This is a genomic window from Aquitalea aquatica (genome assembly GCF_013911085.1).
Taxonomy (GTDB): domain Bacteria; phylum Pseudomonadota; class Gammaproteobacteria; order Burkholderiales; family Chromobacteriaceae; genus Aquitalea; species Aquitalea aquatica.
The window spans coordinates 57,098-171,149 of the sequence record NZ_JACERN010000001.1 but is presented as its reverse complement, the minus strand read 5'-3'; the positions used below and the strand labels follow the sequence as shown (position 1 = coordinate 171,149).

The 114,052-nt window shown below is 57.3% G+C and carries 108 protein-coding genes, 2 tRNA genes and 1 pseudogene (1 of these 111 only partly in view); 31 read left to right on the top strand and 80 right to left on the bottom strand.

Annotation, left to right across the window (positions count from 1 at the left end; translation table 11 throughout):
- Window position 1: 1 nt before the first annotated feature.
- The gene (locus tag H2Z84_RS00810) at window positions 2–697 is read right to left on the bottom strand and encodes a DUF2189 domain-containing protein (protein WP_258869245.1); all 696 of its coding nucleotides are present in this window, start codon (window positions 695–697) and stop codon (window positions 2–4) included.
- 249 nt (window positions 698–946) lie between these two features.
- Between H2Z84_RS00810 and H2Z84_RS00805 the strand changes: the two genes are divergently transcribed.
- Window positions 947–1,273: an FKBP-type peptidyl-prolyl cis-trans isomerase gene (locus tag H2Z84_RS00805; RefSeq protein ID WP_181834274.1), complete on the top strand. Its 327-nt coding sequence runs from the start codon at window positions 947–949 to the stop codon at window positions 1,271–1,273.
- Window positions 1,274–1,325: 52 nt separating this feature from the next.
- On the opposite strand, the gene H2Z84_RS00800 is transcribed toward H2Z84_RS00805, so the two are convergent.
- Window positions 1,326–1,955: a DedA family protein gene (locus tag H2Z84_RS00800; RefSeq protein ID WP_124645458.1), complete on the bottom strand. Its 630-nt coding sequence runs from the start codon at window positions 1,953–1,955 to the stop codon at window positions 1,326–1,328.
- A 116-nt stretch (window positions 1,956–2,071) separates the two neighbouring features.
- Here H2Z84_RS00800 and alr point away from each other — a divergent pair, with 116 nt between their 5' ends.
- A complete protein-coding gene (gene alr / locus H2Z84_RS00795; RefSeq protein WP_181834273.1) occupies window positions 2,072–3,142 on the top strand; it encodes an alanine racemase in 1,071 nt (356 codons plus the stop codon).
- A gap of 78 nt (window positions 3,143–3,220) precedes the next feature.
- Here the strand turns inward: alr and glmM are convergent, their stop codons facing one another.
- From glmM to rlmE, 4 genes are all read right to left on the bottom strand, one after another.
- Complete coding sequence (gene glmM, locus H2Z84_RS00790) at window positions 3,221–4,555, bottom strand: phosphoglucosamine mutase (RefSeq protein ID WP_181834272.1); 1,335 nt, start codon at window positions 4,553–4,555, stop codon at window positions 3,221–3,223.
- A gap of 144 nt (window positions 4,556–4,699) precedes the next feature.
- Complete coding sequence (folP, locus tag H2Z84_RS00785) at window positions 4,700–5,542, bottom strand: dihydropteroate synthase (protein ID WP_181834271.1); 843 nt, start codon at window positions 5,540–5,542, stop codon at window positions 4,700–4,702.
- Between the two features lie 69 nt (window positions 5,543–5,611).
- The gene (ftsH, locus tag H2Z84_RS00780; protein WP_103524369.1) at window positions 5,612–7,522 is read right to left on the bottom strand and encodes an ATP-dependent zinc metalloprotease FtsH; all 1,911 of its coding nucleotides are present in this window, start codon (window positions 7,520–7,522) and stop codon (window positions 5,612–5,614) included.
- Window positions 7,523–7,602: 80 nt separating this feature from the next.
- Window positions 7,603–8,220 carry a 23S rRNA (uridine(2552)-2'-O)-methyltransferase RlmE gene (rlmE, locus tag H2Z84_RS00775; RefSeq protein ID WP_103524383.1) on the bottom strand — a complete coding sequence of 206 codons (618 nt, stop codon included), beginning with the start codon at window positions 8,218–8,220 and terminating at the stop codon, window positions 7,603–7,605.
- Window positions 8,221–8,356: 136 nt separating this feature from the next.
- Between rlmE and H2Z84_RS00770 the strand changes: the two genes are divergently transcribed.
- Window positions 8,357–8,689 carry a YhbY family RNA-binding protein gene (locus tag H2Z84_RS00770; protein ID WP_181834270.1) on the top strand — a complete coding sequence of 111 codons (333 nt, stop codon included), beginning with the start codon at window positions 8,357–8,359 and terminating at the stop codon, window positions 8,687–8,689.
- A gap of 82 nt (window positions 8,690–8,771) precedes the next feature.
- Here H2Z84_RS00770 and H2Z84_RS00765 read toward each other — a convergent pair whose 3' ends face one another.
- The 8 genes from H2Z84_RS00765 to H2Z84_RS00730 form a co-directional block, all read right to left on the bottom strand.
- Window positions 8,772–9,200 (bottom strand): DUF4149 domain-containing protein, encoded by a 429-nt coding sequence (locus H2Z84_RS00765; protein WP_124645452.1) that lies wholly within the window; start codon window positions 9,198–9,200, stop codon window positions 8,772–8,774.
- A 60-nt stretch (window positions 9,201–9,260) separates the two neighbouring features.
- Entirely contained in the window at window positions 9,261–9,737 is a 477-nt protein-coding gene (greA, locus tag H2Z84_RS00760) for a transcription elongation factor GreA (RefSeq protein WP_124645451.1), read from the bottom strand.
- Between the two features lie 168 nt (window positions 9,738–9,905).
- Window positions 9,906–13,115 carry a carbamoyl-phosphate synthase large subunit gene (carB, locus tag H2Z84_RS00755; protein ID WP_181834269.1) on the bottom strand — a complete coding sequence of 1,070 codons (3,210 nt, stop codon included), beginning with the start codon at window positions 13,113–13,115 and terminating at the stop codon, window positions 9,906–9,908.
- A 26-nt stretch (window positions 13,116–13,141) separates the two neighbouring features.
- Window positions 13,142–13,798: a leucine efflux protein LeuE gene (leuE, locus tag H2Z84_RS00750; RefSeq protein ID WP_181834268.1), complete on the bottom strand. Its 657-nt coding sequence runs from the start codon at window positions 13,796–13,798 to the stop codon at window positions 13,142–13,144.
- 22 nt (window positions 13,799–13,820) lie between these two features.
- Window positions 13,821–14,951, bottom strand: coding sequence for a glutamine-hydrolyzing carbamoyl-phosphate synthase small subunit (gene carA / locus H2Z84_RS00745; RefSeq protein WP_181834267.1), 1,131 nt, complete (start codon window positions 14,949–14,951; stop codon window positions 13,821–13,823).
- A 244-nt stretch (window positions 14,952–15,195) separates the two neighbouring features.
- Window positions 15,196–16,977, bottom strand: a complete 1,782-nt coding sequence (locus tag H2Z84_RS00740; RefSeq protein WP_181834266.1) for an acyl-CoA dehydrogenase — start codon at window positions 16,975–16,977, stop codon at window positions 15,196–15,198.
- Window positions 16,978–17,193: 216 nt separating this feature from the next.
- Window positions 17,194–18,129 (bottom strand): electron transfer flavoprotein subunit alpha/FixB family protein, encoded by a 936-nt coding sequence (locus tag H2Z84_RS00735; protein WP_103524361.1) that lies wholly within the window; start codon window positions 18,127–18,129, stop codon window positions 17,194–17,196.
- A gap of 3 nt (window positions 18,130–18,132) precedes the next feature.
- A complete protein-coding gene (locus tag H2Z84_RS00730) occupies window positions 18,133–18,882 on the bottom strand; it encodes an electron transfer flavoprotein subunit beta/FixA family protein (RefSeq protein WP_181834265.1) in 750 nt (249 codons plus the stop codon).
- A gap of 241 nt (window positions 18,883–19,123) precedes the next feature.
- On the opposite strand from H2Z84_RS00730, the gene H2Z84_RS00725 reads away from it, so the two are divergent.
- A complete protein-coding gene (locus H2Z84_RS00725; RefSeq protein WP_181834264.1) occupies window positions 19,124–19,543 on the top strand; it encodes a MaoC family dehydratase in 420 nt (139 codons plus the stop codon).
- Between the two features lies 1 nt (window position 19,544).
- Complete coding sequence (locus H2Z84_RS00720) at window positions 19,545–20,009, top strand: GNAT family N-acetyltransferase (protein ID WP_181834263.1); 465 nt, start codon at window positions 19,545–19,547, stop codon at window positions 20,007–20,009.
- Window positions 20,010–20,075: 66 nt separating this feature from the next.
- Here H2Z84_RS00720 and queG read toward each other — a convergent pair whose 3' ends face one another.
- Entirely contained in the window at window positions 20,076–21,140 is a 1,065-nt protein-coding gene (gene queG / locus H2Z84_RS00715) for a tRNA epoxyqueuosine(34) reductase QueG (RefSeq protein ID WP_309545419.1), read from the bottom strand.
- A 30-nt stretch (window positions 21,141–21,170) separates the two neighbouring features.
- On the opposite strand from queG, the gene tsaE reads away from it, so the two are divergent.
- Window positions 21,171–21,656 carry a tRNA (adenosine(37)-N6)-threonylcarbamoyltransferase complex ATPase subunit type 1 TsaE gene (tsaE, locus tag H2Z84_RS00710; protein WP_258869244.1) on the top strand — a complete coding sequence of 162 codons (486 nt, stop codon included), beginning with the start codon at window positions 21,171–21,173 and terminating at the stop codon, window positions 21,654–21,656.
- On the top strand, window positions 21,617–22,858 hold the full coding sequence (locus H2Z84_RS00705; protein WP_181834260.1) for an N-acetylmuramoyl-L-alanine amidase: 1,242 nt from the start codon (window positions 21,617–21,619) through the stop codon (window positions 22,856–22,858). The genes tsaE and H2Z84_RS00705 overlap by 40 nt, the downstream gene beginning before the upstream one ends.
- A 65-nt stretch (window positions 22,859–22,923) precedes the next feature.
- Here the strand turns inward: H2Z84_RS00705 and yacG are convergent, their stop codons facing one another.
- The 8 genes from yacG to H2Z84_RS00665 all read right to left on the bottom strand — a co-directional run bounded on the left by yacG (window position 22,924) and on the right by H2Z84_RS00665 (window position 29,953).
- Entirely contained in the window at window positions 22,924–23,121 is a 198-nt protein-coding gene (gene yacG, locus H2Z84_RS00700) for a DNA gyrase inhibitor YacG (protein ID WP_181834259.1), read from the bottom strand.
- A gap of 3 nt (window positions 23,122–23,124) precedes the next feature.
- Complete coding sequence (gene zapD, locus H2Z84_RS00695; protein WP_181834258.1) at window positions 23,125–23,883, bottom strand: cell division protein ZapD; 759 nt, start codon at window positions 23,881–23,883, stop codon at window positions 23,125–23,127.
- A gap of 39 nt (window positions 23,884–23,922) precedes the next feature.
- Window positions 23,923–24,534 (bottom strand): dephospho-CoA kinase, encoded by a 612-nt coding sequence (coaE, locus tag H2Z84_RS00690; protein WP_181834257.1) that lies wholly within the window; start codon window positions 24,532–24,534, stop codon window positions 23,923–23,925.
- Complete coding sequence (locus H2Z84_RS00685; RefSeq protein ID WP_181834256.1) at window positions 24,524–25,393, bottom strand: prepilin peptidase; 870 nt, start codon at window positions 25,391–25,393, stop codon at window positions 24,524–24,526. Before H2Z84_RS00685 ends, coaE begins: the two co-directional genes overlap by 11 nt.
- A 2-nt stretch (window positions 25,394–25,395) precedes the next feature.
- Complete coding sequence (locus H2Z84_RS00680) at window positions 25,396–26,616, bottom strand: type II secretion system F family protein (protein ID WP_181834255.1); 1,221 nt, start codon at window positions 26,614–26,616, stop codon at window positions 25,396–25,398.
- Between the two features lie 17 nt (window positions 26,617–26,633).
- Window positions 26,634–28,346 (bottom strand): type IV-A pilus assembly ATPase PilB, encoded by a 1,713-nt coding sequence (gene pilB, locus H2Z84_RS00675; RefSeq protein ID WP_181834254.1) that lies wholly within the window; start codon window positions 28,344–28,346, stop codon window positions 26,634–26,636.
- 222 nt (window positions 28,347–28,568) lie between these two features.
- Window positions 28,569–29,651: a porin gene (locus H2Z84_RS00670; protein ID WP_181834253.1), complete on the bottom strand. Its 1,083-nt coding sequence runs from the start codon at window positions 29,649–29,651 to the stop codon at window positions 28,569–28,571.
- Window positions 29,652–29,674: 23 nt separating this feature from the next.
- Window positions 29,675–29,953: a hypothetical protein gene (locus H2Z84_RS00665; RefSeq protein WP_181834252.1), complete on the bottom strand. Its 279-nt coding sequence runs from the start codon at window positions 29,951–29,953 to the stop codon at window positions 29,675–29,677.
- Window positions 29,954–29,991: 38 nt separating this feature from the next.
- On the opposite strand from H2Z84_RS00665, the gene H2Z84_RS00660 reads away from it, so the two are divergent.
- Window positions 29,992–31,389 carry a cryptochrome/photolyase family protein gene (locus H2Z84_RS00660; RefSeq protein ID WP_181834251.1) on the top strand — a complete coding sequence of 466 codons (1,398 nt, stop codon included), beginning with the start codon at window positions 29,992–29,994 and terminating at the stop codon, window positions 31,387–31,389.
- Window positions 31,390–31,438: 49 nt separating this feature from the next.
- Here the strand turns inward: H2Z84_RS00660 and H2Z84_RS00655 are convergent, their stop codons facing one another.
- Together H2Z84_RS00655 and H2Z84_RS00650 are read right to left on the bottom strand one after the other, a co-directional pair.
- Window positions 31,439–31,792, bottom strand: coding sequence for a ComEA family DNA-binding protein (locus H2Z84_RS00655; RefSeq protein ID WP_181834250.1), 354 nt, complete (start codon window positions 31,790–31,792; stop codon window positions 31,439–31,441).
- Between the two features lie 64 nt (window positions 31,793–31,856).
- Entirely contained in the window at window positions 31,857–32,678 is an 822-nt protein-coding gene (locus tag H2Z84_RS00650; protein WP_181834249.1) for a cytochrome C assembly family protein, read from the bottom strand.
- A 108-nt stretch (window positions 32,679–32,786) separates the two neighbouring features.
- On the opposite strand from H2Z84_RS00650, the gene ffh reads away from it, so the two are divergent.
- From ffh to purB, 3 genes are read left to right on the top strand one after another with little or no spacing between them, the layout of a single operon-like run.
- Window positions 32,787–34,142, top strand: a complete 1,356-nt coding sequence (gene ffh, locus H2Z84_RS00645) for a signal recognition particle protein (protein ID WP_181834248.1) — start codon at window positions 32,787–32,789, stop codon at window positions 34,140–34,142.
- Window positions 34,143–34,189: 47 nt separating this feature from the next.
- A complete protein-coding gene (locus H2Z84_RS00640) occupies window positions 34,190–35,167 on the top strand; it encodes an ATP-grasp domain-containing protein (RefSeq protein WP_181834247.1) in 978 nt (325 codons plus the stop codon).
- Entirely contained in the window at window positions 35,164–36,534 is a 1,371-nt protein-coding gene (gene purB, locus H2Z84_RS00635; protein WP_181834246.1) for an adenylosuccinate lyase, read from the top strand. Before H2Z84_RS00640 ends, purB begins: the two co-directional genes overlap by 4 nt.
- A 212-nt stretch (window positions 36,535–36,746) precedes the next feature.
- Here the strand turns inward: purB and H2Z84_RS00630 are convergent.
- From H2Z84_RS00630 to H2Z84_RS00610, 5 genes are all read right to left on the bottom strand, one after another.
- Window positions 36,747–36,823 (bottom strand) — tRNA-Met (locus H2Z84_RS00630).
- Window positions 36,824–36,918: 95 nt separating this feature from the next.
- Complete coding sequence (locus H2Z84_RS00625) at window positions 36,919–37,536, bottom strand: thiol:disulfide interchange protein DsbA/DsbL (protein WP_103526140.1); 618 nt, start codon at window positions 37,534–37,536, stop codon at window positions 36,919–36,921.
- Window positions 37,537–37,562: 26 nt separating this feature from the next.
- Window positions 37,563–38,237, bottom strand: a complete 675-nt coding sequence (locus H2Z84_RS00620; protein ID WP_258869243.1) for an SPOR domain-containing protein — start codon at window positions 38,235–38,237, stop codon at window positions 37,563–37,565.
- A 157-nt stretch (window positions 38,238–38,394) separates the two neighbouring features.
- The gene (locus tag H2Z84_RS00615) at window positions 38,395–39,894 is read right to left on the bottom strand and encodes a YifB family Mg chelatase-like AAA ATPase (protein ID WP_181834244.1); all 1,500 of its coding nucleotides are present in this window, start codon (window positions 39,892–39,894) and stop codon (window positions 38,395–38,397) included.
- A gap of 6 nt (window positions 39,895–39,900) precedes the next feature.
- Window positions 39,901–40,188: an accessory factor UbiK family protein gene (locus tag H2Z84_RS00610; protein ID WP_059284834.1), complete on the bottom strand. Its 288-nt coding sequence runs from the start codon at window positions 40,186–40,188 to the stop codon at window positions 39,901–39,903.
- 271 nt (window positions 40,189–40,459) lie between these two features.
- Here H2Z84_RS00610 and glnK point away from each other — a divergent pair, with 271 nt between their 5' ends.
- Both glnK and H2Z84_RS00600 read left to right on the top strand, forming a co-directional pair.
- Window positions 40,460–40,798: a P-II family nitrogen regulator gene (glnK, locus tag H2Z84_RS00605; RefSeq protein WP_124645423.1), complete on the top strand. Its 339-nt coding sequence runs from the start codon at window positions 40,460–40,462 to the stop codon at window positions 40,796–40,798.
- 24 nt (window positions 40,799–40,822) lie between these two features.
- Complete coding sequence (locus H2Z84_RS00600) at window positions 40,823–42,133, top strand: ammonium transporter (RefSeq protein WP_181834243.1); 1,311 nt, start codon at window positions 40,823–40,825, stop codon at window positions 42,131–42,133.
- 159 nt (window positions 42,134–42,292) lie between these two features.
- Here the strand turns inward: H2Z84_RS00600 and metK are convergent, their stop codons facing one another.
- Complete coding sequence (metK, locus tag H2Z84_RS00595; RefSeq protein ID WP_181834242.1) at window positions 42,293–43,462, bottom strand: methionine adenosyltransferase; 1,170 nt, start codon at window positions 43,460–43,462, stop codon at window positions 42,293–42,295.
- 77 nt (window positions 43,463–43,539) lie between these two features.
- Between metK and H2Z84_RS00590 the strand changes: the two genes are divergently transcribed.
- Window positions 43,540–44,433 carry a lysophospholipid acyltransferase family protein gene (locus H2Z84_RS00590; RefSeq protein WP_103526136.1) on the top strand — a complete coding sequence of 298 codons (894 nt, stop codon included), beginning with the start codon at window positions 43,540–43,542 and terminating at the stop codon, window positions 44,431–44,433.
- Complete coding sequence (locus tag H2Z84_RS00585) at window positions 44,430–45,296, top strand: lipid A biosynthesis lauroyl acyltransferase (RefSeq protein ID WP_181834241.1); 867 nt, start codon at window positions 44,430–44,432, stop codon at window positions 45,294–45,296. The genes H2Z84_RS00590 and H2Z84_RS00585 overlap by 4 nt, the downstream gene beginning before the upstream one ends.
- Window positions 45,297–45,511: 215 nt before the next feature.
- On the opposite strand, the gene H2Z84_RS00580 is transcribed toward H2Z84_RS00585, so the two are convergent.
- From H2Z84_RS00580 to tpiA, 18 genes are all read right to left on the bottom strand, one after another.
- Window positions 45,512–45,808 (bottom strand): DUF2818 family protein, encoded by a 297-nt coding sequence (locus tag H2Z84_RS00580; protein ID WP_181834240.1) that lies wholly within the window; start codon window positions 45,806–45,808, stop codon window positions 45,512–45,514.
- A gap of 16 nt (window positions 45,809–45,824) precedes the next feature.
- Entirely contained in the window at window positions 45,825–47,279 is a 1,455-nt protein-coding gene (gene nuoN, locus H2Z84_RS00575; RefSeq protein WP_181834239.1) for an NADH-quinone oxidoreductase subunit NuoN, read from the bottom strand.
- Window positions 47,280–47,297: 18 nt separating this feature from the next.
- A complete protein-coding gene (locus H2Z84_RS00570; RefSeq protein WP_103526132.1) occupies window positions 47,298–48,794 on the bottom strand; it encodes an NADH-quinone oxidoreductase subunit M in 1,497 nt (498 codons plus the stop codon).
- Between the two features lie 43 nt (window positions 48,795–48,837).
- Window positions 48,838–50,868, bottom strand: a complete 2,031-nt coding sequence (gene nuoL / locus H2Z84_RS00565; protein ID WP_181834238.1) for an NADH-quinone oxidoreductase subunit L — start codon at window positions 50,866–50,868, stop codon at window positions 48,838–48,840.
- Window positions 50,869–50,903: 35 nt separating this feature from the next.
- On the bottom strand, window positions 50,904–51,209 hold the full coding sequence (gene nuoK / locus H2Z84_RS00560) for an NADH-quinone oxidoreductase subunit NuoK (protein ID WP_045847642.1): 306 nt from the start codon (window positions 51,207–51,209) through the stop codon (window positions 50,904–50,906).
- Window positions 51,210–51,235: 26 nt separating this feature from the next.
- Window positions 51,236–51,880 (bottom strand): NADH-quinone oxidoreductase subunit J, encoded by a 645-nt coding sequence (locus tag H2Z84_RS00555; protein WP_124645414.1) that lies wholly within the window; start codon window positions 51,878–51,880, stop codon window positions 51,236–51,238.
- A gap of 9 nt (window positions 51,881–51,889) precedes the next feature.
- Window positions 51,890–52,369: an NADH-quinone oxidoreductase subunit NuoI gene (gene nuoI / locus H2Z84_RS00550; RefSeq protein ID WP_197077215.1), complete on the bottom strand. Its 480-nt coding sequence runs from the start codon at window positions 52,367–52,369 to the stop codon at window positions 51,890–51,892.
- Between the two features lie 26 nt (window positions 52,370–52,395).
- A complete protein-coding gene (gene nuoH, locus H2Z84_RS00545) occupies window positions 52,396–53,442 on the bottom strand; it encodes an NADH-quinone oxidoreductase subunit NuoH (protein WP_181834236.1) in 1,047 nt (348 codons plus the stop codon).
- Window positions 53,443–53,445: 3 nt separating this feature from the next.
- A complete protein-coding gene (gene nuoG / locus H2Z84_RS00540) occupies window positions 53,446–55,800 on the bottom strand; it encodes an NADH-quinone oxidoreductase subunit NuoG (protein ID WP_181834235.1) in 2,355 nt (784 codons plus the stop codon).
- Between the two features lie 3 nt (window positions 55,801–55,803).
- Entirely contained in the window at window positions 55,804–57,099 is a 1,296-nt protein-coding gene (nuoF, locus tag H2Z84_RS00535; protein WP_181834234.1) for an NADH-quinone oxidoreductase subunit NuoF, read from the bottom strand.
- A complete protein-coding gene (nuoE, locus tag H2Z84_RS00530; RefSeq protein ID WP_181834233.1) occupies window positions 57,099–57,599 on the bottom strand; it encodes an NADH-quinone oxidoreductase subunit NuoE in 501 nt (166 codons plus the stop codon). The genes nuoF and nuoE overlap by 1 nt, the downstream gene beginning before the upstream one ends.
- Window positions 57,599–58,852, bottom strand: a complete 1,254-nt coding sequence (locus H2Z84_RS00525; protein ID WP_181834232.1) for an NADH-quinone oxidoreductase subunit D — start codon at window positions 58,850–58,852, stop codon at window positions 57,599–57,601. Before H2Z84_RS00525 ends, nuoE begins: the two co-directional genes overlap by 1 nt.
- Window positions 58,845–59,441 (bottom strand): NADH-quinone oxidoreductase subunit C, encoded by a 597-nt coding sequence (locus H2Z84_RS00520; protein ID WP_181834231.1) that lies wholly within the window; start codon window positions 59,439–59,441, stop codon window positions 58,845–58,847. Before H2Z84_RS00520 ends, H2Z84_RS00525 begins: the two co-directional genes overlap by 8 nt.
- An 11-nt stretch (window positions 59,442–59,452) precedes the next feature.
- A complete protein-coding gene (locus tag H2Z84_RS00515; protein ID WP_045847651.1) occupies window positions 59,453–59,929 on the bottom strand; it encodes a NuoB/complex I 20 kDa subunit family protein in 477 nt (158 codons plus the stop codon).
- Window positions 59,920–60,276, bottom strand: coding sequence for an NADH-quinone oxidoreductase subunit A (locus H2Z84_RS00510; protein ID WP_045847652.1), 357 nt, complete (start codon window positions 60,274–60,276; stop codon window positions 59,920–59,922). The genes H2Z84_RS00515 and H2Z84_RS00510 overlap by 10 nt, the downstream gene beginning before the upstream one ends.
- A 91-nt stretch (window positions 60,277–60,367) precedes the next feature.
- Window positions 60,368–60,453, bottom strand: a tRNA-Leu gene (locus tag H2Z84_RS00505).
- 17 nt (window positions 60,454–60,470) lie between these two features.
- Entirely contained in the window at window positions 60,471–60,821 is a 351-nt protein-coding gene (gene secG / locus H2Z84_RS00500; RefSeq protein WP_124645407.1) for a preprotein translocase subunit SecG, read from the bottom strand.
- Between the two features lies 1 nt (window position 60,822).
- Window positions 60,823–61,569: a triose-phosphate isomerase gene (gene tpiA, locus H2Z84_RS00495; protein ID WP_181834230.1), complete on the bottom strand. Its 747-nt coding sequence runs from the start codon at window positions 61,567–61,569 to the stop codon at window positions 60,823–60,825.
- A 165-nt stretch (window positions 61,570–61,734) separates the two neighbouring features.
- Here tpiA and pstS point away from each other — a divergent pair, with 165 nt between their 5' ends.
- The 5 genes from pstS to H2Z84_RS00470 all read left to right on the top strand — a co-directional run bounded on the left by pstS (window position 61,735) and on the right by H2Z84_RS00470 (window position 67,268).
- Entirely contained in the window at window positions 61,735–62,775 is a 1,041-nt protein-coding gene (gene pstS / locus H2Z84_RS00490) for a phosphate ABC transporter substrate-binding protein PstS (RefSeq protein ID WP_181834229.1), read from the top strand.
- A 115-nt stretch (window positions 62,776–62,890) separates the two neighbouring features.
- Window positions 62,891–63,853 carry a phosphate ABC transporter permease subunit PstC gene (gene pstC, locus H2Z84_RS00485; protein WP_181834228.1) on the top strand — a complete coding sequence of 321 codons (963 nt, stop codon included), beginning with the start codon at window positions 62,891–62,893 and terminating at the stop codon, window positions 63,851–63,853.
- A 78-nt stretch (window positions 63,854–63,931) separates the two neighbouring features.
- Window positions 63,932–64,780 carry a phosphate ABC transporter permease PstA gene (gene pstA / locus H2Z84_RS00480; protein ID WP_220272640.1) on the top strand — a complete coding sequence of 283 codons (849 nt, stop codon included), beginning with the start codon at window positions 63,932–63,934 and terminating at the stop codon, window positions 64,778–64,780.
- 12 nt (window positions 64,781–64,792) lie between these two features.
- Window positions 64,793–65,557, top strand: coding sequence for a phosphate ABC transporter ATP-binding protein PstB (pstB, locus tag H2Z84_RS00475; protein WP_059284814.1), 765 nt, complete (start codon window positions 64,793–64,795; stop codon window positions 65,555–65,557).
- Window positions 65,558–65,807: 250 nt separating this feature from the next.
- The gene (locus H2Z84_RS00470; RefSeq protein ID WP_181834226.1) at window positions 65,808–67,268 is read left to right on the top strand and encodes an inorganic phosphate transporter; all 1,461 of its coding nucleotides are present in this window, start codon (window positions 65,808–65,810) and stop codon (window positions 67,266–67,268) included.
- Between the two features lie 330 nt (window positions 67,269–67,598).
- On the opposite strand, the gene recG is transcribed toward H2Z84_RS00470, so the two are convergent.
- From recG to dusA, 8 genes are all read right to left on the bottom strand, one after another.
- The gene (recG, locus tag H2Z84_RS00465; RefSeq protein WP_181834225.1) at window positions 67,599–69,647 is read right to left on the bottom strand and encodes an ATP-dependent DNA helicase RecG; all 2,049 of its coding nucleotides are present in this window, start codon (window positions 69,645–69,647) and stop codon (window positions 67,599–67,601) included.
- A gap of 75 nt (window positions 69,648–69,722) precedes the next feature.
- Window positions 69,723–70,160: a DUF2147 domain-containing protein gene (locus H2Z84_RS00460; RefSeq protein ID WP_059284812.1), complete on the bottom strand. Its 438-nt coding sequence runs from the start codon at window positions 70,158–70,160 to the stop codon at window positions 69,723–69,725.
- Window positions 70,161–70,260: 100 nt separating this feature from the next.
- A complete protein-coding gene (locus tag H2Z84_RS00455; RefSeq protein ID WP_181834224.1) occupies window positions 70,261–71,097 on the bottom strand; it encodes a PhzF family phenazine biosynthesis protein in 837 nt (278 codons plus the stop codon).
- Window positions 71,098–71,109: 12 nt separating this feature from the next.
- Window positions 71,110–71,514, bottom strand: a complete 405-nt coding sequence (locus H2Z84_RS00450; protein WP_181834223.1) for a DUF4124 domain-containing protein — start codon at window positions 71,512–71,514, stop codon at window positions 71,110–71,112.
- A gap of 176 nt (window positions 71,515–71,690) precedes the next feature.
- Window positions 71,691–72,074, bottom strand: coding sequence for a RidA family protein (gene ridA / locus H2Z84_RS00445; protein ID WP_045847662.1), 384 nt, complete (start codon window positions 72,072–72,074; stop codon window positions 71,691–71,693).
- Window positions 72,075–73,316, bottom strand: coding sequence for a radical SAM family heme chaperone HemW (hemW, locus tag H2Z84_RS00440; RefSeq protein ID WP_181834222.1), 1,242 nt, complete (start codon window positions 73,314–73,316; stop codon window positions 72,075–72,077).
- Window positions 73,313–73,906 carry an RdgB/HAM1 family non-canonical purine NTP pyrophosphatase gene (rdgB, locus tag H2Z84_RS00435; protein WP_181834221.1) on the bottom strand — a complete coding sequence of 198 codons (594 nt, stop codon included), beginning with the start codon at window positions 73,904–73,906 and terminating at the stop codon, window positions 73,313–73,315. Before rdgB ends, hemW begins: the two co-directional genes overlap by 4 nt.
- A gap of 82 nt (window positions 73,907–73,988) precedes the next feature.
- Window positions 73,989–75,032 (bottom strand): tRNA dihydrouridine(20/20a) synthase DusA, encoded by a 1,044-nt coding sequence (gene dusA, locus H2Z84_RS00430; RefSeq protein WP_181834220.1) that lies wholly within the window; start codon window positions 75,030–75,032, stop codon window positions 73,989–73,991.
- 511 nt (window positions 75,033–75,543) lie between these two features.
- On the opposite strand from dusA, the gene H2Z84_RS00425 reads away from it, so the two are divergent.
- From H2Z84_RS00425 to H2Z84_RS00410, 4 genes are read left to right on the top strand one after another with little or no spacing between them, the layout of a single operon-like run.
- Window positions 75,544–78,195, top strand: coding sequence for a type VI secretion system Vgr family protein (locus H2Z84_RS00425; protein ID WP_181834219.1), 2,652 nt, complete (start codon window positions 75,544–75,546; stop codon window positions 78,193–78,195).
- Window positions 78,196–78,213: 18 nt separating this feature from the next.
- Entirely contained in the window at window positions 78,214–79,086 is an 873-nt protein-coding gene (locus tag H2Z84_RS00420) for a hypothetical protein (protein ID WP_181834218.1), read from the top strand.
- Between the two features lie 21 nt (window positions 79,087–79,107).
- Window positions 79,108–81,585 (top strand): T6SS effector BTH_I2691 family protein, encoded by a 2,478-nt coding sequence (locus H2Z84_RS00415; RefSeq protein ID WP_181834217.1) that lies wholly within the window; start codon window positions 79,108–79,110, stop codon window positions 81,583–81,585.
- Between the two features lies 1 nt (window position 81,586).
- Complete coding sequence (locus H2Z84_RS00410) at window positions 81,587–82,486, top strand: DUF6708 domain-containing protein (RefSeq protein WP_181834216.1); 900 nt, start codon at window positions 81,587–81,589, stop codon at window positions 82,484–82,486.
- A gap of 158 nt (window positions 82,487–82,644) precedes the next feature.
- Here H2Z84_RS00410 and cyoE read toward each other — a convergent pair whose 3' ends face one another.
- From cyoE to H2Z84_RS21560, 7 genes and pseudogenes are all read right to left on the bottom strand, one after another.
- Window positions 82,645–83,529, bottom strand: coding sequence for a heme o synthase (cyoE, locus tag H2Z84_RS00405; RefSeq protein ID WP_181834288.1), 885 nt, complete (start codon window positions 83,527–83,529; stop codon window positions 82,645–82,647).
- A gap of 11 nt (window positions 83,530–83,540) precedes the next feature.
- Entirely contained in the window at window positions 83,541–83,864 is a 324-nt protein-coding gene (gene cyoD / locus H2Z84_RS00400) for a cytochrome o ubiquinol oxidase subunit IV (protein WP_159879612.1), read from the bottom strand.
- A complete protein-coding gene (gene cyoC / locus H2Z84_RS00395; protein WP_103525800.1) occupies window positions 83,864–84,475 on the bottom strand; it encodes a cytochrome o ubiquinol oxidase subunit III in 612 nt (203 codons plus the stop codon). The genes cyoD and cyoC overlap by 1 nt, the downstream gene beginning before the upstream one ends.
- Window positions 84,476–84,489: 14 nt before the next feature.
- Window positions 84,490–86,532 (bottom strand): cytochrome o ubiquinol oxidase subunit I, encoded by a 2,043-nt coding sequence (gene cyoB / locus H2Z84_RS00390; RefSeq protein ID WP_181834215.1) that lies wholly within the window; start codon window positions 86,530–86,532, stop codon window positions 84,490–84,492.
- Between the two features lie 3 nt (window positions 86,533–86,535).
- Entirely contained in the window at window positions 86,536–87,426 is an 891-nt protein-coding gene (cyoA, locus tag H2Z84_RS00385) for a ubiquinol oxidase subunit II (protein WP_309545418.1), read from the bottom strand.
- A gap of 778 nt (window positions 87,427–88,204) precedes the next feature.
- Window positions 88,205–89,005 (bottom strand): methyl-accepting chemotaxis protein, encoded by an 801-nt coding sequence (locus H2Z84_RS21565; RefSeq protein WP_439823295.1) that lies wholly within the window; start codon window positions 89,003–89,005, stop codon window positions 88,205–88,207.
- A 12-nt stretch (window positions 89,006–89,017) separates the two neighbouring features.
- A pseudogene (locus H2Z84_RS21560) lies at window positions 89,018–90,097 on the bottom strand (FIST signal transduction protein); the annotation flags it as partial.
- Between the two features lie 308 nt (window positions 90,098–90,405).
- On the opposite strand from H2Z84_RS21560, the gene rstA reads away from it, so the two are divergent.
- From rstA to H2Z84_RS00360, 4 genes are all read left to right on the top strand, one after another.
- Window positions 90,406–91,122, top strand: a complete 717-nt coding sequence (gene rstA / locus H2Z84_RS00375; protein WP_181834212.1) for a two-component system response regulator RstA — start codon at window positions 90,406–90,408, stop codon at window positions 91,120–91,122.
- A 2-nt stretch (window positions 91,123–91,124) separates the two neighbouring features.
- A complete protein-coding gene (gene rstB, locus H2Z84_RS00370) occupies window positions 91,125–92,396 on the top strand; it encodes a two-component system sensor histidine kinase RstB (protein WP_181834211.1) in 1,272 nt (423 codons plus the stop codon).
- Window positions 92,397–92,534: 138 nt separating this feature from the next.
- Window positions 92,535–93,362, top strand: a complete 828-nt coding sequence (locus H2Z84_RS00365; RefSeq protein ID WP_220272639.1) for a hypothetical protein — start codon at window positions 92,535–92,537, stop codon at window positions 93,360–93,362.
- An 89-nt stretch (window positions 93,363–93,451) separates the two neighbouring features.
- Window positions 93,452–94,261 carry a trypsin-like serine peptidase gene (locus H2Z84_RS00360; RefSeq protein WP_181834210.1) on the top strand — a complete coding sequence of 270 codons (810 nt, stop codon included), beginning with the start codon at window positions 93,452–93,454 and terminating at the stop codon, window positions 94,259–94,261.
- A 54-nt stretch (window positions 94,262–94,315) separates the two neighbouring features.
- On the opposite strand, the gene rph is transcribed toward H2Z84_RS00360, so the two are convergent.
- The 3 genes from rph to H2Z84_RS00345 form a co-directional block, all read right to left on the bottom strand.
- A complete protein-coding gene (gene rph / locus H2Z84_RS00355) occupies window positions 94,316–95,032 on the bottom strand; it encodes a ribonuclease PH (RefSeq protein ID WP_124644376.1) in 717 nt (238 codons plus the stop codon).
- A 118-nt stretch (window positions 95,033–95,150) separates the two neighbouring features.
- Window positions 95,151–96,044, bottom strand: a complete 894-nt coding sequence (locus H2Z84_RS00350; RefSeq protein ID WP_181834209.1) for a PP2C family protein-serine/threonine phosphatase — start codon at window positions 96,042–96,044, stop codon at window positions 95,151–95,153.
- A 10-nt stretch (window positions 96,045–96,054) separates the two neighbouring features.
- A complete protein-coding gene (locus tag H2Z84_RS00345) occupies window positions 96,055–97,023 on the bottom strand; it encodes a serine/threonine-protein kinase (protein WP_181834208.1) in 969 nt (322 codons plus the stop codon).
- Window positions 97,024–97,123: 100 nt separating this feature from the next.
- Between H2Z84_RS00345 and H2Z84_RS00340 the strand changes: the two genes are divergently transcribed.
- On the top strand, window positions 97,124–97,990 hold the full coding sequence (locus H2Z84_RS00340; RefSeq protein ID WP_181834207.1) for a YicC/YloC family endoribonuclease: 867 nt from the start codon (window positions 97,124–97,126) through the stop codon (window positions 97,988–97,990).
- A 63-nt stretch (window positions 97,991–98,053) separates the two neighbouring features.
- On the opposite strand, the gene H2Z84_RS21170 is transcribed toward H2Z84_RS00340, so the two are convergent.
- Window positions 98,054–98,188: a hypothetical protein gene (locus tag H2Z84_RS21170; RefSeq protein ID WP_258869242.1), complete on the bottom strand. Its 135-nt coding sequence runs from the start codon at window positions 98,186–98,188 to the stop codon at window positions 98,054–98,056.
- Window positions 98,189–98,716: 528 nt separating this feature from the next.
- Between H2Z84_RS21170 and H2Z84_RS00335 the strand changes: the two genes are divergently transcribed.
- Window positions 98,717–99,226 (top strand): hypothetical protein, encoded by a 510-nt coding sequence (locus tag H2Z84_RS00335; protein WP_181834206.1) that lies wholly within the window; start codon window positions 98,717–98,719, stop codon window positions 99,224–99,226.
- Here H2Z84_RS00335 and H2Z84_RS00330 read toward each other — a convergent pair.
- Window positions 99,210–99,449, bottom strand: a complete 240-nt coding sequence (locus tag H2Z84_RS00330) for a hypothetical protein (protein ID WP_181834205.1) — start codon at window positions 99,447–99,449, stop codon at window positions 99,210–99,212. The genes H2Z84_RS00335 and H2Z84_RS00330 overlap by 17 nt on opposite strands.
- A 399-nt stretch (window positions 99,450–99,848) precedes the next feature.
- On the opposite strand from H2Z84_RS00330, the gene H2Z84_RS00325 reads away from it, so the two are divergent.
- A complete protein-coding gene (locus tag H2Z84_RS00325) occupies window positions 99,849–100,139 on the top strand; it encodes a DUF1272 domain-containing protein (protein ID WP_181834204.1) in 291 nt (96 codons plus the stop codon).
- Window positions 100,140–100,345: 206 nt separating this feature from the next.
- Here H2Z84_RS00325 and H2Z84_RS00320 read toward each other — a convergent pair whose 3' ends face one another.
- The 11 genes from H2Z84_RS00320 to H2Z84_RS00270 all read right to left on the bottom strand — a co-directional run.
- The gene (locus H2Z84_RS00320; protein WP_181834203.1) at window positions 100,346–101,212 is read right to left on the bottom strand and encodes an NAD(P)-dependent oxidoreductase; all 867 of its coding nucleotides are present in this window, start codon (window positions 101,210–101,212) and stop codon (window positions 100,346–100,348) included.
- A gap of 112 nt (window positions 101,213–101,324) precedes the next feature.
- Window positions 101,325–101,666: an EscU/YscU/HrcU family type III secretion system export apparatus switch protein gene (locus H2Z84_RS00315; protein ID WP_103522768.1), complete on the bottom strand. Its 342-nt coding sequence runs from the start codon at window positions 101,664–101,666 to the stop codon at window positions 101,325–101,327.
- Window positions 101,644–102,699 (bottom strand): flagellar hook-length control protein FliK, encoded by a 1,056-nt coding sequence (gene fliK / locus H2Z84_RS00310; RefSeq protein ID WP_181834202.1) that lies wholly within the window; start codon window positions 102,697–102,699, stop codon window positions 101,644–101,646. The genes H2Z84_RS00315 and fliK overlap by 23 nt, the downstream gene beginning before the upstream one ends.
- On the bottom strand, window positions 102,696–103,052 hold the full coding sequence (locus H2Z84_RS00305) for a DUF2802 domain-containing protein (RefSeq protein WP_181834201.1): 357 nt from the start codon (window positions 103,050–103,052) through the stop codon (window positions 102,696–102,698). The genes fliK and H2Z84_RS00305 overlap by 4 nt, the downstream gene beginning before the upstream one ends.
- A gap of 66 nt (window positions 103,053–103,118) precedes the next feature.
- A complete protein-coding gene (fliT, locus tag H2Z84_RS00300) occupies window positions 103,119–103,436 on the bottom strand; it encodes a flagellar protein FliT (protein ID WP_181834200.1) in 318 nt (105 codons plus the stop codon).
- A 23-nt stretch (window positions 103,437–103,459) separates the two neighbouring features.
- Window positions 103,460–103,888 (bottom strand): flagellar export chaperone FliS, encoded by a 429-nt coding sequence (fliS, locus tag H2Z84_RS00295; RefSeq protein WP_181834199.1) that lies wholly within the window; start codon window positions 103,886–103,888, stop codon window positions 103,460–103,462.
- A gap of 24 nt (window positions 103,889–103,912) precedes the next feature.
- Window positions 103,913–105,271: a flagellar filament capping protein FliD gene (gene fliD / locus H2Z84_RS00290; protein ID WP_181834198.1), complete on the bottom strand. Its 1,359-nt coding sequence runs from the start codon at window positions 105,269–105,271 to the stop codon at window positions 103,913–103,915.
- A 37-nt stretch (window positions 105,272–105,308) separates the two neighbouring features.
- Window positions 105,309–105,734, bottom strand: coding sequence for a flagellar protein FlaG (locus H2Z84_RS00285; RefSeq protein ID WP_181834197.1), 426 nt, complete (start codon window positions 105,732–105,734; stop codon window positions 105,309–105,311).
- Window positions 105,735–105,812: 78 nt separating this feature from the next.
- On the bottom strand, window positions 105,813–106,655 hold the full coding sequence (locus tag H2Z84_RS00280) for a flagellin N-terminal helical domain-containing protein (RefSeq protein ID WP_181834196.1): 843 nt from the start codon (window positions 106,653–106,655) through the stop codon (window positions 105,813–105,815).
- A gap of 90 nt (window positions 106,656–106,745) precedes the next feature.
- Window positions 106,746–113,450 (bottom strand): glycosyltransferase, encoded by a 6,705-nt coding sequence (locus H2Z84_RS00275; RefSeq protein ID WP_181834195.1) that lies wholly within the window; start codon window positions 113,448–113,450, stop codon window positions 106,746–106,748.
- A gap of 300 nt (window positions 113,451–113,750) precedes the next feature.
- Window positions 113,751–114,052, bottom strand: the final stretch of a protein-coding gene (locus tag H2Z84_RS00270; protein WP_181834194.1) for an FkbM family methyltransferase. Its footprint extends 406 nt past the window's final position; only the last 302 of its 708 coding nucleotides appear in the window; its start codon lies beyond the right edge, outside the window; the stop codon is at window positions 113,751–113,753.

Here is a 114,052-nt window from a genome sequence, read left to right as displayed (position 1 = left end):
GTCAGCTCTCGTAGGAAATCATGGCGCGGTAGGCATGCCAGCTGGCCAGCCCGAGTACGGGCATGATGACGATGAGGCCAATAAAGTAAGTGGCAAAACCCACGGCAGTAAGAGCCACAATCATAACGGCCCATACGGTCATCGTCAGCAGATTCTTGTACACCGCCTGCACGCTGTTGATCATGGCAGTGACTGTGTCCACATCCTTGTCCAGCATCATGGGAATGGCCACCACACTGAGAGAAAACACCGCCGCAGCAAACAGGAAACCGACACCAAAGTAAGCCAGCAGGAAGGTCATGTTTTCCGGAAGCAGTGCATTGACCAGCAAACTATCGAGCGACGGCAGGACTGCAGTGTCAAAGAACAGCGCAAACAACAGCAGGGACATACGGAACCAACCGAATACCAGCACAGCCAGCAGCGCGGCAAACAGGGTGAAACCCGGCAGATTAGCTTTCCAGGCTGTCATGCTATGCCACAGGCTAACGCGCTGCGGCGGGTGGACTCCCTCATGCTGGCGGGCCAGATCATACAAACCGATGGCGAGAAAAGGCCCTCCAAGCAAGAACAGGGTACTGAGTGTCAGCACAAACTGTGGCGCGCTGTCGAAATAGCTGATCAGCAGATAGCCCATCAGTACAAAAGCCGCGCCGTAAAACATGGCATCGGCCGGGGCTTTGCGCAGGTCTGTCAAGCCCTGCCTGAGCCAAAGCAGTGTTTGGGTAATGGATACATGGTGAACAACCGGGTGCTCCCGGGACGTGCCGTGGGTAATGTCCATGACGAATCCCCTTCTGGTGGTGGGTGGGTAAACCAGACAGTTAATTTCTTTATAAGCCATTGATTGTAAAATACAAATACATTATGACGATCCAGCAGCCATACAAGCAGGTGAATGGTACAATTTCGCCCTGCTTGAACCAGATACAAGGACTACGAGAAGATGAGCGCATTGATCATTGAAGATCTGACCGTCGGCGAAGGTGCCGAAGCCGTCGCCGGTGAAGAAGTCACCGTGCACTACACCGGCTGGCTGACCAATGGCAGCAAGTTCGACTCCAGCAAGGATCGTTTTCAGCCCTTCAGCTTTCCGCTGGGTGCCGGCCATGTCATCAAGGGTTGGGATCAGGGCGTTGTCGGCATGAAGGTAGGTGGCAAGCGCAAGCTGACCATTCCACCGGAACTGGGCTACGGTGCTCGCGGTGCTGGCGGGGTAATTCCGCCGAATGCCACCCTGGTATTCGAAGTGGAATTGCTGCAGGTGGGTTGATTCCGGCCCGAAAAAAAGCCACCGTCAGGTGGCTTTTTTCATGCTCGGCAAGCTATTTTTTCAGTTCGGAAGCAGCACAGCACTTTTTGCGGCGGCACAGATAAACAATGAGCAGCACCGTCAGCAGCACACCGACTGCCGAGAGGATGCCCACTTGGCCGCGATGCACCATGTGCATCAACCATTCGCGCTGGGTGGCACCGTAGTGGCCCAGATACACCCATACCGGCACCGAAATCAGTGCGGCAAAGCCATCCATCAGCAGAAAACGCCAATACGGCACACGCCGGGTCATGCCGGCCGTAATGAAAATGGGCGAACGCAGGCCGGGCAGAAAGCGGGCAACAAACAACACCCAGGTGCCGTACTTTTCAAACTTTTCCTGTACAGCCTCGAAACGCTCCTGCGTCAGGATGCGCGCAATCGGCCGGAAGCGCTGAACCTTGTGCCCATAAAAACGGCCGGCTGCAAACATGATGCCATCGCCCGCCAGCACACCGGCCATTCCGACCAGAAACATTACATCCACATCGGCATAACCCAGGCCGGAAATGATGCCACCGGCGACCAGAGTGATGTCCTCCGGAATCGGAATACCAAACCCACACACCAGCAATACGGTAAAGACAGCTACATAACCGTAACCGGTAAAGAAATCGAGAAGTATCTGCAGTATGTCCATAGTGCTCCGCCGACCGGCGCGGTCTTGTCCTGACACAAGATTTGGCCGCGGGCTGATTGTCCGAGTGCATGATCGGGCGCTTATAATAGCACACCTCGACCTTATCCTTTCTTGACATGACACGCCCTATACGGGTGGAAATCAATCATTCCGCCCTGCGCCATAATTATTTACAATCCCGCAAGCAAACCTCAGGCCGCCGTGCCCTGGCCGTGATCAAGGCTGATGCCTATGGCCATGGCAGCCTGGGCTGTGCACAGGCTCTGGCCGACATGGCCGATGGCTTTGCCTTGCTCAACATCGAAGATGCCATCGCTCTGCGCCAGGCGGGTATCCAACAAGACATCGTCCTGCTGGAAGGCCCTTTCGACCGTGCCGAAGTCGAAGCCATGGCCACATATCGCATTGGCGGCGCCATTCACTCCCCTCACCAGATTGCCTGGTTGCGCGAAGGTTCCCTGCCAGGGCCTGTTGAGGTCTGGCTCAAGGTAAACAGCGGCATGAACCGGCTAGGCTTTCGCCCGGAGCAAGTCGCCGCCACGCTGGCCAGTCTGCAGTCCCTGCCCCAGGTCCACACCAGCACCATCATGACCCACTTTGCCAGCGCAGATGATGCCCGTGGCGTAGCCGCGCAATGGCAGGCCTTTGCCCCAGTAGCAGCAGCCAGTGGCCTGGCGGTCAGCGCTGCCAATTCGGCAGCGGTATTCCGCCATCCGCAAACCCATGGCGATGTGGTACGGCCGGGCATCACGCTGTATGGCTGCTCGCCCTTTGCCGAATACCACGGTACCGCGCTGGGCCTGCAAACCACCATGACACTGAGTGCCGACATCATCACCATCCAGCAACTGCAAGCCGGCGATACCGTGGGCTACGGGCTGAACTTCCGCGCGGAGCACGCCATGCGCATCGGCATCGTCGCCTGTGGTTATGCGGACGGCTATCCGCGCATTGCCGCCAATGGCACACCGGTGATGGTGGCCGACCAGCGCAGCGCCACCGTGGGGCGAGTATCCATGGACATGCTGGCCATCGATCTCAGCCACCACCCCGCTGCCGATATCGGTAGCCGGGTGGAGCTGTGGGGGCCGAATGTGGCGATTGAAGAAGTGGCTGCCGCAGCCGGCACCATCGGCTATGAGTTGATGTGTGCCATTGCCCCTCGGGTGCCACGCCAGTTGATCTGAACTACCCGAACTGATCGCTTGTGCCAATAAAAAAAGCCGCTGCATCGGGCAGCGGCTTTTTCTTGCACTCGGACGGAATCAGGCCACGCGCTCGATGGTGGCGGCAATTTCTCTTGCCCACTTTTCCGACAAGCTACGGTCGCTGGCTTCCACCATGACCCGCACCACCGGCTCGGTGCCGGAGGGACGCAATACCACGCGCCCCACACCGACCAGCGCGGCTTCGGCAGCGGCCAGCGCTTCGGCAGAAGCGGCTTTCCAGTCGCAGCCATTGTGGCGGACATTGATCATGGTTTGCGGGAATGGCGTCCAGTCGTTACAGGCTTCTTCCATGCTGATGCCCAGTTCGGCCAGGCTGGCCAGCACCTGCAGGCTGGAGATGATGCCGTCGCCGGTAGTGTGCTTGTCCAGACACAGGATGTGGCCAGAGGCCTCGCCGCCCACCTGCCAGCCATTGGCATGCAGCATTTCCAGCACGTAGCGGTCACCCACCTTGGCACGGCCAAAAGCCACGCCCAGCTTGTTGAGCGCCAGTTCCATCGCCATATTGGTCATCACGGTGCCGACCACGCCACCCTTCAGCTCGCCGCGCGCGGCACGGGCCTTGGCGATGATGTAGATCAGCTGGTCACCGTCATACACCTTACCGTTGCGATCCACCATGATCAACCGGTCGCCGTCGCCATCCAGTGAAATGCCGAAATCGGCATGGTGTTCCAGTACGGCGACTTGCAGGGTCTTGGGATAGGTCGCGCCCACCTTGTCATTGATGTTGTAACCATCCGGCTCGCCGCCGATGACCACCACTTCAGCACCCAGTTCGTGAAACACCTTGGGCGCGATATGGTAGGTGGCGCCATTGGCACAATCCACCACCAGCTTGAGCTGCTTGAGGTCGCGCTCGCCGGGGAAAGTGCTCTTGCAGAATTCGATATAACGCTCGGCCGCTCCGGAAATGCGGCGGGCACGCCCCAGTTCCAGCGAGCTGTTGGTGGTCATCGGCTGTTCCAGCATGGCCTCGATTTCCAGCTCCAGCGTGTCGTCCAGCTTTTTGCCACCTTCGGCAAAGAATTTGATGCCGTTATCCTGATACGGGTTGTGCGAGGCCGAAATCACCACTCCGGCTTCCAGGCGCAGCGCACGCGTCAGATAGGCGATGCCGGGTGTCGGCAAAGGTCCGGTCAGCAGGACATTGACGCCTGCCGCGGTAAAGCCTGCCTGCAATGCGGCTTCCAGCATATAGCCGGAAATCCGGGTGTCCTTGCCGATCAACACCGTGGGGCGATGCGCCTTGTCATGGTCCACCAGCACCCGACCAGCAGCGTGGCCCAGCTTGAGAACAAAATCCGGCGTAATGGGGAACTGCCCTACTTCGCCACGCACACCATCCGTTCCAAAATATTTGCGACTCATCTCATCATCCTAATCACGTTGCCGCCGCCTGGCTGACAACGCATAACTGCAAAATGGCCCCTGCGGGAGTAATGCATTGTACCTGTCCGCCAAGCTAGTTGGCATCTGTCGCACGGCAGAACAGCGCCGGACGACTGGCAGGCATCAGTCGGCATAGGCCTGCATCGCACGCCAAACCTGCAAGGCCTGATGGCTGGCTTTGACATCATGTACCCGCACTATCCTGGCTCCCTGCTGCAAGGACAACAGCGCCACCGCCAGACTGGCTCCCAGCCGCTCGGCGGGAACGGCCTCGCCGGTAATGGCCCCCAGCATGGATTTGCGCGACAGGCCAACCAGTACCGGAAGACGGCTGATGGCTTCGATGCGACGCAGGCCCGCCAGCAGCTGCAAATTGTGCTCCAGCGTTTTGCCAAAGCCGAAGCCGGGATCGATCAGCAGGCGGGCATCGGCAATGCCGGCAGCGCGGCATAGCTCAACCCGGCGCAACAGGTAATGGCCCACTTCATCCACCACATCGCCGTAGTGTGGAGCCTGCTGCATGGTGTCGGGGTTGCCTTGTTTGTGCATCAGGCACAGCGCTACATTCGATGCAGTGACTGCCTCCACTGCGCCCTCATCTTCCAGCGCGGAAACATCATTGATCAGATCCACCGCCCCCAGTTGCAAGGCGGCGCGCATCACGGCGGTACGGCGGGTATCCAGCGACAGGGGAGCGCCTATCTCCTTGAGCTTCTCCAGTACCGGCATGACCCGGTCCAGCTCTTGCTGCACACTGACTTCCGGCGCACCGGGACGGGTGGATTCGCCACCGATGTCCAGAATGGCCGCACCGTCTGCCAGCATGCTTTCGGCACGTTGCAGCGCACTATCCAGGGTATTGAAGCGACCACCATCGGAAAACGAATCCGGCGTGACATTGAGGATGCCCATGATCATGGGCTGGGTCAGATCGAGCTGAAAACGCCCGCATTCAAGCAATTGCATGGAAAATATCTGCCTGATAAATGCAAAACAGGGCGACAGCCTAAGCTGCCGCCCTGCAAAAACCGGTGATCAGAGTTCCTGAGCCGGCGTCGATGTCGCTGCTGCCGGGCTGGCTTCAGCCGGCTTGTCTTCCGGCTTGGCCGGGAAACCGCTGCCCGGTTTGGGCGGACGCGGCGGCTTGCCATCCATGATGTCGTTGATCTGCTCGGCATCGATGGTTTCCCACTCCAGCAAGGCGGCGGTCATGGCTTCCACCTTGTCGCGATTGTCTTCCAGCAGACGGCGGGCCAGCCCGTACTGCTCGTCGATAATGCGGCGGATTTCCATATCCACTTGCTGCATGGTGGCTTCGGACAGGTTCTTGTGCGTGGTGATGGAACGACCAAGGAACACTTCTCCTTCGTTGTCGCCATACACCATCGGACCGAGCTTGTCGGACATGCCGTAGCGGGTCACCATGTCGCGCGCCATTTGCGTGGCACGTTCGAAGTCGTTGGAAGCACCGGTGGTCATCTGATTCATGAACAGCTCTTCGGCAATACGACCGCCGAACAGAATGGCCAATCGGTCCATCAGGTAGCCGCGATCATAGGCAAAGCGGTCCTGCTCCGGCAACTGCATGGTCACACCCAGCGCACGGCCGCGCGGAATGATGGTGACCTTGTGTACCGGATCAGACTTGGGCAACAGCTTGGCGACAACGGCATGACCGGATTCGTGATAAGCCGTATTGCGCTTTTCTTCCTCCGACATCACCATGCTGCGGCGCTCGGCACCCATCATGATCTTGTCCTTGGCCGACTCGAAATCCACCATGTCCACCAGGCGCTTGGCTCGACGGGCAGCAAACAGCGCAGCCTCGTTTACCAGGTTGGCCAGATCAGCACCGGAGAAACCCGGCGTGCCACGTGCGATGACTGAAGGTTCCACATCGGCAGCAATCGGCACCTTGCGCATGTGCACGGACAGGATCTGTTCGCGACCACGGATATCCGGCAGCGGCACCACCACCTGGCGGTCGAAACGGCCCGGACGCTGCAGGGCTGGGTCGAGTACGTCAGGACGGTTGGTCGCAGCGATCACGATGACGGTGGTGTTGGTTTCGAAACCATCCATCTCGACCAGCAGCTGGTTCAGCGTCTGTTCGCGTTCGTCATTGCCACCGCCCAGACCAGCACCACGCTGGCGGCCAACAGCATCGATTTCATCAATGAAGATGATGCACGGCGAGTTCTTTTTCGCCTGCTCGAACATGTCGCGGACACGGGCTGCACCCACGCCGACAAACATTTCCACAAAGTCCGAACCAGAGATGCTGAAGAACGGCACCTTGGCTTCGCCGGCAATCGCCTTGGCCAACAGCGTTTTACCGGTACCCGGCGAGCCACACAGCAGGATGCCGCGCGGAATGCGGCCACCCAGGCTCTGATAGCGGGACGGATCACGCAGGTAATCGACGATTTCCTTTACTTCTTCCTTGGCTTCATCGCAGCCAGCCACATCCGCAAAGGTCACGGTATTGGTGTCCTGATCCAGCATGCGCGCCTTGCTCTTGCCGAAGGAGAAAGCACCGCCCTTACCGCCGCCCTGCATCTGGCGCATGAAGAAAACCCACACGCCAATCAGCAACAGCATCGGGAACCAGCTGATGAAGATGCTCATCAGCATGGACGGTTCTTCTTCCGGCTTGGCGGAGAAGCGTACATTGTTCTTGATCAGGTCCTCGACCAGTTGCGGGTCGTACGGAGCGTAGGTGGCAAATGCCGAACCGTCAGTCCGCTTGCCCTTCAGCCACTGGCCACGCAGGGGATGGCCCTCAATGCTCAGGGATTGCACCTTGCCGGATTCGACATCGCTGATGAATTGCGAGTACTCGATCTGGTTCTGGGCGTCCTGGCGTTTGTTGAACTGATTGAATACTGTCATCAGTACCAAACCGATGATGACCCAGATGGCTATATTTTTGCCGATATTGTTCACGAGTAGCGGACTCCTCTGTGCCCTGACTTTGCGGTTGCGTATTTCATTGGTATGGATTGTAAACCCCGGGGGGTTGTATGTCAGCGTCGGCCCTTGCCCAGCAAGTAAATTTCGCTGGAACGATCGCGCGAGGCTTTGGGTTTGCGGGTGACCACCTCTTCGAACAGCTCGCGCATGGCCTGGAGGTAGGACTGGAAATCACTGCCCTGGAACACTTTGACGAGAAAACTGCCGCCGGGTTTCAGGTGATCGCGCGCAAATTCCAGTGCCAGCTCACACAGGAGAAAACTTCTGGCCTGATCCATCGCGCTCATTCCTGAGATATTGGGTGCCATATCGGAAATTACAAGGTCCAGCGCACGACCATCCAGCAGGTCGACAAACTGCTGCAGAATTTCTTCTTCACGAAAATCGCCCTGGATGAATTCCACATCGGCAATCGGATTCATCGGCAAGATATCCAATGCAAACACCTTGCCCTGCTCGCCGACGATACGGGCAGCCACTTGCGACCAGCTGCCTGGCGCGCTCCCCAGGTCGGCCAGCACGGTACCTGGGCGTATCAGTTTGTCTTTTTCGTTGATTTCCAGCAGCTTGTACGCTGCTCTTGCCCGGTAGCCGTCTTTCTTGGCCATCTGTACATACTGGTCGTTAACATGCTCACGCAGCCAGGTATTGCTGCTGGTACTTCTTGCCATGGGTAGCTTTCTGCCAATCTTGTCCAGCATAGCCGGTGGGCTATCCTGTTGTTTTTCAGTCTGTTTGTGGCCAGAGTTTGGGCAACGGGCCAAACTCTAGTAGAATCCGGTTTTGCTTTGAAACCAAGCCTGTCCAATGAAAATCGAACTGCAACCTTTCCAGCGCCAACACCTCAAGGGTCTGGCCCAGACACTCAACCCGGTCGTGATGATCGGCAATAATGGTCTGAGCGACTCCGTACTGCGCGAAATCGCCATCAGCCTGGATGCCCACGAGCTGATCAAGATCCGCGTTCAGGGTGATGACCGCGCTGCCCGCATCGCTCTGTACGAGCAGATTTGCGATGAACTCGGCGCTGCGCCGGTACAGCATATCGGCAAACTGCTGGTGCTGTGGCGTCCCAGCGACAAGCAGCGCATCGTGCTGCCGAAAAACAAAAAGGCACTGAAGCTGGCGTCGCAATCCTGAGTCAGCTCTTGGCCGGTATAGCAAAAGCGGTGGGACTCCACCGCTTTTATTTTGTCCCGGCCATGCTTGTGGTCAGATACGCTTAGTCACGACGCAGGATATAGGCTAGGCCCATCAGGCTTTGCACCAGATAGATCAGGCTGGAAATGGCGTGCCAGGTGGCAAAGCCACCGCCAAACAGCCCTTCCGCCGCATGGTTCATCTGCAACTTCAGCTCGGCGATGATGGGAGTGACGGCAAAGTGGTTGATGACAGTACACAGCAGCATGCCGACAATCAGCCAGAAGCTGCTTTCTTTCATGCCGCGCACGCCATTGCGCCAGACATTGTCCACCAGCAGAAATACTCCGCACACCAGACCAACCCAGGCAATACCGGCAAACAGCTTGCCAGCCACCATGCCTGCGGTCACCGTATCCAGCATCTTGAACAATACCGGCGTGACAATCAGGCCTATAACCCACAGCCCGCCTATCCAGAAGGTTCTGGTAATCGCTCGCAATCCATCCATGCGCGCTCTCCCTGAAACACAGCAAAAACGCGCGATAGCCGCGCGTTTGATCTGACAGTTTTAGATGTACTTGACGTCTAGCACTTCGTATTCGCGGATGCCACCCGGTGCCACCACTTCAGCAACATCGCCGGCTTCCTTGCCGATCAGCGCACGGGCAATCGGCGAATTGACCGATACCTTGCAGACCTTGATGTCGGCTTCATCGTCGCCCACGATCTGGTAAGTAACCTTGTCTTCGGTTTCCAGATCCATCAGTTCGACAGTGGCACCAAACACCACGCGACCATCCGCATCCAGCTCGGCCGGATTGATGATGATTGCATTGGAAATCTTGCCTTCGAGATCGGCAATACGGCCTTCGACGAAGCCTTGGCGTTCCTTGGCGGCGTCGTATTCGGCGTTTTCCGACAGGTCGCCATGCGAGCGCGCCTCGGCAATCGCTTCAATAACCGCCGGACGTTCCACGCTCTTCAGGCGTTGCAGTTCTTCCTTGAGAAGCTCGGCGCCACGCAGAGTCAACGGGACTTTGTTCATTCGGGTGTTCTCCTGAGGCGGTACCCCGCCGTCATCAAAAACACAAGCCGCCGTACGAGACGGCGGCTTGGGTGTTGCGGGTTCAATAGCTAGATTGTAACGGCAAATCGCTTGCGGTTCAAAGCTTCAACGCAGAACTTGTCCCTTAGCTTCCAGCTGGCAACAGGATTAGTGCTTGATGGAGGCGTGCAGTTCCTGAACGCTGTAAACATCAAACTCTTCCACATGCGCCATACCCACACACACGGCCTTGGCACCAGCCAGGGTAGTGTATTGCGGAATACGGGCCTGCAGCGCACTACGACGGATGGAGTGGCTGTCCTGAATGGCCTGGCGCTTTTCATCCACGGTATTGACCAGCACGTCGATTTCGCCGTTCTTGATCATGTCGACGATATGCGGACGGCCTTCGTTCACCTTGTTGACCACCTGCACCATGATGCCGGCTTCGGCCAGGGTCTTGGCCGTGCCACGGGTGGCACATACACCAAAGCCCAGACGTTGCAGTTCACGTGCTACATCAACCGCGCCATTCTTGTCGGACTGGCGTACCGACAGGAATACCTTGCCAGTGCGCGGCAGCTTGTCGCCGGCAGCCAGCTGGCTCTTGACGAAGGCTTCGGCAAAGCTCTTGCCTACGCCCATCACTTCGCCGGTGGACTTCATTTCCGGCCCCAGGATGGTGTCGACGCCAGGGAACTTGATGAAGGGGAATACCGCTTCCTTCACCGCGTAGTACGGCGGGATCACTTCTTTGGTGAAGCCTTGCTCGATCAGGCTGATGCCGGCCATGGCACGAGCGGCGATCTTGGCCAGCGATGCGCCGGTGACCTTGGAAACAAACGGCACGGTACGCGAGGCACGCGGGTTCACTTCCAGCACGTAGATGGTGTCACCCTGGATGGCGAACTGTACGTTCATCAGGCCGACCACATTCAGCGCGCGCGCCATGGCTTCGGTCTGGCGACGGATTTCGTCCTGCACGGCCGGGAACAGGCTGTACGGCGGCAGCGAGCAGGCGGAGTCACCAGAGTGCACACCAGCCTGTTCGATATGCTGCATGATGCCGCCGATGACGACATCCTTGCCGTCGGAGATGCAATCCACATCGACTTCGATGGCGTCGTTGAGGAAGTGATCCAGCAGTACTGGGCTGTCGTTGGACACCTTCACCGCTTCGCGCATGTAGCGCTCGAGGTCGGCCGGCTCGTGCACGATTTCCATCGCACGGCCGCCCAGTACGTAAGACGGGCGCACCACCAGCGGATAGCCGATTTCTTCAGCCAGCTTCATGGCATCGGCCGGGGTGCGGGCGGTGCGGTTCGGCGGCTGCTTCAGGCCCAGATCGTGCAGCAGCTTCTGGAAGCGCTCACGGTCTTCGGCAGCGTCGATCATGTCCGGGCTGGTGCCGATGATGGGCACACCATTGGCTTCTAGCGCACGCGCCAGCTTCAGCGGGGTCTGGCCGCCGTACTGTACGATCACGCCGAACGGTTTTTCGATGCGGCAGATTTCCAGCACGTCTTCCAGCGTCAGCGGCTCGAAGTACAGACGGTCGGAAGTGTCGTAGTCGGTGGATACGGTTTCCGGGTTGCAATTGACCATGATGGTCTCGAAACCGGATTCACGCAGCGCCAGTGCGGCATGCACGCAGCAGTAGTCGAATTCGATACCCTGACCGATACGGTTGGGGCCGCCACCCAGTACCATGACCTTCTTGCGGTCGGACGGGTTGGCTTCGCACTCTTCTTCGTAGCTGGAGTACATATAGGCGGTGGAGGTGGCAAACTCGGCCGCGCAGGTATCCACACGCTTGTAGACCGGATGCAGGCCCAGTGCCCAGCGCTTGGCGCGCACTGCAGCCTGGTCGGTATTCAGCAGCTCGCCCAGACGACGGTCGGAGAAGCCCTTGCGCTTCAGGCGACGCAGCTCGTCAAAGCCCAGCTCTTCCACCTTGCGGCCGGCCAGGGCTTTTTCTTCGCCCACGATGTCTTCGATCTGCGCCAGGAACCACGGGTCGATCTTGCTCAGGGCAAACACGTCGTCACGGCTCATGCCCACGCGGAAGGCATCGGCCACGTACAGGATGCGTTCCGGTCCCGGGGTGCTGACTTCGTGACGGATGGTTTCTTCGTTGCTGGTTACCGAGTTGAAGCCGGACAGGCCGGTTTCCAGGCCACGCAGCGCCTTGTGCATGGATTCCTGCAGGGTGCGGCCCATGGCCATCACTTCGCCCACCGATTTCATCTGGGTGGTCAGGCGGTTATCCGCCTGCGGGAATTTTTCGAAGGCGAAACGCGGAATCTTGGTGACCACGTAGTCGATGGACGGTTCGAACGAGGCCGGGGTCGCGCCGCCGGTAATGTCGTTCTTCAGTTCGTCCAGGGTGTAACCCACGGCCAGCTTGGCAGCGACCTTGGCAATCGGGAAACCGGTGGCCTTGGAAGCCAGTGCCGAGGAACGCGATACACGCGGGTTCATCTCGATCACGATCATTTCGCCGTTCACCGGGTTGGTGGCGAACTGCACGTTGGAGCCACCGGTATCCACGCCGATTTCACGGAGTACCGCAATCGATGCATTACGCATGATCTGGTATTCCTTGTCGGTGAGGGTTTGTGCCGGGGCCACGGTGATGGAGTCACCGGTGTGCACGCCCATCGGGTCGAAGTTCTCGATGGAGCAGATGATGATGCAGTTGTCTTTCTTGTCGCGCACCACTTCCATTTCGTACTCTTTCCAGCCGAGTACGGACTGCTCGATCAGCAGTTCATGGGTGGGAGACGCTTCAAAACCGCGCTCGCAGATCGCCAGGAATTCTTCCTTGTTGTAGGCGATACCACCACCGGAGCCGCCCATGGTGAAGGACGGACGGATCAGCGTGGGGTAACCCACCTTGGATTGCGCTTCCAGCGATTCTTCCATGCTGTGGCAGACAAAGGACAGCGGGCAGGACAGGCCGATCTTGGCCATGGCTTCCTTGAAGCGGCCACGGTCTTCTGCCTTGTCGATGGCGTCTTCGGTGGCACCGATCAGCTCGACATTGTACTTTTCCAGCACGCCGTGCTTGGCCAGGTCCAGCGCACAGTTCAGTGCGGTCTGACCGCCCATGGTCGGCAGGATGGCGTCCGGACGTTCCTTGGCAATGATTTTTTCCAGAACAGGCCAGGTAATGGGTTCGATGTAGGTGACATCGGCCATGTTCGGGTCGGTCATGATGGTGGCCGGATTGGAGTTCACCAGAATGACTTTGTAACCTTCTTCACGCAGGGCCTTGCAGGCCTGGGCGCCGGAGTAGTCAAACTCGCAGGCCTGGCCAATCACAATGGGGCCAGCGCCGATGATGAGAATACTCTTGAGGTCGGTACGTTTCGGCATGTTATCGCTCAGTCAATTTCAATTGTTCAGTTCAGGCTGGCTGCCGCCAGTTTGGCCCCGAAGCCCAGAAACAGCGCGCCCACTCCGCCAGACATGGCAGAGGACAGTTTGCGGCGGCGGCGGAAGGCTTCGGCCAGTCTTGCTCCGGACACGATGATGGTGGCCAGATACAGGGCGCTGCAGAACTGCAGCAGCATGCCCAGCGCAAGAAAGGTCAGCACCGGGTGCGGATAGGCCGGGTCGACGAATTGCACGAAGAAAGACACGAAGAACAAGATGGCCTTGGGGTTCATCAGGCTGATGACCAGCGCCTTGACGAAAGGACGGCTGGCGTCCACTTCGCGCTGTGCTTGCGGCGCAGCGTCTTCCGTACGGGAAGTGCTGCGCCAGGCACGCCAGGCGCCACGCAGCATCTGCAGGCCCAGCCAGGTCAGGTAAGCACCACCGGCATACTTGACCACGGCAAACAGGGCCGGATTGGCCTTGAGCACCCCTGCCGCCCCTGTGGCGGCCAGCGTCATCAAGATGGCATCACCGGTAAATACCCCGCAGGCACCCACGAAGCCGCGACGGATGCCGCGCTGTGCCGCCACCGACAGCACATACATGGAGTTGGGGCCTGGCAGCAGCACGATGATGATGGTGCCAATCAGGTAGGTGGTGATATCGGTAATGCCCAGCATGCTTGTTCTCCGTATGCTCCGTTTACTTCGCCTGGCTCATCGCCGTGATGAAGCGGTCAAACAGATAGGCCACATCTTCCGGACCCGGGCTTGCTTCCGGGTGACCCTGGAAGGAGAAGGCCGGACGATCGGTCAGCGCAATGCCCTGTACAGTCTGGTCGAACAGGCTGCGATGGGTCACGCGCACATTGGCCGGCAGGGTGGATTCATCCACCTGGAAGCCGTGGTTCTGGCTGGTGATCATCACGCGGCCGCTGTCCAGATCCTGCACCGGATGGTTGGCACCGTGGTGGCCGAACTTCATCTTGCTGGTCTTGGCACCGGTGGCCAGGCCCAGCAGCTGGTGACCCAGGCAGATGCCGAATACCGGCAGGCGGGTATCAAGGATTTCGCGGATAGCGGTGATGGCATAGTCACACGGCTCCGGATCGCCAGGGCCGTTGGACAGGAACACGCCATCCGGCTGCAGCGCCAGCACGTCCTTGGCCGGCGTTTGCGCCGGAACCACGGTCAGCTTGCAGCCACGCTCGGCCAGCATGCGCAGGATGTTGTGCTTCACACCGAAGTCGTAAGCCACCACGTGGAACGGGGTTTCGGCCTGTTCGCTGTAGCCGCTGCCCAGCTTCCATTCACCCAGCTTCCACTGGTAGGACTCGGTGCAGCTGACCACCTTGGCCAGATCCTGACCGGCCATGGAACCGAAACCGCGTGCCAGTTCCAGTGCGCGGGCTTCGTCCAGATCGGCACCGGCCATGATGCAGCCGGCCTGAGCGCCTTTTTCGCGCAGAATGCGGGTGAGACGACGGGTGTCGATATCGGCAATGGCCACGACATTGTTCTTGGCCAGGTAGTCGGACAGCGAATCTTCCGCACGGAAGTTGCTGTGCAACAACGGCAGATCGCGAATGATCAGACCTGATGCAAAAACGGCGCGTGATTCGGTATCTTCCGAATTCGCGCCGACATTACCGATATGGGGATAAGTCAGGGTGACGATTTGTTTGGTGTAGGAGGGATCGGTGAGGATTTCCTGATACCCGGTCATGGCGGTATTGAATACCACTTCGCCGACCGTATGGCCGGTGGCTCCGATGGCACTGCCCTTGAAGAGGGTACCGTCAGCCAAGACGAGGATCGCTGGTACGGTTGACACTGACTAGCTCCTGTTGCGTTTCGCTTGTATGTTTTTGCGGATTTTTATGTGAATAACGGGACACGACGTTTTGCGCCTGTCCCGTTTGGTTAAACCTTACCATCATACCGCTTTCGGCCAGTTGAAACAAGCCACAAGCACCTGTTTTTGCATCACTTCCTGCTTTACCCTGCCCTATTTCCAATACTTTTACATAAAGAAACAGCCACCCGCAGGTGACCGTTCAGCACAATAAAACGCCCGCTTAGAACAGGCTGTCGTCCAGTTCCAGCACGCTGTCAGCACCATCCACAATAGCCGCTGCCAAGCCGCCAACCTGCGGCAACATATGCTCGGCAAAGAAGCGGGCGGTGATGATTTTGGCCTTGAGGAAATCCTCGTCCACACCATCTTCACCCAGCTGTTCGCGTGCGATCAGCGCGGCGCGGCCCAGCTGCCAGCCACCCAGCACAATGCCCATCAGCTTGAGGAAAGGCACCGAACCGGCGGCCGCCAGCTGCGGCTGCGTGCCAAAGGTGCCCAGAATGAAGGCAACGCAGCGCTCAGCCTCGGCGGCAGCCTGCTGCAGATTGCTCGCCATGCTGGCGTAACCGGCAGCAGCCAATTTCTCAGCGGTGGCACGTGCCTCATCCAGCAGCGCACGGGCAGTAGCACCGCCTTCGCTAAAGGTTTTACGGCCGATGAGATCCAGCGCCTGAATGCCGGTGGTGCCTTCGTAAATGGCGGTGATACGAGCATCGCGGTAATACTGCGCCACGCCGGTTTCTTCGATAAAGCCCATACCGCCATGCACTTGCACGGCCAGGCTGGTCAGTTCGTTGGCCTGCTCGGTATTCCAGCCCTTGACGATGGGAATGAGGAAGTTTACCAGCGCCTGGTTGCGGGCGGCTTCGCTGGCCACCGGATGGCGCGAGGCGCGATCCAGTGCTGCGGCAGTATAGAAAGCCAGTGCGCGCTGGGCTTCGATCTGGCTACGCATGGTCATCAGCATGCGGCGGATGTCGGGGTGCTTGATGATGGCCACACCAGCCGGGTCCGGCGAGCCAACGGCACGGCTTTGCACGCGGTCGCGGGCATATTCCACCGCCTTCTGGTAGGCACGCTCGGATACCGACATGCCCTCCACGCCCACGCCCAGACGGGCGTGGTTCATCATGGTGAACATATAGCCCAGGCCCTTGTTGGCCTCGCCCACCAGATAACCAACCGCACCGCCATTGTCGCCAAAGCTCATCACCGCAGTCGGGCTGCCATGAATGCCCAGCTTGTGCTCCAGCGAGACGCAGCGCACGTCGTTACGCGCACCGAGGCTGCCATCGGCATTGACCAGGAACTTGGGTACGATAAACAGGGAAATGCCCTTCACCCCGGCCGGCGCATCCGGCAGACGGGCCAGCACCAAATGGACGATGTTATCGGCCATGTCGTGCTCACCCCAGGTGATGAAAATCTTCTGGCCGGTGACCAGATAGCTGCCATCGGCCTGCGGTACGGCACGCGAGCGCACCTGGGCCAGATCGGAACCGGCCTGCGGCTCGGTCAGATTCATGGTGCCGGTCCATTCGCCACTGGACATGCGCGGCAGATAGACTGCTTTCAGTTCTTCCGAGGCATGGTGGTGAATGGCCTCTACCGCACCCAGCGTCAGCAGTGGTGCCAGCGAAAAAGCCAGATTGGCAGAACACCACATTTCTTCGGCGGCAATCGCCACCAGGGCCGGCATGCCTTGCCCGCCAAAATCAGCCGGGGCACGCAGGCCCACCCAGCCGGATTCGACATATTGCTGCCAGGCATCCTTGAAGCCCGGCGCGGCGGTCACTTCGCCATCGTTCAGCGTGGCCCCTTTGTCGCCCTGCTTGTTGATGGGCGCCAACACGCCCTCGGCAAACTTGGCGGCTTCTTCCAGAATGGCATCCACCAATTCCACCGAGCAGTCTTCATAACCAGGCAGGCTGCACACCGAGGTCAACTCGGCCAATTCATTCAATACAAAACGGATTTCTTTGACTGGCGCGTTATAGATCATGAATCTCTCCTCATTCTTGCTGCACAACAATCGTCGTAGATATGAAAAAACCGGCTCGCCGTCCACCTGATGCATGAGCATGCCCACCCACCGCGTGCTGCGGCGGGAAAGCTTGCTCCTCCATGAAGCAGACCGGTCGTAGCCGGTTTTTATTTTTTAATTCCGGCGGCTATCTTGCCTGCTCGGATGGGGAGGATTTCCCCTCCCCGCACCACCTTACTTGGACAGCTCAGCCAGCAGTTCCGGCACCACGGTGAACAGGTCACCCACGATGCCGTAATCGGCTACCTGGAAGATCGGCGCTTCTTCGTCCTTGTTGATCGCCACGATCACCTTGGAGTCCTTCATGCCCGCCAGATGCTGGATGGCACCAGAAATACCCACGGCGAAGTACAGCTGCGGCGCAACAACCTTGCCGGTCTGGCCGACCTGGTAGTCGTTCGGCGCGTAGCCCGCGTCAACGGCAGCACGGGAAGCACCCACCGCAGCGCCCAGCTTGTCAGCCAGCGGCTCAATCACCGCCTTGAACTGTTCTTCCGAACCCAGCGCACGGCCACCGGAGACGATGATCTTGGCAGCGCCCAGTTCCGGACGGTCCGACTTGGTCAGCTCCTGGCCAATAAAGCTGGACAGCTGCGGATCAGCAGCTACTGCCACGCTTTCCACGGCAGCGGAGCCACCCTGAGCAGCAGCAGCATCGAAAGCGGTGGTACGCACGGTGATCACCTTGATGGCATCAGCCGATTGCACGGTAGCCAGTACGTTGCCGGCGTAGACCGGGCGCACGAAGGTGTCGGCCGATTCGATGGCGGTGATTTCGGAGATCTGCGCCACATCCAGCAAGGCAGCCACGCGCGGCAGCAGGTTCTTGCCAAAAGAGGTAGCCGGCGCCAGCACATGGCTGTAGCCCTTGGCAACTTCCACCACCAGGGCGGACAGGCTCTCAGCCAGACCGTGCGCGTATTGGGCGGCATCGGCCAGCAGCACCTTGCTCACACCAGCCACGCTCTTGGCGGCATCGGCAGCAGCAGCGGCATTGTGGCCAGCCACCAGTACGTGTACTTCGCCCAGCTTGGCAGCGGCGGTTACGGTATTCAGGGTGCCTGCTTTCAGGCCCTGGTTGTCGTGTTCAGCGATAACGAGAATGGCCATGGCTTACAGCACCTTTGCGTCGTTTTTCAGTTTGGCTACCAGCTCGGCAGCATTGGCTACCTTGATGCCGGCAGAGCGCTTGGCAGGCTCGGCCACTTTCAGCGTTTTCAGACGCGGCGTGACATCGACACCCAGATCGGCCGGGCTGGTCTTTTCCAGCGGCTTTTTCTTGGCGGCCATGATGTTGGGCAGCTTGATGAAGCGCGGTTCGTTCAGACGCAGGTCGGCGGTAACCACGGCTGGCAGACGCAGCTTCAGCGTTTCCAGGCCACCGTCGATTTCACGGATGACATCGACAGTTTCGGCAGCCACATCCACCTTGGAAGCAAACGCGCCCTGAGACCAGCCCAGCAAGGCAGCAGCCATCTGGCCGGTCTGGTTGGCATCATCATCAATGGCCTGTTTGCCGACGATCAGCAGTTGCGGCTGTTCCTTGTCCGCCACGGCCTTGAGCAGCTTGGCCACGGCCAGCGGCTGCAGTTCGGTATCGGTTTCCACCAGGATGGCACGGTCAGCGCCCATGGCCAGAGCGGTGCGCAGGGTTTCCTCGCACTGCTTCACACCCATGGAAACCACAACGATTTCGGTGGCCTTGCCGGCTTCCTTCAGACGTACGGCTTCTTCCACCGCAATTTCGTCAAAGGGGTTCATCGACATCTTGACGTTGGCGACATCGACATCAGACCCGTCAGCCTTCACCCGAACCTTCACGTTGTAATCGACAACGCGTTTAACAGCGACTAGAACTTTCATATTCCTCCAGCGAATAGCTCTCTGGGTTAATCGAACTCGGAAGGGACTTGCTACCGTGGTGTTTCCCGAATTATGCCCCAACGCCATTTCAAACGAGCGTTTGGTTGAATTTTAATGTGTGGCACGTAGCAAAAAAACAACTGATTGCAGATACTACGTCATTTCCGCTTAATTTGCATTTCGTCTGCTGCATGGCACAATGCAGTGCAGCAATTTCAACGTCATAGCTGGAGACACCTACATGACAGTCTACTTTGAAGATATCAAGGTCGGCGATTCTGCCGAATACGCCAAAACCATTACCGAAGCCGATATCCTGATGTTTGCAGCTGTTTCCGGTGATGACAATCCGGTGCACATCAATCAGGAATATGCTGAAACCACACCGTTTGAAACCCGTATTGCCCACGGCATGCTGACCGCCAGCCTGATCTCCACCGTAGTCGGCACCAAGCTGCCAGGCAACGGCACCATCTACCTGTCGCAATCCACCCGATTCAAGGCTCCGGTACGCATCGGCCAGACCGTGACCGCGCGCGCCACCGTGGTGGAAGTCTTCCCGGAAAAGAAACGCGTCAAGCTGGCCACCCAGTGCCTAGTACAAGGCAAGGTGATTCTGGATGGCGAATCACTGGTGATTGCACCGTCGCGTGGCGACTGAAATGGCCCTCTCTTTGCGCATCGTGCCGCTGACTGACGAAACCGGCAAGGTCACCGAGCCGGAATTGCTGGCACGGTGCAGCAGCCTGCATCGCCAGCTGCGCCCTACTCTGCCGGAACACGGCCACAGCTATGCGGCAAAAATGCAACGCGTCTGTTCGTTTGGCGCACGCATGGTGGCGGCACTGGATAGCGATGGCAAGCCGCTGGGCCTGGCTCTGTACCGCGTGTACGAAAACACCTATGAAGACCTGCGGCTGTATATCGATGACCTGGTCAGCGATGAAGCCCACCGCTCACAAGGTATAGGCAGCCAGTTGCTGGACTGGTGTGCCGACGAAGCACGGCGGCTGGGCTGCGGCTTTCAGGTACTGGATTCCGGTACCTGGCGTACCGAAGCACACCGCCTGTATTTCCGCAAAGGCTTCAGCATCACGTCCTTTCATTTCACCAAACCGCTGAACTGAAGGCTTTGCTCTGAGGCAAAAAAGACGGAAGTCACCACACGAAAGGGAGCCTGCGGCTCCCTTTTCCTATCCAGCCATCTGCCGCAGTCCTTGCTGCTGCAAAGCCCAGCGTACCGGCTCGGCCACCAGTTCGTCCTCGTCATCAGCACGTAAAACCAAGGCAGCCACGATAGCCGGATCGTATGGCGCATTGCCCAAGCCAATGGCCAAATTGGACAGCCACTTGGCGTAACCGATGCGGTAGATCGGACTCCCCGCCAGTTTTTCCTTGAACATGGCCTCACTCCAGCTAAACAGTTCCAGCAGGCTGACCTGGTCCAGTCCATGCCGTACGGCAAAATCGGCCTCGACGGTATTGACGGCAAAGCGATTCCACGGGCAAATCAGCTGGCAGTCATCGCAGCCATAGACCCGATTACCGATCAAGGGCCGCAACTCCAGCGGGATGGCTGACTTCAGCTCGATGGTCAGATAGGAAATACAGCGGCGAGCATCCACCTTGTAAGGTGCGGTGATGGCCTGCGTCGGGCAAACATCGATACAGCGAGTGCAGCGGCCGCAATGCCCCTGCTCTTCCTGATCCACCGGCAAGGGCAGATCGGTAAACACTTCGCCGAGGAAAAACAGCGAACCCTGCTGCCGATTCAGCAACAAAGTGTGCTTGCCGCGCCAGCCCAGACCGGACTGTGCGGCCAGCGCCACTTCGGCAACCGGCGCACTGTCAGTAAACACTCGATAACCGAAGTCTCCGGCAGCTTGCTTGATTTGATCCGCCAGCTTTTGCAAGCGGGCACGTATCACCTTGTGGTAATCACGCCCCAAAGCATAACGCGACAGATAGGCCAGACGGCCATCCTGCAGCACCGACTCGCTGGCCTGCGCCTCGGCCGGCCAGTACGGCATGCGCACGCTGATGATGGTCAGCGTGCCGGGCACCAGCTCGGCCGGCCTCACCCGCAGCGCACCATGCCGCGCCATATAGTCCATTTCGCCATGACAGCCCTCATCCAGCCAGGCTTGCAGCTTGCGCCCGGCCTCCTCGGGTAGCTCGGCTTTGCCGATTCTGGCATCGGCAAAGCCCAATTCTCGAGCCCAGGCTTTGATTTGACGCGCCAATTCGGGATAATCCATGTTTTGATAGGATTTCTCAGTCATATGGCCATGGATGATACCAGCGTTCACTGCGGCAGCCTGCCCGATGAAGCCGCCACCCTCGCATTGGGCGGCGCACTGGCGCGTGCCTTGCAAGCAGGCGTGGTGATTTTCCTGCAGGGTGATCTGGGTGCCGGCAAAACCACCTTCAGCCGTGGCCTGCTGGCCGGCCTGGGCCATCAAGGGCGAGTGAAAAGCCCGACCTATACTCTGGTTGAAAGTTACCCGCTGGCAGAGCTGACCGTGCACCATTTCGACCTCTACCGCTTTGCCGACCCCGAAGAGTGGGATGACGCTGGCTTTCGCGACTACTTCGGCCAGGACACTGTCTGCTTGGTGGAGTGGCCGGACAAGGCTGGGGACTTATTGCCCGTCGCCGACCTGACGCTGGAACTAGAAGTCAGCGGTCAGGGTCGCACGTATCGTTTAACCGCAAGCACAGAAACCGGACAGTCATGCCTGACTCGACTTTCGACCCCACCCGCCGCCGCTTGATTGGCGCGGCAGCCGCCACCTTCCTGCTCAGCGTCAGCAAGCTTGGTTTCGCTGGCAACAGCCAGGTGGTCGCCATTCGCATCTGGCCGGCCTCCAGCTATACCCGCATCACGCTGGAAGCCAGCGATGCCATCAAATTCAAGCAGTTCACCATCAGCAATCCCGACCGACTGGTGATCGACCTGGAAGGGGTGCAGCTCAACAGCGTGCTGAAAGACATCAGCAGCCAGATCGCCGACGCCGATCCCTACATCAAGACTGCGCGTGCTGGCCAGTTCAGCCCAGATACGGTAAGGCTGGTGCTGGAGCTCAAGACCGACGTCAAGCCACAGGCCTTCACCCTCAACCCGGTAGCCGAATACAAACACCGGCTGGTGGTCGACCTCTACCCAGCCAGCGGCACACAAGACGATCCGCTGATGGCACTGCTGGACGACTACAACAAGGGCAAGCTGACCGAACCGCCACCGCAGGTGAAACCAAAGAAAAATGATGCCAACCGTCCCATTGTGGTGATGCTGGACCCGGGACACGGTGGTGAAGACCCAGGTGCCATCGGCATGAACGGCACCCGCGAAAAGGATATCGTGTTGCGCATTGGCAAACAGCTCAAGCGCATGATTGATGCCGAGCGCAATATGAAGGCCTTCATGACCCGCGAGGAAGACATCTTCATTCCGCTGGGCGTGCGCGTGGCCAAGGCACGCAAACTGAATGCCGACCTGTTCATCTCCATCCATGCCGATGCCGCGCCCAACCGCACTGCCCGTGGCTCATCGGTATTTGCCTTGTCCGAGAAAGGTGCATCCAGCGCCTTTGCCAAGACCATGGCGCAATCGGAAAACAGCTCCGACCTGATCGGCGGGGTGAAAATTGCCAGCAAGGACAAGTTCCTGGCGCATACCCTGCTCGACCTCACCCAGACCGCTACCATCAATGACAGCCTGAAGCTGGGCAAGATCATGCTGGGCAAGGTGGGGGGCTTGAACAAATTGCACAGTTCCCAAGTGGAACAAGCCGGTTTTGCCGTGCTCAAGGCCCCGGACATTCCGTCCATCCTGGTCGAAACCGCCTTCATCAGTAATCCGGAAGAAGAGCAGCGCCTGCTGGATGGCGATTTCCAGCAGCAGATGGCGGGTTCCATCCTCAGCGGTGTCAAATCCTACTTCACTCAGGGAGCCGCACTGGCCGCCCGTGCCTGAGTGTCCCCCCGCAATGATCAAGGCCCGCAATTGCGGGCCTTGTTTTTTTATATCGCCGAAATGGCTCAGGAGTAGCGCGAAGGATCAATTTCGCTGTCCGGGCTTTCCTCCTGCGCCGGTACACGATAAGTTTCGCTGGCCCACTCACCCAGATCGATCATCTTGCAACGCTCGCTGCAGAACGGGCGAAACTGACTGGCAGGCTCCCAACGCACGGCAGCGCCGCAGGTGGGACAAGGTACGGTACGAACGACTTGGGACATGGCTCAGAACTTGCAGTTGGTCAGGGTGAATTCAACATCGCACTCGGCCTGGCGAGGTCGGCTTTCACCGGTCACCGCACTAACAAAGCGGACATTGATGGCATATTTATTAGCAGACAGTTCCGGCAACACATTCAGGCTGGGGTCATATGCGATGCGAATCATCTGCACTACCTTGCCACCGGACATCTGCTGGAAAGCACCATTGCGGGCAACATAATGATGCGTCTTGCCGCTGTCACGCAGCAGATGCAGCAGAATGCGCGCAGCCTCGGCAGTCGGCATCAGCGGTGCCGCCCAGCGCCGCATGTCACGGCGCCGCTCTTCAGCCGGTTTCTGCTGCCACAGGTGATATGACGGTAAATCAAACTGGCAGGTACCACCGGGAATGCCGGCACGCTGCTTGATGGCCATCAGCCACTCGTTTTCACGCAAGTGCTGGCCAAACTTGCCGGTGACTCCCAGCAACTGGCTGGAAGACAGCTCGATTTCGTCCAGAACCTTTTCCAGCGTTTCTTCCGCCACATTGGGATTTTCGCGCAGCGCTTCCAGCACCTGCTTCTGCCGCTCCAACTCCTGCAACAGATCGGCCTTCAAATCGGCACGAGACGCCGTTTCCAGCAATTCGAACAGCACCAGCAGGCCGGCATGATGATCCAGCGGATGATCCTTACCAAGAAAATAAGCCAGCCGGTCATACAGCTGCTCCAGTCGAAGCAGGGTACGGGTTCGCTCGGTGACAGGAAACTCAAAACTGATCACAAGACGTCTGCCCTTCTTGGTGGCTTGGAAAATGCCTTGTCACTGGCCGTGGGCAAGGTTTGCAAGATAATACTGGTGTTTGGCCTCGACTTGAAGCTGCAATGCCGCAAGCGAGCCATCATTATCAATGACATCGTCGGCCTGTGCCAATCTTTGCACACGCGGCATCTGCGCCGCCATGATGGCGCGTACCGCGTCTGCGGTCAAACCACTGCGGGCTTGCACCCGAGCCAGTTGCACTTCTTCCGCACAATCCACCAGCAGACTACGCCGTACCAGTGCCAGATAATCCGGATTTTCAAACAATAAGGGCACGACCAGCAGCGCATAGGGCCCACAAGCGGTATCAAGCTGACGTACGCATTCGGCACGGATCAGCGGATGCAGGATGGACTCCAGCCGACGACGGCTATCCGGATCGGCAAAGGCCAGCGCACGCATGGCAGCGCGGTTGAGCGCTCCATTCTCCGCGACCACCTGGCGACCGAACTCGGCAGTGAGCAACGGCATGGCTGCGCCATTAGGCCCAGTCAATGCATGTGCGATCACATCCGCATCCACCACTGGCACTCCTAGCGCGGCGAAGTGCGCAGCGGCAGCACTTTTTCCGGAACCGATGCCACCGGTCAGGCCGACAATATCAATGGGCATAGATGCCCAGATACCAACTGACAATATCCTGCCCCCACAGCAAGGCAATCCAACCGGCTGCAGCCAGATAAGGACCAAACGGTAAAGCCTGCCCACGCCCCATGCGCGCCAGCAAAATCAGTACAATCCCGACCACCGCCCCTACCAGTGAAGACAGCAGGATGATGAGCGGCAACATGCTCCAGCCCAGCCAGGCACCGAAGGCTGCCAGCAATTTGAAGTCGCCATAGCCCATCCCCTCCTTGCCGGTAGCCAGCTTGAACAACCAGTACACCAGCCACAGGCTCAGATAACCAGCCATTGCCCCCAGCACAGCATCGGACAGTGCTACCGTGCCGGTCAGCAGATTGAACAGCAAGCCGGCCCACAGCAAGGGTAGCGTCAAGCTATCCGGCAACAACTGGGTATCGGCATCAATAAAGGTGAGAGCGACCAGTACCGCCGTCAGCGCCAAGTAGGCAGGCAGTTGCACGCTCCAGCCATAATGCCAAGCGAGTAGTGCAAATAACACAGCAGTGAGCAACTCCACCGCAGGGTAACGCAAACTGATCGCCGTACTGCAGCCATGGCAGCGACCACGCAGCAAGGCATAACTCAGTAAGGGAATATTCTGCCAGGGGCGAACCTCTTGCCGGCACACCGGGCAATGCGATGCGGGCACCAGTAGATTGTACTTGGGCTGCGCCGTAGGCTCCCGCCCCAGATAGGCATCACACTCCTGCTGCCAGCCCAGCTCCATCATCTTGGGCAAACGGTGAATCACCACATTGAGAAAGCTGCCAACCAGCAAACCGAACAGCAATACCACCACGACCAGCAAGCCGGCATTGCCAGCAAATACACTTGCCATTTCAGTCATGCTTAACCTACCACCTGACCCATCTTGAAAATCGGCATGTACATGGCGATGACCAGACCGCCAATCAATACACCCAGAATCACCATGATGGCCGGCTCCAGCAGACTGGAAAGCGAGGCCACCGCATTGTCGACTTCCTCTTCATAAAAGTCGGCAATCTTGTCGAGCATCTGGTCAAGGGAGCCGGACTCCTCGCCGATCGACGTCATCTGCAACACCATATTGGGAAACAAGCCGGTACGCTGCATGGAATAACTCAGGCTGGAACCGGCGCTGACATCATTCTGAATCAGCTTGGTTGCTTCGCTATAGACCTGATTACCCGAGGCACCGCCCACCGAATCCAGCGCTTCGACCAAGGGCACTCCAGCCGCAAACAAGGTGGACAAGGTACGCGTCCAGCGGGCAATGGTGGCTTTGCGGATGATGTTTCCGATCACCGGCAGCTTCAGCAAGATGCGATCAAATTGCTCCTGCAGCTTGGGAGTGCGCTTGAAAGCATAAAAGAAAGAAAAAATGCCACCAAAGATGGAACCGAAAATCAGCCACCACCAATGAACGAAGAAATCCGACAACCAGATCACCACCAATGTCGGCGCAGGCAAGTCAGCACCAAAGCTGGAGAACAAGTCTTTGAACGCTGGAATTACGTAAATCATGATGACCGCAGTGATGATAAAGGCGGTAGCGATGATTGCAGTCGGGTAGATCATGGCAGATTTGATCTTGCCCTTGATCGCCATCACTTTTTCTTTATAGGTGGCCAGCTTGTCGAGCAAAGAATCCAGCACGCCACCGGTTTCACCTGCGGCAATCAGATTGCAGAACAACTTGTCGAAATACAGCGGCTTCTTGCGAAAGGCTTCAGCCAGTGACAGACCCGTCTCCACATCAGCACGGACTTCCAGCAGCATTTTGGTCACGGCCGGATTACCATGCCCCTTAGCTGTAATATCAAATGCCTGCAGCAAGGGCACACCAGCCCGCATCATGGTAGAGAGCTGGCGGGTAAACAGCGTGATGTCTTTTTCGGTAATCTTGCGACCAAAGCCGCTGCGCCGGCGCTTTACCTTGAGGACATTGATACCCTGCCGCCGTAATTGCGTCTTGGCAACCGCCTCGGTTTCCGCACGCAACTCGCCACGGATCACCTTGCCGGATCGGTCCTTGCCTTCCCACTCCCAGATAAACCCCGGATTTGTCTTTTTAGCCACGGTCGCCATGCTTGTCTTTCTTCTACCTAGTCGTTGGTCACTGCCTCAATTTCAGCCAGCGAGGTAAGCCCTCGCTTGACCTTTAGCAGCCCCGCATGCCGTAGATCGACCATGCCCTCTTTCAAGGCCAGATCGTTGATATCAATCGCCGTACCATTTTGCATGATCAGCCGAGTCATCGCATCGGTAATCGGCATCACCTCATAAATACCGGTCCGCCCCTTATAGCCAGAACCGCGGCATTCATCACAGCCTACCGGACCATAGGGCTTCCAGCGGCCATCCAGTTCTTCCTGTCGGAACCCCGCCCTCAGCAAAGCCGTATCAGGGATATCCACCGGGGCCTTGCAATGACTGCACAAACGACGTGCCAGACGCTGCGCCATGATGAGCAGTACCGAGCTGGCCACATTGAAAGGCGCCACCCCCATGTTCAGCAAGCGGGTCAGCGTGGCCGGGGCATTATTGGTATGCAGCGTGGAGAATACCATGTGACCGGTCTGCGCCGCTTTGATGGAAATATCGGCCGTCTCAAAGTCACGGATTTCACCAACCATGATCACATCAGGATCTTGCCGCAAGAAAGCTTTCAAGGCCGAAGAGAAAGTCAGACCGGCCTTTTCGTTGACGTTGACCTGATTGATGCCTGGCAAGTTAATTTCTACCGGGTCTTCAGCTGTGGAAATATTGATATCGGGTTTATTCAGGATATTCAGGCAGGTGTAAAGCGACACTGTTTTACCACTACCGGTTGGCCCAGTGACCAGCACCATGCCATACGGGCGGCCAATAGCCTCCAACAGCAATTTTTTCTGCTCCGGCTCGAATCCCAACTGTTCGATATCCAGCGATGCCGCAGAAGCATCAAGGATACGCATCACAATTTTCTCGCCATACAAGGTAGGCAAGGTACTAACGCGGAAGTCAATCGAGTGTGTCTTGGAAAGGACCAGCTTCAGTCGGCCATCCTGAGGAACCCGCTTTTCCGAAATATCCAACCGAGAAATCACCTTGATGCGAGAAGCGATTTTTTCTTTCAGCAGCAAGGGCGGCTGGGCAATTTCCTTGAGCTGACCATCCACCCGGTAACGGATACGATAAAATTTTTCATAGGGTTCGAAATGAACATCGGAGGCACCACCAGTAATCGCATCCAGCAAAACCTTATGGATAAACTTGACCACCGGCGCATCATCGACATCAGGCTGGTTGGTTTCGCTGTGCGCGGTTGGCGCATCCGGATCGACAAACTCCAGATCTCCAAAATCCTCATTCTCCAAAGCCTTGATGGCCGCCGTGGCATCCTCGGTATACTTGCCAATCACCTTGGACAGCTTGTCATCCTCGACCACCACCACCTCAACCGTCAGACCGGTCTTGAAGGTAATGGCATGAAAAGCCGAGGTCTGGGTAGGATCGGAAGTGCCGATATAAAGTTTATTGCCACGCTTGAACAAGGGAACCAGACGACGGCTGCCGATCAACTCTTCATCCACCATGCCCTTGGGTAGCTGAGCCGGATCAATCGCCCCCATATCCAGCAGCGGGTAGCCAAACACACCAGAGGCAAATGTCGCCACCTCCACAGCAGACATCTTCTTGCTGGCGATTAACTGCTCGACAAAGGTGATACCGGAAGCCTGTGCCAGACGCTGTATTGCCTCAGCATCCTGCAATAGCAAGGCATTATTCTGAACAAGAGCCCGCCCCAGGCCAGATATCCCCGCAGAAGCTTCCATAAAATCCCTTTGTCTATTCTCAGCACCGCTAGCTCAGAGCAGTGCACACGATCCTGCAGGCATTATATGCGCAGGTTGCACAAAGTGGCAGCACAGTCAGCGACCAACAGAAGCCGGCGAATTCGGCACAAATCAATACGCCTCCATTCCCCCGCAACTCAGCCATAAAAAAAGGACTGCCGAAGCAGTCCTTTTTCTTAAGCTTAACTCTCTAAGCGAGAATTAGAACTTGTGCTGAACGCCAACAGCAACAGTGTGCTCGTTGGAGTATTTGCTGTCAGTTGCATCACGATAGGTATTTTGAACATAGCCGTAAGAAGCGTAAGCAGTAGTACGCTTGCTCAGAGCATAGTCAGCACCCAGTACGTACTGATTCAAGTGACCCTTGATATCCGAACCACCTTCAACCGAAGCACCCCATACGCGGCCGTAGGAGAATTTCGGGGTGATAGCACCCATGGTATAACCCAGGGTCAGACCAGCTTCCTTGTGGGATACACCGGAAGTACCAACGGTAGTCGATCCAGCAAAGTTGTTAGAAATAACATCAGAACCCAGCTTGGAATGACCATAGTAAGCAGCAGCAAGGATGTTATTGGCGTTGTAGCCACCTTCAACACGCCAGTAGTTGGAAGCCTTGTCAGTACCAATGGCATTGGCAGTACGAACATAACCAAATGTGCCAAAGTAGCCGGAATTGGTGTAACTAGCACCAACACTCCACTGGTTTTGCTTGTTGTTTACGTTGGACTCATCTACGCCATAAACTACAGCACCGCTCAGACCAGCAACGAATTCGGGGATATCGTAGCGGATAGCGTTGTTTACACGTGTATCCAGCTGATTGATGGAGCTGTAAGACAGACCATTAACGCCTTGGTTGCCATAGATCCAAGCATCCGGTGCGCCGGCATCCGAATTCAGGAAGGTACTCAGTTTACCCAGACGTACCTTACCGAAAGCACCTTGCAGGCCAACGAAAGAATCACGGGTTGCGAAGGAATTGCTATAACCATTACCAGAATTATCACCGGTAGTACCGTCGATATTCAGGCCTTGCTCAACCTGCCAGATAGCCTTCAGACCGTTACCCAGATCTTCGTTACCCTTGAAACCGATCAGGGAGCCGGTATCGTCAATACGGGTAATGGACTTCAGGTTGCCACTGTTACCAGCTGCCTTGTTTGCAGCAAAAGTCTTGCTGCTTTCCATATCGGCTTCGATGGTGCCGTAAATGGTTACATCAGCCATTGCGTGGGCTACCGGCAGAGCGGCCAGAGCCAGGGCGATCAGCTTCTTGTTCATCGCTAATTCCTTTCGAAGTCAGTTTAATGTAGTCCTGTTAGATTGCCCCTTACTACTGAGGCTCCCGGACATTTTTTCACTGCCGATTGATCGGCTAGTTGCTGGCTGAAATATAAAGCGCTCGTTGCAAAAATACAAAACATCGCAGCAGGCCGTTCGGAGCGGCCCTCGTCACAGCAAACAAAAAAACACAACAAGACATTGATTTTTATAGATAAATAAAGAAAAAAACCAGCACAAACCATCAAACCAAAAATACAACACACATCAGAATGTGTTGCAAAAATGATGAAAAATTGCATGATCCCCCTTAAACATACCAACAAGACCGAGCATATCCATGCCTCAAACACATATTTTCTGGTTCCGCCGAGACTTGCGTATTGATGACAATGCCGGCCTCTTCCACGCATTAAAGTCCGGTGCTGCTGTACGCTGTGTTTTTGTGTTTGATACCGACATACTGGCTGCCCTGCCGGCAGCAGACCGACGCATCGCTTTCATCTGGGACTGCGTCGAGGCCCTGCGGCAAAGGCTTCAGGCTGCCGGTAGTGATTTGTATGTGGCTCATGGCAGAGCACAGGACATCATTCCGAATCTGGCGGAGCAATGGGGAGCACGCCGGGTTTTCGCCAACCGGGACTACGAGCCGGCGGCGATATCGCGTGACAAACAGGTGGCCGAACAGCTTGCACAACAGTCGGGACAGCTGGAACTATTCAAGGATCAGGTGATTTTTGAAACCGATGAGGTGTTAACTGCAGCTGGCCGTCCTTATACCGTGTTCACACCTTATAAGAATGCTTGGCTAAAACGGCTGGATCCATTCTTTGTTCAAGCCTACCCCAGTCAAAACCGGCTGAAACAGCTGGCGTGCTGGCAAGCTCCACCCTCACCATCGCTTGAAACCCTCGGTTTCAAGCGTACAAACTCCGCTTTGCAAGCCGGAGGTGAGGCTGCAGATCAACTGTTTGCCGACTTCATATTGCGTATCACTCATTACAAGAGCTGGCGTGACTTTCCTGCAACGAAGGGCGTCTCTTATCTGTCAACGCATTTACGCTTTGGCACTATTTCCATCCGTAAATTGGCACAGTTTGCCTGGCAACAGGGGGGAGAGGGAGCAGAATGCTGGCTGGGAGAGCTAATCTGGCGCGACTTCTACCAACAGCTGCTATGGCATTTTCCACACGTAGTGGGCAACAGCTTTAAGGAAGAATACCGCCAACTGCAATTTGAGAACTCGCAGGAGTGGTTTGCGGCTTGGCAAGAGGGGCAAACCGGCTATCCCATCGTGGATGCGGCCATGCGGCAATTGAAGCAAACCGGTTATATGCACAACCGCCTGCGTATGATCACTGCCAGCTTTCTGGTCAAAGACTTGCTGATTGACTGGCGCTGGGGTGAAGCCTACTTTGCCGAGACCTTGCTGGACTTTGACCAGGCAGCCAACAACGGCGGCTGGCAGTGGGCGGCATCTACCGGCTGCGACGCACAGCCTTACTTCCGTATTTTCAACCCGGTAACGCAATCGGAAAAATTCGACCCCGAAGGCAAGTTCATCCGGCGCTATGTGCCGGAACTGGGATCGTTTAACAACAAGGACATTCACGCCCCCTGGCTCGCTAAAAATCCACCCTTGGGCTTCAAGTTGCAACACGACTACCCAGCCCCGATCGTGGACCATGCAGTACAGCGCCAACGAGCCTTGCAACTATTTGACAAGAACAAGACCTAGATAAACAACAAAGCGCCCCACAGGGCGCTTTGTTGTTTGCTAGCAATGCTTATTTCTTTACCGCTGGTTTGGAGGCCTCTTTCTTGGCCGCTACCGGCTTGCCTGCCGGAGCAGCGGCCTTCGCTGGCACCGCAGCCGGCACAGTACTGGCCCCGCTAACAGCAATGTCCTTACGCAGCTTTTCCAACGTTTTGTCACCGATACCTGATACTTTCTTCAAGTCATCCACCGACTTGAAGGCACCATTCTTGGTTCGGTAATCGACGATCGCCTTAGCCTTGACTGGTCCGATACCATTGAGAGACTCCAGCTGCTGCTGAGTTGCCGTATTGATATTGACAGCAGCAAAGGCAGAAGCGCAGATAAACAACAGACCAACAATCATGGCAAACAGTTTTTTCATGAAGCTGCTCCTCATTACTAAGTAAAAGCGATGACAAAGAATAGAACTCGCGACAACGACTTGATCATGCACGATGCAACAACAACTCCAATACCATTTTGCTGCCGATATACGCCAATAGCAAAGCCGCGAAACCGGCTAATGCCCAGCGTATGGCCACCTTGCCACGCCACCCCTTGAAGTGACGCCCCAGCAATAATGCGGCAAACAATAGCCAGGAAATAACGGAAAAAACCGTCTTATGGCTCAGGGCCACGGCCTTGCCAAACACCTCTTCCGAAAAGAGCACTCCCGTTAGCAGAGACACTGTGAGCAAGATGAATCCAATGCCAATTACTTGGAACATCATTTTTTCCAACGACAGCAATGGTGGCAATTGTCGTACCAGAGACAACCAGCGCTTGTCATGCAATGCCTTTTCTAGAAACAGCATCAGTACGGCCAGCAAGGCAGCAATGGCAAATAGACTGTAAGCCACAATGGATACCAATACATGCAGGGCAAAAGCCGGGTTGCCCAGGTCATGCATGATGTGCTCACCAGGGAAAGCCAGCGCGAATCCCAGCGTCGCCATGGCCAGCGGCATCATGAACAGTTGCAGTCCTTCCACTCGATAAAAGAAGCTGCAGGTCCAGTAAATCACCAGCATCATCCACACGACTACTGATAAGGCACGGCCTACCCCCAGTGAAATCATGCTGCCTTCTGACAGTGGCGACATAACGGCATAGGCATGCAATAACAAGATGATACCCAACAGGGTATGCTCAAACCGGGGGTTGCGCGGCAAACTGGCAACACCTTTCCAGTTACCGATAAAGTGCCAGGAAAGGCCGCCATAGGCGAAGATGAGCAGGATTGTCAGAACAAAAATAAAAGCAGTCATGGTGTTAGCGCCATCATTTGCGGGCGTCAACCCGGCAGCTCGTGGTAAAATCGACAGTTTGAAAGTCTACACCAACCTGTCCCTCGTTGGCAGACAGAAGGACTCAGCATGCTAGACAACCTGACCAACCGCCTGTCCGGCGTCATCAAGAATCTGCGCGGCAATGCCCGCCTGACCGAAAGCAATATCCAGGATGCCTTGCGCGAAGTTCGCATGGCCTTGCTGGAGGCCGACGTTGCACTACCTGTCGTCAAATCCTTCATCGCCCAGATAAAGGAACGCGCCCTTGGCCAGGAGGTCATGGGCAGCCTGACACCAGGTCAGGCTCTGGTTGGTGTGGTCAATGACGAACTCGTCAAATTGATGGGTGAAAAAAACGACGCCCTCAATCTGGCCGCCGTTCCACCCGCCATTGTGCTGATGGCTGGTTTGCAGGGTGCAGGTAAAACCACCACAGTGGGCAAGCTGGCCAAACTGCTGAAAGAAACGCAGAAGAAAAAGATCTTGGTGGTATCGGCCGACGTATACCGCCCCGCAGCCATTGAGCAGTTGAAGCTGTTGGCCGAGCAAGTCGGCGTTGAGTGGTTCCCCTCGGATGGCCAGCAGAAACCTGTCGATATCGCCCGTGCTGCTGTTGATCATGCCAAGCGTCACTTCTTTGATGTGCTGATGGTCGATACAGCCGGTCGCCTAGCCATCGACGAAGCCATGATGGCGGAAATCAAGGCCGTGCACGCCGCCATCAATCCGGTAGAAACCCTGTTTGTCGTTGATGCGATGCAGGGCCAGGATGCAGTTAATACTGCACAGGCTTTTAATGAGGCCCTGCCGCTGACTGGTGTCATCCTAACCAAGATGGACGGTGATTCGCGTGGTGGTGCCGCACTCTCCGTGCGCCACATTACCGGCAAGCCGATCAAATTTATCGGCGTAGGTGAAAAAGTCAGTGGGCTGGAAGCCTTCCACCCTGATCGTATCGCCAGCCGCATCTTGGGCATGGGCGATGTGCTGTCGCTGATTGAAGAAGTCCAGAAGGGCATCGATCAGGACGAAGCAGCCGCCATGGCCAAGAAATTGAAGTCCGGCAAGGGCTTTGATCTGGAGGACTTCAAGGCACAGATGCAGCAGATGAAAAAAATGGGTGGCATGTCCAATCTGCTGGAAAAAATGCCGGGCCAACTGGGTCAGATGGCCAAGGGTATTCAAGGCGCAGAGGCCGAAAAATCCATGCGCCGCATCGAGGGCATCATCAACTCGATGACGATGGAAGAACGCCGCAAGCCTGAGCTGTTGAAGGCCAGCCGCAAACGCCGTATTGCAGCCGGTTCGGGTGTGACGGTGCAAGAGGTAAACCGCCTGCTCAACCAGTTTGAGCAGACGCAAAAGATGATGAAACAGTTCTCCGCCAAGGGCGGATTGATGAAAATGATGCGTGGCATGAAGGGCATGATGCCTGGGATGTAAGCGAAACGGGTGCCTGGCACCCGTTTTTCTTGACGTGAAGGAAATGCATGCAGTTTGATGTCATCGTACTGACGAAGAAATCCCTGCTCCAGCTGGCTGAGACCGACTGGTATAGCCGCCAAGTTCATCATGAGGATGGGCTGGTCATGGCAGCCTTGGCTGCTCAAGGCTTACGCGTTGGTCGCAAAGCCTGGGATGACCCTGATTTCGACTGGACACAGACACGCTGCATCCTATTTCGCACCACTTGGGACTATTTTGAGCGCTTTGACGAATTTGCCCCCTGGCTCAATCGGGTCGCACGGCAAACTACTCTGTTCAATAGCGCTGAGCTGATCAACTGGAATATCGACAAACATTATCTAGCAACACTGGCAAAAAAAGGCATCAACACGGTCAGCAGTCACTACATTGAGAGAGGTGATTCCCGCAGCCTGGAGCAGTGCCTGTACGACTGTGCATGGGAGCAGGCCATTCTCAAGCCGGTAGTGTCCGGCTCGGCACGCCACACCTATCGCCTGAATGGAGAAAACAGTGCCGCGCTGGAATGTACTTTTGCCGAGCTGATCCAGCAAGAAGCCATGATGTTGCAACCATTCCAGCAGCACATACTGAGCCAGGGCGAGTTGTCACTGATGGTGATCGATGGCGCTTTCAGTCATGCCATCCGCAAGTTGCCACAAGCAGGCGACTTCCGGGTGCAGGATGACCATGGCGGCAGTGTCCATGTCCATCAGGCCACGGTACAAGAACGCACTTTTGCCGAATCCACGGTGGCTGCACTACCTTTTGATGTGCTATATGCCCGTGTTGATATCATTCGTGATAATCACGGGCAGCTTGCCTTGATGGAAGTGGAAATGATCGAGCCCGAACTGTTTTTCCGCTTCAAGCCGGAAGCCGCCGACAAACTGGCTGCCGGACTAGCACGCAGGCTGACATACCAGCCTGACCCAAACGATTTGTTTTGTACTGAAACCTGCCAGCCCGACTGGCAAACCACGCTTGGAAATACCTCGTCATGAATCTGAACCCGCTGACCGCCCTGAGCCCGCTGGATGGCCGCTATGCCGCCCAGGTTGAAGGCTTACGCAACCTGTTCTCCGAATATGGCCTGATGAAGTTTCGTATCAAGGTAGAACTGGAATGGCTGAAAATGCTGGCTGCCGAGCCAGGCATCGAGGAAGTGAAGCCCTTCTCTGAGGCAACCATCCGCGAAATCGATGATGTCATTAGCAACTTCACTGTGCAGCATGGCGAAGAAGTAAAAGCCATCGAAGCGCGCACCAACCACGACGTCAAGGCCATTGAATACTGGCTGAAAGAGCGCCTGTCGGGCAACACCGAAGTCATGGCCGCCAGCGAGTTCATCCATTTTGCCTGCACATCCGAAGACATCAACAATCTGTCGCATGCGCTGATGCTGAAAACTGCGCGCAATACCGTGGTATTGCCGGCGCTGGACGAAGTCATCCTCAAGCTGCAACAACTGGCACACGAACTGGCCGACCTGCCGATGATGTGCCGCACACATGGCCAGCCGGCAACGCCCTCTACCATGGGCAAGGAAATGGCTAACGCCGTATATCGTCTGAAGCGTCAGCGTGAACAGCTGGTCGCCCAGGAAATTCTCGGCAAGATCAACGGCGCTGTCGGCAATTACAATGCACACTTGGTTGCCTATCCGCAAATTGACTGGGAAAGCGTGTGCGGCCGTTTTGTATCGGGCCTGGGTCTTACCTTCAACCCCTATACCATTCAGATCGAGCCGCATGATTACATGGCCGAGCTGTATCAGGTAGTGGCCCGTGTCAACACCATCCTGATCGACCTGAACCGGGACATTTGGGGCTATATCTCGCTAGGCTATTTCAAGCAGAAGGTTAAGAAAGACGAAGTTGGCAGCTCGACCATGCCGCACAAGGTGAACCCGATCGACTTCGAGAATTCTGAAGGCAATCTGGGCATGGCCAATGCCATCTTGAATCATTTGGCTGAAAAGCTGCCGCTGTCACGCTGGCAGCGCGACCTTACCGACTCCACCGTACTGCGCAATATGGGTGTTGGTTTTGGCTATACCATGCTCGGCTTCAAAGCCTGCCTGAAGGGCCTGAACAAGCTGGAAATCAATCCGACTGCCATCACTGACGAACTGGGTCGCAGCTGGGAATTGCTGGCGGAACCAATTCAGACCGTAATGCGTCGCTACGGGGTGCCCAATCCCTACGAGCAGTTGAAAGAGCTGACTCGGGGCAAAGACGGCATTACGCGCGAGACCTTGTCGGCCTTCATCAAGGGCCTGGAAATTCCCGAAACGGAAAAATCGCGCCTGCTGGAGCTGACACCGATTGCTTATGTTGGCAAAGCCGCCGAGCTGGCAAAACGCATTTGAACTGCAGAGCAATGACAAAAGCCGCCTTCGGGCGGCTTTTTTATTGACGCTGAACTAGGATCACAAAAGAATGGGCCACATCCCGAAGAATATGGCCCTAAATAGATGACTCGAGGGAATACGTTCTGAACAGCAAACTGAACGTATGTACTGCCGTGCGCAAGCACACACAAGAAAAGACCACTCATACGAGTGGTCTTTTCTTGAAAACTTGGTTGCGGGGGCAGGATTCGAACCTACGACCTTCGGGTTATGAGCCCGACGAGCTACCAGACTGCTCCACCCCGCGTCAGAGAAATGCATCTTACCGTACTAGCCAGGTAGCGTCAAGCACTTGGATAAAATTAGTTAATCAAGCACACAGACACCCCTGCGACACCAAGCTTATTTGATATTGCTCTCAGCCTTGGCCTTGGCAATCACATCATTCATCACTTCGATCAGGCGCTCCGGCGTAGCTGGTGCCAGTGCATATTTGCCATTGACCACGATGGTGGGCGTACCTTCGATATTGTATGCACGGGTGATCTGGCTGGCCCGGGCAACCTGGCTGTTGATGCCGAAGGAATTATAGGTCTGCATGAACTTGCTGACATTCACGCCTGGTTGCTTTTTCAGCCAGTCACTCAAGATCGCTGGGTCAGCCAGATTAATTTTCTTTTGCATCACAGCATCAAACACCGGGCTGTTGAGCTTTTCCATTGAGCCGGTCACATTCAGTGTGGCAAACAGTCGGGCAAAGCCCTCCATCGGCTTCTGCCAGACAATCTGCTCGCGGCGATAATCCACATACGCTGGCTTTTTCTTTTCCCAGGCAGTGATCAGCGGGTCAAGATGGAAACAATGGATGCAGGTATAGGAGAAGAACTCGATGACTTCGACTTTCTTCGGGTTGGCCACAGGCTGTGGCTTGCTCATCAGCATATAGTCCTTACCCAGCTCGGATGCTGCACTGGCAGCACCACTCAGCAGCAGCAAACCCATCATCAACCACTTTTTCATTTTTTGTCCTTTAAACGCTACGACGTTTACTCTGCCTTGACCACAGCAGCATTGATACCATCCTGTTTCAGCTGGGAACGAATCCGGTCCACATCCTCTTGTTTGCTGAGCGGACCTACCCTCACCCGATGCACCATTCCCTTGTCAGCCAGCGACACGGACTGGATCTTGGCTTCAACACCCAGCAAGGCTAGCTTGGCCTTGAGATTGTCAGCCTCATTTTCGTTCTGGAACGCACCCAGCTGCAGGTAGACCTTTTTGGCCGGAGCGGCTGCAGAAGGTTCCCGCTCCTTGCCACTTGGTTTGCCATCGGCAGGGACGGCATCCACTTGCCCCGGCAGAATCTTGTAGAAGTCGAAACGCTGCTCATCCTTGCTGCTGTTCGCAGCAGGAGCTGCCGGCTTGCTCTTGACCGTAGGTGGCGTCGTGGCTGGCGGAGCTAATTCAGCAGGCATTGGCGGTGCTGGCGGCACTTCGACTTTGGCTGGTGCGGAGGCGACCGGAGCGGCCGGCTGTACATCGGCGATCTTGGTACCGGGCTCCAGCAACTCCGTCGACGGCGCCGAAGCGGCAGATGAGGAATTCTTGTGGTCTAGTTTTTCCAAATTGGAAAAAGGAGTGGCAGAGCGATTCAAATACATCGCCAAACCAACTGCAACGGCCACACCAACAATGAGGCCGATAACAATGCCGGCCACCATGCCACCACCGCCGCTTTTACCTGCAGCGCGCGCTCGCCCGGAGGACGATGAACGCGACGAATTTTTCACATCACGATTAGCCATTTACAACTACCATTTCCATGCAGTCAATCCGCTCATTATCTATTAAAACCCGGTGAAAATATATTTCACGACATTATAAGGTCAATCCACTGCGTCGCAATTGGATGGCCTGCAGCATATGCTGCCGCCCAAGCCGCACGCTACCCTCCATATCCGCCACAGTGCGAGCAATGCGCAGTATCCGATGATAGCTTCTGGCGGACAAGCCAAGGCGATCCAAAGCCTGTGCCAGCAAGCCAAGCACCTCGGTACTGGCATGCAGATGACGGTCAAGTTCTGTCCCAGCCAGACGTGCATTACAGCATCCCTGCCGGTGCAACTGACGATCTCTTGCGGACTGCACCCGCTGGCGAATGCTGTGACTCGCCTCCGCAGTCTGATCACTGGTCAACTCCTGCGCACTGAGGTTAGCCACCTGTACATGCATGTCGATACGGTCCAGCAAGGGCCCGGACAATTTACCGGCATAGCGGGCAACCTGCTCCGGGGTGCACTGGCAACGACCAGATGGCTGTCCCAGATAACCACAGGGACAGGGATTCATGGCAGCAATAAGCTGAAAATCTGCCGGGAACGTCGCTTGCCGTGCCGCACGGGAAATATGGATTAGCTGCGACTCCAAAGGTTCACGCAATACTTCGAGTACTTTGCGCTCAAACTCTGGCAGTTCGTCCAGAAACAACACACCGTGATGCGCCAGACTGATTTCTCCTGGACGGGGATCAGACCCGCCCCCCACCAGCGCGACTGCCGAAGCGGTATGGTGCGGTGCACGATAGGGGCGTTGACGCCACTGTGCTGTATGAAAGCCCTGGGAACCCAGCGACTGTATTGCGGCTGTTTCCAATGCTTGCTGGTCATCCATGGCGGGCAAGATGCCAGGAAGACGCGAGGCCAACATAGACTTGCCCGTACCGGGCGGCCCAACCAGCAACAAGCTATGCCCGCCGGCAGCGGCGACTTCCAATGCGTAACGTGCGGCTAGCTGGCCCTTTACATCAGCCAGATCAGGATAAACGGGGCTGATGTTGTTCTGGTTGACCAAAACGGGGTCACACAGCTGCACGCCATTGAGGTGAGCACACACTTGTAACAGGCTGTCGGCGGCATAAACCTTTCCCGACAACACCAGCGAAGCTTCCAGTGCACTATTACGCGGCAAGAAAAACATCCGGCCAGCCCGGCTGGTCTGACAGGCCATGGCCAGCGCGCCTCGGATATCTCTTAGCTGCCCGCTGAGCGCTAACTCTCCGGCAAACTCATAGTCCGCGAGCTGTGGGCACTGCAGTTGGCCAGCTGCAGCCAGAATGCCAATGGCAATGGGCAGATCGAAGCGGCCGGAGTCCTTGGGCAGGTCAGCCGGTGCCAGATTGACGGTAATGCGGCGGGCAGGAAACTCAAAACCGGAATTAATGATGGCTGCTCGCACGCGATCACGGCTCTCCTTGACCTCGGTATCGGGCAGCCCAACGATGGTGAATTGCGGCAGTCCGTTGGCTAGGTGTACTTCAACCGCGACTTCCGGTGCCTGTAGGCCCGCCAGTGCGCGGCTTGAGACAACGGCAAGCGCCATCGTCGATCAGGAGTGGCCCAGTTCGGCCTGAGCTTCTGTCTTTGCTTGGGCTTCTTCTGGGAAAAGCTGGTTTTCCAACCGGGCAAGCCGCGCTTCTAGCGCAGTCAGCTTCTCGCGGGTACGGACCAATACCTCTTGCTGTACATCAAACTCTTCCCGGGTTACCAGATCCATACGGGAAAAAGTCGATGCCATCATGGCCTTGATATTCTTTTCGATATCCTTGGCCGGACTGGCGGCGATGGTATCGCTGATCTTGGCGCTGATTTCCTCAAACAATTTCTGACTCAACATTTCAGCTCTCCTTGGACGGTGGGTTCGATGATCTGTGTTGAGTTTAGCAAAATCCCTTCCGCACTGCAGTTTTGCCCTGGCGCACCAAAGCGGTGCAGTCTATTTATGATAAATGCTCCTCTGTGGTGCCGATGCCGAGTTTCAGCCGGCAAATGCTAGTTATTGCAAAGAAATTTCTTAACTATCAGTCAGATAACAAGCTGGCACGGTTTATGCAAAGCTCTTGTCAGCTAGGCAAATACACATCTGGGTCCATTACAAAGGAGTGAACATGAAACTGGTCACCGCCGTGATCAAGCCGTTCAAGCTTGATGAAGTACGTGAAGCGCTATCCGCCATTGGCGTACAAGGCATTACCGTCACGGAAGTAAAAGGCTTTGGTCGTCAGAAAGGCCACACCGAACTCTACCGCGGTGCCGAATACGTAGTGGACTTTCTGCCGAAGGTAAAACTGGAAATCGCCATCGATGACAACCTGCTCGACCAGGTTGTTGAGGCCATCGAGAAATCGGCTCGTACCGGCAAGATTGGTGATGGCAAGATTTTTGTCTTCGACCTCGAACAAATCGTGCGGATCCGGACCGGGGAAACCGGTATCGACGCGGTTTAAGCCACGCTCTACAGGGGAAACAAAATGAAGAAAAAACTTGCTGCATTGGGTACCAGCCTGCTTGCGCTGGCACTACCGGTTCTGGCTGATGCGCCAGCCGGCCCGGCCATGGCCGATTTCAAGGTGATCAACTCCGGTGATACCGCCTGGATGCTCACTTCCACCGCACTGGTGCTGTTCATGACCATTCCGGGTCTGGCCCTGTTCTACGGCGGCATGGTCCGTAAAAAGAACGTGCTGTCGACATTGATGCAAAGTTTTGCCATCACCGCACTGGTCACCGTACTGTGGGCTGTGGTGGGTTACAGCCTGGCCTTTACCGTTGGCAACCCCTATCTGGGTGACCTGAGCCGCGTCTTCCTGGATGGCATGGACTACATTGCCGACACCAAGAAAGTGGCGGTTCACCCGGCGGCCGGCACCATTCCGGAATCGGTGTTCATGATGTTCCAGATGACCTTTGCCATCATTACCCCGGCACTGATCACCGGCGCGTTTGCTGAACGGATGAAGTTCTCTGCCCTGCTGATCTTTACCGCACTGTGGTCCTTGCTGGTTTACGTACCGGTTGCCCACTGGGTGTGGGGTCCGGGCGGCTGGATGAGTGGCCAGGGCGTACTGGACTTTGCTGGCGGTACCGTGGTTCACATCAATGCTGGTATCGCGGGCCTGATCTGTGCCCTGGTAATGGGCAAGCGTGTTGGTTTTGGCAAGGAAGCCATGCCCCCGCACAACCTGATCCTGACCCTGATTGGTGCTTCCATGCTGTGGGTGGGCTGGTTCGGCTTCAACGCCGGCTCTGCGGTCGCTGCTGATGGCCGTGCCGGTATGGCCATGGTGACCACCCAGGTTGCTACCGGTATTGCTGCACTGGCCTGGACCTTTGCTGAGTGGATTCACAAGAAGAAGCCGTCGGTACTGGGTATTGCTTCCGGTGCAGTAGCAGGCCTGGTAGCCATCACTCCCGCCGCAGGCTTCGTGGATGTGAAAGGTGCCTTGATTATTGGTGCAGTAGCTGGCGTGGTTTGCTTCTGGGGTGCAACTGGCCTGAAGCATATGCTGGGCTACGATGACTCGCTGGATGCCTTCGGTGTACACGGCGTTGGCGGTATCGTTGGTGCGCTGCTGACTGGTGTGTTTGCAGTGAAGAGCATTGGTGGTGCGGAAGGTAGCCTGGCTACCCAGGCAATCGGTGTGGGTGTGACCGTGGTGTACTGCGCCATCATCACCTTCATCCTGCTGAAGATTATCGATGTGGTTGTTGGTCTGCGTGTGGCCGAGGATGAAGAACGTGAAGGCCTGGATGTGGTATTGCACGGCGAACGCGTGGAATAACAGCAGACCGATACCGATTTACTTGTTGTGGTAAGGGACTTAGGGGCGCTTCGGCGCCCTCTTTTTTTGCCTGTATCAAAGCTAATGCCCTGTTGCTGGGCATAAAAAAGCACCGGATTCACATCCGGTGCTTTTGTCTTACTTTGACTTGCTACCTGATTACAGGCCGGCGTCTGCGCGCAGTGCCTCTACCTTGTCGGTGCGTTCCCAGGTGAATTCCGGCTCTTCACGACCGAAGTGGCCGTAAGCAGCGGTCTTGCCGTAGATCGGGCGCAGCAGGTCCAGCATCTGGATGATGCCTTTCGGGCGCAGGTCGAAGTGCTTCTTCACCAGTTCCACGATCTTCTCGTTCGGGATCTTGTTGGTGCCGAAGGTATCCACCGCAATCGAGGTCGGCTCGGCCACGCCGATGGCGTAGGAAACCTGGATCTGGCACTGACGGGCCAGGCCGGCGGCCACGATGTTCTTGGCCACGTAACGGCCGGCATAGGCGGCCGAACGGTCGACCTTGGACGGGTCCTTGCCGGAGAAGGCACCACCACCGTGCGGGGCTGCACCGCCGTAGGTATCGACAATGATCTTGCGGCCGGTCAGGCCGCAATCGCCCATCGGGCCGCCAATCACGAAGCGGCCAGTCGGATTGACCAGGTACTTGGTTTCGGCAGTCAGCATGTCCGGCGGCAGCACCGGTTTGATGATGTCTTCGATGACAGCTTCGGTCAGCGTCTTGTGATCGATTTCCGGGCTGTGCTGGGTGGACAGCACCACGGTGTCGATGCGCTTGGGCAGGCCGGTTTCACCGTCGTAAACGCAGGTGATCTGGCTCTTGGCATCCGGACGCAGCCATGGCAGACGACCATCCTTGCGCAGTTCGGCCTGGCGTTGTACCAGACGGTGTGCGTAATAGATGGGGAAAGGCATCAGCGTCGGGGTTTCATCGCAGGCGTAGCCGAACATCAGGCCTTGGTCGCCAGCGCCCTGATTCAGGTCCAAGCCTTCACCTTCGTTAACGCCCTGGGCGATGTCTTGCGACTGCTTGTCGTAGCAGGCCATGACCGCGCAACCGTGGTAGTCGAAGCCCAGTTCGGAGTTGTCATAGCCGATGCGCTTGATGGTTTCGCGTGCGACCTTGATGTAGTCGATATTGGCCGAGGTGGTGATCTCGCCAGCCAGTACTACCAGGCCGGTATTGACCAGCGTTTCGGCAGCAACGCGAGCGTATTTGTCTTCGCGCAGGATGGCATCGAGGATGGCATCAGAGATTTGGTCGGCGACTTTGTCCGGATGGCCTTCCGATACCGACTCCGACGTAAACAGATATTCGCTCATTTGTTTGTTGATTCCCGAATAAAGCAAAACAGTGTGATGATAAAATAGGCCGCTTTACGATCACCACTGACTAAACCATGTCCAAGCTGGTCCAACTCATGTTGTCCTTGCTGGCGCGTTTGCCGCTGTCGTGGCTGCAAAGTCTCGGCGCCATACTGGGGCGGCTAACTTATCTCGCCTCCCCGCGCTATGCGCAAAGGATGAGAGATAATCTGGCGTCGAGTAAAATCTGTGAAAATTATCAGGTTTTACAAGGACTAGTCAAACAATCCGCACGAGAAACCGGCAAAGGTGCATTGGAATTGTCCATCGCCTGGTGCCGCGAACCGGAAGACATCGCGGCGCTGGTCAAGGCATGCCATGGCTGGCAGCACGTAGAAGCTGCCCTGCAGGCTGGCCACGGCATCGTATTCGTTACCCCGCACCTGGGTAGCTACGATATTGCTGGTCGCTATATCAGCTCGCGCCTGCCCTTCCCGCTTACCGCCATGTATCGTCCTCCCAAGCTGAGCTGGCTGGAGCCGGTAATGCAGGCAGGCCGGGCCAGGGGCAAAGGCAAGACTGCGCCGGCCACCGGTGCAGGCGTCAGAATCCTGATGAAGGCACTCAAGTCGGGCGAGGCAACCATCATCCTGCCCGACCAGGTACCCGGTAATGGCGAGGGAGTGTGGGCGCCATTTTTTGGCAAGCCGGCCTACACCATGAGTCTGGTGCCGCGTCTGGCACAGGTGAGCGGTGTTGAGGTGTTGTTCTTTGTCGGCGAACGCCTGCCACACGGTGAGGGCTTTGTCGTGCATATCGAGTCCATGCCGCAGCCTTTCAGCGGGGACAAGGATGCCGACTGTGCCTTGCTCAACCACACTGTGGAAAACCTGATCCGCCGCTTCCCCAGCCAGTATCTGTGGAGCTATAACCGTTACAAATGTCCGGCCGGCGTCACGCCGCCTGACCATCTGCAAGGAAACCCATGAAGATTGCTTTTGCCCTGTTATGGCTGATTCGCCTGCTGCCCATGTGGGCTATTGGTCTGCTGGCAGATACCATTGGCCTAGTCGCTTACCACTTGGCAGCAGATCGCCGCAAGGTTGGGTTGACCAATCTGCGGCTGTGTTTCCCACAGATGACGGAAGCCGAGCGCATCAAGCTGGTCAAGGCCAATTTCGGCTTCATGATCCGGCTGGCACTTGAGTATGGCGTAGCCTGGTGGAGCTCGGCTGAGCGTATCCGCAAGCTGGTCACCATCAAGAATCTGCATATCGTGGAAGAGCTGCGCGCCAAGGGTGAGGATGTGATCCTGTTCTACCCGCACTTTGTCGGCTTTGAAATGTGCGTGTTTGCGCTCAATCAGGTGCTGCCGCTGGTCAGTGTGTATTCACAGCAGAAAAACGACACCCTGGATGCGCAGATCTATGCTGGCCGCCAGCGCTATGACAACTGCTACATCGTGCCGCGTAACGAAGGCCTGCGCTCCATCATCAAGGCCATGCGCAAGGAGCACACTCCTTTCCTTTATCTGCCGGATCAGGATTTTGGTGCCCGGGACTCGGTCTTCGTGAAATTCTTTGAAAAGGACGCCGCGACCATTACCGGTTTGTCGCGCATCAGTAAGCTGGCCAAGGCGCGCGTGGTGCCCTTGATTGCACGCCGCGTGGGTAATCGCTTTGAGCTGGAATTTTATCCGGCATGGGAGAATTACCCGACGGAGGATGTCGTGGCCGATACCCGCCGCATGAATGCCTTTCTGGAAGAGCGCATCCGCGAGATACCCAGCCAGTATTTCTGGCTGCACAAACGCTTCAAGACCCGCCCGGAAGGCGAGGAACGCATCTATTGATGCGGCGATACAGCAGACTTGCTTGATGACAGACAGCCCGGCTTCGTGCCGGGTTTTTCTTGTCCATCGCAGAGCCATGTCCTGCGGATATTTCCTGCGGGTCCCGCAGGCAGCGGGCTGCCACTGTGGGCCAATCAGCTGACTACAGTAGCAGGCCATCACTTGCACAATAAAAAACCCGGCCAAGGCCGGGTTCTTCTGCAAAACCGTTCTTGTTAACTGCTGCGTTTCTTCCAGAAGGTCTGATAGACAAATCCCGGAAAGGCAAACACCAGAAACAAGGCTACCGTCGTCACGTAAAACTGCCAGTGCTGCGGCTGGACCGGCATCTGCCGCGCTTCCAGAAAGCGCGCAAACACACCGACCAGCACAAACAGTACCAGCAACTCCAGCAAGCGCCAGCCGAAGTGCTTGTTACCCATGCGGATGACGCCTCCCAGACGCTGGGTCAGGAAGGGCAGATTGGCTGCCACAAAGGCGACAATCAACAAAGTAGCAACACTGGCTTGCATGCTGGCAGCTTTCCTATCAGATAACGGTGAGCGACTGCTTCATCGCCTGAATGCACAATTCGATCACACGCTCCGGCAGCATGCCCAGCACCAGCAATGCCACGGCATTGATGGACAGCACCAGCTTCATGTCGGCACGCATCACGATGGCCGAGGTGTCCTGGGCTTCATCAAAGTAGATGTTCTTCACGACACGCAGGTAGTAGAAGGCGCCGATCAGCGACATCATCACGGCAATGATGGCCAGCCAGTACAGGTGAATGTCCACGATCGCCTTGATCACGGCGAACTTGGCGTAGAAACCTGCCAGCGGCGGCACACCGGCCATGGAGAACATGGTCAGCAGCATCAGCAGGGCATACCAGCTGTTGCGGCTGTTCAGGCCCTTCAGATCATCCAGGGTTTCGCATTCGAAGCCGGCGCGGGACAAGCCCAGCAGGATACCGAAGCTGACCATGGACATCAGCACGTAGATGAGCGAGTAGAACAAGGCGGCGGCATAGCCATCCGACGTACCGGCCAGCAGGCCGAGCAGCAGGAAGCCCATGTGCGAGATGGTGGAGTAAGCCAGCATGCGCTTGATATTGGTCTGGGCGATGGCGGTGATGTTACCAATGGCCATCGACAACACGGCAACCAGTGCCAGCATCGCTTGCCAATCAGCCACCATGGCCTCCAAGCCTTGCACCAGGATGCGCAGCACGAATACAAAGGCAGCCAGCTTGGGCGCAGCACCAATCATCAGCGTCACCGCAGTGGCCGAGCCCTGGTACACATCCGGTACCCACATGTGGAAGGGAACCGTACCCAGCTTGAAACACAGGCCCGCCACGATGAACACCAGACCGAACACCAGCAGCATGTCGTTGGCAGTGTGCATCTTGATGGCCTTGGCCACCAAGGCCAGATCCAGCGTGCCGGTAGCACCGTAGATCATCGAAATACCGTACAGCAGCAGGCCGGAAGCCAGCGCACCCAGTACGAAGTATTTCATGGCGGCTTCAGTTGCCTTCACTTCGTCACGTTGCAAGGCGATCAGCGAGTACAGCGACAGCGACAGCAGTTCCAGGCCCATGTACAGCGACAGGAAGTGTGAAGCCGACACCATGATGTTCATGCCCAACAGGGCAAACACGGCCAAGGTGAAGAACTCGCCGCGGAACAGGCCGCGATCGGCAATGTACTGGCGACTATATACCAGCACCATGGCGGTACTGGCATACATGGCCAGCTTTACCAGACTGGACAACGCATCGCTGACAAACATGCCGGAAAAACTATGCACCGGCACGGCGGAGTAGGTATACACCTGCAGCGCCGCACAACCTGCCAGAGTCAGCAGGGTGAGGCCGTAGGTGATGCCACGCTTCGCATCCGAAATGAAAGCATCGAGCATGAGGATGACCAGCATCGCCAGGAACATGAACAGTTCGGGCAAGGCAGGCATCAGGTTCAGATCAGCCCAATTCATTATGTTTTCCTTATGGCCTTAGAGCTTGGTCTGCGCAACATGCGCAATCAGGTCATTCACCGACAGGTGCATCTTTTCGACGAAGCCTTGCGGGTACAGACCCATGCCCAGCACTGCAATGGCCAGTACGGCCAGCACCAGGAATTCGCGTTTGTTCACATCAGCCATTTCTTCCACATGGTGATTGCTCACCTCGCCGAAGATCACCCGCTTGTACATCCACAGGGTGTAGGCCGCACCGAAGATCAGGGTAGTGGCAGCCAAGGCCGCATACCAGAAGTTAACCTGCACCGCCCCCATGATCACCATGAACTCACCGGCAAAACCAGACGTGGCCGGCAGACCGGAGTTGGCCATGGCAAACAGCATCATGAAAGCAGCAAAAATCGGCATCTTGTTCGCCACACCGCCGTAGTCGGCAATGTTGCGGCTGTGAACGCGGTCATACATCACACCGATACAGAAGAACATGCCGGCGGAAACAAAACCGTGCGACACCATCTGCACCAGCGCGCCTTCTACCGCCCACTGATTCAGGTGCGAACCGGTGAACATGAACAGACCGAGGGTAACGAAGCCCATGTGCGAAATGGAGGAGTAAGCCACCAGTTTCTTCATGTCGCTCTGCACCAGCGCGACCAAGCCGATATACACCACGGCCACCAGCGACAGTGCCACCATGATCCACGACAGTTCGCGTGCCGCATCCGGCAGGATGGGGAGAGCAAACCGCAGGAAGCCGTAAGCACCGATCTTCAGGGTGATTGCAGCCAGCACCATGGAACCGCCAGTCGGCGCTTCAACGTGGGCATCAGGCAACCAGGTGTGGACCGGCCACATCGGCACCTTCACCGCAAACGACAGGAAGAAGGCGATGAACAGCAGGATCTGCACGTTCAGCGGAATCTTGGCAATTGCCTGGAAAGCCTGGATGTCGAAGGTCTTGCCAGCCTGGAAATACAGGTAGATCAAGGCCACCAGCATCAGCAGTGAACCGAGCAGGGTGTACAGGAAAAACTTGAAAGACGCATACACACGGCGCGGACCACCCCAGACACCGATAATGAGATACATCGGGATCAGCATGCCTTCAAAGAAGACATAGAACAGGATGGCATCCAGTGCGGCAAACGCACCGTTGATCAAGCCGGACATGATCAGGAAGGCCGCCATGTACTGCGCCGGACGCTTCTGGATCACCTGCCAGCCAGCCAGTACCACCATCAGGGTGGTAAAGCTGTTGAGGATGACGAACAGCATGGATATGCCGTCCACTCCCAAGTGGTACTGGATGCCAAAGGAGGCAATCCACGGCTTCACTTCCTCGAACTGCATGCCACCGTTGAGGTTGTCGAAGCCGGTAAACAGCGGCAGAGACAGCAGGAAACCGATCAAGGCACCGGCTACTGCCAGCCAGCGGGCCAGGTTGGCCCGTTGGTCTCCTCCCGTAGCCAGCACCAGCAACCCGGCCACGATGGGGGCCCAGATCACCAGACTTAACTGATTTGTGAACATAGTCAAAACCTAAGTAGTTATTCCAATTCCAGAGGTCTGGGCCTTAGCGCAGGATGATCTGCGAGAACCACAGCGTCATCAGTGCCAACACGCCGATAATCATGGTCATGGCGTAGCTGTAGATGAAACCGGTCTGCAGCTTGCGTACCAGCTTGGAGAAGGTTCCCACCAGCTTGGCTGCACCATTCACCACCAGGCCATCGATCAGCAGCATGTCACCCACCTTCCAGAAGAAGGTACCCAGGGCGCGCGAGCCCTTGGCAAACACGGCATAGTACAGCTCGTCCAGGTAGTACTTGTTTTCCAGTACCTGGTTGATGAAGCTGAACTTCTGCTTGATGGCGGCCGGGATTTGCGGAGCCTTCATATAGAAGAACCAGGCTGTCACCACACCGGCCAGGGCCAGCAGGAAAGGCAGCGAGGTAAAGGCATGCATGCCCATGGCGCTGGCGCCGTGGAATTCATGTGCCAGTTCTTCCAGTGCCGGGTGTGCCTCGCTGTGAATCGCGATGACACCCTTGAAGAAGGAACCGTAAACCAGCGGCTCGATGGCGAAGAAACCAACCAGAACCGACGGAATGGCCAACAGCACCAGCGGCAGGGTCACCACCCACGGCGATTCATGCGGCTTGTCATTCGGACCCAGACCATGGTGGTGGTCGTGGTCATCGTGACCGTGATGGTGATCATCTTTTTTCTCCATCCAGCGTTCCTTGCCATGGAAGACCAGGAAGTACATGCGGAAGGAGTAGAAGGCAGTCACGAACACGCCAGCAATCACGGCGAAGTAGGCAAAACCGGCTGCCGGCAAGTGCGACAGCTGTACCGCTTCGATGATGGAGTCTTTGGAATAGAAACCGGAGAAGAACGGCGTACCGATCAGCGCCAGCGAGCCCAGCAGCGAAGTCAGCCAGGTAATCGGCATGTACTTGCGCAGGCCGCCCATATTGCGCATGTCCTGGTCATGGTGCATGCCCATGATGACGGAACCGGCGCCAAGGAACAGCAGGGCCTTGAAGAAAGCGTGAGTCATCACATGGAACATGGCAACCGGGTAAGCCGAGGCACCCAGAGCAACGGTCATGTACCCCAGCTGGGACAAGGTGGAATAAGCCACCACGCGCTTGATGTCATTCTGCACAATGCCGAGAAAGCCCATGAACAGCGCAGTAATCGAACCTGCAACCAGGATCACGTTCAGCGCGGTATCAGACAATTCGAACAGCGGGCTCATACGCGACACCATGAAGATACCGGCCGTCACCATAGTGGCGGCGTGGATCAACGCGGAGATCGGAGTCGGGCCTTCCATCGAGTCCGGCAGCCATACGTGCAGCGGGAACTGTGCCGACTTACCCATGGCACCGATGAACAGCAGGATGCAGGTAACGCTCAGCAGCGACCAGTCGTGGCCCGGGATGATCTGGATGGTCTTGCTGGCCAGTGCCGGCGCTGCAGCGAATACATCGCTGTAGTTCAGCGAACCGCCGAAGTAGGCCAGGACCAGACCGATACCCAGCAGGAAACCGAAGTCGCCCACGCGGTTGACCAAGAAGGCCTTTAGGTTGGCGTAGATCGCAGTCGGACGCTTGAACCAGAAGCCGATCAGCAGGTAGGACACCAGGCCCACAGCTTCCCAACCGAAAAACAGCTGGATGAAGTTGTTGCTCATCACCAGCATCAGCATCGAGAAGGTAAACAGCGAAATATAGCTGAAGAAGCGCTGATAACCCGGATCTTCCTGCATGTAGCCGATGGTGTAGATATGCACCATCAGCGACACGAAGGTGACCACCACCAGCATCATTGCCGTCAGCGAATCCACCAGGAAGCCGACCGAGAACTCGTAGCCACCGACAGTCAGCCAGGTATAGACCGGCGCGTTGAAGACTTCTGCCTGCCCGCTAAGGAAGGCATAAAGTACCTTGAAGGACAGGGCTGCCGAGACTGCCACGCCGAGAATCGTCACGACGTGGGAAGCGCGGCGGCCGATTGCCCATCCAAACAAGCCTGCGATGATGGATCCCACCAGTGGTGAGAGCGCAATCAGCAGGTATAAGCTTTTCATATCCATGCTTGTGTGCTTTGTAGTTTGGTAACCGGTTTGCCTTAGCCCTTGAGGCTGCCCAGGTCTTCAACGTTGATGGTCCGCATATTGCGGAACAGCACCACCAGAATGGCCAGACCAATGGCCGACTCTGCCGCTGCTACCGTCAGGATGAAGAATACGAAAATCTGGCCTGCTGTATCGGACAGGTAATGCGAGAAGGCAATGAAGTTGAAATTCACTGCCAGCAGCATCAGTTCGATGGCCATCAACAGCACGATCAGGTTCTTCCGGTTCAGGAAAATCCCCAGCACGCTGATGGCAAACAGGATTGCGGCCAGCACCAGGAAGTGAGTTAGTGTCAGCACATTTCCTCCCTTATGTTGTTCGGCCGTCAGGCCTGTTGCTCACCGGACTCGGCAGTATCGGCCGCTTCCACATTTTTTTCGGCTTGCATCTTCACGATGCGCACACGGTCCTGACTGCGAACCTTGACCTGATCTGCTGCATCCACCACCTTGGTGTCCTTGCGGCTACGCTGGGTCAGACCGATTGCAGCCACCATGGCCACCAGCAGTACGACAGCAGCCAGTTCGAAGGGCAGCAGGTAGGTGGTATACAGCTGGCGACCCAGTACCTTCACATTGCTGGCATCAGCCGCAAGTGCCGCGCCGGCCTTGTAGTCGGCCAGACCAGTATGTGGATTGGTCAGGATCAGCACCATTTCGAAGGCCATGATCAGGCCAACGGTGGCGGCCACCGGGAAATTGCGCCAGAAACCCTCGCGCAGCTTTTCCACGTTGATGTCCAGCATCATCACCACGAACAGGAACAGCACCATCACCGCGCCGACATAGACCAGTACCAGGGTAATGGCCAGGAACTCGGACTGCAGCAGCAACCAATGACCAGAGCTAGTGAAGAAAGCCAGCACCAAGTACAACACGGCGTGAACCGGGTTCTTGGCAGTGACCACCCGTATCGCCGCAAACAGCAAAATGGCGGACAGGATGTAGAAAATAACCGTAGTCATGCTCATGAGGTCCCCTTAGCGGTACTTGGCATCCGCTGCCTTATTGGCAGCGATTTCGGCCTCGTACTTGTCGCCAACCGCCAACAGCATCGGCTTGGTGTAGTACAGGTCGCCACGTTTTTCACCGTGGTATTCAAAGATGTGTGTTTCCACAATCGCATCCACCGGGCAAGCTTCTTCGCAGAAACCGCAGAAGATGCACTTGGTCAGATCGATGTCGTAGCGGGAAGTACGGCGGGTGCCATCTTCACGCTGTTCCGATTCGATCGAGATGGCCATTGCAGGGCACACGGCCTCGCACAACTTACAGGCAATGCAACGCTCTTCACCGTTGGCGTAGCGGCGCTGCGCATGCAGGCCACGGAAGCGTGGGGAAATCGGCGTCTTCTCTTCCGGGAACTGGACGGTGATCTTGCGGGCAAAGAAATAACGCCCGGTCAGCATCAGGCCCTTGACCAGTTCCACCAGCAGGAAGGTTTTGAAAAAGTTGCGAATCTTATCCATGTTCTTTACCTATCCCCTCAGTTCCACAGCGACAGCGGGGTCATCATCCAGATACCCAGGACCATGATCCACACCAGGGTGACCGGGATGAACACCTTCCAGCCCAAACGCATGATCTGGTCATAGCGGTAGCGCGGGAACGTGGCACGGAACCACAGGAAGCAGAACAGTACAAACGCCATCTTCATGGCCAGCCAGAAGAAACCGCCGGCACCCAGCAGGCCCCAGCTTGCCGGGAAGGGTGACAGCCAGCCACCCAGGAACAGGATGGAGGTGAGCGCCGATACCAGAATCATGTTGGCGTATTCCGCCAGGAAGAACACCGCAAATGCCATGCCGGAGTATTCCACGTGGAAACCTGCCACGATTTCGGATTCACCTTCAGCCACGTCAAACGGTGCGCGGTTGGTTTCAGCCACTCCGGAGATCAGGTAGACGATGAACAACGGGAACAGCGGCAGCCAGTTCCAGGAGAACAACGAACCACCAGCCATGCCATGCCCCTGCTGCTTGACGATGTCAACCAGATTCAGACTGCTGGACACCATCAGTACACCAACCAGCGCAAAGCCCATGGCCAGTTCGTAAGACACGATCTGGGCCGCGGAACGCATTGCACCAAGGAAGGAATACTTGGAGTTGCCGGCCCAGCCAGCAACGATAATGCCGTATACCCCAATGGACGACAGCGCCAGAATGTACAGCAGCGAGGCGTTGACATTAGCCAGCACCAGCGTGTCACTGAAAGGAACCACTGCCCAGGCAGCCAGTGCCGGGCCAATGGCCAGCACCGGAGCCAGCAGGAACAAGCCCTTGCTGGACTGCGCCGGCAGAATGATTTCCTTCATCAACAGCTTGAGGCCGTCAGCCAGAGGCTGCAGCAGACCCAGCGGACCAACCCGGTTGGGGCCGATACGGATCTGCATGTAGCCAATGACCTTGCGTTCAAAGTAGGTCAGATACGCGACGGCAATCATCATCGGAGCCACGATGGCGATGATCTTGAGCAGGGTCCACACCGTGAGCCCCGCTTCATTACCGAGAATGCCTTGCAAGAACTCCATGTTTTACCCCTGTGTAAGCTCGATGGAATCGAACATGCCACCCAGACCAACAGTCAGCGGATGTGCCGTTGCCAGACGTACCGTGTCAGCCGGCAGGCTATCATCGGCCTCGACCAGCACCTTGAGCTCGCCAGAACCCTGACGCAGCAAGCCTTCCTTGCCAGCGGCCACATTCAGGCGGGCTAACAGACTGGAAGGGGCAGTTGCCAGCGGCGCAGCTGCATCAGCAGTCTGCTGCAGCGACTGGGCACGGCGGCAGATGGCATCAGCCTGGTACAGCGGAACTTCACCGATACGCACCAGACCAGCTGCCGCAGCCGTATTCACCGCAACATCACCCAGTGCATTGTTGAAGGCCGACTCCAGCGTACCCTTGGCCAGCAGTTCGGCGCGGACGTCTTCTGCACTGTTCTGCTCGAAACCGGACAGATTCAGCATGTTGCCCAGCACGCGCATGACCTTCCAGGCCGGACGGCTTTCGCCCAGTGGGCGGACCACACCGTTGAAGGACTGCAGCTTGCCTTCCATATTGACGAAGGAACCGGCAGTTTCCGAGAACGGGGCAATCGGCAGCAATACATCGGCGTAATCCAGCAGACCTGCTCCTTTGTAGGCAGTCAGTGCGATCACGGTGGCAGCCTGCTTCATGGCAGCCACGGCAGCTTGCGGATTGTAGCTGTCGAATTCCACTTCGGTATTCAGCAGGACGTAAGCCTTGCGCGGCGCGGCGATCATCGCTGCGGCGTTCAGGCCAGCCGTGGCGGCGGCACCAAAAGCGGCACGGTGCGGCAAGGCCCCCACCAGTTCGGCACCAGTGCTGTTGGCAGCTTCAGCCAACAGGCCAAAACGTGCACCAGTCAGCGCGGAAATTTCCTGCGCCAGCTTCAGCAGCTGGGCAAAGGCCGGATGGTGTTGCGCCAAATTGCCCAGCACGATGGCAGCCGATTCGGCACCAGTCAGGCTGGCAGCGATGGCTTGCGCTTCGGCACCGACAGTAACAGCAGCCAGATCAACTGCGGTTTGAGCCGACTTGAGCTCAACCACAGCCTTCAGCACCTGGGCCAGCGCATTGACCAGTGCCAGCGGCGATACGATCAGCTTGGCATTGACTGCAGTCAGCAGCGCATCGTCGGCAACGTGGATCACATTGAGCGCACTACCCTTCTTCACTGCCTGACGCAGATGGGAAGCCAGCAGCGGTTGTTCTTTGCGCTGGGTGCTACCCACCACCAGGATGGACTTGGTGGCAGTCAGTTCGGCAATGCTGGAACCCAGCCACTGCGCACCCTGCTGGGCGGCATCGGCGGAGAAGTCACTGCGACGCAGACGGTAGTCGATATTGTTGACACCAAAGGCACGGGCCAGCTTCTGCGCCAGATACAGTTCTTCAGTGGTGGAGTGCGGGCTGGTGAGGAAGCCGATGGCATCCTTGCCGTGATCGGCCGATACGCCGTTCAGGCCCTTGACCACATAAGCCAGCGCGGTTTCCCAGTCGGTTTCGTGCCACTTGCCGTCAAACTTGATCATCGGCTTTTGCAGACGCTCAGCCGAGTTCAGGCCTTCATAGGAGAAGCGGTCGCGGTCGGCGATCCAGCACTCGTTGATGGCTTCATTTTCCAGCGGCAGAACACGCATCACTTCGTTGCTCTTGACCTGAACCACCAGATTGGAACCCAGACCATCGTGCGGACTGACCGATTTGCGACGCGACAGCTCCCAGGCACGGGTGCTGTAGCGGAAAGGCTTGGAAGTCAGCGCGCCCACCGGGCAGAGGTCGATGACGTTGCCGGAGATTTCCGAATTAACGGTCTTACCCAGATAGGGCATGATTTCCGAGAATTCGCTGCGGTTGGCCATGCCGATTTCCTGGAAGCCGCCGATTTCTTCGGTGAAGCGCACGCAGCGGGTGCAGTGAATGCAGCGCGACATTTCTTCAGCGGAAACCAGCGGACCCATGTCCTTGCCGACTACGCTGCGCTTTTCTTCCTGATAACGGGAAGAAGAGTTGCCATAGCCTACGGCCAGATCCTGCAGCTGACACTCGCCGCCCTGATCGCAGATCGGGCAATCCAGCGGGTGATTGATCAGCAGGAATTCCATCACACCGGCTTGTGCCTTCTTGGCCATGTCGGAATGGGTATGCACCTTCATGCCGTCGGTCACCGGCGTAGCGCAGGCGGGCAGCGGCTTGGGTGCTTTTTCCACTTCCACCAGACACATGCGGCAGTTGGCCGCGATGGACAGTTTCTTGTGGTAGCAGAAGTGAGGGATGTAGGTGCCCACGGAATGGGCGGCATCCATCACGGTACTGCCTTGCGGGACAGTCAGTTTTTTACCGTCGATTTCGATTTCAAGCATCGCTCAACACCATTTGTGGTCCACCAAGGGCTTCTTGTGTTCGATCAGGTACTCGAACTCATTGCGGAAGTGCTTGGTGAAACTGCGAACCGGGAACACGGCAGCATCTGCCAGTGCACAGATGGTACGGCCGGCCATGTTATTGCCTACCGAATCCAGGAGCTCCAGATCACCCGGGCGGCCTTCGCCCTGGGCAATGCGATGGATCACCTTGTACAGCCAGCCGGTGCCTTCACGGCACGGCGTGCACTGGCCGCAGGATTCTTCGTGATAGAAGTAGGCCAGACGCTCCAGCGCCTTCACCATACACACATCTTCATTCATCACGATGACAGCGCCCGAACCCAGCATGGAGCCGGCCTTGGCAATACTGTCGTAGTCCATGGTGCATTGCATCATGACATCGCCGGGCAGAATCGGAGCGGAAGAACCACCCGGGATCACCGCCTTCAGCTTTTTGCCATCACGCATGCCTCCAGCCATTTCCAGCAGAACCGAGAACGGGGTACCCAGCGGAATTTCGTAGTTGCCAGGGCGATTCACATGGCCCGATACGGAGAACAGCTTGGTACCGCCGTTATTCGGCTTGCCCGCTTCCAGGAACTTCTGCGCGCCATCACGGATGATGAAGGGCACGGAGGCGAAGGATTCGGTGTTGTTGATGGTGGTGGGCTTGCCGTACAAACCGAAGCTGGCCGGAAACGGCGGTTTGAAGCGCGGCTGGCCTTTTTTGCCTTCCAGCGACTCCAGCAACGCAGTTTCCTCACCGCAGATGTAGGCACCGTAACCATGATGGGCGAACAGATCGAAGTTGAAATCGCTACCCAGAATGTTGTTACCGAGGAAACCAGCCTGACGGGCTTCATCCAGTGCAGCTTCGAACAGCTCGTACTCTTCGAAGATTTCACCATGAATGTAGTTGTAACCGGCCTTGGTACCCATGGCGTAACCGGCAATGATCATGCCTTCAATCAGCGCGTGCGGATTGAAACGCAGGATGTCGCGGTCCTTGAAGGTACCCGGCTCACCCTCGTCGGTATTGCACACCACGTATTTGTCGCCCGGGAAGGAGCGCGGCATGAAGCTCCACTTCAGGCCGGTGGGGAAACCCGCACCGCCACGGCCGCGCAGACCGGAATTTTTCACTTCGGCGATCACATCTTCTTGCGCCATCTTGGATTCGATGATGCGACGCAGGGCCTGGTAGCCGCCACGGGCCACGTAGGCCTCCAGCTTCCAGCAGTCCTGCGCAGAAGTGTCCACGCCGTCGAAGATCACACCATTGACGAAGATTGCCATCAGTTCAGCTCCGCCAGTTTCTTGTCGATTGCTTCGGGCGTCATGAAGCTGCACATCTTGTGGTTATTCACCAGCAAGACCGGCGCATCGCCGCAGGCTCCCATGCACTCCCCTTCCAGCAAGGTGTACTTGCCGTCAGCACTGGTTTCGCCAATGGCGATGCCCAGCTTCTTGGAGATGTACTCGGCAGCATTGACGCCACCGGACAAGGCACAGGGCAGGTTGGTACACACAGTAATCTTGTACTGCCCAACCGGCTTCATGTCGTACATATTGTAGAAGGTGGCGACTTCGTAGGCAGCTACCGGCGCAATCTGCAGGTAGTTGGCGACGAATTCGATCACCTCGGTATTCAGGCAACGCTCTTCCGGTGTCTTGCCGGTTTCACGGCGTTCCACCAGAGCAATGCGCAGCGCGCCCATAACCGCCGAGCGAGCCTGGTCGGCCGGATATTTGGCGACTTCGCGATCAATGGCGGCGAGTGATTGTGCGGATAGCATTAGCGGTCGATCTCCCCAAACACGATATCCTGGGTACCGATGATGGCCACCACGTCGGCAATCATGTGGCCCGTTGCCATTTCATTCAGAGCTGCCAGATGCGGAAAGCCTGGGGCACGGATTTTCAGTCGGTACGGCTTGTTGGCGCCATCGGATACCAGATAGATACCGAACTCACCCTTCGGGTGCTCAACCGCGGCGTAAGCTTCGCCTTCAGGCACATGCATGCCTTCGGTAAACAGCTTGAAGTGGTGGATCAGGTCTTCCATATTCGACTTCATGCCTTCGCGGGAAGGCGGAGCCACTTTATGGTTGTCAGTGATGACAGGACCCGGATTGTCTCGCAGCCATGCCACGCATTGCTGGATAATACGGTTGGACTGGCGCATTTCTTCCACGCGAACCAGATAGCGATCATAGCTGTCGCCACCCTTGCCCACCGGAATATCAAAGTCCATGCGATCATAAACATCGTATGGCTGCTTTTTGCGCAGATCCCACTCGATACCGGAACCACGCAGCATCGGGCCAGAGAAGCCAAGGTTCTTGGCACGTTCCGGGCTAACCACACCGATACCAACGGTACGCTGCTTCCAGATGCGGTTATCGGTCAGCAGGGTTTCATATTCGTCGACATAACCGGGGAAACGCTTGGTGAAATCATCAATGAAGTCCAGCATCGAACCCTTGCGACCTTCGTTCAGGCGCGCCAGTTCGCGGGCATTCTTGATCTTGGATACGGTGTACTGCGGCATAGAGTCCGGCAGATCACGGTAAACACCACCTGGGCGGAAATAGGCAGCATGCATACGGGCACCGGACACGGCTTCGTAGCAGTCCATCAGGTCCTCACGCTCACGGAAAGCGTACAGGAACATGGTCATGGCGCCGATGTCGATGGCGTGCGCGCCAATCCACAGCAGGTGATTCAGGATACGAGTGATTTCAGCAAACATCACACGGATGTATTGCGCCCGCAGCGGCACTTCGATTTGCAGCAGCTTTTCGATGGCCAGGCAGTAGGCGTGCTCGTTGCACATCATGGAAACGTAGTCGAGACGGTCCATATACGGCAGCGACTGGATGAAAGTCTTGCTTTCAGCCAGTTTCTCGGTACCGCGGTGCAACAAGCCGATATGCGGGTCGGCACGCTGGATGACTTCACCATCCAGTTCCAGAACCAGACGCAACACACCGTGCGCTGCCGGATGCTGAGGGCCAAAGTTCAGCGTGTAGTTACGGATCTCAGCCACCGTAGTTCTCCTCACGAATGATGCGCGGAGTGATTTCGCGCGGCTCAATAGTGACCGGCTGATAGATCACACGCTGCTGGGTCGGGTCATAACGCATTTCAACATGACCGGACAGCGGGAAATCCTTGCGGAAAGGATGGCCGACAAAGCCATAGTCGGTCAGGATGCGACGCAGGTCAGGGTGACCTTCGAACACGATACCGAACAGGTCGAATGCTTCGCGTTCGAACCAGTTGGCTGCATTCCATACCGGATTGACCGAAGCGAGCAGCGGGAAGCTATCATCTTCGGCGAAGACGCGCAGACGGATACGGACATTGTGCTTGAGCGACAGCAGGTGGTAGACGACGGCGAAGCGCGGCCCATCCCACGGCTCATCGCGGTAGGCACTGTAGTCCATACCGCACAGGTCGATCAGTTGTTCGAAAGAAAGTTCAGCATGATCACGCAGCGTGGTGGCCACGGCGATCAGATCTGCCGCCTTGCAGACGATGGTCAGTTCATCGAGGGCCAGCGTGCTTGAAACAAGCTTGTCGCCCAGCACCTGCTCGACGACCGATCCCAATGCTTCCATTTTCTTGGAGGCCATAAGTGCTTACCTTATCGGGCGATGGTGGAGGTGCGTTTGATCTTGTTCTGCAGCTGGATGATGCCATACAGCAATGCCTCGGCTGTGGGCGGACAGCCCGGCACATAGACATCGACCGGCACGATGCGGTCACAGCCACGGACGACAGAATAGGAGTAGTGGTAATAGCCACCACCGTTAGCACAGGAACCCATGGAGATGACCCAGCGCGGTTCCGCCATCTGGTCATACACCTTGCGCAGTGCCGGTGCCATCTTATTGCACAACGTACCGGCCACGATCATCAGGTCAGACTGACGGGGACTGGGGCGAAAGACGATGCCGAAACGGTCCAGGTCGTAACGCGCAGCACCAGCATGCATCATTTCCACCGCACAACAGGCCAGACCAAAGGTCATCGGCCACAGCGAACCAGTACGGGTGTAGTTGATGAGCTTGTCGGCCGTCGTGGTCACGAAGCCTTTTTCCAGAATACCTTCTACTCCCATTCCAGCGCTCCCTTTTTCCACATGTAGACGAAGCCCAGCGTCAATACCGCCAGGAACTCCACCATTACACCAAAGCCATATGCACCCAGCTCTTTCAGGACCACAGCCCAGGGAAACAGAAACGCAATTTCCAAATCGAACAGAATGAAAAGAATGGCAATGAGGTAGTAGCGAACGTCAAATTTCATGCGTGCATCTTCGAAGGCCTCGAATCCGCACTCATAAGGAGAGAGTTTCTCAGGGTCAGGACGATTGGGCGCGAGGACCTTGCCAAGAACAATAGGACCTACGCCAACCAGCAACCCGACGATGACAAACAACAGAATGGGAAAATAATTTTGCAGCATTTCCCGTACACCCCCAAAAAAAGGAGGAATTACCCCCCTTGGCTCCAAATAAAATAGGCCACCGGAATCCCGGTGGCCTATTTTTGAATGGTGGTGCCGACAGTGAGACTCGAACTCACACAGCCTACGGCCACTACCCCCTCAAGATAGCGTGTCTACCAATTTCACCATGTCGGCACAATATAACTTTACTGTCACTCCGGAATTTTTGACGTCGTGCCCGAAGCTTTGCCAGTGGTTGCCCCGACCGGGATTTGCGGCGCAACTTGTTCAACCTTGCCACCCATCACACCCAGATCAGTTTTTCCGCCCCCCGACAGATAAACAAGGGTGAGACTCGTGGAGAAGAATACAACCGCTGCAACCGCAGTGGTTCTACTCAAAAAATTCGCAGAGCCAGACGCACCAAACAGACTTCCGGAAGCGCCGCTACCGAAAGCTGCACCCATATCCGCACCCTTGCCATGCTGCATGAGGACAAGGACGATAATCGTCACTGCGGAGAGCAGGTTAACAACCCAAATAAGCGTCTTAATAAGTTCCATACTATATCAATTTTCCTGCGGCCTGGCAAATCATCCTGAATGATCCGGCGTCCAGAGATGCCCCACCAACAAGGGCTCCATCGACATTGTCTGTCTTCAGGATTGACTCGGCATTCTCTGCCTTTACACTGCCGCCGTAGAGGACGCGAATATTAGCGGAGGGCTTGGCATTTTGCAAGCACCACGTTTTGATGGCGCTGTGAATTTCGGCAATCTGCTCCAGCGTCGCGACCTTGCCGGTACCGATAGCCCACACCGGCTCATAGGCGATCAGGTAGTCGCCAGCATCGATATCCACCAGAATGGACAGTTGCTGATAAATGACCTGCAGGTAGTCGCCCTGTTCACGCTGCTCCAGCGTTTCACCCACACACAGCACCGGCACCACGCCTGCGGCAAGCGCATTATTCATCTTGGCTAGCAGCAGCGGGTTGCTCTCGGCAAAATACTGCCGGCGCTCCGAGTGTCCGACCAAAACATAAGTACAACCGACATCCCGCAGCATGGCCGCCGAGACATCTCCGGTGTAGGCACCATCATTAGCAAAGCCACTCACATCCTGCGCAGCCAACTGCAATGACGCACCTTGCAGACGCTGAGCCAGCATCGCCAGGTACACGGAGGGGGCAGCAACACCCACCCATGACTGATTGCACTCCGAATCGGCAAGCAGCGCATCCAGCAGGGATTGCGCGCTTTGCGCACGGGTGTTCATCTTCCAGTTTCCGATAATCAGCTTGCCTGCCATGTCCGGGTGCCTCCGTTTAAGTGCTGCGGATTATATCCCTAGTCCTGTCATCGTCAAAACTCCGCAATCTGCTTTTCCACGACTTGTAATATTTCTGAAAACTTGAAGGGATAGGATGCGCCTCAACACCTCGCAGGGCCTTACCCTAATAATTCAGGAGCAAGCATGAAACAGTCCGTACGTCTGGTCGCCTCGCTGGCCTTGTCCGCCGGCTTCGTCGCTGGTGCAGCCATGGCTGCCGACATTACCGGCGCCGGCGCTACTTTCCCCTACCCCTTGTATGCAAAGTGGGCCACCACCTACAAGACTACGACCAACAACAGCATGAACTACCAGTCCATCGGCTCTGGTGGCGGCATCAAGCAAATCCAGTCCAAGACTGTTGATTTTGGTGCCTCCGACATGCCACTGAAGCCGGAAGAGCTGGAAAAGTCCGGCCTGACCCAGTTCCCCACAGTGCTGGGTGGTGTTGTGCCGGTACTGAATGTTCCGGGCATTGCAGCCGGTCAGGTTAAGTTTACCGGCCCCTTGCTGTCTGACATTTTCCTGGGCAAGGTTTCCAAGTGGAATGATCCGGCCATCGCCAGCCTGAACCCGGGCGTCAAGCTACCGGACCAGAAAATCACCGTAGTTCGCCGCTCCGATGGTTCGGGCACCACCTTCATCTTCACCAACTACCTGTCCAAGGTTTCCAGCGAGTGGGCCAGCAAGGTTGGCTCGAACACCTCGGTTAACTGGCCTGCCGGTGTTGGTGGCAAGGGGAATGAAGGCGTTGCCAACTATGTAACCCGCATCAAGGGTTCCATCGGTTATGTGGAATACGCCTATGCCAAGCAGAACAAACTGGCTTACGGTCAACTGAAGAACGAATCTGGCAGCTTTGTGGCACCGAATGACAAGTCTTTCCGTGCCGCTGCGGCCAACGCTGACTGGAAAAAGGCCCCTGGCTTTTACCTGCTGCTGACCAACCAGCCTGGCAAAGATAGCTGGCCGATTGCCGGTGCCACTTTCATCCTGATGCACAAGAAACAGGACAAGCCGGCACAAGGTACCGAAGTACTGAAGTTCTTCGACTGGGCTTACAAGAATGGCGACAAGACCGCTCTGGAACTGGATTACATCCCGATGCCGGACAGCGTGAAGGCCGTGATTCACACCAGCTGGAAGCAGATCACCGACGCCAGCGGCAAGCCGGTTCTGAACTAAGTGCAGCATGGCGACACCGGCCAGCGGCATGCACTCTGATGCAGCTGGCCGGTGTGGCATCAAGGCCGGGGTGAGCAACCCCGGCTTTTTGTCTGAGACGCGACCGAGTATCCTCATGGAAAAGTTCAGCAATAACCAGCAAATGCAGCGCCAAATGCTGCTAGACAATATCTTCAGGCTATCCACACGCTGCTTTGCCTTTTTGGTATTGGCCTTGCTGGTGGGTATCCTGATTTCCCTCATTATCGGTGCCATGCCCAGCCTGAGCCGTTTTGGCTGGAGCTTTCTGATTGATAGCGACTGGGATCCGGTCGCACAGAAATTCGGTGCCCTGGTGCCGGTTTTTGGCACGCTCGCCACGTCGGTGATTGCCTTGCTGATCGGCGTGCCCGTCAGTTTTGGCATTGCGGTGTTTCTGACCGAGCTTTGCCCCAACGTTCTCAAGCGCCCGCTGGGCATCGCTGTCGAACTGCTGGCAGGTATCCCCTCGATTATTTATGGCATGTGGGGCTTGTTCGTCTTTGCCCCGCTGTTTGCCGACCACATCCAACCCGTCCTGATCGATAATCTGGGCGACATCCCGCTGATCGGGCTGTTGTTCCAGGGTGCGCCGATGGGTATTGGTGTTTTTACTGCCGGGCTGATTCTGGCGGTGATGGTGATTCCCTTTATCGCTTCGGTCATGCGCGATGTGTTTGAAGTGGTGCCGACCATGCTGAAGGAGTCGGCCTACGGTCTGGGCTCCACCACTTGGGAGGTCGTGCGCTATGTGGTGCTGCCTTACACCAAGACGGGTGTGGTAGGCGGCATCATGCTGGGCTTGGGCCGTGCTCTGGGTGAAACCATGGCCGTGACTTTCGTGATCGGTAACTCCTCGCGCTTTGCCGTCGGCCTGTTCGAGCCGGGCCAGTCGATTTCCTCGGCCCTGGCTAACGAATTTGCCGAGGCAACGGGCGAGTTCCACATGGCCTCGCTGATCGAGTTGGGCCTGATCCTGTTCTTCATTACCTTCGTCGTACTGGCCTGCGCCAAACTCCTGTTACTGCGCCTGCAGAAACAGGAAGGCAAGGCATCCTGACAAGGCGCTATCATCATGGCTAACAGCACATTAAGCGAACCCCTGAACGTTCAGGATCGCAGCGGAAGCAGCAGCACCATGAATACTTCTATCTACCGTCGTCGCCGTCTGGTCAATGCCTTCAATATGGGTGCATCCACCCTAACCATGGCCTTTGGCTTGTTCTGGCTGTTCTGGATTTTATTTACCCTGCTGCAGCACGGCCTGTCCGGCATCAATCTGCAGGTATTCACCCAGAGCACACCGCCACCCGGTGGCCAGGGTGGCCTGGCCAATGCCATTTACGGCAGCTTGGCCATGACCATTTCCGGCACGATGATCGGCACGCCAATCGGCATTCTGGCGGGCATCTATCTGGCGGAGTTCGGTCAGCGCGGCTGGCTGGCCCCGGCTACCCGTTTCATCAACGACATTCTGCTGTCGGCACCATCCATCGTGATCGGCCTGTTTGTCTATGAAGTCTATGTGGTCAGCGTCGGGCACTTCTCCGGCTGGGCCGGCTCGCTGGCGCTGGCATTGCTGGTGATTCCGGTCGTAGTGCGCACCACGGAAAACATGCTGCGCCTGGTCCCCAATACCCTGCGCGAAGCTGCTGCTGCACTGGGCGCGCCGCAGTGGAAAATCACCCTGTATGTCACCTTGCGCTCGGCCAAGGCCGGCGTGCTGACCGGCATCCTGCTGGCCATTGCCCGTATTTCGGGTGAAACCGCACCGCTGCTGTTTACCGCGCTGAACAATCAGTTCTTCAACAGCAATATGAACCAGCCGATGGCCAACTTGCCCATCGTGATTTTCCAGTTTGCCATGAGCCCGTACGAAGACTGGCACACCCTGGCCTGGACCGGTGCTTTGCTGATTACCCTGAGCGTGTTGACGCTTAATATTCTTGCCCGCTGGATGGGCAGCCAGAAAACCCAATCGCATTAAGGCATGACGACTATGGCTGATAACAACGTCAAGCTTCAGGTCAAGAATCTGAACTTTTTCTACGGCAACTTCCACGCATTGAAGAACATCAATCTGGATATTGCCCCGCGCATGGTCACGGCCTTCATCGGACCGTCCGGTTGCGGTAAATCCACACTGCTGCGCACCTTCAACCGCATGTACGAGCTGTATCCGGGGCTGCGCTCCGAAGGTGAAATCCTGCTGGACGGCAATAACATTCTGGGCCGCGACGTGGATATCAACCTGCTGCGCGCCAAGGTGGGCATGGTGTTCCAGAAGCCGACCCCCTTCCCGATGTCCATCTACGACAACATCACCTTCGGGGTGAAGCTGTACGAGAAGCTGGCCAAGACCGAAATGGACGACCGGGTGGAGTGGGCGCTGCGCAAGGCTGCGCTATGGGATGAGGTCAAGGACAAGCTGAAGCAGTCTGGTAATTCGCTTTCTGGTGGCCAGCAACAGCGCTTGTGCATTGCTCGCGCAGTGGCCTCCCGCCCGGAGGTACTGCTGCTGGACGAGCCGACCTCGGCACTGGACCCGATTTCCACTGCTCACATCGAAGAACTGATTCATGAGCTGAAAGAGGACTACACCATCGCCATCGTGACCCACAATATGCAGCAGGCGGCCCGGGTGTCGGACTTCACCGCCTACATGTATCTGGGCGAACTGGTGGAGTTCGGCGAAACCGACAATATCTTCACCGCGCCCAAGCAGAAGGCTACCGAGGATTACATTACCGGCAAATTCGGCTAAGCCAGCTACCAATGACCAGCCCTGCCCGCCGCCCGGCGCGCAGGGTTTTTTCATGGAAGAAACACCCGTTTATTACAACAGAATGTCCTGTAACTGCCTGAAAAAACCGGGCAAACACAAAGCATGTCAAGGCGGAGCACAAGCGGCACGACGCGAAAACGACAAGCCCCGTTTTTTTTGTTTCATTTACTTGACGCCTGCGGGTCTGGACACAACAATCCCGGCTTTCCTTTACACGATTTTCACGATCATGCTGGACCTCTTTGCAGGGCTGGACACCCACGTGGCCATTACCCTGATTCTGTCGCTGGGCTTTGTCCTGGCCTTCGAATTCATCAACGGTTTTCACGACACGGCCAATGCGGTCGCTACCGTCATTTATACCCAATCGATGAAGCCACGCCTGGCGGTGTTTGCCTCTGGTGTCTTCAACTTTCTCGGGGTATTGACGGGTGGCTTGGCCGTCGCCTACGCCATCGTGCACCTGCTGCCGGTAGACCTGCTGGTTTCGGTCAATACCGCACGCGGCATGGCCATGGTGTTTGCCTTGCTCACGGCCGCCATTGCCTGGAATCTGGGTACCTGGTATTTCGGCCTGCCAGCCTCCAGCTCGCACACGCTGATCGGCGCCATCCTTGGCGTGGGCCTGGCCAATTGCCTGATCAACGGCACGCCCTTGTCGCAAGGGGTGAACTGGGGTAAAGCCATTGATGTGGGTCTGTCCTTGCTGTGTTCGCCACTGGTCGGTGCCTTCCTGTCCGGCCTGCTGGTCATCAGCCTGCGGCGTGCCCGCCCGCAGAGCAATATGCACAAGACGCCCTTCCAGCGCCAGCAGGTCGAAGGACGCAAGCACCCGCCGTTCTGGATGCGTTTCATGCTGATCGTCAGCTCCATGGGCGTCAGCTTTTCCCATGGTTCCAATGATGGTCAAAAAGGCGTAGGCCTGATCATGCTGGTGCTGATCGGCATCGTTCCGGCCAAATATGTACTGAACCTGGACAGCACGCCTTACCAGATCGAACGGACCCGCGATGCGGCCTTGCATCTGCAGCAGTTCTACAATCGCCACCAGACTGCGCTGGATACCATGTTCAAGCCGACGGTCGCCGGCAGCAATATTCACGACTGCCGTCCGCGCGACACCCTGCGCACTGCTGATAATCTGATCACGGCTCTGGGCGATGGCAGCAGCTACCGCAGCCTGCCGGACAACAAACGCTGGGATGTGCGCACCGACCTGCTTTGCCTGGACGATGCAGCGAAAAAAGCAGCCTCGCTGCCCAATCTGAGTGCCGATGACAAGCAACTGCTGAGCAATCTGCGCAAGGACCTGACCGTTACCACTGAGTACGCACCGACCTGGGTGATCATCGCCGTGGCATTGGCGCTGGGTGGTGGCACCATGATTGGCTGGCGTCGTGTAGTGAAGACTGTTGGTGAGGGCATTGGCAAGAAAGACATGACGTATGCTCAAGGGATGTCGGCTCAACTGACTGCGGCGGTATCCATCGGTCTGGCCAGTCAGTTTGGCTTGCCAGTTTCCACTACCCACGTACTATCCAGTGGCGTGGCCGGCACCATGGTGGCGGACAAGGCTGGCCTGCAATGGTCTACCGTGCGCTCCATTCTTCTCGCCTGGCTGTTTACCATGCCGGTTGCCATGCTGCTGTCTGGCAGCCTGTACTACCTGGCTAGCAACTGGCTGAAGTAATACTGCCTGCCATTACCGCTAAAGCCGCCTACGGGCGGCTTTTTCTATGATCCTCATCATGACGGGTCAAATTTGACCTGTATCAAACAAGCAATGACTCACCATTGATTTCGAACTTTATTATTTGCTAATATAATCATGTTTCATCATGGTTTCTCCTTTGTTGTTTGCAGCAATCCCTTGACGCCTCATCCTTACGGATGAGGCGCTTTTTTTTGCATCATTCCTATCTATCTGCACAGGGATTTGCAACAAGGCAATCTCAGCATGAAACCACCGCCAGCATTCGCTGCCATGCCCCCACCACCGGGTAGTTCACGGCATGCTCATTCAGGCCTTGAGGAATTGCTCGCGACCAGACAGCCAGCGCTCCAGATGTGCTTCTGCCGCTTCCGGCCAGCGTGCAAGGATTTCCGGGGCCAGCTCCCGTGCCGCCTCCAACAGTTCGATATCGTCTTCCAGATTGGCAAAGCGCAACATGGGCACCCCGCTTTGCCGGGCACCAAGAAACTCACCCGGACCACGAATCAGCAAATCCTGCCGGGCGATCTCGAAACCATCGACATTCTCGTAAATGACTTTCAAGCGTGCCTTGGCAATATCGGACAGCGGGTTTTCAAACAGCAGCATGCACACGCTGCGCGCACTACCCCGCCCGACCCTGCCCCGCAGCTGGTGCAATTGGGCCAGCCCCATGCGCTCGGCGTGCTCAATCACCATCAGCGAAGCATTGGGCACATCCACGCCAACTTCGATCACCGTGGTGGCCACCAGGATTTGCAGCTGGTTACTGCCAAAAGCGGCCATGACTGCCGCCTTTTCATCCGCTTTCATGCGGCCATGCAGCAAGCCGACATGCCACTGCCCCAGTTGTGCTGCCAGCTGGCGGTGGGTTTCCACTGCCGTCTGCAGCTGCAGGGTTTCTGACTCCTCGATCAGCGGGCACACCCAGTACACTTGCTGACCTTCGCTGCAGGTCTTGTGCACGAAATCGACGACTTCCTCACGGCGGCTACTGTTGATCAGCTTGGTGACAATAGGCGTTCGTCCCGGCGGCAGCTCATCGATGACTGACACATCCAGATCGGCGTAAAAGCTCATGGCCAGGGTGCGTGGAATCGGTGTGGCCGACATCATCAGTTGATGGGGTTCCTCGCCTTTTTGCTTGAGCGCCAGCCGCTGGCCGACCCCGAAACGATGCTGCTCGTCGACAATGGCCAGCCCCAACCGGGCAAAATCGACGCCATCCTGAAACAGCGCATGCGTTCCCACCACCAGATGGGCCGTACCACTGGCCATCTGCTCCAGTGCTTGTTCTTTCTGCTTTTTACGCAGGCTGCCGGAGAGCCAGCTGACCGTCAGCCCAAGCGGGGCAAGCCAGCCGGACAACTTGCGATAATGCTGCTCGGCCAGGATTTCCGTCGGTGCCATCAGTGCCACCTGAAATCCCGCCTCGATAGCGGTGAGTGCGGCCAGCGCCGCCACCACGGTTTTGCCACTGCCCACATCGCCCTGCAGCAAGCGATGCATGGGGTGCGCCTGCGCCAGATCAGCATCGATTTCGCCCAGTACCTTGTGCTGCGCAGCCGTGAGACGGAAGGGCAAGCTGGCAAACAGTGCCTCGCGTAAGCGACCACTGCCGCGCACCACCGGAGCCTTACCCTGACGTCTGGCGCGGTAAGCCAGCCGCATCGACAACTGCTGCGCCATCAGCTCGTCAAACTTCAGCCTTTGCCATGCCGGCAAGGCCGGCTCACTGAGCTGGCTGGCACTGTATTCCGGTGGCGGAGAATGTAAAAGCCGCACGGCATCGGCAAAGCTTTGCAGCTGCAAATGGGCAATAACAGAGGGGGGCAGGGTTTCCGGCAAAGGCAGGCTTTGCAGCTCGCTGCGAATCAGCTTGCGCAGCATGGGCTGGGTCACGCCATTGACCGTGGGATACACCGGCGTCAGGCTTTCCGCCAGCGGTGTGCCATCGACCACCTCGCGCGTTTTCGGATGGACCATCTCGTCGCCATGGAAACCACGACGGATCTCGCCCATGGCACGTACCAGGGCACCATCGGCAAACTGTTTGAGCTGACTGGGATAAAAGTGGATGAAGCGCAGCAGCAGCACGCCGCTGGCATCCTCGATGCGCACCAGCAACTGTTTGCGCGGACGGAATTGGACCTCATGAGCGATGACCCTCCCCTCTACCAACACCGGCTGGCCGTAGGGGGCTGCCGTGATGGGATAGAGATGGGTTTCATCTTCGTAGCGCAGCGGCAGGTGCAACACCAGGTCAAAGCGCCGGCGCAGGCCGAGCTTGTCGAGTTTCTTGGCCAGGGCTGGCGCTACATTGAGCGGCTGGCCGGCGAGGTCGTTGGCATGGGTCATCAGCGCCGATTGTACCCAAAAAACAAGGCGGAGGCCGCTGCCGGCACTCCGCCCTGGCTGTCGCACCGGACAGGATTATTGCTGACGTTCCCACACCTGGGTGCGCCCCAGCAGTGATACGCCGAGGAAGCCACGTACTTCCAGCTTTTTGCCACCTTCCACCAGTTTCATCTTGGCGCTGTAAACCTTGCCGTTATGCGGGTCGAGAATCTTGCCATTGGCCCAGCTGTCGCCGTCTTTTTTCAGGCCCCACAGGATGGTCATGCCGTTGACCGGCTTGCCCTTGCGGTCGCCATCGCAGGCTTCGCATACGACCTCAGGGTTCTGGAACAGCTTGACGATCTTGCCGGACAATTCGCCGTTGGCGCCTTCGGCAATCTGTACCACTGCCTTGGCTTGCTTGGTGTCATCGTCGATGGTCTTCCAGCTGCCGATCGGGCTGTCGGCCAGTACGCTGTGCGACAATGCGGCCAATCCAAGGGCCAGGGCGGCCGCTTTCCACAACTTGCTCATGATGTCTTTCCTCGTGTTGTCTGTCTTTGTTAAACGCTAGTTTGGAGCTGCGACTCTAGCATGCCAAGGGGTCGGCATTGCGTCAAGTCATACGCTTGTTTCACAAGAGAAACTCCCCCTGCGCCAGCGCCACAACCTTACCGCCGACATAAATACGACGCGCATCATCCACCGTCAAGTGCAATACATTGGGGCGCTGCAATACGGCCCCCTGCTCCACCCGCCATTGCAGCGGATAGCGCTGGTGCAAGCTGCACCAGCCGCCCAGATTGGCGCAGGCCGAACCAGTACCCGGGTCTTCCAGTACCGCACCATCCTGGCCGTAAAACAGCCGCACGGTCGCCACACCATCCGCCTCATGCCACAGATAAGCTACGCTACGGCCGGGATGCAGGCAGGCATCACGCAGAAACAGATCCGCCACCGGACGTGCAGCCAACACCGCGTCGCGGCTGGCTGCCGCGATCAGCAACTGTTCGCTGCCGGTATTCAGCCAGCTGGGGGCGGCCAGTACCGCCACTGCCGGCAAGCCCAGCATGGCAGCGGCTTGCTCCACACTCAGGTCGGAGGGACGTTCGCTGGCGGCATTGGCCTGCAGGGTGAACAAACCGTCCTGCTGCCGGATGGGAATCACCCCGGCAGCAGTCTGCAGGGTGAAGGAATCGCCCAGTGATTGCCTGCGATGCAGCACGCTGGCTGCACCAAGTGTGGGATGGCCTGCAAACGGCAACTCGTGTGCTGGAGTAAAAATGCGCAAATGTGCCGTCGCTTGCACGGAAGGCAACAGGAACACGGTTTCCGACAAATTCATCTGCCGCGCCAGCAGCTGCATTTCCAGCTCGCTCAGCCCCTCGGCCTGGCTGAACACGGCGAGTGGATTGCCACCAAAGGTGCTTTCGGCAAAGACATTGACGATTTCAAAAGTGTAGCGGCGCATGGAGGTCTCGGTTCAGGGTGGGCAAGCCGCATCGTGCAAGTCATTGGCCAGGCTGGCAAGCCGGCTCTGCAAACGCTGTGTTTGCAAGGGAGAACGACTGAGAGACAGCTGACGCTGCAGCGTTTGCTGTCTGGCTTGCAGACGGCGGCAATGTTTGTCTTGCTGCACAAGCTGGCGCCGGCGCAACTGCAGCGCCTTGGCTTGTTCCTGCTGCATGGCGCGGGTTTGTTTGGCCGTTTGCTGCCGGCTGTCTTGCAGCTCTCGTAGCTGGTAGGGTTCGCGCGTTACCAGACTGAAGTTGCCACCACGTAGCGTATGGGCCGCATGATCCGCCGGGCAGGGTTGATCCTGATAGCTGTGTTGTCCGGCAGGGCTGATACATTTGAATACGGCAGCCTGCAGCACAAGCGGTGTCATTAAACAGATAAGCAGGGGGAGAAAACGATACATGGCCAGCACTCCACCAGGAGGGATAGAACTCCAGATGAAAGCCGATTCCACCTGTGCTGGCTGCTGCGCCATCTGTCAGGGATAACCGCACAATAAAAAACAGGCGATCAAGATCGCCTGTTTTGATGTGCATGGGTGAAAGATCAACCCAGGAACAGCACTGCCTCGGCTTCCACCTGCACGCCCTTGGGCAGGCTGGCCACGCCCACGGCAGCACGTGCCGGGTAGGGTTGGCTGAAGTACTGGCCCATGATTTCGTTGAAGGTGGCGAAATTGGACAGGTCGGTCAGATAGGCATTGAGCTTGACGATCTGGTCCAGGCTGCCACCGGCAGCTTCGCACACGGCTTTCAGGTTCTTGAATACCTGATGGGTTTCAGCGGCAAAGCCACCTTCCACCACGGTCATGGTGGCCGGGTCCAGCGGGATCTGGCCGGACAGGTAAACGGTGTTGCCAGCCTTCACGGCCTGGGAGTAGGCGCCGATGGCAGCCGGGGCATGTTCGGTATGGATGATTTCTTTGGTCATTTACTGGTCTCCGTCCCCGAGAAACAGGGTTAACAGGTCATTGAGAAAACGTTGCCCCTGCAAAGTGGGGCGAATGGTGGTGGCATCCTGCTCCAGCAATCCTTGCTGGATGGCCTGCTGCAATTCATTGCGGATACAGGATACAGGCAAACCGGTGCGCTCGGTGAACAGGCGCGTTTCAAAACCGCCGGTCAGCCGCAGCAGATTCATCATGAATTCAAACGGCAATTCGTCGCGCTTCACCTTGCGGCTGCTTTGCACCGGCTGGCCGGCGGCCACCGCCTGGATATAGGCCGCGGGCTGCTTGTGGCGCATTTCGCGCACGATGCCTTCGTGGCTGCTGATCTTGCCGTGCGCGCCCGCACCAATGCCCAGATAGTCACCAAACTGCCAGTAATTGACGTTATGGCGGCTACGCTTGCCGGGCCGGGCAAAGGCCGAGGTTTCGTAGTGTTCGAAACCGGCAGCCGCCAGCCGCGCCTCGATGGCCTCCTGCATATCGGCAGAAATCTCGTCATCCGGCAGATTCTGCGGCGTACGCACCGCGTACAGCGTGTTGGGTTCGATGGTGAGGTGATAGGCCGACAGATGGGTAATGCCATAAGACAGCGCGGTATCCAGATCCTGCAGCGCCTGCTCTACGCTCTGGCCGGGCAAGGCATACATCAGATCCAGATTGACGTTATCAAAACAGGACAGCGCAATGTCGATGGCGCAGCGTGCTTCATCGCCATCATGAATCCGCCCAAGCACTTGCAGATGCTGCGGATTGAAGCTCTGAATGCCGATGGACAGGCGATTGATGCCGGCCTCGCGGTAGCCACGGAATTTTTCCGCCTCGAAGGTACCGGGGTTGGCTTCCATGGTGATTTCCGCATCCGGCGACAAGCGCAGCCGGGCGCGAATACCTGCCAGCAGCGTATCCATGGCCTGGGCAGAAAACAGGCTGGGCGTGCCGCCACCCATGAAGATGGTGCTGACGCTGCGGCCCCAGATCGCCGGCAGGCTGTATTCCAGATCGCGCAGCAGGGTTTGCACATAGGCCATTTCATCGAAACCGCCGCTGGCAACGCCCGCTTGCGGATTCCACTGCACGGTTTGGCCACTGCTATTTTTCAGCTCGTGCGAGTTGAAATCGCAATACGGGCATTTGCGCACGCACCAGGGGAAATGGATATATAAGGACAACGGCGGCAGTTCGCGCAGGCCGCCTTTCAGCCCGGACAGGTCAATCACGCTCATGCCAGCTCACGCAGTTTGCCCAGCATGGCCTGCATGGCCTTGCCGCGATGACTGACACGGTTTTTGTCTTCCGCTGCCAGTTGGGCCACGGTGCAAGCAAATTCCGGCAGGTAAAAGTAGGGGTCGTAACCGAAGCCACCCTCGCCTGCCGCCGCATCCTGCACTTCGCCCAGCCACATACCGTCGGCCACCAGCGGTTGCGGGTCGTCGGCATGGCGTACCAGCACCAGCACGCAGTAATACCAGGCACGGCGATTGTCCTTGCCTTGCAGCTTTTCGATCAGCTTGGCGTTATTGCGCTCGTCCGATTTGGGTTCGCCGGCATAGCGCGCCGACAACACACCGGGCTTGCCGCCCAGGGCTTCCACACAGATACCGGAATCGTCGGCCAGCGCTGGCAGGCCGGTGACATGACTGGCATGACGGGCTTTTTCCAGCGCGTTTTCCAGAAAGGTGTAATGCGGCTCCGGGCATTCCGGCACATTGAGTTGCCCCTGCGGAATGACGGTGACACCCAGCGGTGCCAGCAGGGCGGAAAACTCACGCAGCTTGCCAGCGTTATTGCTGGCGAGAACCAGTTTGTCGAACATAGGGATTCATCCTGTTGCACATAGAGCAGAGCAGCAGGGTAAGCGGCCGCGCATATAGCGTCCACCCTGCTGCCAGCACGGATTATTCGCTAGCGCGGGAAGGCATGGCCGCCAGCGCCTGCAACAGCAGGCCCTCGTCGGCACCATCCAAGAGCTTGGCATCAGACAGCATGCGCCGCCACTGCCGGGCCCCAGGCATGCCCTGGAACAGGCCCAGTATATGGCGGGCAATATTACGCAGCTTGTGGCCCTCAGCCAGACGGGCGCGGATATACGGCAGCATGGCATCCACCACCTGCTGGCGGCTGACCGCGGTGCTGTCGTCACCATAGAAAGCGGCATCCCACTCGGCCATCAGCCAGGGATTGTGATAAGCCTCGCGCCCCACCATCACGCCGTCGACATGGCGCAGGTGCTCGGCGATTTCGGCATTGGTCTTGACGCCGCCATTCAGCAGGATTTCCAGCTCGGGACGCTCCCGCTTCAGCCGGTACACATAGTCATATTTCAGCGGCGGGATTTCGCGGTTTTCCTTGGGGCTGAGACCCTTGAGAATGGCATTGCGCGCATGCACGATAAAGGTGCTGCAGCCAGCGGCAGCCACCTGGTCGACAAAGCCGGCCAGATAGTCGTAATGCTCGATCTGGTCGATACCGATGCGGTGCTTGACGGTGACATCGATGTCCACCACATCACGCATTGCCTTGACGCAATCAGCCACCAGTTGCGGCTCGGCCATCAGGCAGGCACCGAAGGCACCTTTCTGTACCCGCTCGGACGGGCAGCCTACGTTGAGGTTCACCTCGTCATAGCCCCACTGCTGAGCCAGCCGCGCGCACTGCGCCAGCTCGGCTGGCTCGGAGCCGCCCAATTGCAGCGCAACGGGGTGTTCTACCTCGTCAAAGCGCAAATGCCGCTCCACATCGCCATACAGCAGCGCACCGGTGGTGACCATTTCGGTATACAGCCAGGTGTGGCGGCTGATTTGCCGGGCAAAATAGCGGTAGTGGCGATCGGTCCAGTCCAGCATCGGCGCTACGGACAGACGGCGCGAGGGCAAGGAGGAAGGCTTCCCCACTGTGGCGGGGCTTTCGGTATGACTGGCGTTTAGCTGATGACTATTCATTTCGACCGATATTTGCCTGTTTTCATCATTAAAAGCGCCACAAAAAGTGCCTCTATTACAGAGAGATGGCCACTATCACGCACCAACGCGGCAGACCCAGCACAAATGATGAATAAGCATTTGAAAAAACTGGGAATTATCCTATCGCGAACAAGGGCCGGTCAAGCGTACTGGCAAGATAAACCTCTGCCTGGTACGGCAAGTCAGCAAGCCAAGGGAAACAGGCGCGAGGCCCGACTTTACACAAAATCAAGGGCTGCGGCGCACATGTGCCGGTGATTTACCCCACCGGCAATATCTAAAACCGCAAAACGGGTCTATCCAGACAAAAATGTGTGCAGGGCATTAGCGGTTTCTTTGGTGGACACTCATTTGCTGTTAAGCAACTAGCCATACCCCGTACAAATACCTAGCCATGCCATTCCACCTTGTCCGGCGCATGTTAGGCGCATAAACTGTTGAACTTTCAACAGAATGTGAAGATTCACGTCAGTAGACGTGATGAGACGCCATGGACTTTTCCACCCTGCTCGCCAGCTTCGCCGCCGCCTTTTCCCAGCACCAGCGCCTGCTTACCCTGCAGCTGGATGGTGGGCAGATCGCCGCCGAGCAGCTGCTGCCCCACACCCTGGACGGCAGCGAGGGCGTGTCGGAAGCCTATCGCTATCAGCTGAGCTGTTTGTCCCCCGACGGCACTATCGAACTCAAATCACTGCTCGGTGTAGCGGCCCGCCTGGGCGTGCTGGATGCCGATGGCAACGAGGTGGTGCGTTGTGGCGTGGTGTCGCGCGCCGAGTTGTTGGGTTCTGATGGCGGCTTTGCCAAGTATGGCCTGACTATCGAACCGCCCTTTGCCCTGCTGCGCCTGCGCCGCACCTCGCGGGTGTTCCAGGATCTGTCCGTCCCCGACATCGTCAAGCAGATCCTGGCCGAGCATCAGGCCAACAACCCGGTGTTTGCCCAGGTGCAGACGCTGGAATTCCACACCGCCACGGCCAGCCCGCGCAGTTACTGTCTGCAGTATCGCGAGAGCGATTTCGATTTCATCGTGCGGCTGCTGCACGAAGAGGGTTATGCCTGGCGTTTCGAGCATGTCGATGGCGAGCATCCGCAGGTCAAGCTGGTGGTATTCGACGACGCCTTCAGCCTGCCGCCGGCCGCCAGCGAGCGGGTGCGTTTCCATCGCAGCGATGCCACAGAGGAAGAAGACGGCCTGACCGATTGGAGCACCGCCCGGCAGGTAGTGTCCGGTGCGGTGGCACTGGCCAGCTTCGACTACCAGCCGGTGAGCACCCAGCACACCGGCGACCAGACCCGCATTCAGCAAGGCCGCAGTGGCGATGCTTTGCAATCCACGCTGCAGGATTACGATCCGCAGTCGCTGTACTACGCCAGCGATGCCGAGCAGCAGAGCCAATACGCCCAGCTGCGCCAGCAGGCACACGATGTGCAGGCCAAACAATTTAGCGGGGCAGGCTCAGTGCGCAGCCTGCAAGCCGGCCAATGGTTCCGCCTGGACGAACACCCGGCACACGAGGGCGACAGCAGCGAACAGCGTGAATTCGTGGTCACCGGCCAAACCTTCCGTGCCAACAACAATCTGCCGGGCGATCTGGCCAGCAGCCTGCGTAATTTATTGGCAAACGGTGCTGACACCACATCAACTGATAGCCAGAACAACAGCCCTTTCCAGACCAACATCACCGCCCAGCGGCGCGGCATTCCGCTCACCCCGGCCTATGCCCACAGCGCCCAGGCCAAGCCCACCTCCAAAGGCGTGCAAACGGCCACCGTGGTCGGCCCGACCGGCGAAGAAGTGCATACCGACGAACTGGGCCGTATCAAGGTGCAGTTCCACTGGCAGCGCGCAGACGAACACCCGAGCATCGGCGCCAATCTGGACGACAGCTCCTCCTGCTGGCTGCGCGTGGCCATGCCCAGCGCCGGTGCAGGCTGGGGCCACCAGTTCATCCCGCGCATTGGCCAGGAAGTGCTGATCGACTTTATTGAAGGCGATATCGACCGCCCGGTCATCGTCGGCGTGCTGTACAACGGCAGCCACGCCACCCCGGCTTTCAGTGGCGCGGGTGCACTACCAGCCAACAAGACCCTGTCCGGCATCAAATCCAAAGAACACCAGGGCGGCCAGTACAACGAGCTGCTGTTCGACGATACCCCCGGCGAAGTACGGGCAAAGCTCAGTTCCGAGCCCGGCAAAACCCAGCTCAACCAGGGTTTCCTCACTCACCCGCGCAGCAATGGCAAAGCCCAGCCACGTGGCGACGGCTTCGAACTGCGCACCGACCAGCACGGCGCCATCCGCGCCGGCCACGGCCTGCTACTCAGCACCGAAGCGCAAAACGGCGCTGGCGGCAAACAACTGGCGCGCGAGCATGCGCAAAGCCAGCTCGACGCCGCACTTAGCCTCAGCCAGAGCCTGGCGGAAGTCGCCACCAGCCAACTGGCCGACACCATGGAAACCGGGCCGGACGGCATCAAGCCGGACAACAGCAAAGACGGCAAGAAAGACAGCGGCCACCTGCAACACCACGCCACTGCCGTCACAGCCTGGGAAGCCGGCAGCAACACCGACAAGGACGGCAAGACCGCCAAAGAGCAAAGCGGCCAACAAGCCCTGCTCATCCTGTCCGCCCCGGCCGGCATTGCCAGCCTCACCGAACAAAGCCAGACAATTTCTGCCGGGACCAACCTCAACCTCATCGCCCAGCGCGACAGCAACCACACCACCGGCCGCCGCTGGCTGCACAACGTCGGCCAGCACATCAGCCTGTTTGTGGCCGGGGTGAAAGACCAGATCGCGCTGAAGCTGATTGCAGCCAAGGGCAAGGTGCAGGTGCAAGCGCAGAGTGATGCGATGGAGATCACCGCAGACAAGGATGTGACCATCACCTCCTGCAAAGACAAGATTATGGTCAATGCCAAGCAGGAAATATTACTGACGGCAGGTGGCGGCTATATCCGCATTGCTGGTGGCAATATCGAGGTGCATTGCCCGGGGACGGTAACCGTGAAGGGGGCGAGCCATGATCTATCCGGCCCCACCAGCCTGAATGCCCCGATGCCCGAACTAAAAGTAAAAATGTGTGAAATGCGCGCCCGCGCAGCAGCCGCGGGCGGCGACGCCGTTGTCCAGGCATCGTAAGGTCTACGGAATAGCACAATGAATCAAGATCACTGGCAGCCACTCACTGGTGCATTTATGACTCAAGGCCCACATGGGCGATTCAGTTTTGCCATTGCATCTGCAGAGCAAAGGGCTGAACTACCAGATGACTGGCCATGGTTATTGCTCACCCCAAAGGGCTTTGAGGACAACGAAGGCCTGATGCCGTCGTTGTTGCATCTATCTGCGCTCACTCCAGAAGACCAACAAACCTTGTTTACTCAGCTGGAAACTGCACAGCAGGAAAATGAGCAGGCACCACTGAGCACGCTCCTGTCAGCGACAACCTCCCCAGCGACCATGGCACGCCATCTATGCCATGCCCAAGTGCTGGTCCATCAAAGACAAAAATTCTGGTTACGCATCTTTGATGGCAGGGTCTGGTCGCAATTGCCGCGCGTGCTCAATACCCAGGCCATACTCGGTTTGTATGGCCCAGTCAGCCAATGGGCAAGCAATTTGTATGGCAGCTGGGCCTTGATGCCCCCTCCCAGTTTAACCGCAACGAAGCACACTACTCCGGACATGGATTGGGAAGCATTGTTACGAATTGGCGCGGTAAATCGCGCATTGGCACAAACCGCCTGCCTGAACTGGCAAGACGCGATCAAACGTGCCGCATGTGTGGATAGCCTAGTACAACGTGCACAACAGCTATATCAGCTTGGCCGGCTAGAAGACCAAGTGAGCTTTGCTTGTTATGGCATTCGCTACGGTAGCCAATTTGATTCACACCCAATAGTGCAGCGCGAAATTGCCAACTTGATGGCACAAAGCCCCGAGGAACGCACAGATAGCACCTTAGTAGATTGCCTTGCGCTACTCACGGAAGAACAGTGGGCCACCATCCAGGCCTCCTCGATTGAATAACGCCTAGCCAGACGAGAAAACATGAGCACCAACCCCAGCTGCGAATACTGCGATAAGCGTGGCGTACCGATTTTCCCGGCTCGGTATGCAATTGCACTTCCCAATGCCGGCGCGCCCGTAGTCCCCAATAAACCTGCTATTGCACTGCCAGACGCAAGTAGCCAATACACGCTAAGAACGCTCCGCAGCGGCTACCTGTATGTTTACGATGAAGCGCGTAAACGCTGGGATGACTATTTTGTTACCGAGGATGGCTATTTCTTCAAGACCAGCACGCAAGCCAAGGGACAAGCACTGGTTTTGCCCAAAAAACCGTTTAGTTGTCCGGATGAAGGACATCGCGCCATCGCCAGTTGCATCACCATCCCCGATGCCAAACGCGCCACCAAAGTGTGGCTGGCATTTTCAGATGGCCAATGGACAGAGGCCGTACGCAAGCGCCATGACAGCGCAGACTACCGCAAAAAACACATGCGCTGTGTCGACGTAAAAGCTTACAGCGCCAGTGTGGATGCCAAACACTGCCTGCCCATCAAGGATGTTGGCAGCAAAATTGCTGAATATGTGCTGGATAAGACTGCATTAAAAAAAGCAGTAGGCTTCTCCCCCATTCCACAGGAAAGTCGCAAAGGCCGTGCGGAACGGTTGATGGCGGAAGCAGAAAAACTGGCCCCCGGCAAAGGCTTCATCGTGGCGCTGAATGATTCGGTTGGCATTGCTGCGGAGCTCTCCGCCCTGATGATTCATCACGCCAGCACCTTTGCCAACAAGAAGGAAAACAAACACCCGCTGATGGCCAGCCTGGCCATCAGCCAGATCAAAGTGGCGGTGGAAGAGCAGGCACTGGAAGCAGAGTACCAGGCAGCAGAAGAGCTGGCCAATGACTATATATCCCAGCCGGACCTATCGGTTCTGTTCTCAGATACCGCCAGAAAGCGTAAAGAAGCGCAGTACGATGCCCTACGCACGGTAACACCAGCCGAAGCCAAGCGCGCACAACAGCATGCGTGGGACAAATACCGGACCAAATTCAACGAAGCAGCCATGCAGTCATGGCAAGCCAAGTTTGAAGCTGAAAGCCAAAAACTCGACCAGACCACCATCCAGCCGCTAGCCAAGGCTTATCTTGCCTGGCTAGGCAGTCAGGAAATCAAGCAATCCTTCCTGTGCAATTACGATGAAGACAGTTTGGATAGTGGAGAAGCCTATACGCGGGCGGTCACTCTAGCCGTATCCGGCACGCTAGACAAAAAGCAGTGCCTTGATTACCTCTCGCAAATGCTGTCAGGCAACTTCGAGCCAGAAAACTTCCTACTTAACGCGCTGGCACTGAATCAAAAATCACTGAAGGACCAAATTAAAAAGGCGGTTGGCGCACCTAGTATCGATCCGCGCATCTTTCCCGCCGATGCCTACATCGGCTTTCAGGGGGGAGTGGCCGAGAAAATCGCCCATGGCGATACCAGTCTGAATGCTTATCTGCTGACAATCAGCGCCCCTTTGGTCAAGCTGTTTGATGGCATCTCCAACAAAGTGGCACGCCCACTCTGGACGGCGATGGCAATGCATAGCCGAAAAGTCTTCGTGCAGGTGGAGGTCACCGGTAGCAAGAAAGCCTTCCGCACACGCTTGATCAGGGAGCTGGTGAAGCAAAGCGGTAAGACGATGAATCCGCGCGAGATGGAACGTGCCGTCAGTGCACAGCTTCGCAATCTGCAAGCGGCTGGCGTACCACTGGAAGGGACCGAAAAAAAGACCTTCACCCTCTTGCTCGACCCCAAACAAATCAAGGGCATGCCAAGTGGCCTGACACCCTCCCAGCAAGCCAAGTGGCTGGCAGGCAGCCTGCGTACCACTGCTCAACTGGATAATATCGTCATGGGAGAATGGCGGGCGACACTGTCCAGTGCCAAGGGTGCCATACCGTTTGCTGGTGGCCTTCTCGCTGCCATCTGGCAATGGGCCGCACTGGACAAGCTAGGACAAGATGAACAAGGTGCGATGAGCCACGAGGCACAAGAGGCGGGCTGGCGTTTGCGTGCGGGTACCGCCGCATTTTGGGGAACGGTGACCGACATGGCGGGACAAGGCCTGAAAAAAATGGCGACCTGGGTACCGAGGTTTGCCCAAGGTCTGAAATTGGTTGGCATTATCGCCACCGTGCTGGGCCGGTTGGGTGGGTTAATTGGCGGCGCCATCATGGCATTCTGGGATGGGAAGAATGCTTACCAAGCTTATCGAAAAGGAGAGTGGGGAATGTTTACCCTATACAGTTCATCAACAGCATTAGGGTTAATCGTTGCATCACTCGCTTTTTTCAGTGCAGTACCTTTTCTTGGCTGGATTGCCATCATTCTCTTGATCGGAGTTACTCTGCTGATTGAACTATTCAAGGATAGTAAAATTCACACTTGGCTAGAAAGTGGGTATTGGGGTAAGCGAAGTTATAAAACCCCAGAAGAAGAACAAAAGCAACTAGAACTGGCCATGGCAGGGTAATATGGAATTCACTGGACAAATACCCCCCTACTCTATCAACCGACCACTATCGGAGAGCGAATACAATTATCAATTAAAGCAAAAAGACAAACTAGAGACGGAACTTTACCATCAACTTTCAGTGATTGAAATTAATTCAAACTGGCTAGAGATTGTGGATAAATACTTTTTCGACAAAGGCGCCATTACATTTTCAATAGGAATTCTTTTATGCGGCATGTTGACACTTACCATTATGATCCTATTTGTTGGAGTTGAACAAATATACAAAAATAATTATGAGGCACTAATAGTATTCTTACCACTACTTATTACACTTCCTAGCATAACTTATTTTTGCAAACAAATAAAAAAAGAAATCAACTACACCCACTACCCCATCCGCTTTAATCGTAAAACCCGTATGGTGCATGTTTTCCACCATGATGGCACCGTATTGAGTGTGAAGTGGGACAAGGTATTCTTTACTCAGATTCCGGTTACTTATGGCATGTGGGACACGGTGGGCCATATCTTGGATGAAGATGGGGTAACCGTGCGTGAAACATTTGGCCTGCCGACATGCGGGCTGGGCAGAGAAGGGCGAGAGGTCGGAAAAGGCTATTGGGAGTTTATCCGCCGCTATATGGAAGAAGGCCCGGCCGGCGTGGTAGACGTTATTAGTGGCTGCCTGCCCATCAAAGATAAAAAGGAAACGCTGGCCTTCAGCTTTGAACGTATTGCAGCCGCGCTGGGCAGCTATCTGAATCCATTCATTCTTATTTTCTACATATTCTATCCTGGCCGGATGATCGCCATGCATTTCAGCAAGATTCCGCAATGGCCTGCAGACATTGAAGCCCAATGCCAGCGGGTGGAGGGACATGACCCTTTCTTCCGTGATGCCAGCATGAATCCCTAACATATTGAGCAGCCTTACTCCCTACCCGTCACTTGGCATTGCATGAATGCCCCACAACTCAATTGCCGTCATGGACAGCCCGGCTCCTAGCCCAGCCAAAGAAAAACCTCCGCGGCAGCCAGGCTGCAGGCGGAGGTTTGATCTGATGCGGGCAGTGCTTACAGCATCCAGCCGATATGCGCCGGCACCTGGCCATCCACCGCCATCATCACCGACAGGGCGGTGACGGTGATGATGGAGAAGAAGAACACCTGCCGCGCCCACACGCGGTCGTCGGTGCTTTCCTTGTAGCCGGACAGCGCCATCTTCAGCCACCACAGGCTGGTGGCACAGGCCACCGCCAGGTAGCCGTAGCCGGCATAGCCGTAGAACACCAGTAGCAGCGTCGCCACAGCAAAGGCCAGGATATACAGCACGATCTGCTGCTTGGCCTCGGAAATGCCCTTTACCACCGGCAGCACCGGAATCTTCGCGGCTTCGTAGTCCTTGAAGCGGAAGATGGCGATGGCGTAGGAGTGCGGCATCTGCCACAGGCAGAACATCAGCAGCAGGATGGCAGCACCACTGTCAAAGCGGCCGCTGGCGGCACAGTAGCCCGCCACCGGCGGTACTGCACCGGACAGGCTGCCCACCAGGGTGCCGTAAACCGACTTGCGCTTCATGTACAGGCTGTACACGCCGACATAGATCAGGAAACCGAACAGCGCGCAGCACAAGGCCAGCACATTGGTCCAGATGGCCAGCGTGGCAAAGCCGGCAAGGCCCAGCACAAAACCATGTGCCAGCGCTGCCTTGGGGCTCATGTCGCCGGTTACCAGTACCCGTTTCTGGGTGCGGGCCATGCGCGCGTCGATATCGCGGTCGATGCAGTTGTTGATGGCGCAGCCGGAGGCCACCACCAGCGACAACCCGGCCACCGTGGCCAGCAGCAGGGTCCAGTCCAAGCGACCCTGCGATGCCAGCAAGAAACCACCCACGGTGGAGATGAGGTTGCCGAAGATGATGCCCGGCTTGGTCACCTGCAAATAGCGCTTGAGTTTCATCACGTCCCGGCTCAGCGCAGCATCAGCGCATCGGCGGTGGAGATGATCCACACCGACAGGCCAACCAGCATCACGATGATCATCGCGGTGAACAGGAAGGAGAAGCTGTTGAGCTTGCCGTCCTTGGTGAAGTTCAGATGCAGGAAGTACTTCAGGTGCACGATGATCTGCACCACGGCGAAGCCGAAGATGCCAATCATGGTGGCCTGCTTGGTGAAGCCACCGCTCATCACCATCCAGAACGGGATGGCAGTGAGGATGATGGCCAGCACGAAGCCGGTGAGATAGCTTTTCACGCTGCCATGATCGGCGGCATGTTCATGTGCCTGGCTCATTACATGGCTCCTTTCAGGTAGACGACGGTGAACACGCAGATCCACACGATGTCGAGGAAGTGCCAGAACAGGCTGAGGCAGTTCAGGCGGGTCATGGCGCGGCCGGTCAGGCCGGTTTTGGCCACTTCGATCATCATCACCGTCATCCAGATCAGGCCGGCAGTCACGTGTAGGCCGTGCAGGCCCACCAGACCGAAGAAGGACGACAGGAAGGCGCTGACATTGGGGCCATGGCCTTCAGCGATCAGGTGGTGAAACTCGTTCACCTCCATGCCGATGAACACCGCGCCGCAGGCAAAGGTGACCGCCAGCCAGCCCAGTACGGCCGACTTATTGCCCTTGTAGCCGGCAATCATGGCAAAGCCGTAGGTGATGGAGGACAGCAGCAGGGCTGCGGTTTCACCCATTACATAAGGCAGCTCGAAGATTTCCTTGCCCGAAACGCCGGTGGCGACGTTGCGGTACAGCACCGCGTACGCCGCAAAAGCCGTGGCGAACAGGATGCAGTCGGTCATCAGATAGAACCAGAAGCCCAGCACGGTTTGCGAACCGCTGTCGTGGTGCTCGTGGTCGTCATGCGCGTCGTGCGCGTGCTCTACATAAGTACTCATCTTGGCTCAACCTGTTAGGCGGTAGTGGTGGGACGGCTGCCACGACGCGGCTTGTCGGCATCGCGTTCGGTGTAGTTGTCCACATCAATGCCCATCTGTTCGAAGTGGGCACGCTCGATGCTTTCGACTTCATCCGGCTGCACGTAGTAGTCCAGATTGTTGTCGTAAGCACGGGCCAGCATGGCGCCGATGATGCCGACCAGGCCGACAATCGCCAGCCACCAGATATGCCAGATCAGGGCAAAACCCAGCAGGGTGGTGAAGCCGCCGATGTACACGCCGGTAGCGGTATTGCTTGGCATGTGGATCGGTGCGTACTTCTGCGGCACCTTGTAGGCCTCGCCCTTTTCCTTCATGTCGGTGAAGGCATCGATATCATGCACATGCGGCACGGTAGCGAAGTTGTAGAACGGCGGCGGCGAGGAAGTGGACCATTCCAGGGTATGGCCATTCCACGGGTCGCCGGTTACGTCGGCAAGTTTCTTGCGGTCGCGGATGCTCACCACGATCTGCAGCAGCTGGCAGCCGATACCGCAGGCAATCAGCACCGCGCCCACGCAAGCCAGATACAGCCACGGGTCCCATGCCGGATTGTCGGTATGGTTCAGACGACGGGTCATGCCCAGGAAGCCCAGCACGTACAGCGGGATGAAGGCAAACATGAAACCGCTCTGCCAGAACCAGAAGGCTGCCTTGCCCAGCTTTTCATTCAGCTTGAAGCCGAAGGCCTTGGGGAACCAGTAAGAGAAACCAGCCAGATAGCCGAACACCGCGCCACCGATGATGGTGTTGTGGAAGTGGGCAATCAGGAACAGGCTGTTGTGCAGCACAAAGTCAGCACCCGGAACGGCCATCAGCACGCCGGTCATGCCGCCGATGGAGAAGGTCACCATGAAGCCCATGGTCCACAATACCGGCGGGGTAAAGCGGATACGGCCCTGATACATGGTGAACAGCCAGTTGAACAGCTTCACGCCGGTCGGTACCGAAATCACCATGGTGGCGATACCGAAGAAGGCGTTGACGTCTGCACCGGAACCCATGGTGAAGAAGTGGTGCAGCCACACCATGAAGCCCAGTACCGAAATCACGCCGCTGGCGATGATCATCGAAGTATGGCCAAACAGGCGCTTGCCGGAGAAGGTGGAGATGACTTCGGAGAAGATACCGAAAGCCGGCAGCACCAGAATGTAAACTTCAGGATGGCCCCAGGCCCAGAACAGGTTCAGGTACATCATGGCGTTGCCACCGGCTTCCGCAGTAAAGAAGTGGAAGTCCAGGTAGCGGTCCAGGCTCAGCATGGCCAGGGCGCCGGTCAGGATGGGGAAGGAAGCCACGATCAGCACGTTGGCCCAGGTGCAGGTCCAGGTGAAGATCGGCATTTGCATCAGCTTCATGCCCGGTGCGCGCATCTTGATGATGGTCACCAGGAAGTTGATCGCCGTGAGCGTCGTCCCTATCCCGGATATCTGTAGCGCCCAGGTGTAGTAATCCACCCCCACATCTGGACTGAAGCCCAGCTCGGACAACGGCGGATAGGCTACCCAGCCGGTACGGGCAAAGTTGCCCACACCCAGCGACAGGTTGACCAGAATCACCGCCGACACCAGCAGCCAGAAGCTCAGCGAGTTCAGGAAGGGGAAGGCCACGTCACGTGCGCCAATCTGCAGCGGCACCACGATGTTCATCAGGCCGGTCATGAAAGGCATGGCCATGAAGATGATCATGATCACACCATGCGCGGTGAAGATCTGGTCGTAGTGCTCTGGTGGAAATACCCCCAGATGCCCGTCGGTGGCCATGGCCAGCTGGGCGCGCATCATCAGCGCATCGGCAAAGCCACGCAGCAGCATGATCATGGCGACGATGATGTACATCACGCCGATTTTCTTGTGGTCAACCGAGGTCAGCCACTCATGCCACAGATAGCCCCACTTGCCGAATTTGGTTATCAGCGCCATCACCAGCAGGCCCATCAGGCCGGCGCCAGACAGCGCCGCCACGATAATGGGCTCATGGAGCGGAATGGCGTCCAGAGTCAGTTTGCCTAACAACATCGATTATTGCTCCTTGACGGCCGGGGTTTCGCACAGACGCTTGGTCAGTGCTGCCAGCTTCAGTTCGTCGTCCGTGGCAGCCAGCGACTGGCGGCCTGCCATGTATTTGTGCAGCACGGCATCGAACAGACGCGGTTCTGGCGTGGTGTAGAAGGCCGCCGCATTGTTCTCGCTCGGCTTGACCAGCGCGAGGTAGGCATCGGCATTCAGGGCCTTGCCCGATGCGCGTACCTTCTGTACCCAGGCATCAAACTGTTCCGGCGTTTCGGTAGCGATGGCATTGAACTTCATGCCGGAGAAACCGGCACCGCTGTAGTTGGCGGAGAAGCCCTTGTAAGTGCCTGCCTCGTTGGCCACCAGATGCAGCTTGGTTTCCATGCCGGCCATGGCGTAAATCTGGCCACCCAGCTGCGGGATGAAGAAGGAGTTCATCGCGGCATCCGAGGTAATGCGGAAGTTAACCGGCACATCCTTGGGGAAGGCGATCTGGTTGACGGTGGCGATGTTCAGATCCGGGTAGATGAACAGCCATTTCCAGTTCATGGCCACCACCTGGACATTGATCGGCTTCTTGTCCGAATCCAGCGGGCGGTAGGGGTCGAGCTTGTGGGTGGTTTTCCAGGTCACCACCGCCAGACAGGCCACGATGATGATGGGGATGATCCAGACAACGGCTTCGATCTTGTTGGAGTGCGACCACTTGGGGGTGTAGATGGCGTCCTTGTTGCTGGCGCGATACTTCCAGGCAAACAGGAAAGTCATCACGATCACCGGGATGACAACCAGCAACATCAGCAGGGTGGCCGTGATGATCAGGGACTTTTCATCCGCCGCTACCTGTCCTTTGGGGTCAAGAATGCCACCTTGACACCCCGAGAGCAGTACAGCCAGCACGGGCGAGAGTCCCCACAACAGGCGGGTGGGTCTAAAGTTTCTCATCATACGACTTTACGGGTTAAAGATTCGTTGCTCGCGCCTTGGCGCGGGTGACAGTGCGCGGCCTGGCACTGTCAGTGATGCAGCAGCCGGCAACAGGGCCGACCCGGCGGGCAGAGCGCACGACCTTGCCACTCTACCCGTAATGAATATCATTCCATCCCTATTTGCTGAGCCCTCCCGCCAACACCAGCCATGACGCGATGACCGTGCTGTTCCTGCTCGACAATCTGCGCCTGTGCAGACCGCCGCCAAACGGAAAAGGTGAACGCTGTACTGCCAGGTGATCTGGCCTGCCGCGTCGGCATGTCGCCGCGCACAAGCGGGGGCTGACAAGGCTGCGACAATTTGTCACAGTGACGGGCGCGCTATTACAAATCAGTTTCATTCCCCAGAGCAAGCCGTCACTGTCGACCACCGCCCGGAAAACTGCATCAAAATGGTGCAGGCTTGATTTACGTCAATATCAAAATAGTGTTCTCATGATAGGCGCAGCAAGGATTTACGCCTCTCGCATGGGCTGTGCAATGCAGCATGCGGATTGTTGCAATTAGTTACAAAAAATATCCTGCACCCCGGCTTGAAACGCCCGACACCAGCGCCAGACATGAAAAAACCGCCGCTTGCAAGCAAGACGGCGGTTTTGTGTAGCGTGGGATAACAATCAGCGGGCAAGCTGCCTTGGAGGCCCGGCCAGTAAGCAATGCCCCTGATTAGGCCGATTGCCAACCGGCAATCAGCGCTCGAGCGCCAGGATGGCCTCCAGATCCTGATCCACCTTGCGCATGCGTTCGTACAATTCGCCAGTACTGTCCACCATCTGGTCCAGCTGCTGCTGGCTGCTGCCCGAGGACGCCGCCAGCTTGGCCAGCAAGTCCATCACCTGCTGCATTTCCTGAGCAAAGCTACCGACATGCGCATTCATCTCGCGCATGTCCACGCCCACCTGCTGTACCCCACTCATCACGTGCTCTACCGCACCGCCGGTAGCATCGAGATTCGACTGGGTGTTGTTGGCCAGCTTGCGTACTTCGTCGGCCACCACCGCAAAGCCACGGCCAGCCTCACCGGCCCGCGCCGCCTCGATGGCCGCGTTCAGTGCCAGCAAATTGGTCTGCTCGGCAATCTTCTTGATCATCAGCATGACGTCGCCAATCTGGCGCGCATCTTTTTCCAGTTCGACGATACGCTGGCTGACATTGCTGGATGTCTTGTTACCCTGCTCCACGCTGGCCGAAAAATGGGCGATTTCCTGCTGAATGGAGATCAAGTGCGTCACCAGCTCGGCGGATGCCTGACGGAACAGCGGCAAGCTTTCCATCAACTGGCTGGCAAAACTCTTGTAGCCCTGCAGCTCGTGGATGACCTGGGTTTTCATGCGGTCAATCCAGCGAGCACGTGATACTTCACGGCTGTAGAAGTAATTCTTGAAGTTGGCATAGTGCACCGGGAAGCGCTGCACAAAATCATCCTGGAAGTTTTCCACCGCCTGATAGAAGAACACTGCGGTCTGGGTCTGGTTGATATTGACCCCCAGCAGTTCGCCGAACGAGGAAAAACCGGCGACCGGGATATTGCCATACACATTGCTGGTGGCCAGCGCTCCGCCGTTATTGAGACGGCGCAGGATACAGTCGTTGAGCAAACCACCAATAGCGGCCGGCTTGCCCTGGCTGAAACGGGAAAAGTCACTTTGCGTGCGCTCAACCAAGCCCTCTTGCTTCAGCAAGTGCAGCTCTTCGCCAAACGACAAGTCACAGGCGAATTGCAACACACCCTGCTCCGCATCCACCCCCAGCACGGAGCGGACAAACATCTCGTTTTTCAGCTTGATGCCGAAGCTGAATTTGCCCAGCCGCTCAGCCACCTCGGCTGGCCGGCACGAGAAATGGCGAGCCAGCACATCCACTACATTACATACCTTGCCATCACGGTCGAACACCGATTCAACCCGGCGCAGCTCGGAACTGGCCTTGGCAATGGTAAAGGCGGTACCGGTTTCCTGAAAGTTCTGCGACTTGAACACACCATAGCGATAGGCTGGTGCCAGCTTGATGAACACCAGCACGGCATGGCCATCACGTGCGCTCTGGCCATCATGCAGGCGGGTCATGCTGAAATCCAGCGGGCCGCCAGCGGAGCCGCCGATAAACAGGTAGGGAAAGCGGTCGGACTCGTAAATGGCTTCCATCAGATAGCTTTCACTATTAGACAAGCCATCCACCAGCGTCAGGACAAAGCCTTCCTGATAATTCATGGAAAAAGACGGCTGCACCCGCGACAGATTGTCCACCAGGCGGCGCACCCGCTCATCATGCGGCAGCTTGGGCTGACCGGACTTGATATCTTCGCAGGCCAACGGCACGCTGGCCACATGCACGTCAGCCAGCAGTTGCTGATCGAACAGCTGGAATACCATGCTGTCCCAGCCAGGATTGGCCGGCAGGTACAGCGCATCGCCCGCCTTAGCCGAGCACAGCTCACCCGCCGTAGTAGTCAGTACCACCTTGGCACCGGGAAACGCAGCAGCAGCACTGCGGGCCACCTGGTCCAGATTGGCTGCCGGATTGATAAAACCCAGCACCAGCCGGATATCACTGCGGCTGGTAGCACGCAAATCATTATCCATGGTACTGCTACGTGTGCGGACAAGCTGGATGGGGTCAAGCGCGCTATGGCTGGACCGCGTGGCGTTTGTCGTCTTGTTACGCTTGAAGAACATCCTGACTCTCCCATTGCATTATTTTTACTAATTATCATTCACATGCAAAAAGCATGGACCTAATTGATAGTAGCAAGAAAAATCTCAGTTTTATTATGGTTATTCTCAATCAATGAGCGAATGCGCCGGCCGGCCATGCATGCGGCAAGGTTGAGTCTGCCGTCGCCAAGCGCCATACTCCTTCGGTATTGAATCAACCCGATGGATTGCATGGCATGACTTACCGTATCGTGTTTGTGGAAGACGACCCCGACCTGGCCGAACTGATCAGCGACTTTCTGTCCCGCCACGAGATGGACGTGGTAATCGAACCGCGTGGCGATACTGCGCTGGCCACCATCGAACGTGAGGCCCCTGACATGGTGCTGCTGGACATCATGCTGCCAGGCAAGGACGGCCTGTCCATCTGTCGCGAATTACGACCCAACTTTGATGGCCCCATCATCATGCTCACCTCGCTGGACAGCGACATGAACCAGATTCTGGGGCTGGAACTGGGGGCCAACGACTACATCCTCAAAACCACCCCACCGTCGGTGCTGGTGGCGCGCCTGCGCTCACAATTGCGCAATATGCGCCCGGCACAGCCGGCAGCGGAAAGCCAGCCACTCAAGACCCAGCGCAAGCTGGTATTCGGCCAGCTCTCCATCGACCCGGTCAGCCGTGACGTGATCCTGGAGCGGGAGAAAGTAGCCCTGTCCACCTCGGACTTCGACTTGCTGTGGCTGCTGGCCAGCCATGCCGGCGAAACGCTCAACCGCGACATCCTGCTCAAGGAAATGCGCGGGGTCAGCTATGACGGGCTGGATCGCAGCATCGACGTAGCCATCTCGCGCCTGCGCAAAAAACTGGGCGACAACCCAACCGAACCCTTCCGCATCAAGACAGTACGCAACCGCGGCTATCTGTTCTCGCTGTCCGGCTGGGAATAAGCATGCGGCGTCTGTTTATCCAGTTTTACCTGCTGCTGGTTACCTGCTTCATGGTGGCGGTGGTCATGGTGGGAGCAGTTTACAAACAGGCAGTGGACGATGTTGGCGAACGCTACCTGTCGGACCTGCTGCGCACCACGCTATCGCTGATCGAGGCCGATCTGCACGGGGTACCCGAGGATCGCTGGACCGAAACCCTGCAAAGCTCCAATCACGACTTCACCTTCAAGGTTACGGTAGAAAAACAAAGCAACTACCTGCTGGATGAGGAATCGGAAGAAGCGCTCAATCGCGGCGAGATCGTGATGCTGGAAGACAAATACCTGTTCCTGCAGAAAATTGAAGACAGCAACTACCTGCTGGTGGCCGGACCGCTGCGCTACCTGTTCTTCCTGCATCAGCTCAAATCGGTGGATTACGCCTTGCTGGCACTGCTGGGCCTGTCACTGGCAATACCGGTATTCCTGTGGATGCAGCCGCACTGGAAGGATCTGGTTACCCTGGAAAAAACCGCTGGCAAACTGGCTGGTGGCGATTTCTCCGCACGGGTCCATCTACCCAGCCGCTCCGGTGTGCGTCAGGTGGCCGCTGCCTTCAACCATATGGCAGACAGCATCGCCGCCCTGCTGGCCAGCAAAAAGGCACTGACTAATGCAGTGGCGCACGAACTGCGCACCCCGCTGGCGCGGCTGCGCTACCGGCTGGCCCTGCTGGAAGGCGAGGACGATTCACCGGCCAAGAAAGCCATTGAAAAAGACCTGGACGCCATCGACTCGCTGGTGGAAGAGCTGTTGTTCCATGCCAAGCTCGACCGGCCGGAAGCCCCACTGCAACTGAACCAGTTCAATGCCATTGCCTGGGCTAAAGAGCGCATCCACGAACAGGCCACGCTGGCACCGGGCCTCAACTGGATAGAGCCATCCGGCCAGGAGCTGACTTTTCTGGCCGACCAATATCTGATCACCCGGGCACTCGACAATTTTCTGTCCAATGCCCGCCGCTATGCCGACAGCACCATCCAGACCACGGTCTGTGTGGAAAACCGCAATTGCATCATCATGGTGGATGACGATGGCCCCGGCATTCCGGAGTCGGATCGCGCCCGCGTGTTCGACCCCTTTATCCGGCTGGATGAAAGCCGTGGCCGCAAGACTGGTGGCCATGGTCTGGGCCTGGCGATTGTCGCTGGCATCGCCCGCCTGCATCACGGAGAAGTGCTGGTAGAGAAGTCGCCACTGGGTGGGGCGCGCTTCATTATTCGTTGGCCAACATGAGAATGTACATTTGGTTACATTGGGAAACATCGCACGGGTAGACGCTGCTCTGCAGCACCGTTAGGATGCCCCCCTGAATAGGACTATCTGTCCGCCTTCAAACTTGATTTTCAAGATGAACTTAGGAGTTTTACAAAAATGAAAAAGCTGGCTCTGCTCGCTCTGACCGCCGCCTTCGGCCTGACCTCCACTGCTTCCTTCGCTGCTGACACTTCCGCTCCGGTAGCTATCCACAAGGCCAAGAAGGCTGAGAAGAAAGTAAAGAAAGACGCTTCCGCTCAGAAGGCTCAAGCCGCAGAAGCTTCCGCTCCGGCCAAGAAAGCTAAAAAAGTAGCCAAGAAAGACGCTTCCGCTCAGAAAGCTCAAGCTGCTGAAGCCTCCGCTCCGGCCAAGAAAGCCAAAAAAGTAGCCAAGAAAGATGCTTCCGCTCAGAAAGCTCAAGCTGCTGACGCTTCCGCTCCGGCCAAAAAAGCCAAGGCTAAAAAAGTAGCCAAGAAAGACGCTTCCGCTCAGAAAGCCCAAGCTGCTGACGCTTCCGCTCCGGCCAAAAAGCACGCTAAAAAGCACCACGCTAAAAAGCACGCTGCCAAGAAAGTAGACGCTTCCGCTCAGAAAGCTCAAGCTGCTGACGCTTCCGCCCCGGCCAAGAAAGCCAAGGCTAAGAAAGTAGCTAAAAAAGACGCTTCCGCTCAAAAAGCCCAAGCTGCTGACGCTTCCGCTCCGGCCAAAAAAGCTCACAAAAAGCACGCTAAAAAGCACGCTGCCAAGAAAGTAGACGCTTCCGCTCAAAAAGCTCAAGCTGCTGACGCTTCCGCTCCGGCCAAAAAGCACGCTGCCAAAAAGCACCACGCTAAAAAGCACGCTGCCAAGAAAGTAGACGCTTCCGCTCAGAAAGCTCAAGCTGCTGACGCTTCCGCTCCGGCCAAGAAAGCCAAAGCCAAGAAGGCCGCTTCCGCTGCCAAGTAATCGGCATGGAATCAACAGCTGACTACGGTTGGCTGTAGCCATACTTTCGGGGCGCTTCGGCGCCCCGTTTGCATTTGAAAGCCCATCCCATGCTGCGCATCCTCCTGCTTTGCCTGTCTCTCTGCCTGTTGCCGCTGCCGGCCCAGGCCAAACCCACGGCCGAACAGCTGATCCTGTTTTTTGGCAAGGATGAACGCGTCAAGACCGACCCCGACAGCACCCAATGGCAGCCAGTGGGCCAGCTGGAAACCCGCAGCCATCTGGTGTGTACCGCTACCCTGGTGGCCGAGGATGTAGTCGTCACCGCAGGGCATTGCTTCATCAACAAGCGTGGCCGTTTCGATCCGGCCATCAGCTTTACCGTGGGGCTATCCGGCAGCGAGTATGCCGAGCAAAGCGGCATCAGCGAGGTGCAGGTCGACAAGGGCTTCCTGGCCGGGCTGGAACACCGCCCCGACGGCACCTATATCCCGAAAAAAATCGCCAATCGCGACTTTGCCTTTGTCCGCCTAAGCCAGCCACTGGGACGCAGCCGTGGCGTAATACCAGTATTTGCCGGCGACACTGCCGCACTGAAGCAACAACTGCAGGCAGCCAACTGGAAAGTCACCAATGGTGGCTACCCGCTGGATGATCTGAGCCATCTGCTGGTGCACAGCAACTGCCAGGCCACCGGCCTGCTGCCGGACGGCCGGCTGACCCACCGCTGTGACACGCTGGAGGGCAATAGTGGCTCGCCCATGTTGGCGCGCATCAACGGCCGCATGACACTGGTGGGCATTCAGAGTTCGGCCCCCAGCCCGGCACGCCGCCGCAAGGAAGACAATATGGCGCTCGCCAGCCCCTTGTTCTATCAGCAGTTGCAACAATTCATCGAGCAGGGCAAGCGCAAGAAATGACAAAGGGGCCAAACAGGCCCCTTTCGCTTCATCACCGCTGATGCAGTGGCTGGTTTACACGCCCAATGCCTGTTTCTGCAAGGTAATCAGCTCGGCAATACCTTGCTTGGCCAGGCGCATCATGCTGGCCATTTCCTCTTCCGAAAACGGCTCGCCCTCGGCCGTACCCTGCACTTCGACAAAACGGCCGTTGCCAGTCATCACTACATTCATGTCGGTTTCGCAGTCGGAATCCTCCAGGTAGTCCAGATCCAGCACAACTTCACCCTGGTGAATCCCCACCGAGATGGCGGCAACAAAATCGCGCAAGGGGCTTTCACTCAGCTTGCCTTGGGCAATCAGGCCGCTGATGGCATCGTGCAGAGCGACAAACGCGCCGGTAATGCTGGCAGTGCGGGTGCCGCCATCCGCCTGGATGACGTCGCAATCGATCTGGATCTGCCGTTCACCCAGTTTTTCCATATCCACCACCGCCCGCAGCGAACGGCCGATCAGGCGCTGGATTTCCTGGGTGCGGCCACTTTGCTTGCCGGCAGCGGATTCGCGGCGCATGCGGCTGCCGGTCGAGCGTGGCAGCATGCCGTATTCGGCGGTCACCCAGCCCTTGCCCTTGCCCTTGAGGAAGCCCGGCACAGACTCATCCACACTGGCGGTGCAGATGACTTTGGTATCACCAAACTCCACCAGCACCGAACCTTCGGCATGCTTGGTGTAATGACGGGTCAGGCGGATTTCGCGCAGGGCATCGGTATTGCGTTGTGAGGGTCGCATCGTACTTTCCAATTTAAAACGGCATCAGGTGGCAACCGGTCTACGGCCACCACCGGCCTGAAAACAATAGCGCTGCCTACGAGGCAGCGCCGGGTTGAACATGCCAGCAGCGCAGGCCTCAGCTTTGCTTGCCGGAAGGCGCAGCCACACGGCTGGCCAGGATTTCCTTGTGCATCAGTTCCAGATTCGGGTCCAGAATCACCCGCCCGGCATGGCGTGGTGGCGTTAGCAGCGTATCCAATGCATCGGCCTTGCCGGCGATATCAGCACTATCATCCAACAGGGTGACCGCCACCGCGGACAGATTGTCACCGGCACTACCAGCTCGGCGCTCGGCCACATTCATCAGCGCCGGCATCACCTGCCCGACTGCTCGGCCGATGAATACCTTCTCCATCTCGCTATCACTGATCTGCGACCACAGCCCATCCGAGCACAGCACGATGGACGCACCAGCTTGCAGAAACTGCTTCTCGCCGATGTCGATATCCGGATCACTGGTAGCGCCCAGGCAGTTGTAGATCTTGTTGCGCTCCGGGTGGGTACGCGCGCCCTCTTCGGTCAGCTTGCCCTGGTCGATCAGCCGCTGCACCTGGGAATGGTCGCGCGAGCGCAAACGCATGCCCTGCTTGTTATCCAGCAGATAAAGCCGCGAATCACCCACATGGCACCAGTACAACATGCCCTGCTGAATGATGGCTGCCACGACAGTGGTACTGGGAATCTCCGGCAGACGCTGGTCTGCCGCATAGTCCAGAATGGCCTGATGCGTCGAACTGATGGCATTGACCAGAAAACGGTTGGGATGCGACAGCGTGGGGGTAGCTTGCTGGTAAAACAGTTCGCTCATCAGGTCGATGGTGATCTGCGCCGCCACCTCGCCTTGCAAATGCCCACCCATGCCGTCGGCCACCACCAGCATCACCGCCTCACGCGAATGGGCAATCACCAGACGGTCCTGGTTGTAGCTACGACCGCCGATACGGCTTTCCTGAAAAATGGATAGTTTCATCGACAACTCCTCAGGAAGAACGGCCGCCGGCCAGCCCTTTGATCCAGCCCACCAGCCGCTTGGCGGCCTGGGCAGATTCGGGCATGGGCTCAGGGTCACTGTAATCGGCATCCAGCAGGCGTTTTTGAATCGCCATCACGCTGGGTGGACGCTCATCAGGAGCCAGGTTCAGACATTGATCCGTCAACTCAAGCAACTCTCTGGAATAATAATGGCGGAACAACTTGCTTGCCGGCACCAGCTTGTCAGCTTCGCGCCGTTGCTCGGCAATTTGCGGGGTATGGCCGCCCATGCAGACATACAGGCAGGCGCCAATGGCGTAGATATCGGTCCACGGCCCCAGCGGCTGGTCTTTTTCGTATTGTTCGGGTGCGGCAAAGCCGGGCGTGTACATCGAGGCGAAATGCTTGTCGCGCCGCGACAGCGTCTGGCGCGCAGCACCAAAATCCAGCAATAGCGGATGCCCGCCACGGCGCAGATAGATATTGGCCGGCTTGATATCCAGATGCAGCAGGCGGTGCAAATGCACCTCGCGCAGGCCCGACAGCAAGGCGGCAAACCATTTGCGCAAGCGTCGCTCTTCGATCCGGCCACCGCTCACCTCCAGCTCGCGCCCCAGCGAACGGCCATCGGCATACTCCATCACCATATACACGGTCTGGTTGGCCCGGAAAAAATTGCTCACGTGCACCACATTGCTATGGCTGATTTCAGCCAGAATGCGGCCTTCTTCAAAAAAACACTTCAAACCCAGATTGAAGGCATCGCGGTCCAGCTCGTGTGGAACCGTCACCATGCCCTCCTCATCGCGCTCGGCCAGATTGCGCGGCAAATACTCCTTGATGGCGTATTTGCGGTCGGCATCGTCCAGCGCCAGATAGACGACGCTGAAGCCGCCCACAGACAGCTGGCGAACGATGGTGTACTCCGCCAGGCGATAACCTACCGGTAGGGCAGTCAGTTGGCTGGATTGAGTCATGACATGGCAGTTGCTATAGTGTTCGTTGGCCCGGAATTGAGCTACAACAGCAATTCGGGCCCGGTATCGTTTTTACTGACATCACTATCGGGGACCCATAATGATTCTAAGTATGACAGGCTTTGCCTCCATCAGCAGAGACTTTCCCGGCGGTTTGCTCAGCCTGGAAGTCCGCGCCGTCAACCACCGCTATCTCGATGTTCAGATGCGCCTGCCAGAAGAGCTGCGCGTCATCGAGCCGCAGCTGCGTGAGATGGTGTCATCTCGCGTGACCCGTGGCAAGCTTGAATGCCGTGTTGGCCTGAACCAGCTGGAAACCGACACCACCACGCTGGAGCTCAACGCCCAGGCACTGGACAGCCTGCTGCTGGTTGCCGCCCAGGTCGAACAGCGCGCACCGCAAGCCAAGGGGCTGTCCGTTGGCGAACTGCTGCGCTGGCCCGGCATCCTGAAAAGCAACTCCCTGCCACCGGAAGTACTGCAGCAGCTTTGCCTGCAAAGCCTGGCTACCGCGCTGGAAGACTTCAATGCCTCGCGTGGCCGCGAGGGTGAAAAGCTCAAGATCATCCTGCAAGAGCGCGTCACCTCGATGGAAACCATCATCGCCGGCATCAAGCCCAAGTTGCCGCTGATTCTGGAAGCCTATATGAACAAACTGTCCGGCCGCCTGCAAGAAGCTCTGGGCAATGTCGAGGATGACCGTATCAAGCAGGAATTTGCCCTGTTCGCCCAGAAGATCGACGTGGACGAAGAGCTCTCACGCCTGACCACTCACCTGAGCGAAGTCAAACGCATCCTTAAAACCGGTGGCCAGACCGGCAAGCGCCTGGATTTCCTGATGCAGGAACTGAATCGCGAAGCCAACACCCTGGGCTCCAAATCGGTGTCCACCGAAACCACCCAGGCCTCGGTCGAGCTGAAGGTGCTGATCGAACAAATGCGCGAACAAATTCAGAATATTGAGTAAACTTTCATACCGTGTCACACCGTGGCACCGAACCAACACAAGCCCCGCCAGCCGGGGCTTTTTTCATTTCAGACCGCGCAAGAGCTGCTCCTGAATCACCAGATCAAGAGCATGGCAGGGATTGTCCACCCGCATCTCTGCGACACAGTGCAACACACCGCACTGGACCGCACTGGTCTGGTCGGCAGCCTGCAACATGACCACATCAGCAATGGCCGAATAGTGATCGGCTACCTGCCGTAGTGAGGCCGCGCATATTGGCCATAAAAGAAAAATCGCCCACCAGGGAGAAGGTGAGCGATATCAACAACATCAATGGAGGTGTGAGAACGCTGCCAGTATTACGGGCGCATCTTGCACCGTCCACCGACGATAACCATCACCTTGCCCTGCATCAATACCGGCATGTTGAAGCGCCCGCCGGCCCACCGCCTTGCACGACAAACTGGTACTGCATCAGCCGATGCCGTTGACGGTCATGGACCGCCAGCATGATGGAGCTGCGCATCGAGCAAGCAGCCGCCAGCCACCCTGGCCGGTTTTGCATTTCTTTACCCACCAGCAGGACTGCGGGCGCTCCTCGGCGGGCGCGCTAGCGTTAACATGCTGCACAAAACAGTTGTGCCACACCCGCAGGTCAGTCGCATCCAGCCCACCGCGATGGCCCTGCCCGGCCGGCATACGGATCTGCACATGCCGCCACCATCACCCCGGACCCGTCTTTAGATGTTGAAACCATTACCGGCCTTAGCGCCGCACCCGCTAGCCATCAGACGGCCCGTCCGCTGGGCCACACTGTGTGTACTGGCCCTCTGCCTGGCTGCTTGCACCACGGCCGACTACACCACCTACGAATATCGTAACGGCAACAAGGTGATTGATGGAGAGGGAGGAAGTAAACGGCTGGTGGATGGGGTGGAAATATGGGACGCCGGCGACCCACCGCACCGTTACCGGATCATGGGGATGCTGCGTGTCAGCGATTATGACCAACCCTATGTGAATCTCCGCCTGCTGCGCGCCATTGCCCAGCAGGTGAGGCGCAATAGCGGCAGTGCCGCCATTCTGCTCAGCGGCAATGGCGGCATGCGTCATGCCGGCGACAGCCTGACCTGGCATGAGCGCTTGGGCATGCTGCAGGAAAACGGCTACCGAACCCAGCTGGCACTGCTGGTGCAATACTTGCCAGAACCAGCAGAGAAACCCCAGGCCAAGCCACTCAAGTCGACTCGTTAAGCTTCTTCACCAGTAAATCGGCGGCGACACTGCTGAAGCACACATCTTGTTCGTGGGCATACAGGGCCGCGCCGACCCGGACCAGCTTGTCCAGCTCTTCCACGCTCAACTTCACCGCAATGTCGGCAATGGCCTGTGCCAATAGCAAGGGAATGGCGGACAGGCTGACAGGCTCTGACGGCGGGTGGTGTTGCATCAGGCCCAGAATATCAATGGCATCCATGGCAGCCTCCGGCTTTCGCACACCGCGTTAGAGTGACAAAACCGGCATATCGTTCAGTTGTATTCTTCATTGGACAAGGAGGTTACACCGGGCTAGAGCACGCCATGTTGTCTGACATGGGCCGATGCTCTCTCCACAGTGCTTCTTGCAGTGGCCGTGTCGTACGCCAGGCATTGCTGGCCTGAAAGTGCAGATCTGCCCACTTCGCCACACGATGCCGATATCCATCGCCATGCTGCTCAGCCTGTCGCGCTGCTTACCACGAAATAGCACAAAACCCAGGCCGCTACTGACCAGCCAACAAAGCTGTCCGGTTTTGGCTGCATGATGTCCGATGCTGACCTGTTCAGCAGCACAGGCGGTCGCTAGGCTATGTCATCACCATCAGGAGACTTGAGCATGTTGGAACTGCGCCCGAACTGTGAACACTGCCGTACGCCGCTAGCGCCCGATGCATCCGATGCGCGCATCTGTTCATTTGAATGCACCTTCTGCGCAGAATGCGTAGCCTTGCTGCAGCAAGTCTGTCCCAACTGTGGCGGAGGCTTCAGCCCACGCCCAGTGCGCCCGGCCAGCCGGGGTCGGCATGAGAATGATCTGCAGCACTACCCAGCCAGTCAGCGCGAGGTCTATCGTCCGGTGGACCTGGCGGCACACGCCAGGTGGCTGGCTGAGCGGCAACAGGACTGAGCTGGCGTGCCGTGCGGCAATTGAAAATGCAACAGGCCCGCAAACGGCGGACCGCGCAGCTGCATCCCCCATCCGTCGGTTAGCTGCAAAGTGCTGCCCACGTCCATACCCGGCAAGACACACTACAACAGCCAAGAACCCCGCTAGTGCGGGGTTCCGTATTACTCAAGCCAGGTGGTCCCCAGCCGGGCCAACCTGCAATCGGCTTAATTCTGTTGCCAGATCAGCCGGGCAATGGCGGCAGAGTCCAGTTCGCCCTCGCCTTGCTCGACCAACTGGCCGATCAGGCCGGCGACGCGCTCAGCTTCCGGTAGACGGATTCCCAGCTGGCGAGCGGTATCCAGCACTATGCCCATGTCCTTCAAATGCAAATGGGCTTTGAAACCCGGCGCATAGTTGTCATCGATCATGCGCTGGCCATGGATATCCAGTACCCGGCTTTGGGCAAAACCGCCCAGCAAGGCCTCCCGCACCGGCGCCGGGTCAACGCCGCAGGCCTTGGCCAGCTTCATCACTTCGGCCACGGCAGCCACGCCTACGCCAACAGCAATCTGATTGCAGGCCTTGGCCACCTGGCCGGCACCAGAGTCACCAATATGGGTAATGGTCTTGCCCATGGCCTCCAGCGCCGGGCGTACTTTGGCCAATGCCTCGGCCTTGCCGCCCACCATGATGGTAAGGCTGCCATTCACCGCGCCCACCTGGCCGCCAGATACCGGGCAATCCAGAAAATCCACCCCAGCTTCGGCCAGACGGGCGGCGATGTCTCGCGCGCCAATCGGAGAAATGGTGCTCATGTCCACGCACACCAGGCCCTTGGCCGCACCATGCACAGCGCCCTGCTCGCCCAAGAGCACCTGCTCCACATCGCGGGTGTCGGAAACATTGCTGATCAACACTTCCACCTGAGCTGCCAGTTGCGCTGGGCTATCCGCCCAGCTGGCACCGGCAGCCAGTGCCGCCGCAGCGCTATCGTGGCGGCGCGACCAGACAGTCACCGCATGTCCGGCTTTCAATAGGTTCAACACGCAAGGCAGGCCCATGATGCCCAGCCCGATATAACCGACTTTCATATCCACTCCAGCAGTATGCGAAGGCAAAGCATAAGATTACCGCAAAGCGCGGGTTTGAAGGGTAAGCATTGGGGAATTAAGCAGATCGCCACAGGTAGATGGCGCAGGGACCTCAGCTGGATGGCTGTTTATTTTGACGCCCGGCCAGCCAGGACTCGAATTCGAAATCAGCACCGGTCGCCTTGTTTTCCAGAAAATAAACAAAGGCCAGAATCTCAGCCACGGCACGATAAAGCTCTTCGGGAATATGGCGGTCCAGATCGACCTGCATCAGTAGCGACACCAGCTCGGGCGAATCGTGCACGAACACACCAGCATCTTTGGCCCGATCAATGATGCGCTCTGCCAACTGGCCATAGCCCTTGGCCACCACGGTAGGCGAGCGTTGCCCTTCGCGGTAGGCCAGGGCAACTGCCGACTTGCGGCCGTCTTCAGTCTTGGGAGACTGTGCCATGTTTCACCATCAGGTTGGCCAGCGTCAGCCCCGCGGCTTCCATGCCGCTTTGCAACTGGGCTGCATGTTGCTGAATCAGGCCACCGGCCTCGTCTTCTTCCGCCACAAAGGATACCTGCACGCTCTGGCCCACCAAGCGCACCCGCGCAGACAAACCGCCTAGCGCCGGCAGGCTGAGCGACAGGGAAGTACTCCACACACCGGCCTCGTCAGCCCCAAGGCTGCCGGTGCGCTCCTGGGTTTCTTCCTGCTGAATCTGCAACTGCATGGGCTGGCCAGGCCAGGCATAGCCATTCAGCTGCAATTGCTGGTTTTCCACGATATCCAGCTGACGCTGTACCAGGTTGGCCAGTTCTGGTGCCACCGTCCGAGGGCTCAGCGCACTGCCTGAGGCAGCATTATTGCTGGAGGTATGACTGGCCAGATCATCATTCAGCTTGCTGAGCAGGCGCGACTGCGGCTCCTGCTGAACCTGACTCAGGTTGTGGCGGCCATCCAGCCATTCCTTGAGATGGGATTCATAAAACAAGCCGCTTTGGCTGACATTGTTTTTCAGGTTCTGTGCCAGATTGGCTGGCGTTTGCGTGGCGGCATCCAGGCTGAGATCGGCCGCCGGCAAGCCAGGCTTGCTGGTCTGCAACATGCCGGTAAGGTACTTGGAGGCCGGGCTCAATTGCACTTCCACCGAGCCATCTTGCGGCATCTCCTTGCTTTGCTCCTGCAGGGCAAAGCTGAGGGTCGGGGACAGGGTCGCCACTTTCAGCGACAGGGTATTGCCACTGACTGTCATGCCTTGCGGCACGATCAGGTTAAACAGGCTGTTCTTGATCAGCACCGACAGTTGCTGGCCGTTGTCCTTGCTGTCGACGACCTGGGCATCCACCTGCTCGCCCAGCAGCAGTGGCGGCAACTTGGCCGGCAGAACACTGGCATCCAGCAGCGCCCTCCCTCCCTCCAGCAACAAGCGGACGGAGGAAACGGTTTGTGGCGCCAGGGTGCCGGTGGTGATCGCGGGCGGCAGGGATGGAATCATGAGGTGGAATTATTGCGGTATAGCGAAATGATCAGTTCGGCTTCGCTGCGCGAAATACCGCATTGCATCGCGACTTCGGAAGCGGGAATACCCTGCTTGATCATTTCAATGGCCTGATTATAGGGGCTGAGTACGGCTGGCTCGCTGCGCGACTGTTGCTCCAGCCGGGCCATGAGCCGGGCCAGATCACGCTGCAGGGCGCTGATCTGCTGCTGCTGCTGATCCAGATACATTGCGGTCAGGCTATCGCGCCGGCCCTCCAGCTGATGCAAGCGCCAATACAGATAGCCGCAGGCGACAGCCAGCCCCAGCAGTGACAAGCCAACCATATAGAAAAAGAGCGAACCGGACATGATGTGAACCTCACGCTGCACTTTTTCTAAGTGTATGGTGAAACCGGCAACAACCCAAGCCAGCCTTTATAAAGAATATGTCTTGAGCAGACGACTATTCTGGCTGACGGTTTGCATCTCGTCGCGCATCTGGGCAATCCAGTCGGCAATCTGTTGCTGCAGCAGCTCGCGCTGTTCCACCAGTTGCCGCAGTTTTGCGCGGGTCTCTTCCGGGATGGTGGTCGAGATGGGCTGCAATTGGTGCATCAAGATGGCCAGTTCGCTCTCCTGCTGAGCGGCCAGGCGTGTCACTGAGTCAAAATCCTGCGCCGCGCATGCAGCAAGGGCATCCGCCAACAGGGCGAGCATGGCATCGATTTGCAGGGAATTGAAATCAGCGCTCATGGCAACTCCTCGTCAGGGACGGCTCAATAGGCATTGCTGGCCGCGCCTGTCGCCATGCCGGAACGGTTCAGCTCCTGCCAGGCAGGCAGGATGGTTTCCAGCAGGCGACGTACCTCGGCCAGAATTTCCAGATCATTCTTGAGGTTGGCAATGCTCAAACGCTGCTTCATGTAGATGTAGAGGTCATTCAGGTTGCCTGCTGCCTCGCTGCCCTGCTGCAAATCCAGCGACTCACGCAGGCCATCGATGATGTCGATGGTCTTGGAAACCAGCCGGGCTTTTTCATCATAACGCTGCGACTCGATGGCATAGCCGGCCTGGTTGATCGCCTTGATGGCACCTTCGTAGAGCAATACAACAAGGCCGACCGGGCTGGCGCCGTACACGGCTGCCTTCAGCGCATCATCTTCGTAGGCCTTGTTGAACTGCTTGAGCATTTTGGAATTCAGCATGGTTCTTTACCGTGTATTTCTGTCCTAAGCCAGCAGGCTGGACAAGTTGCTGGTCGATTGCTGCATTTTCGACAATACGGCATTCAACGCTGTGTATTGCTGGGTATATTGAGCCTGCCGCGCACTCAGCTTGGCGCTCATGCTGGTCTGATAACTGGTTTCGGAGGTAATCAGGCTGTTGATGGAGCTTTTGCTGGTTTCAATCACGCCCTTCGGGCCAAGCAAGTCATTGACCGCCGCACTCAGCCGGTCACCAAAGCCGGTATTGCTGGTGTTACCAAACAGATTGGCCACCGCGCTGGGGTTGGCACTCAGCGCCTTGTTGAAGGCAGTTTGGTCCAGCTTGAGCGTGCCGTCCTTCTGAATGGCAATCCCGGCCTGGGACAAATAGGCATAAGAGGTATTGGCATCGACACCAGGAATCGGTGTACTCAGGATGCCGGTCAGCTTTTGCTGGATGGCCAGGATTGATGCATTCGCTTTCAGGCTGCCGGAACGTGCCGAGTCTACCGCAGTTTTCACCTGATTGTAGGCATCAACAAAACCTTGCAGCGAAGAAGCAATGCCGCTGCTATCCGAGGTCATGGTGACAGTGGACTGGCCCAGCTTGGTAATGTCGACATTGACACCCGAAATGACATTGGTCAGGTGGTTGCTGCCAGAAGAGACGCTGACACCATTGACTGTCAACAGGGCATCGCTGGCGGCGGATGACTCCGTGCCAGCCGTGGCACTTTGCGTCAGCCCCGCCAGAGTAGAACCGGTAGTCGAGCCGGAATCGGTGCCACCAGCGGTAATGGAGAAGGCGTTATCACTGCCAGAGACGGCGGACGCCAGCACCAGCTTGTACTGGCCGTTGTTTTGCACCACCGAGGCATTCACCCCGACGCCGCTCTGGTTGATGCGGTCAGAAATGGACTGCAGGCTAACGGTATCTGTCGCACTGGGCGTCAGGTTGATCACGGTATTCTTGCCAGCGACAGTGAGCGTGAGCGAGGTTGGTGCCCCACTCAGGGTCGCTTTGGGGTCCGTCACATTATTGCCACCGAATTGGTCGAACACCAGCTGGCGCGACTTGGCCAACTGCGTCACGTTGAGCGCATAACTACCAGCCACCCCACCGGTAGTGGTGGTGACATTGGCAATGCTGGTATCAGTGGAACTAGCCTTGAATTGCTGCAGGAATGAACCGGTCGACATCTTGCTGGAGGCACTCTGCAAGGCCGACAGGGCGGAGCTGATCTGGCCGATCGAGCTCAGTTGGGTATTGTATTTGCTGGAACGCTGCTGACTGGTCTGCAGAGGCTGCTGCTCAATGGTCATCAACTGGCTGACAATAGACTGTACATCCAGCGAGCCGACACTGGTCGTGATGGAAGCCATAGGGCACTACCTCCTTACATACTGAACGCTACCGCCGTCAGGCTTTATCCTTGAGCAGCAAACCCTTGAAATCGCCGATTGCCTTGGCAATGCGGATGGCATCTTCCGAGGGAATCTGCCGGATCACTTTCTGGGTTTCCTGATCGACAACCTTGACGACCTGGATATTGGTGTCTTTGTCGACAGAGAACTCTAGCTGACTCGAGTACAGCTTGGCCACATCATTCAGCTGCTTTACCGAATTCTGCAGTTCCAATGGATCTGATTTTTTCTGCTGAGTTCCGTCATTGCTGGCGTTTTTCGCCTGGCTTTGCCCCACCGCGGTCACGCCGGCAGCCGAATTGGGCTGAACCGAGCTGGCGGTGGCATCTGCGGTATTGCCCTGGATCAGCTGATTCTGCTGACGCGCAGTCGGGGTGGTCGCCAAAGGCAGAACGGGACCATTTGTCGATGATATTTGCATGGCAACTACTCCTGTGCAGACGGCCCCGGTTAGCATGCCAACCGAGGCCGATTCTTCAGCTTATGGCTTCAGTGTAGCTTACTGCAGCAGTGTCAGTGCCGATTGCGACAGCGAGTTGGCCTGCTTCAGGATGGAAGTGCCGGCCTGTTGCAGAATCTGGTTCTTGGTCAGGTTGGCAGTTTCCGATGCGAAGTCCACATCCACGATACGGCTGTTGGCGGCGGTCAGGTTGGTCACGTAGTTTTGCAGGTTGGAAACCACTGCATCAAAACGGTTTTGTACCGCACCAAAGGTGGAACGAATGTTCGATACCGATCCGATATCCGCATCCAGTGCCGACAGTTGAGCCTGTGCGCCGGTCTGGGTCAACACGTTGATGGTGTTGGTAGCAGTCAGGGAGGAAGCGTACGACGACAGCTGGGTCGTCAGGTCAGATGCCGATACCGATACGGTGTTGTCGGCGGAACCGGAAGAACCAACCTGGAAAGTCAGGGTGTTACCACCAGACAGCAGTTGCGTGCCGTTGAACTGGGTGGTTTGCACGATACGCGAAATTTCCTGGGTCAGCTGGTCGACTTCTTTTTGCAGCTGCGAACGGTTAGTGTCGCTAACCGAGCCGTTGGACGACTGGGTGGCGATTTCACGGATACGTTGCAGGTTGTTGGCAACCTGGCCCAGTGCGCCTTCAGCCGTTTGACCAACGGAGATACCGTCGTTGGCGTTACGGATGGCCTGGTTGTTACCACGAATGGCGGAAGTCAGAGTCTGCGAAATGGCCAGACCGGCAGCATCATCTTTTGCGCTGTTCACACGCAGGCCAGAGGACAGGCGTTGCAGGGACAGGTTGAGCGAAGTGCTGGAGTTGCTCAGGTTGTTCTGTGCGGTGAGCGACGCAATATTGGTGTTGACGGTAAGTGCCATGATGATTCTCCTTAGAGCATTCGGGGGGGCGACAGTGTGGGCCTTGACTAGTTATCGACCCCCCGTTGGCAAACTTTAGCTACCCTGTGATTATTTTTTGGAAATCTGACCAATGAGTGCCAGTTGCCAGTCATCCAGGTGATCATCCAGCCAGTAATGACGATCTACCCAGGCGCGCAGCGCGGCACCCTCGGCATACGCCGCCTCCAGATCATGTATGCGGGCGCGAATGGCGTCGACCCAGGCCTTGGTGGTATTGGGTACACGACATACCGGGGCGTCATTTGTCTGGTACGGATAAATATCCGTGCAGATGACCGGCCAGCGCATGGCGCCATACTCCAGCAAGCGCAGATTGCTCTTCGACTCATTGAAGACATTCACTTCCAGCGGCGCGATGGCCAGATCCAGATCCAGTGCAGCCACCTTGGCAGGGTAGTCCTGGAAGGGTACCCAGCCATGCTCTTCTGCAATGTAGGGACGCATTTCCGGCAGGCACATACCCATGAATACCCAGTCAACTTCATGAGCGGTCTGTTTGACGACCTCAAGAATCAGCGCCAAATCACCCTGATGCTGCTGAGCACCCACCCAACCAACCCGCGGCTTGCGTCCCTGACGGCGGCCCGGTGTCAGCTCGCCCCACATATGCCGCGCCAGGCGGTTGGGAATGATGTGGATATCATCAATCATGTTGCGGCAGGCATCCGCCAGCGGCTCGGTTGACACGATCAGGCTATCCGAGTGCTTGAGCATGGCGCGCAGGCGCGGACGGGCGTCCGGCATGGTCTTGCGCCACAGGCGGTGCAGAATGTTTTTCTCCGGCAGTGCTCCCACCAGATCATCCAGCCCGAATACCACACGCATGTCTGGCAAATATTCCCGGTACTGCTGCAAGGCATGCTGCATGCCATCGGACAGGATGGTGTGCACCAGCAGGATTTCCGGATTCAGTCTGGCCATTTCCACCACGGACAGCACCGGCATGGCACCGCCCTTGACCGGTGAAATGAGTTCGGTATCCAGACGTCCGCTCTGCTGCAGGGCATGGAAGGGCAAGGAGACGCGGTATTCGCCACTGCCGCCGGCAATGGGCAAGCCCAATACCTTGGTCTGCCCTGGTTCGCGTGGCAACCAGCTAACCGCACAAGTGCTTTCGATGAGCATGCTCTTGGAGCGCAGGCTCAGGTGGCGGTTATAGGCCGGGTCATGCGCCAGCTGGGGTAACCAGCGCTTGAGCATGACGCCCAGCTCCTGCTGTTCCCGCGCAGCCGCACGCAGGGCGATTGTCGGGTCGTAGGTTTGTTTGCCGATACTCTTGGCATGATGATGCACCAGCGTGATATAGGGCGTGAAAACATTAAGCAGCCCCTGCTGCTGCAATTTGAGGCAGAAGTCGACATCGTTGAACAGCACGGTCAGATCAGCTGCATCAAAACCATTCACCGCCAGGTATTTATCCTTGGCCACCAGCAAGCACGCCGCAGTGACTGCCGAGTAATTTTGCTCGGTCAACAAGCGGTTCATATAGCCCGGCTCATCCAGGGCGGCCTTTTCGTGCACATGATCTGCCACCGACAACATGCCGGCAGGCAGGCCGAGCACAATGCCGGCATGCTGGATGCGGCCGATTTCCGGATAGACCAGCCGTGGGCCCACGGCACCGACTTCCGGGCGCTGGGCAATGCCCAGCATCCGCTCCAGCCACTCCGGCTGGATGATTTCGGTATCGTTGTTCAATAACAGGACATATTCGCCCTGTGCCGCAGCGACGCCGCTATTGCACTGTGCCGAGAAATTGAAGGCCTGCGGATATTCGATAATGCGCACCCGCCCCGGATAGTCTTGCTGCAGGCTGGTATAGAAATCGAGCGTATCCGGGTCAACCGACTGATTGTCGACAATCAGCAACTCGAAATGTGGATAGGTGGTATTGGCAAACAGACTCTCCACGCAGGGCTGCAGATACTCCAGCTTGTCACGGGTGGGGATGATGATGGACACCAGCGGCGTACCGCTCAACTGGTAATCCACATGCAGGGTATTGTCCACATAACCACTGCTTACCGTTGCCGCAATCCCTAGTCTTTGCAGATGATTCTCCAGCGCCACCTGACGCGCGGCTTCACGTTCGTGCCGCACGCCGGCCGGCTGGGCCGGCAGGTGGAACAGCACCTCATCCAGATGATGGACGACGCCAAGCCCGTAGTTTTCCGCCAGCCGCAGCAAGTGATTCCAGACCTCGGCGCCGGGGTAGGCTTCAAAACCACCCAGGCTGGCCAAGCCCTGATAAGACAAGGCAACCGCACTATCCACGTAATCATAGGCACGCAGGTAGTCGAGCGAAAAATCAGGCTTCAGGCTGGGTTGTACATAGCACCCTGGCTGAGTGTAGCTGTCATGGTCGGTATAAATGGCCAGCGCCTGGGCTTGTGCCTGGATGGCATCCCCCATCCGCAGCAGCAGCTGCGGAGCCAAGGCGGCTCCTGCCGGCAACAACATCACCCAGTCGCTGCGCACCTCACCCAGCAAACCGTTAAGCGCAGCGCTCAGCAGTTGCGGATCCTCCAGCGTATCCAGCCGCAGCCAGCCCAGCGTGTCATTGCCGGTGAAGATCGGATCCGGATGTTCCCAGTCAGCCAGTACGATCAGTTTCCAGCGCTGATACATTTGCTGCTGCAGGCTGTCGATGGTCGTGGCCAGACGCTCACGCGCGGCCGAGGGAACAATCATGATCAGCAAGAATTCAGGCTGTTGCCGCCATTGCATGACCATGCGCCCAGCCATCATTTCAGCATCAATTTCCCGTATCTGGTGGCTCTTTTCCCATTTATTCCAGGCTCGGTAATCATCCGCATGCATCAATGAAACAGGCTGGCGGAGGATGGGGCCATGATGTTCTGCCGCATAACTATCCAGTACCTGGCGCAGGCTAGGCGGCAGGACATCCTGCAGCAAACGCACCCAGTGACCAAGCTGGTCTTCCATGGTGGCGTACTGCTGCAGATAGTCGTAGGAGCGTGCTTGCAGCTGGGCGCGATAGGCCTGGTCTTCGATCAGCCTGGCAATGGCGTCTTCCCAGCTGCGCGCATCATTGGCCACCACTTCGGCCAAACCCAGCTGCTTGGCTTCCTGGTAGGCCGCAACATCACTGAGCACGGCCGCAGCACCCACTGCGGTGTACTCCAGCCATTTCAGATCAGACTTGCCATGGTTGAATACATTGTCTTCCAACGGCGCCAGCGCGATATCCAGCCCAAGTCGCTGCAGTTGCTGCAGGTAGTCCGGGTAGGGAACCGACTTGTTCACCACCGTCACATTCGAGGCATTTTCAAAACCAAGCGGCACGCAGCCCCAGAACACAAAACGGATCTGGTCCGGGCCAAAACGCTGCTGAATGCTCAGCAATGCCTGGTTGATCATCTTCACGTCGCCGACATGCGTCGAGGTACCGGCAAAGCCAATGGTGATCGGCTCAGCCGGCTTTCTGCTACGGGGCGAGAAGCTGCGGTAATACGCGCGGGACAGCGTGTTTGGCACGACCCGGACATCCGGAATCAGTGCTTTGAGCTGCTGGGCCAAGGGTTCGGTGCTGACGGTTGCCGCCGTGCACTGGGGCAGATGCTGCTGCCAGAAACGCCACAAATTGCAGGGTGAGAACTCATTGAACTGCGGATGTGAAGCCGGCAAGGCTGGCAGCCAGTCATCCAGCTCGAAAATGATGGGCTTGCCGGTAGCAAACAGTTTGTTGACGAAATCCTTATTGCGTTCGCTGCAAATGGCGCGCTGGATCACGAACAGATCAGCCCACTGGGTAAACGCGTCGATATCCACCGCTTCGTGGGCGCAATCATACATGCCGTTGCCAGGGAAATACACGGTGTCCAGCCAGGGGGACAGCAGGCTGAACGAATCAAACAGGCGCAAGCGCATGCAGGCACCATCCAGTACATCACCAGACAACACGCCGAGACGGATCTTTTCCGGTGGCGGGAATGCCGCCCCAGCAACAAACGGTTTGGGCTGCAAACGGCGCGTCGGCAACAAGGGCAAGCCAGACAGCCCCGACACGTCTACGGCAGACGAGGCAGCGGGTGCCGCTTGGCTCACCACCTGGGCAGTGGGCTGTAGCGGCGCAGTGGATTTTTGTGCCTGCTGGTAGATTTTTTCACCATGCGGCAGCGGCAAAGCCTGCAATAGTCGCGGTTGCCACTGGCAAGGCTGCATCTGACTCAACAGTTGCTCCACCGCCTGCTGCACGACGACAGGCCGCAACTCATCCATGCAATAAGCATGACCACGCCGACACAGCGGCAAGGCGTCAGGAGCAAGCTCGGCCAGACAACCCTTGCATTCGATGTCTGCGATAAGCCCAATTGATTTGCCCTGCAAAGACAGGCGGGTCTCTGGCAAGGCCATGCCGAACAGGCCGACCACCGGCGTACCCACGGCATTGGCGATATGGATCAGACCGGAATCCGGCGCGATCAGCACATCAGCCACGGCAATCGCGGCGGCGGTTTCGGCAATGCTTCCCTCCGCCACCATGGTAATGGCGCTCTTTTGCAGGGCTCTGGGCAGCGCCTGCATGCGCATATCCTTGCTGCCGCCAAGCAAGACCAAGGCAATATCATGCTGCTGCAGTGCGGCAAGCAGCTTGAGCCAATGCGGCAAAGGCCAGATCCGGTCTGGCGAAGCCGATGCCATGTGAATGGCAAGCACATAGCCCGGTGTGCGCTTGCCCAGCCAGCCGGCCTCCAGCACTTTACCGGCCAGCAGGCGGTAATCCTGCGACAGCCGTGGCAACTGCGGAGCTGCTGCCACCACTCCGGCCTTGGCCGCATAAGCCTCAATGATGTGCAATGCCCGCGCTTCTTCATAGGCATTGTCCAGATTGATGTGGATGTCTTCCGGTCGCAAGCTCAAGGACATGCAGCCGACGATATCCAGCTCGGGCACGCCCTGGAATACTTCCACGACCTGCGTTTTCATCACCAGTTGGTGGTCTGGATATTTGCTGCGCAATGCCGGGAACAAGCTGCTGGCAAGCAAGGCATCACCCATGGCAAAACGGCGCTGCAACACGACGCGTGCGCCATGCTGACGCACTTTCGGCTGCTGCAAGATAATGACAAAACCCTCATCCTCCCCCGCGTCTGCCAGCCCTTCATGCAATAACCCGGACTGGAAGGTTTCCGGTGTAATCAGCGACAGTCGCAGCCGGATTACGTGTACCGAATCAAATACCCGCTCACACAGGCGGCGTACACGCTGCTCATTCCAGTTGGTCCAGTGCGTGGGATTGAGGTGGGTCCCGGCCCAGCGCTCGGTAGGCAGACTCAACAGCAGACGGCCACCTGGTGCGATGCGCTCGGACAAGTCCCACAAGAAGATTTCCGGGTCGTCGGTATGTTCGATGGTTTCAAAGGAAATCACCGTGTCGTAAGCCGCCTTGGGCAGGGTATCCAGCAAGCGGGCTTCAAACTGGCAACTGGCCGGCGGCTGGGGAATGAAACGGCGCGAGAAGGCAATGGCATCGGGATTCAGGTCGATACCGGTATAGCTGTCCATGCAGTCGGCGTCCTGCAGCAATTGCCAGCCATAGCCGGCACCCGAGGCGCAATCCAGCACACGTCCCAGCTGGCCCTGCCCGGCCGCGAAACGATAGCGTGCCGTGTGTTGAACCAGGGTGGCATAGCCTTCCATGCCCGGCAGGAAGCGACCATTGCCGATATCACCCAGTTCACGGGCAAAGCCGCCATCCAGCAAGACCACCTGATTGCGCTGTGCTTGCTGCTGCATGCTGTTCAGCATGGCCGCCAGGGCATCCAGCTTTGCCTCTGCCCAATTCTGTAATACCGCAGGCAAGACCCAGCGGCCATCCGGCTGACGATACAGCGCCATCAACTGGAAGATGCAGCCTTCGGCATCCAGCCAGCTGGCATCGAAAGCTTCCATGATCAAGATCTGGTCTACCCGCACTAGTTCGCTGCGCATGACGGCTGGGCGCAAGGTGGCAGCACGCGCCTCCCAAACAGCAGCCTGCTGCTGACTGATCACCTGAATGCTGTCGAACTGCGCCTCACTGACCAGCACCCACTCCTGCCCCTGTTTCAAGCTGGAGGCCAGGCATGGTGCATCCGGGCAATTCTCCCGGAACACGTCCATCAGCACTGCATAAGGCGAGTCAGGGCTGGCGCGATGGCTCAGCAACCAGGGACGATGTTGTTGCAACAGCGGGAAAATGGCGGCGCGCGCCTCGCGCTGCCCGGGGTTGGGGCCCAGCAGGATCAGCAACCAGCTCACCAGTTCACGCTGCGCCCATTCCAGCTGTGCTTGTGCCGAGCGGCTATGTGCAATCGGCAGCAAGGCAGTAGCCTTTGCTTCAAACAACAGCCGCACCGCAGCGCCACTTTGCAGGCTGCTCAATAAACGCTGCTGTAGCCATTCGGCAGGAGCCATGCATGCCTGCGGCGCTGCATCCTGCAATAACCAGGATTTGCGCAACCAGCTGACCGGTTGGTCCATTAACAACCAGGCCGGATCCGCGCAGCCCGCCAGCACTTGCAGCCAGTCAGACAGGCCATGCAGCGTATGCAGGCGGTAGTCGTCGGCCTTGCTCTGACTGTGTTCGTGACGAAGGGGAAGCTTGTCCTGCGCAGCGGCCCACCAGTCGGTGACCACCCAGTCGGCATCCGGTGCGCTACTCCACGGCAGATCCAGCAGATAGCTGCCGGCACTGGCAAACGCGATCCATTCGCCCTGTGCTGCCGCCAGATCAGTTGCACTGAACATGGGGAGCCCATTACTGAATGGCAGAAAACGCACTGGCTGCGCACTGCCGGACACGGGGATCTCGGCCTCTAATTCCTGATTGACAATAAAGACTGGCTCAATCGCATCAAAGTGCAAAAGTGCGCTGGCTTCGCCACATTGCAGCCATTGATCTTTATTTTCCACCAACAAGAAAAGAGTCATCATGCCTTGCATCCCCAAACACCTGCGGGTTAATAGTATTGACTGCCGCACATGCCGGCAGATGGGCGTTCACGATACCACACGCCCTTGCGGGGCTGGCGTGATAAAAATCACCCTTTAAGAAAATCTGGCGTGCAGATCAAACCAGCGATCACGGCTGGCAATTCTTTCACCATCGCGACGGCGCACTTCGGTCGAGTATTGCTGCAGAACTTCGGGATAGCTCAGCCACGCGCCGGGGATATCCTCGCCCAGCGGCCCTGAGCTACCGGCATGGAAACAGCCCCCCAAGTCGGCATCCTGCAACTGCGGAACCATTGACTGATCCTGAATTTTGAATCCGCGATAACCCAACTGATCTAATATTTCCAGATAATCAAAACCAAAACGGCAATCTTCCACACTCACATAGGGTGGCA

What these genes read in the sequence shown, in the direction of transcription:
- yacG (WP_181834259.1), bottom strand. Translation starts at nt 23,121, where the DNA reads ATGTCCCAAGTCGTTCGTACCGTACCTTGTCCCACCTGCGGCGCTGCC.
- alr (WP_181834273.1), top strand. Translation starts at nt 2,072, where the DNA reads ATGACACGCCCTATACGGGTGGAAATCAATCATTCCGCCCTGCGCCAT.
- H2Z84_RS00705 (WP_181834260.1), top strand. Translation starts at nt 21,617, where the DNA reads ATGCCTGACTCGACTTTCGACCCCACCCGCCGCCGCTTGATTGGCGCG.
- H2Z84_RS00735 (WP_103524361.1), bottom strand. Translation starts at nt 18,129, where the DNA reads ATGGCCATTCTCGTTATCGCTGAACACGACAACCAGGGCCTGAAAGCA.
- pstB (WP_059284814.1), top strand. Translation starts at nt 64,793, where the DNA reads ATGGCTGATAACAACGTCAAGCTTCAGGTCAAGAATCTGAACTTTTTC.
- rph (WP_124644376.1), bottom strand. Translation starts at nt 95,032, where the DNA reads ATGCGACCCTCACAACGCAATACCGATGCCCTGCGCGAAATCCGCCTG.
- glnK (WP_124645423.1), top strand. Translation starts at nt 40,460, where the DNA reads ATGAAACTGGTCACCGCCGTGATCAAGCCGTTCAAGCTTGATGAAGTA.
- H2Z84_RS00470 (WP_181834226.1), top strand. Translation starts at nt 65,808, where the DNA reads ATGCTGGACCTCTTTGCAGGGCTGGACACCCACGTGGCCATTACCCTG.
- H2Z84_RS00340 (WP_181834207.1), top strand. Translation starts at nt 97,124, where the DNA reads ATGATTCTAAGTATGACAGGCTTTGCCTCCATCAGCAGAGACTTTCCC.
- H2Z84_RS00665 (WP_181834252.1), bottom strand. Translation starts at nt 29,953, where the DNA reads ATGCAATTTTTCATCATTTTTGCAACACATTCTGATGTGTGTTGTATT.
- fliS (WP_181834199.1), bottom strand. Translation starts at nt 103,888, where the DNA reads ATGCTGAATTCCAAAATGCTCAAGCAGTTCAACAAGGCCTACGAAGAT.
- H2Z84_RS00725 (WP_181834264.1), top strand. Translation starts at nt 19,124, where the DNA reads ATGACAGTCTACTTTGAAGATATCAAGGTCGGCGATTCTGCCGAATAC.
- cyoC (WP_103525800.1), bottom strand. Translation starts at nt 84,475, where the DNA reads ATGAGTACTTATGTAGAGCACGCGCACGACGCGCATGACGACCACGAG.
- H2Z84_RS00420 (WP_181834218.1), top strand. Translation starts at nt 78,214, where the DNA reads ATGAATCAAGATCACTGGCAGCCACTCACTGGTGCATTTATGACTCAA.
- pstS (WP_181834229.1), top strand. Translation starts at nt 61,735, where the DNA reads ATGAAACAGTCCGTACGTCTGGTCGCCTCGCTGGCCTTGTCCGCCGGC.
- H2Z84_RS00410 (WP_181834216.1), top strand. Translation starts at nt 81,587, where the DNA reads ATGGAATTCACTGGACAAATACCCCCCTACTCTATCAACCGACCACTA.
- ridA (WP_045847662.1), bottom strand. Translation starts at nt 72,074, where the DNA reads ATGACCAAAGAAATCATCCATACCGAACATGCCCCGGCTGCCATCGGC.
- H2Z84_RS00800 (WP_124645458.1), bottom strand. Translation starts at nt 1,955, where the DNA reads ATGGACATACTGCAGATACTTCTCGATTTCTTTACCGGTTACGGTTAT.
- H2Z84_RS00770 (WP_181834270.1), top strand. Translation starts at nt 8,357, where the DNA reads ATGAAAATCGAACTGCAACCTTTCCAGCGCCAACACCTCAAGGGTCTG.
- H2Z84_RS00330 (WP_181834205.1), bottom strand. Translation starts at nt 99,449, where the DNA reads ATGGATGCCATTGATATTCTGGGCCTGATGCAACACCACCCGCCGTCA.
- H2Z84_RS00765 (WP_124645452.1), bottom strand. Translation starts at nt 9,200, where the DNA reads ATGGATGGATTGCGAGCGATTACCAGAACCTTCTGGATAGGCGGGCTG.
- cyoE (WP_181834288.1), bottom strand. Translation starts at nt 83,529, where the DNA reads ATGAAACTCAAGCGCTATTTGCAGGTGACCAAGCCGGGCATCATCTTC.
- H2Z84_RS00685 (WP_181834256.1), bottom strand. Translation starts at nt 25,393, where the DNA reads ATGACTGAAATGGCAAGTGTATTTGCTGGCAATGCCGGCTTGCTGGTC.
- nuoN (WP_181834239.1), bottom strand. Translation starts at nt 47,279, where the DNA reads ATGAATTGGGCTGATCTGAACCTGATGCCTGCCTTGCCCGAACTGTTC.
- recG (WP_181834225.1), bottom strand. Translation starts at nt 69,647, where the DNA reads ATGACCCATGCCAACGACCTCGCCGGCCAGCCGCTCAATGTAGCGCCA.
- H2Z84_RS00600 (WP_181834243.1), top strand. Translation starts at nt 40,823, where the DNA reads ATGAAGAAAAAACTTGCTGCATTGGGTACCAGCCTGCTTGCGCTGGCA.
- pstC (WP_181834228.1), top strand. Translation starts at nt 62,891, where the DNA reads ATGGAAAAGTTCAGCAATAACCAGCAAATGCAGCGCCAAATGCTGCTA.
- H2Z84_RS00680 (WP_181834255.1), bottom strand. Translation starts at nt 26,616, where the DNA reads ATGGCGACCGTGGCTAAAAAGACAAATCCGGGGTTTATCTGGGAGTGG.
- rdgB (WP_181834221.1), bottom strand. Translation starts at nt 73,906, where the DNA reads ATGTTCGACAAACTGGTTCTCGCCAGCAATAACGCTGGCAAGCTGCGT.
- H2Z84_RS00285 (WP_181834197.1), bottom strand. Translation starts at nt 105,734, where the DNA reads ATGCAAATATCATCGACAAATGGTCCCGTTCTGCCTTTGGCGACCACC.
- nuoH (WP_181834236.1), bottom strand. Translation starts at nt 53,442, where the DNA reads ATGGAGTTCTTGCAAGGCATTCTCGGTAATGAAGCGGGGCTCACGGTG.
- H2Z84_RS00275 (WP_181834195.1), bottom strand. Translation starts at nt 113,450, where the DNA reads ATGTTCAGTGCAACTGATCTGGCGGCAGCACAGGGCGAATGGATCGCG.
- cyoD (WP_159879612.1), bottom strand. Translation starts at nt 83,864, where the DNA reads ATGAGCCAGGCACATGAACATGCCGCCGATCATGGCAGCGTGAAAAGC.
- H2Z84_RS00510 (WP_045847652.1), bottom strand. Translation starts at nt 60,276, where the DNA reads ATGCTGCAAAATTATTTTCCCATTCTGTTGTTTGTCATCGTCGGGTTG.
- nuoE (WP_181834233.1), bottom strand. Translation starts at nt 57,599, where the DNA reads ATGCTATCCGCACAATCACTCGCCGCCATTGATCGCGAAGTCGCCAAA.
- fliK (WP_181834202.1), bottom strand. Translation starts at nt 102,699, where the DNA reads ATGATTCCATCCCTGCCGCCCGCGATCACCACCGGCACCCTGGCGCCA.
- H2Z84_RS00555 (WP_124645414.1), bottom strand. Translation starts at nt 51,880, where the DNA reads ATGAGCATGACTACGGTTATTTTCTACATCCTGTCCGCCATTTTGCTG.
- dusA (WP_181834220.1), bottom strand. Translation starts at nt 75,032, where the DNA reads ATGAATAGTCATCAGCTAAACGCCAGTCATACCGAAAGCCCCGCCACA.
- H2Z84_RS00625 (WP_103526140.1), bottom strand. Translation starts at nt 37,536, where the DNA reads ATGAAAAAGTGGTTGATGATGGGTTTGCTGCTGCTGAGTGGTGCTGCC.
- purB (WP_181834246.1), top strand. Translation starts at nt 35,164, where the DNA reads ATGAATCTGAACCCGCTGACCGCCCTGAGCCCGCTGGATGGCCGCTAT.
- tsaE (WP_258869244.1), top strand. Translation starts at nt 21,171, where the DNA reads ATGGATGATACCAGCGTTCACTGCGGCAGCCTGCCCGATGAAGCCGCC.
- H2Z84_RS00515 (WP_045847651.1), bottom strand. Translation starts at nt 59,929, where the DNA reads ATGGGAGTAGAAGGTATTCTGGAAAAAGGCTTCGTGACCACGACGGCC.
- fliD (WP_181834198.1), bottom strand. Translation starts at nt 105,271, where the DNA reads ATGGCTTCCATCACGACCAGTGTCGGCTCGCTGGATGTACAGTCTATT.
- coaE (WP_181834257.1), bottom strand. Translation starts at nt 24,534, where the DNA reads ATGCCCATTGATATTGTCGGCCTGACCGGTGGCATCGGTTCCGGAAAA.
- queG (WP_309545419.1), bottom strand. Translation starts at nt 21,140, where the DNA reads ATGGATTATCCCGAATTGGCGCGTCAAATCAAAGCCTGGGCTCGAGAA.
- H2Z84_RS00805 (WP_181834274.1), top strand. Translation starts at nt 947, where the DNA reads ATGAGCGCATTGATCATTGAAGATCTGACCGTCGGCGAAGGTGCCGAA.
- H2Z84_RS00570 (WP_103526132.1), bottom strand. Translation starts at nt 48,794, where the DNA reads ATGTTCACAAATCAGTTAAGTCTGGTGATCTGGGCCCCCATCGTGGCC.
- H2Z84_RS00415 (WP_181834217.1), top strand. Translation starts at nt 79,108, where the DNA reads ATGAGCACCAACCCCAGCTGCGAATACTGCGATAAGCGTGGCGTACCG.
- H2Z84_RS00425 (WP_181834219.1), top strand. Translation starts at nt 75,544, where the DNA reads ATGGACTTTTCCACCCTGCTCGCCAGCTTCGCCGCCGCCTTTTCCCAG.
- leuE (WP_181834268.1), bottom strand. Translation starts at nt 13,798, where the DNA reads ATGCTGGGCATTACCGATATCACCACCTACCTGATTGGCACCATCATC.
- H2Z84_RS00520 (WP_181834231.1), bottom strand. Translation starts at nt 59,441, where the DNA reads ATGGCCTCCAAGAAAATGGAAGCATTGGGATCGGTCGTCGAGCAGGTG.
- H2Z84_RS00360 (WP_181834210.1), top strand. Translation starts at nt 93,452, where the DNA reads ATGCTGCGCATCCTCCTGCTTTGCCTGTCTCTCTGCCTGTTGCCGCTG.
- folP (WP_181834271.1), bottom strand. Translation starts at nt 5,542, where the DNA reads ATGCAATTGCTTGAATGCGGGCGTTTTCAGCTCGATCTGACCCAGCCC.
- H2Z84_RS00720 (WP_181834263.1), top strand. Translation starts at nt 19,545, where the DNA reads ATGGCCCTCTCTTTGCGCATCGTGCCGCTGACTGACGAAACCGGCAAG.
- H2Z84_RS00670 (WP_181834253.1), bottom strand. Translation starts at nt 29,651, where the DNA reads ATGAACAAGAAGCTGATCGCCCTGGCTCTGGCCGCTCTGCCGGTAGCC.
- pilB (WP_181834254.1), bottom strand. Translation starts at nt 28,346, where the DNA reads ATGGAAGCTTCTGCGGGGATATCTGGCCTGGGGCGGGCTCTTGTTCAG.
- H2Z84_RS21170 (WP_258869242.1), bottom strand. Translation starts at nt 98,188, where the DNA reads ATGTTGCAGGCTGCCGACCAGACCAGTGCGGTCCAGTGCGGTGTGTTG.
- H2Z84_RS00660 (WP_181834251.1), top strand. Translation starts at nt 29,992, where the DNA reads ATGCCTCAAACACATATTTTCTGGTTCCGCCGAGACTTGCGTATTGAT.
- rstB (WP_181834211.1), top strand. Translation starts at nt 91,125, where the DNA reads ATGCGGCGTCTGTTTATCCAGTTTTACCTGCTGCTGGTTACCTGCTTC.
- greA (WP_124645451.1), bottom strand. Translation starts at nt 9,737, where the DNA reads ATGAACAAAGTCCCGTTGACTCTGCGTGGCGCCGAGCTTCTCAAGGAA.
- metK (WP_181834242.1), bottom strand. Translation starts at nt 43,462, where the DNA reads ATGAGCGAATATCTGTTTACGTCGGAGTCGGTATCGGAAGGCCATCCG.
- H2Z84_RS00455 (WP_181834224.1), bottom strand. Translation starts at nt 71,097, where the DNA reads ATGCGCCGCTACACTTTTGAAATCGTCAATGTCTTTGCCGAAAGCACC.
- rlmE (WP_103524383.1), bottom strand. Translation starts at nt 8,220, where the DNA reads ATGGCAAGAAGTACCAGCAGCAATACCTGGCTGCGTGAGCATGTTAAC.
- carB (WP_181834269.1), bottom strand. Translation starts at nt 13,115, where the DNA reads ATGCCGAAACGTACCGACCTCAAGAGTATTCTCATCATCGGCGCTGGC.
- H2Z84_RS00460 (WP_059284812.1), bottom strand. Translation starts at nt 70,160, where the DNA reads ATGAGCAAGTTGTGGAAAGCGGCCGCCCTGGCCCTTGGATTGGCCGCA.
- H2Z84_RS00345 (WP_181834208.1), bottom strand. Translation starts at nt 97,023, where the DNA reads ATGACTCAATCCAGCCAACTGACTGCCCTACCGGTAGGTTATCGCCTG.
- H2Z84_RS00740 (WP_181834266.1), bottom strand. Translation starts at nt 16,977, where the DNA reads ATGATCTATAACGCGCCAGTCAAAGAAATCCGTTTTGTATTGAATGAA.
- H2Z84_RS00610 (WP_059284834.1), bottom strand. Translation starts at nt 40,188, where the DNA reads ATGTTGAGTCAGAAATTGTTTGAGGAAATCAGCGCCAAGATCAGCGAT.
- H2Z84_RS00315 (WP_103522768.1), bottom strand. Translation starts at nt 101,666, where the DNA reads ATGGCACAGTCTCCCAAGACTGAAGACGGCCGCAAGTCGGCAGTTGCC.
- H2Z84_RS00365 (WP_220272639.1), top strand. Translation starts at nt 92,535, where the DNA reads ATGAAAAAGCTGGCTCTGCTCGCTCTGACCGCCGCCTTCGGCCTGACC.
- rstA (WP_181834212.1), top strand. Translation starts at nt 90,406, where the DNA reads ATGACTTACCGTATCGTGTTTGTGGAAGACGACCCCGACCTGGCCGAA.
- H2Z84_RS00350 (WP_181834209.1), bottom strand. Translation starts at nt 96,044, where the DNA reads ATGAAACTATCCATTTTTCAGGAAAGCCGTATCGGCGGTCGTAGCTAC.
- H2Z84_RS00590 (WP_103526136.1), top strand. Translation starts at nt 43,540, where the DNA reads ATGTCCAAGCTGGTCCAACTCATGTTGTCCTTGCTGGCGCGTTTGCCG.
- fliT (WP_181834200.1), bottom strand. Translation starts at nt 103,436, where the DNA reads ATGAGCGCTGATTTCAATTCCCTGCAAATCGATGCCATGCTCGCCCTG.
- nuoG (WP_181834235.1), bottom strand. Translation starts at nt 55,800, where the DNA reads ATGCTTGAAATCGAAATCGACGGTAAAAAACTGACTGTCCCGCAAGGC.
- cyoB (WP_181834215.1), bottom strand. Translation starts at nt 86,532, where the DNA reads ATGTTGTTAGGCAAACTGACTCTGGACGCCATTCCGCTCCATGAGCCC.
- glmM (WP_181834272.1), bottom strand. Translation starts at nt 4,555, where the DNA reads ATGAGTCGCAAATATTTTGGAACGGATGGTGTGCGTGGCGAAGTAGGG.
- pstA (WP_220272640.1), top strand. Translation starts at nt 63,932, where the DNA reads ATGAATACTTCTATCTACCGTCGTCGCCGTCTGGTCAATGCCTTCAAT.
- H2Z84_RS00640 (WP_181834247.1), top strand. Translation starts at nt 34,190, where the DNA reads ATGCAGTTTGATGTCATCGTACTGACGAAGAAATCCCTGCTCCAGCTG.
- nuoL (WP_181834238.1), bottom strand. Translation starts at nt 50,868, where the DNA reads ATGGATATGAAAAGCTTATACCTGCTGATTGCGCTCTCACCACTGGTG.
- H2Z84_RS00325 (WP_181834204.1), top strand. Translation starts at nt 99,849, where the DNA reads ATGTTGGAACTGCGCCCGAACTGTGAACACTGCCGTACGCCGCTAGCG.
- H2Z84_RS00320 (WP_181834203.1), bottom strand. Translation starts at nt 101,212, where the DNA reads ATGAAAGTCGGTTATATCGGGCTGGGCATCATGGGCCTGCCTTGCGTG.
- nuoF (WP_181834234.1), bottom strand. Translation starts at nt 57,099, where the DNA reads ATGGCAATCTTCGTCAATGGTGTGATCTTCGACGGCGTGGACACTTCT.
- tpiA (WP_181834230.1), bottom strand. Translation starts at nt 61,569, where the DNA reads ATGGCAGGCAAGCTGATTATCGGAAACTGGAAGATGAACACCCGTGCG.
- ffh (WP_181834248.1), top strand. Translation starts at nt 32,787, where the DNA reads ATGCTAGACAACCTGACCAACCGCCTGTCCGGCGTCATCAAGAATCTG.
- H2Z84_RS00305 (WP_181834201.1), bottom strand. Translation starts at nt 103,052, where the DNA reads ATGTCCGGTTCGCTCTTTTTCTATATGGTTGGCTTGTCACTGCTGGGG.
- H2Z84_RS00585 (WP_181834241.1), top strand. Translation starts at nt 44,430, where the DNA reads ATGAAGATTGCTTTTGCCCTGTTATGGCTGATTCGCCTGCTGCCCATG.
- H2Z84_RS00580 (WP_181834240.1), bottom strand. Translation starts at nt 45,808, where the DNA reads ATGCAAGCCAGTGTTGCTACTTTGTTGATTGTCGCCTTTGTGGCAGCC.
- H2Z84_RS00650 (WP_181834249.1), bottom strand. Translation starts at nt 32,678, where the DNA reads ATGACTGCTTTTATTTTTGTTCTGACAATCCTGCTCATCTTCGCCTAT.
- H2Z84_RS00620 (WP_258869243.1), bottom strand. Translation starts at nt 38,237, where the DNA reads ATGGTGGCCGGCATTGTTATCGGCCTCATTGTTGGTGTGGCCGTTGCA.
- H2Z84_RS00730 (WP_181834265.1), bottom strand. Translation starts at nt 18,882, where the DNA reads ATGAAAGTTCTAGTCGCTGTTAAACGCGTTGTCGATTACAACGTGAAG.
- H2Z84_RS00655 (WP_181834250.1), bottom strand. Translation starts at nt 31,792, where the DNA reads ATGAAAAAACTGTTTGCCATGATTGTTGGTCTGTTGTTTATCTGCGCT.
- H2Z84_RS00615 (WP_181834244.1), bottom strand. Translation starts at nt 39,894, where the DNA reads ATGGCGCTTGCCGTTGTCTCAAGCCGCGCACTGGCGGGCCTACAGGCA.
- H2Z84_RS00335 (WP_181834206.1), top strand. Translation starts at nt 98,717, where the DNA reads ATGTTGAAACCATTACCGGCCTTAGCGCCGCACCCGCTAGCCATCAGA.
- secG (WP_124645407.1), bottom strand. Translation starts at nt 60,821, where the DNA reads ATGGAACTTATTAAGACGCTTATTTGGGTTGTTAACCTGCTCTCCGCA.
- H2Z84_RS00280 (WP_181834196.1), bottom strand. Translation starts at nt 106,655, where the DNA reads ATGGCACTTACCGTCAACACCAATATTGCGTCGCTCACCGCACAGAAC.
- hemW (WP_181834222.1), bottom strand. Translation starts at nt 73,316, where the DNA reads ATGAGCGTGATTGACCTGTCCGGGCTGAAAGGCGGCCTGCGCGAACTG.
- H2Z84_RS00450 (WP_181834223.1), bottom strand. Translation starts at nt 71,514, where the DNA reads ATGACACCGCTTGTGCTGCAGGCTGCCGTATTCAAATGTATCAGCCCT.